This is a genomic window from Microbacterium kribbense (assembly GCF_039537285.1).
Lineage (GTDB): Bacteria > Actinomycetota > Actinomycetes > Actinomycetales > Microbacteriaceae > Microbacterium > Microbacterium kribbense.
The window spans coordinates 1-113111 of record NZ_BAABAF010000003.1; the positions used below are offsets into that span (position 1 = coordinate 1).

At 70.9% G+C, this 113111-nt stretch carries 107 protein-coding genes (1 of these 107 running past the window's edge); 26 read left to right on the top strand and 81 right to left on the bottom strand.

Features of this window, described 5'->3' with window-relative positions; all coding sequences use genetic code 11:
* Positions 1-321 precede the first annotated feature (321 nt).
* The gene (locus ABD705_RS04535; protein ID WP_344781014.1) at positions 322-1110 is read right to left on the bottom strand and encodes a DUF4184 family protein; all 789 of its coding nucleotides are present in this window, start codon (positions 1108-1110) and stop codon (positions 322-324) included.
* Positions 1111-1113: 3 nt separating this feature from the next.
* Positions 1114-2403, bottom strand: coding sequence for a tyrosine--tRNA ligase (tyrS, locus tag ABD705_RS04540; protein ID WP_425562032.1), 1290 nt, complete (start codon positions 2401-2403; stop codon positions 1114-1116).
* Positions 2404-2482: 79 nt separating this feature from the next.
* Here tyrS and ABD705_RS04545 point away from each other — a divergent pair, with 79 nt between their 5' ends.
* Entirely contained in the window at positions 2483-3079 is a 597-nt protein-coding gene (locus ABD705_RS04545; RefSeq protein ID WP_344781018.1) for a hypothetical protein, read from the top strand.
* Between the two features lie 52 nt (positions 3080-3131).
* On the opposite strand, the gene ABD705_RS04550 is transcribed toward ABD705_RS04545, so the two are convergent.
* The 21 genes from ABD705_RS04550 to infC form a co-directional block, all read right to left on the bottom strand.
* Entirely contained in the window at positions 3132-3797 is a 666-nt protein-coding gene (locus ABD705_RS04550; protein ID WP_344781020.1) for a SatD family protein, read from the bottom strand.
* Between the two features lie 83 nt (positions 3798-3880).
* Positions 3881-5305: an argininosuccinate lyase gene (argH, locus tag ABD705_RS04555; protein ID WP_344781022.1), complete on the bottom strand. Its 1425-nt coding sequence runs from the start codon at positions 5303-5305 to the stop codon at positions 3881-3883.
* The gene (gene argF, locus ABD705_RS04560) at positions 5302-6249 is read right to left on the bottom strand and encodes an ornithine carbamoyltransferase (RefSeq protein WP_344781024.1); all 948 of its coding nucleotides are present in this window, start codon (positions 6247-6249) and stop codon (positions 5302-5304) included. The genes argH and argF overlap by 4 nt, the downstream gene beginning before the upstream one ends.
* Positions 6246-7490, bottom strand: coding sequence for an acetylornithine transaminase (locus ABD705_RS04565; protein ID WP_425562027.1), 1245 nt, complete (start codon positions 7488-7490; stop codon positions 6246-6248). The genes argF and ABD705_RS04565 overlap by 4 nt, the downstream gene beginning before the upstream one ends.
* Positions 7487-8392: an acetylglutamate kinase gene (argB, locus tag ABD705_RS04570; RefSeq protein WP_344781028.1), complete on the bottom strand. Its 906-nt coding sequence runs from the start codon at positions 8390-8392 to the stop codon at positions 7487-7489. Before argB ends, ABD705_RS04565 begins: the two co-directional genes overlap by 4 nt.
* Complete coding sequence (argJ, locus tag ABD705_RS04575) at positions 8389-9546, bottom strand: bifunctional glutamate N-acetyltransferase/amino-acid acetyltransferase ArgJ (RefSeq protein ID WP_344781030.1); 1158 nt, start codon at positions 9544-9546, stop codon at positions 8389-8391. The genes argB and argJ overlap by 4 nt, the downstream gene beginning before the upstream one ends.
* Positions 9543-10586, bottom strand: coding sequence for an N-acetyl-gamma-glutamyl-phosphate reductase (gene argC, locus ABD705_RS04580; RefSeq protein ID WP_344781032.1), 1044 nt, complete (start codon positions 10584-10586; stop codon positions 9543-9545). Before argC ends, argJ begins: the two co-directional genes overlap by 4 nt.
* Before the next feature lie 196 nt (positions 10587-10782).
* Positions 10783-11760, bottom strand: coding sequence for an NAD-dependent epimerase/dehydratase family protein (locus ABD705_RS04585; RefSeq protein ID WP_344781034.1), 978 nt, complete (start codon positions 11758-11760; stop codon positions 10783-10785).
* Positions 11757-12503 (bottom strand): dienelactone hydrolase family protein, encoded by a 747-nt coding sequence (locus ABD705_RS04590; RefSeq protein WP_344781036.1) that lies wholly within the window; start codon positions 12501-12503, stop codon positions 11757-11759. The genes ABD705_RS04585 and ABD705_RS04590 overlap by 4 nt, the downstream gene beginning before the upstream one ends.
* A gap of 42 nt (positions 12504-12545) precedes the next feature.
* Positions 12546-14138, bottom strand: a complete 1593-nt coding sequence (locus ABD705_RS04595; RefSeq protein ID WP_344781038.1) for a hypothetical protein — start codon at positions 14136-14138, stop codon at positions 12546-12548.
* Positions 14120-14896, bottom strand: a complete 777-nt coding sequence (locus tag ABD705_RS04600; protein ID WP_344781039.1) for an ABC transporter ATP-binding protein — start codon at positions 14894-14896, stop codon at positions 14120-14122. The genes ABD705_RS04595 and ABD705_RS04600 overlap by 19 nt, the downstream gene beginning before the upstream one ends.
* Entirely contained in the window at positions 14896-17421 is a 2526-nt protein-coding gene (gene pheT / locus ABD705_RS04605; protein ID WP_344781040.1) for a phenylalanine--tRNA ligase subunit beta, read from the bottom strand. The genes ABD705_RS04600 and pheT overlap by 1 nt, the downstream gene beginning before the upstream one ends.
* Positions 17421-18464, bottom strand: coding sequence for a phenylalanine--tRNA ligase subunit alpha (pheS, locus tag ABD705_RS04610; protein WP_344781042.1), 1044 nt, complete (start codon positions 18462-18464; stop codon positions 17421-17423). Before pheS ends, pheT begins: the two co-directional genes overlap by 1 nt.
* Before the next feature lie 11 nt (positions 18465-18475).
* Positions 18476-19354: an amino acid ABC transporter permease gene (locus ABD705_RS04615; protein ID WP_344781044.1), complete on the bottom strand. Its 879-nt coding sequence runs from the start codon at positions 19352-19354 to the stop codon at positions 18476-18478.
* The gene (locus ABD705_RS04620) at positions 19351-20040 is read right to left on the bottom strand and encodes an amino acid ABC transporter permease (RefSeq protein ID WP_344781046.1); all 690 of its coding nucleotides are present in this window, start codon (positions 20038-20040) and stop codon (positions 19351-19353) included. Before ABD705_RS04620 ends, ABD705_RS04615 begins: the two co-directional genes overlap by 4 nt.
* Before the next feature lie 74 nt (positions 20041-20114).
* Positions 20115-21011 (bottom strand): glutamate ABC transporter substrate-binding protein, encoded by an 897-nt coding sequence (locus ABD705_RS04625; protein WP_344781048.1) that lies wholly within the window; start codon positions 21009-21011, stop codon positions 20115-20117.
* Between the two features lie 44 nt (positions 21012-21055).
* Complete coding sequence (locus ABD705_RS04630) at positions 21056-21847, bottom strand: amino acid ABC transporter ATP-binding protein (protein ID WP_425562028.1); 792 nt, start codon at positions 21845-21847, stop codon at positions 21056-21058.
* 240 nt (positions 21848-22087) lie between these two features.
* Positions 22088-22891 (bottom strand): TrmH family RNA methyltransferase, encoded by an 804-nt coding sequence (locus ABD705_RS04635; RefSeq protein ID WP_344781050.1) that lies wholly within the window; start codon positions 22889-22891, stop codon positions 22088-22090.
* A 79-nt stretch (positions 22892-22970) separates the two neighbouring features.
* Positions 22971-23351: a 50S ribosomal protein L20 gene (rplT, locus tag ABD705_RS04640; protein WP_344781052.1), complete on the bottom strand. Its 381-nt coding sequence runs from the start codon at positions 23349-23351 to the stop codon at positions 22971-22973.
* 27 nt (positions 23352-23378) lie between these two features.
* A complete protein-coding gene (rpmI, locus tag ABD705_RS04645; protein ID WP_344781054.1) occupies positions 23379-23573 on the bottom strand; it encodes a 50S ribosomal protein L35 in 195 nt (64 codons plus the stop codon).
* Between the two features lie 68 nt (positions 23574-23641).
* Positions 23642-24283 (bottom strand): translation initiation factor IF-3, encoded by a 642-nt coding sequence (gene infC / locus ABD705_RS04650; RefSeq protein WP_344781056.1) that lies wholly within the window; start codon positions 24281-24283, stop codon positions 23642-23644.
* Between the two features lie 198 nt (positions 24284-24481).
* Between infC and ABD705_RS04655 the strand changes: the two genes are divergently transcribed.
* Positions 24482-24877: a DUF1844 domain-containing protein gene (locus ABD705_RS04655; RefSeq protein WP_344781058.1), complete on the top strand. Its 396-nt coding sequence runs from the start codon at positions 24482-24484 to the stop codon at positions 24875-24877.
* 10 nt (positions 24878-24887) lie between these two features.
* On the opposite strand, the gene ABD705_RS04660 is transcribed toward ABD705_RS04655, so the two are convergent.
* Genes ABD705_RS04660 through ABD705_RS04685 form a run of 6 tightly spaced genes read right to left on the bottom strand, consistent with a single transcriptional unit; the run spans position 24888 to position 29136 of the window.
* Positions 24888-25670 carry an SseB family protein gene (locus ABD705_RS04660; protein ID WP_344781059.1) on the bottom strand — a complete coding sequence of 261 codons (783 nt, stop codon included), beginning with the start codon at positions 25668-25670 and terminating at the stop codon, positions 24888-24890.
* Positions 25654-26403 (bottom strand): bifunctional 1-(5-phosphoribosyl)-5-((5-phosphoribosylamino)methylideneamino)imidazole-4-carboxamide isomerase/phosphoribosylanthranilate isomerase PriA, encoded by a 750-nt coding sequence (gene priA / locus ABD705_RS04665; protein WP_344781060.1) that lies wholly within the window; start codon positions 26401-26403, stop codon positions 25654-25656. The genes ABD705_RS04660 and priA overlap by 17 nt, the downstream gene beginning before the upstream one ends.
* Complete coding sequence (hisH, locus tag ABD705_RS04670) at positions 26393-27058, bottom strand: imidazole glycerol phosphate synthase subunit HisH (RefSeq protein WP_344781061.1); 666 nt, start codon at positions 27056-27058, stop codon at positions 26393-26395. The genes priA and hisH overlap by 11 nt, the downstream gene beginning before the upstream one ends.
* Positions 27055-27666, bottom strand: a complete 612-nt coding sequence (gene hisB / locus ABD705_RS04675; protein ID WP_344781062.1) for an imidazoleglycerol-phosphate dehydratase HisB — start codon at positions 27664-27666, stop codon at positions 27055-27057. The genes hisH and hisB overlap by 4 nt, the downstream gene beginning before the upstream one ends.
* Positions 27663-28757, bottom strand: a complete 1095-nt coding sequence (locus ABD705_RS04680; protein ID WP_344781064.1) for a histidinol-phosphate transaminase — start codon at positions 28755-28757, stop codon at positions 27663-27665. The genes hisB and ABD705_RS04680 overlap by 4 nt, the downstream gene beginning before the upstream one ends.
* Positions 28758-28776: 19 nt before the next feature.
* Entirely contained in the window at positions 28777-29136 is a 360-nt protein-coding gene (locus ABD705_RS04685; protein WP_344781065.1) for a LysM peptidoglycan-binding domain-containing protein, read from the bottom strand.
* A gap of 265 nt (positions 29137-29401) precedes the next feature.
* On the opposite strand from ABD705_RS04685, the gene lexA reads away from it, so the two are divergent.
* The gene (gene lexA / locus ABD705_RS04690) at positions 29402-30100 is read left to right on the top strand and encodes a transcriptional repressor LexA (RefSeq protein ID WP_344781066.1); all 699 of its coding nucleotides are present in this window, start codon (positions 29402-29404) and stop codon (positions 30098-30100) included.
* 44 nt (positions 30101-30144) lie between these two features.
* On the top strand, positions 30145-32040 hold the full coding sequence (locus ABD705_RS04695) for an alpha/beta hydrolase family protein (protein ID WP_344781068.1): 1896 nt from the start codon (positions 30145-30147) through the stop codon (positions 32038-32040).
* On the opposite strand, the gene hflX is transcribed toward ABD705_RS04695, so the two are convergent.
* Positions 32003-33550 carry a GTPase HflX gene (gene hflX / locus ABD705_RS04700; RefSeq protein WP_344781070.1) on the bottom strand — a complete coding sequence of 516 codons (1548 nt, stop codon included), beginning with the start codon at positions 33548-33550 and terminating at the stop codon, positions 32003-32005. The two genes, ABD705_RS04695 and hflX, sit on opposite strands and share 38 nt — an antisense overlap.
* Before the next feature lie 52 nt (positions 33551-33602).
* On the opposite strand from hflX, the gene ABD705_RS04705 reads away from it, so the two are divergent.
* Entirely contained in the window at positions 33603-34244 is a 642-nt protein-coding gene (locus tag ABD705_RS04705; RefSeq protein ID WP_344781072.1) for a class I SAM-dependent methyltransferase, read from the top strand.
* Positions 34245-34274: 30 nt separating this feature from the next.
* On the opposite strand, the gene dapF is transcribed toward ABD705_RS04705, so the two are convergent.
* The 4 genes from dapF to miaB all read right to left on the bottom strand — a co-directional run bounded on the left by dapF (position 34275) and on the right by miaB (position 38383).
* Positions 34275-35138: a diaminopimelate epimerase gene (gene dapF, locus ABD705_RS04710; RefSeq protein WP_344781074.1), complete on the bottom strand. Its 864-nt coding sequence runs from the start codon at positions 35136-35138 to the stop codon at positions 34275-34277.
* A gap of 84 nt (positions 35139-35222) precedes the next feature.
* Positions 35223-35783, bottom strand: a complete 561-nt coding sequence (locus ABD705_RS04715; RefSeq protein WP_344781076.1) for a dihydrofolate reductase family protein — start codon at positions 35781-35783, stop codon at positions 35223-35225.
* A 69-nt stretch (positions 35784-35852) separates the two neighbouring features.
* Positions 35853-36800, bottom strand: coding sequence for a tRNA (adenosine(37)-N6)-dimethylallyltransferase MiaA (gene miaA, locus ABD705_RS04720; RefSeq protein ID WP_344781514.1), 948 nt, complete (start codon positions 36798-36800; stop codon positions 35853-35855).
* 38 nt (positions 36801-36838) lie between these two features.
* On the bottom strand, positions 36839-38383 hold the full coding sequence (gene miaB, locus ABD705_RS04725) for a tRNA (N6-isopentenyl adenosine(37)-C2)-methylthiotransferase MiaB (protein ID WP_344781078.1): 1545 nt from the start codon (positions 38381-38383) through the stop codon (positions 36839-36841).
* Positions 38384-38578: 195 nt separating this feature from the next.
* Here miaB and ABD705_RS04730 point away from each other — a divergent pair, with 195 nt between their 5' ends.
* The 5 genes from ABD705_RS04730 to ABD705_RS04750 are packed head-to-tail and all read left to right on the top strand — an operon-like array spanning position 38579 to position 44865.
* Positions 38579-39901: an efflux RND transporter periplasmic adaptor subunit gene (locus tag ABD705_RS04730; RefSeq protein ID WP_344781080.1), complete on the top strand. Its 1323-nt coding sequence runs from the start codon at positions 38579-38581 to the stop codon at positions 39899-39901.
* The gene (locus ABD705_RS04735) at positions 39901-40608 is read left to right on the top strand and encodes an ABC transporter ATP-binding protein (RefSeq protein ID WP_344781082.1); all 708 of its coding nucleotides are present in this window, start codon (positions 39901-39903) and stop codon (positions 40606-40608) included. The genes ABD705_RS04730 and ABD705_RS04735 overlap by 1 nt, the downstream gene beginning before the upstream one ends.
* Positions 40605-41837 (top strand): ABC transporter permease, encoded by a 1233-nt coding sequence (locus ABD705_RS04740; RefSeq protein ID WP_344781084.1) that lies wholly within the window; start codon positions 40605-40607, stop codon positions 41835-41837. The genes ABD705_RS04735 and ABD705_RS04740 overlap by 4 nt, the downstream gene beginning before the upstream one ends.
* Before the next feature lie 15 nt (positions 41838-41852).
* On the top strand, positions 41853-42824 hold the full coding sequence (locus ABD705_RS04745; protein ID WP_344781086.1) for a hypothetical protein: 972 nt from the start codon (positions 41853-41855) through the stop codon (positions 42822-42824).
* Positions 42817-44865 (top strand): HlyD family efflux transporter periplasmic adaptor subunit, encoded by a 2049-nt coding sequence (locus tag ABD705_RS04750; protein ID WP_344781088.1) that lies wholly within the window; start codon positions 42817-42819, stop codon positions 44863-44865. Before ABD705_RS04745 ends, ABD705_RS04750 begins: the two co-directional genes overlap by 8 nt.
* Before the next feature lie 84 nt (positions 44866-44949).
* On the opposite strand, the gene ABD705_RS04755 is transcribed toward ABD705_RS04750, so the two are convergent.
* From ABD705_RS04755 to ABD705_RS04810, 12 genes are all read right to left on the bottom strand, one after another.
* Positions 44950-45723 carry a regulatory protein RecX gene (locus ABD705_RS04755; RefSeq protein WP_344781090.1) on the bottom strand — a complete coding sequence of 258 codons (774 nt, stop codon included), beginning with the start codon at positions 45721-45723 and terminating at the stop codon, positions 44950-44952.
* Positions 45724-45725: 2 nt separating this feature from the next.
* Positions 45726-46778, bottom strand: a complete 1053-nt coding sequence (gene recA / locus ABD705_RS04760; protein WP_344781092.1) for a recombinase RecA — start codon at positions 46776-46778, stop codon at positions 45726-45728.
* A 249-nt stretch (positions 46779-47027) separates the two neighbouring features.
* Positions 47028-47249, bottom strand: a complete 222-nt coding sequence (locus tag ABD705_RS04765; protein WP_344781094.1) for a DUF3046 domain-containing protein — start codon at positions 47247-47249, stop codon at positions 47028-47030.
* Between the two features lie 3 nt (positions 47250-47252).
* Positions 47253-47561 carry a helix-turn-helix domain-containing protein gene (locus tag ABD705_RS04770; protein WP_344781096.1) on the bottom strand — a complete coding sequence of 103 codons (309 nt, stop codon included), beginning with the start codon at positions 47559-47561 and terminating at the stop codon, positions 47253-47255.
* Between the two features lie 156 nt (positions 47562-47717).
* Positions 47718-48197, bottom strand: coding sequence for a CinA family protein (locus ABD705_RS04775; RefSeq protein WP_425562033.1), 480 nt, complete (start codon positions 48195-48197; stop codon positions 47718-47720).
* A 5-nt stretch (positions 48198-48202) separates the two neighbouring features.
* Entirely contained in the window at positions 48203-48769 is a 567-nt protein-coding gene (gene pgsA / locus ABD705_RS04780) for a CDP-diacylglycerol--glycerol-3-phosphate 3-phosphatidyltransferase (RefSeq protein WP_344781100.1), read from the bottom strand.
* A gap of 38 nt (positions 48770-48807) precedes the next feature.
* The gene (locus ABD705_RS04785) at positions 48808-51489 is read right to left on the bottom strand and encodes a DNA translocase FtsK (protein WP_344781102.1); all 2682 of its coding nucleotides are present in this window, start codon (positions 51487-51489) and stop codon (positions 48808-48810) included.
* Positions 51490-51564: 75 nt separating this feature from the next.
* A complete protein-coding gene (locus ABD705_RS04790) occupies positions 51565-53244 on the bottom strand; it encodes a ribonuclease J (protein ID WP_344781104.1) in 1680 nt (559 codons plus the stop codon).
* Complete coding sequence (gene dapA, locus ABD705_RS04795) at positions 53241-54218, bottom strand: 4-hydroxy-tetrahydrodipicolinate synthase (RefSeq protein WP_344781106.1); 978 nt, start codon at positions 54216-54218, stop codon at positions 53241-53243. The genes ABD705_RS04790 and dapA overlap by 4 nt, the downstream gene beginning before the upstream one ends.
* Positions 54219-54279: 61 nt before the next feature.
* The gene (locus tag ABD705_RS04800) at positions 54280-55038 is read right to left on the bottom strand and encodes an SDR family NAD(P)-dependent oxidoreductase (RefSeq protein WP_344781108.1); all 759 of its coding nucleotides are present in this window, start codon (positions 55036-55038) and stop codon (positions 54280-54282) included.
* Positions 55039-55207: 169 nt separating this feature from the next.
* A complete protein-coding gene (locus ABD705_RS04805; protein WP_344781110.1) occupies positions 55208-55708 on the bottom strand; it encodes a dihydrofolate reductase in 501 nt (166 codons plus the stop codon).
* Positions 55709-55726: 18 nt separating this feature from the next.
* A complete protein-coding gene (locus tag ABD705_RS04810; RefSeq protein ID WP_344781112.1) occupies positions 55727-56566 on the bottom strand; it encodes a thymidylate synthase in 840 nt (279 codons plus the stop codon).
* Positions 56567-56605: 39 nt separating this feature from the next.
* Here ABD705_RS04810 and ABD705_RS04815 point away from each other — a divergent pair, with 39 nt between their 5' ends.
* The 4 genes from ABD705_RS04815 to ABD705_RS04830 all read left to right on the top strand — a co-directional run bounded on the left by ABD705_RS04815 (position 56606) and on the right by ABD705_RS04830 (position 58954).
* Entirely contained in the window at positions 56606-57040 is a 435-nt protein-coding gene (locus tag ABD705_RS04815) for a thioredoxin family protein (RefSeq protein WP_344781114.1), read from the top strand.
* A complete protein-coding gene (locus tag ABD705_RS04820) occupies positions 57033-57503 on the top strand; it encodes a DUF4395 family protein (RefSeq protein WP_344781116.1) in 471 nt (156 codons plus the stop codon). Before ABD705_RS04815 ends, ABD705_RS04820 begins: the two co-directional genes overlap by 8 nt.
* A 94-nt stretch (positions 57504-57597) precedes the next feature.
* Positions 57598-58023: an OsmC family peroxiredoxin gene (locus ABD705_RS04825; protein WP_344781118.1), complete on the top strand. Its 426-nt coding sequence runs from the start codon at positions 57598-57600 to the stop codon at positions 58021-58023.
* Positions 58016-58954 carry a TIGR01777 family oxidoreductase gene (locus ABD705_RS04830; protein WP_344781120.1) on the top strand — a complete coding sequence of 313 codons (939 nt, stop codon included), beginning with the start codon at positions 58016-58018 and terminating at the stop codon, positions 58952-58954. Before ABD705_RS04825 ends, ABD705_RS04830 begins: the two co-directional genes overlap by 8 nt.
* On the opposite strand, the gene ABD705_RS04835 is transcribed toward ABD705_RS04830, so the two are convergent.
* Together ABD705_RS04835 and dapB are read right to left on the bottom strand one after the other, a co-directional pair.
* Positions 58915-59364, bottom strand: a complete 450-nt coding sequence (locus ABD705_RS04835; RefSeq protein ID WP_344781122.1) for a tetratricopeptide repeat protein — start codon at positions 59362-59364, stop codon at positions 58915-58917. The genes ABD705_RS04830 and ABD705_RS04835 overlap by 40 nt on opposite strands.
* Positions 59361-60110 (bottom strand): 4-hydroxy-tetrahydrodipicolinate reductase, encoded by a 750-nt coding sequence (gene dapB, locus ABD705_RS04840; protein ID WP_344781124.1) that lies wholly within the window; start codon positions 60108-60110, stop codon positions 59361-59363. The genes ABD705_RS04835 and dapB overlap by 4 nt, the downstream gene beginning before the upstream one ends.
* A gap of 54 nt (positions 60111-60164) precedes the next feature.
* Between dapB and ABD705_RS04845 the strand changes: the two genes are divergently transcribed.
* On the top strand, positions 60165-60632 hold the full coding sequence (locus ABD705_RS04845; protein ID WP_344781126.1) for a GNAT family N-acetyltransferase: 468 nt from the start codon (positions 60165-60167) through the stop codon (positions 60630-60632).
* 23 nt (positions 60633-60655) lie between these two features.
* On the opposite strand, the gene ABD705_RS04850 is transcribed toward ABD705_RS04845, so the two are convergent.
* The 3 genes from ABD705_RS04850 to ABD705_RS04860 form a co-directional block, all read right to left on the bottom strand.
* A complete protein-coding gene (locus ABD705_RS04850; RefSeq protein ID WP_344781129.1) occupies positions 60656-61258 on the bottom strand; it encodes a histidine phosphatase family protein in 603 nt (200 codons plus the stop codon).
* A gap of 94 nt (positions 61259-61352) precedes the next feature.
* Positions 61353-62414: an aldo/keto reductase gene (locus tag ABD705_RS04855; RefSeq protein ID WP_344781131.1), complete on the bottom strand. Its 1062-nt coding sequence runs from the start codon at positions 62412-62414 to the stop codon at positions 61353-61355.
* 297 nt (positions 62415-62711) lie between these two features.
* Positions 62712-64976 (bottom strand): polyribonucleotide nucleotidyltransferase, encoded by a 2265-nt coding sequence (locus ABD705_RS04860; protein WP_344781133.1) that lies wholly within the window; start codon positions 64974-64976, stop codon positions 62712-62714.
* Positions 64977-65307: 331 nt separating this feature from the next.
* Here ABD705_RS04860 and ABD705_RS04865 point away from each other — a divergent pair, with 331 nt between their 5' ends.
* On the top strand, positions 65308-65493 hold the full coding sequence (locus ABD705_RS04865; protein ID WP_344781135.1) for a DUF5302 domain-containing protein: 186 nt from the start codon (positions 65308-65310) through the stop codon (positions 65491-65493).
* Positions 65494-65514: 21 nt separating this feature from the next.
* On the opposite strand, the gene ABD705_RS04870 is transcribed toward ABD705_RS04865, so the two are convergent.
* The 3 genes from ABD705_RS04870 to rpsO all read right to left on the bottom strand — a co-directional run bounded on the left by ABD705_RS04870 (position 65515) and on the right by rpsO (position 67815).
* Positions 65515-66156 carry an FMN reductase gene (locus tag ABD705_RS04870; RefSeq protein WP_344781137.1) on the bottom strand — a complete coding sequence of 214 codons (642 nt, stop codon included), beginning with the start codon at positions 66154-66156 and terminating at the stop codon, positions 65515-65517.
* The gene (locus tag ABD705_RS04875; protein WP_344781516.1) at positions 66153-67349 is read right to left on the bottom strand and encodes an LLM class flavin-dependent oxidoreductase; all 1197 of its coding nucleotides are present in this window, start codon (positions 67347-67349) and stop codon (positions 66153-66155) included. Before ABD705_RS04875 ends, ABD705_RS04870 begins: the two co-directional genes overlap by 4 nt.
* A gap of 196 nt (positions 67350-67545) precedes the next feature.
* A complete protein-coding gene (gene rpsO / locus ABD705_RS04880; protein WP_344781139.1) occupies positions 67546-67815 on the bottom strand; it encodes a 30S ribosomal protein S15 in 270 nt (89 codons plus the stop codon).
* A gap of 185 nt (positions 67816-68000) precedes the next feature.
* Between rpsO and ABD705_RS04885 the strand changes: the two genes are divergently transcribed.
* On the top strand, positions 68001-69308 hold the full coding sequence (locus ABD705_RS04885; protein ID WP_344781142.1) for an MFS transporter: 1308 nt from the start codon (positions 68001-68003) through the stop codon (positions 69306-69308).
* A gap of 51 nt (positions 69309-69359) precedes the next feature.
* Here the strand turns inward: ABD705_RS04885 and ABD705_RS04890 are convergent, their stop codons facing one another.
* The 3 genes from ABD705_RS04890 to ABD705_RS04900 all read right to left on the bottom strand — a co-directional run bounded on the left by ABD705_RS04890 (position 69360) and on the right by ABD705_RS04900 (position 71804).
* Positions 69360-69926 (bottom strand): YceI family protein, encoded by a 567-nt coding sequence (locus ABD705_RS04890; protein WP_344781145.1) that lies wholly within the window; start codon positions 69924-69926, stop codon positions 69360-69362.
* Positions 69927-70067: 141 nt separating this feature from the next.
* Complete coding sequence (locus ABD705_RS04895) at positions 70068-70436, bottom strand: FKBP-type peptidyl-prolyl cis-trans isomerase (RefSeq protein WP_344781147.1); 369 nt, start codon at positions 70434-70436, stop codon at positions 70068-70070.
* 183 nt (positions 70437-70619) lie between these two features.
* On the bottom strand, positions 70620-71804 hold the full coding sequence (locus ABD705_RS04900; RefSeq protein ID WP_344781149.1) for a PrsW family intramembrane metalloprotease: 1185 nt from the start codon (positions 71802-71804) through the stop codon (positions 70620-70622).
* Positions 71805-71860: 56 nt separating this feature from the next.
* Here ABD705_RS04900 and ABD705_RS04905 point away from each other — a divergent pair, with 56 nt between their 5' ends.
* Positions 71861-72727, top strand: coding sequence for a fumarylacetoacetate hydrolase family protein (locus tag ABD705_RS04905; RefSeq protein WP_344781152.1), 867 nt, complete (start codon positions 71861-71863; stop codon positions 72725-72727).
* Between the two features lie 45 nt (positions 72728-72772).
* Here ABD705_RS04905 and ABD705_RS04910 read toward each other — a convergent pair whose 3' ends face one another.
* From ABD705_RS04910 to ABD705_RS04930, 5 genes are all read right to left on the bottom strand, one after another.
* Complete coding sequence (locus ABD705_RS04910) at positions 72773-73291, bottom strand: DUF4190 domain-containing protein (protein WP_344781155.1); 519 nt, start codon at positions 73289-73291, stop codon at positions 72773-72775.
* 85 nt (positions 73292-73376) lie between these two features.
* The gene (locus tag ABD705_RS04915; protein ID WP_344781157.1) at positions 73377-74849 is read right to left on the bottom strand and encodes an aspartate ammonia-lyase; all 1473 of its coding nucleotides are present in this window, start codon (positions 74847-74849) and stop codon (positions 73377-73379) included.
* 134 nt (positions 74850-74983) lie between these two features.
* Positions 74984-75895: a phosphodiesterase gene (locus ABD705_RS04920; protein ID WP_344781159.1), complete on the bottom strand. Its 912-nt coding sequence runs from the start codon at positions 75893-75895 to the stop codon at positions 74984-74986.
* A gap of 24 nt (positions 75896-75919) precedes the next feature.
* Positions 75920-76246 (bottom strand): peptidase, encoded by a 327-nt coding sequence (locus ABD705_RS04925; protein ID WP_344781162.1) that lies wholly within the window; start codon positions 76244-76246, stop codon positions 75920-75922.
* Positions 76243-77754 carry an inorganic phosphate transporter gene (locus ABD705_RS04930; RefSeq protein ID WP_344781164.1) on the bottom strand — a complete coding sequence of 504 codons (1512 nt, stop codon included), beginning with the start codon at positions 77752-77754 and terminating at the stop codon, positions 76243-76245. Before ABD705_RS04930 ends, ABD705_RS04925 begins: the two co-directional genes overlap by 4 nt.
* A 171-nt stretch (positions 77755-77925) precedes the next feature.
* Here ABD705_RS04930 and ABD705_RS04935 point away from each other — a divergent pair, with 171 nt between their 5' ends.
* A complete protein-coding gene (locus ABD705_RS04935) occupies positions 77926-80052 on the top strand; it encodes a S9 family peptidase (RefSeq protein ID WP_344781166.1) in 2127 nt (708 codons plus the stop codon).
* Between the two features lie 351 nt (positions 80053-80403).
* Complete coding sequence (locus ABD705_RS04940) at positions 80404-81375, top strand: hypothetical protein (protein WP_344781168.1); 972 nt, start codon at positions 80404-80406, stop codon at positions 81373-81375.
* A 463-nt stretch (positions 81376-81838) separates the two neighbouring features.
* Here the strand turns inward: ABD705_RS04940 and ABD705_RS04945 are convergent, their stop codons facing one another.
* On the bottom strand, positions 81839-82867 hold the full coding sequence (locus ABD705_RS04945; RefSeq protein ID WP_344781170.1) for an ATP-dependent 6-phosphofructokinase: 1029 nt from the start codon (positions 82865-82867) through the stop codon (positions 81839-81841).
* A 167-nt stretch (positions 82868-83034) separates the two neighbouring features.
* Complete coding sequence (locus ABD705_RS04950) at positions 83035-85194, bottom strand: DEAD/DEAH box helicase (protein ID WP_344781172.1); 2160 nt, start codon at positions 85192-85194, stop codon at positions 83035-83037.
* 269 nt (positions 85195-85463) lie between these two features.
* Here ABD705_RS04950 and ABD705_RS04955 point away from each other — a divergent pair, with 269 nt between their 5' ends.
* Entirely contained in the window at positions 85464-87041 is a 1578-nt protein-coding gene (locus ABD705_RS04955) for an MFS transporter (RefSeq protein ID WP_344781174.1), read from the top strand.
* Positions 87042-87459: 418 nt separating this feature from the next.
* Here ABD705_RS04955 and ABD705_RS04960 read toward each other — a convergent pair whose 3' ends face one another.
* From ABD705_RS04960 to ABD705_RS04985, 6 genes are read right to left on the bottom strand one after another with little or no spacing between them, the layout of a single operon-like run.
* Positions 87460-88209 (bottom strand): hypothetical protein, encoded by a 750-nt coding sequence (locus ABD705_RS04960; RefSeq protein WP_344781176.1) that lies wholly within the window; start codon positions 88207-88209, stop codon positions 87460-87462.
* Positions 88206-89168: a bifunctional riboflavin kinase/FAD synthetase gene (locus ABD705_RS04965; RefSeq protein ID WP_344781178.1), complete on the bottom strand. Its 963-nt coding sequence runs from the start codon at positions 89166-89168 to the stop codon at positions 88206-88208. The genes ABD705_RS04960 and ABD705_RS04965 overlap by 4 nt, the downstream gene beginning before the upstream one ends.
* Positions 89165-89620 (bottom strand): hypothetical protein, encoded by a 456-nt coding sequence (locus ABD705_RS04970; RefSeq protein ID WP_344781180.1) that lies wholly within the window; start codon positions 89618-89620, stop codon positions 89165-89167. Before ABD705_RS04970 ends, ABD705_RS04965 begins: the two co-directional genes overlap by 4 nt.
* A 22-nt stretch (positions 89621-89642) precedes the next feature.
* Positions 89643-90011, bottom strand: coding sequence for a hypothetical protein (locus ABD705_RS04975; RefSeq protein ID WP_344781181.1), 369 nt, complete (start codon positions 90009-90011; stop codon positions 89643-89645).
* On the bottom strand, positions 90008-90889 hold the full coding sequence (gene truB, locus ABD705_RS04980; RefSeq protein ID WP_344781183.1) for a tRNA pseudouridine(55) synthase TruB: 882 nt from the start codon (positions 90887-90889) through the stop codon (positions 90008-90010). The genes ABD705_RS04975 and truB overlap by 4 nt, the downstream gene beginning before the upstream one ends.
* Entirely contained in the window at positions 90889-91524 is a 636-nt protein-coding gene (locus ABD705_RS04985; RefSeq protein WP_344781184.1) for a nucleoside/nucleotide kinase family protein, read from the bottom strand. Before ABD705_RS04985 ends, truB begins: the two co-directional genes overlap by 1 nt.
* A gap of 57 nt (positions 91525-91581) precedes the next feature.
* Here ABD705_RS04985 and ABD705_RS04990 point away from each other — a divergent pair, with 57 nt between their 5' ends.
* On the top strand, positions 91582-92508 hold the full coding sequence (locus ABD705_RS04990; protein WP_344781185.1) for an HhH-GPD family protein: 927 nt from the start codon (positions 91582-91584) through the stop codon (positions 92506-92508).
* A gap of 54 nt (positions 92509-92562) precedes the next feature.
* On the opposite strand, the gene ABD705_RS04995 is transcribed toward ABD705_RS04990, so the two are convergent.
* The 8 genes from ABD705_RS04995 to ABD705_RS05030 all read right to left on the bottom strand — a co-directional run bounded on the left by ABD705_RS04995 (position 92563) and on the right by ABD705_RS05030 (position 105686).
* Positions 92563-95904, bottom strand: a complete 3342-nt coding sequence (locus ABD705_RS04995) for a S8 family serine peptidase (RefSeq protein WP_344781187.1) — start codon at positions 95902-95904, stop codon at positions 92563-92565.
* Positions 95905-96112: 208 nt separating this feature from the next.
* Positions 96113-96598 (bottom strand): 30S ribosome-binding factor RbfA, encoded by a 486-nt coding sequence (gene rbfA, locus ABD705_RS05000; RefSeq protein ID WP_344781189.1) that lies wholly within the window; start codon positions 96596-96598, stop codon positions 96113-96115.
* A 105-nt stretch (positions 96599-96703) separates the two neighbouring features.
* Entirely contained in the window at positions 96704-99454 is a 2751-nt protein-coding gene (infB, locus tag ABD705_RS05005) for a translation initiation factor IF-2 (protein WP_344781191.1), read from the bottom strand.
* Between the two features lie 92 nt (positions 99455-99546).
* Positions 99547-99798, bottom strand: a complete 252-nt coding sequence (locus ABD705_RS05010) for a YlxR family protein (protein WP_344781193.1) — start codon at positions 99796-99798, stop codon at positions 99547-99549.
* A 37-nt stretch (positions 99799-99835) separates the two neighbouring features.
* On the bottom strand, positions 99836-100825 hold the full coding sequence (gene nusA / locus ABD705_RS05015) for a transcription termination factor NusA (protein ID WP_344781195.1): 990 nt from the start codon (positions 100823-100825) through the stop codon (positions 99836-99838).
* 90 nt (positions 100826-100915) lie between these two features.
* Entirely contained in the window at positions 100916-102748 is a 1833-nt protein-coding gene (locus ABD705_RS05020; RefSeq protein WP_344781197.1) for a lipase family protein, read from the bottom strand.
* Between the two features lie 61 nt (positions 102749-102809).
* A complete protein-coding gene (locus ABD705_RS05025; protein WP_344781199.1) occupies positions 102810-103859 on the bottom strand; it encodes an LOG family protein in 1050 nt (349 codons plus the stop codon).
* Between the two features lie 72 nt (positions 103860-103931).
* Complete coding sequence (locus ABD705_RS05030; protein ID WP_344781201.1) at positions 103932-105686, bottom strand: proline--tRNA ligase; 1755 nt, start codon at positions 105684-105686, stop codon at positions 103932-103934.
* 452 nt (positions 105687-106138) lie between these two features.
* On the opposite strand from ABD705_RS05030, the gene ABD705_RS05035 reads away from it, so the two are divergent.
* Positions 106139-107587 carry an RNB domain-containing ribonuclease gene (locus ABD705_RS05035; RefSeq protein WP_344781203.1) on the top strand — a complete coding sequence of 483 codons (1449 nt, stop codon included), beginning with the start codon at positions 106139-106141 and terminating at the stop codon, positions 107585-107587.
* Positions 107550-107735 (top strand): hypothetical protein, encoded by a 186-nt coding sequence (locus tag ABD705_RS05040; RefSeq protein WP_344781205.1) that lies wholly within the window; start codon positions 107550-107552, stop codon positions 107733-107735. Before ABD705_RS05035 ends, ABD705_RS05040 begins: the two co-directional genes overlap by 38 nt.
* A gap of 134 nt (positions 107736-107869) precedes the next feature.
* Here the strand turns inward: ABD705_RS05040 and ABD705_RS05045 are convergent, their stop codons facing one another.
* A complete protein-coding gene (locus ABD705_RS05045) occupies positions 107870-108718 on the bottom strand; it encodes a hypothetical protein (RefSeq protein WP_344781207.1) in 849 nt (282 codons plus the stop codon).
* A 255-nt stretch (positions 108719-108973) separates the two neighbouring features.
* Here ABD705_RS05045 and ABD705_RS05050 point away from each other — a divergent pair, with 255 nt between their 5' ends.
* Entirely contained in the window at positions 108974-109402 is a 429-nt protein-coding gene (locus ABD705_RS05050; protein WP_344781209.1) for a VOC family protein, read from the top strand.
* A gap of 15 nt (positions 109403-109417) precedes the next feature.
* On the opposite strand, the gene ispG is transcribed toward ABD705_RS05050, so the two are convergent.
* A complete protein-coding gene (ispG, locus tag ABD705_RS05055) occupies positions 109418-110548 on the bottom strand; it encodes a flavodoxin-dependent (E)-4-hydroxy-3-methylbut-2-enyl-diphosphate synthase (protein WP_344781518.1) in 1131 nt (376 codons plus the stop codon).
* Positions 110549-110768: 220 nt separating this feature from the next.
* On the opposite strand from ispG, the gene ABD705_RS05060 reads away from it, so the two are divergent.
* Positions 110769-112703: an anthranilate synthase family protein gene (locus tag ABD705_RS05060; RefSeq protein WP_344781211.1), complete on the top strand. Its 1935-nt coding sequence runs from the start codon at positions 110769-110771 to the stop codon at positions 112701-112703.
* 55 nt (positions 112704-112758) lie between these two features.
* Here the strand turns inward: ABD705_RS05060 and ABD705_RS05065 are convergent, their stop codons facing one another.
* A protein-coding gene (locus ABD705_RS05065) for an aldehyde dehydrogenase family protein (protein ID WP_344781213.1) crosses the window boundary here: on the bottom strand, positions 112759-113111 show its 3' portion. 502 nt of this gene lie beyond the right edge of the window; 353 of the gene's 855 nt are visible here — the last part of the coding sequence; the start codon falls outside the window, past its right edge; it ends in the stop codon at positions 112759-112761.

A 113111-nucleotide genomic window follows, 5' to 3' on the forward strand; every position in this document is an offset into this window, starting at 1 on the left:
TGCACGCTGTTGAGTTCTCAAGGACCAGACGCACCCACAACTAAGACCACAACAACCGGCCATCATCACAGGGCAACCTCACAACCATACCCCACCTGTCGGGCGCGTCTACCGACACGCCGTAAGGCTGGGTTCCCCATCCTACACCCAGAAGACTGGATGACCACCCTGAGGTGGAAAGGAAGGAAGGGGATCGTCCGCTGCTTGAGGGGGCGGGGCCTTCCGGCCCTCCGCTGCCCCTGTGGGGCGAACAGGTATTACTTTACGTGTACCGCGGCAGGCTCGTCCAATCGGGCCCGCAGCCCGGGCGTGTCTGCCCGGTCAGGGGGCGTTTTGCCCTGCAGGTGCCCGGTCATGAGCACGGACCCGGACGACACGATCGACGACGCACAGCGCCACCATGACGGCCGCCCAGACCGCGCAGGCGGGCGGAAGCGCCTGGTAGGCCAGGTGCTGCGGCGTGTAGCCCGCGGTGAAGGGGCCGTGTGCCGCGAAGCCGATCGCCCACGCGGTCACCAGGATCGGCGCCAGCGCGAGCCATCCCGCCCATCGCAGCCACGTCGGCAGCACCCCCGTCACCGCGGCGACGGGCCGGCGGCGCGCCAGCCATACCGCCGCGAAGGTCGCGAGCACCAGCAGGCCGAGCGCGCTGGAGCCGTGCTGCAGCCACTTGTAGCCGGTCAGCGGGCCCCACGGCCGGTCCAGGGCGGGGACCAGGCGCACTCCCCCGCGTCCGTCGTGCGTGAACGCATCCCACGCGACGTGCGAGATCACACCGAGCACCAGCGACACGGCGAGCCACACCCATCGTCGCGCGCGGCGCGGCAGCGGTGGCATCCGGTCCCATTCGGCGGGCAGCCGCGCCGCCAGCCAGTGCGGCGAGAGCCCGCGCACGGCCGGGCGCAGCAGCGCGTACCAGAGCACCAGCAGCGCCAGGGCGAGCGTCGCGCTGACGGCGATGTTCGTATGCGTGAGGTCGTAGTTCAGCGGTGTGCCCCGCAGGAACAGCGGCAGGTCGGGCGCCATCGCCCCCACCGCGATCGCCGCCGGCAGCAGCGGCGTTCTGATGAACGGCAGCGCGAGGACGGCGTGACTGGCGGTGAACGGCACAGGCTATCCGGTGACGAACACGCCGGCGAGGGTCTTCTTGCCGCGCCGCAGCACCGAGACCCCACCCGGCAGCGCCCCGGTGGCCAGCACCCCCTCGTCGGCCACGCGCACCCCGTCGAGCGCGACCCCGCCCTGCGCGATGGCCCGCCGCGCCTCGCCGAGACTGGCGACCAGTCCGGTGTCGACCAGCGCCTGCACGACGCCGATCGGTGAGATCGCCTCGATGTGCGGCAGCTCTTCCAGCGCGCTGCGCAGCGTGCCGGCATCCAGAGCCGTCAGGTCGCCGCTGCCGAACAGCGCGTCGGATGCCGCGACCACGGCCGCGGTGACCTCGCTGCCATGCACCGTGGTGCTGACCTCCACGGCCAGGCGCTTCTGCGCCGCACGGCGGAACGGCTCGGCCCGGACGAGCTGTTCGTAGTGCTCGATCTCGGCGCGGGTCAGGAACGTGAACACTTTCAGACGCTGGATCACGTCGTCGTCGGCGGTGCCGAGCCAGAACTGGTACATCCGGTAGGGGCTGCACATCTCGGGGTCGAGCCAGATGGCGTTGCCCTCGCTCTTGCCGAACTTCGTGCCGTCGCTGTTGGTGATCAGCGGCGTGCCGATCGCGTGCGCGGTGGCGCCTTCGACTCGGCGGATCAGGTCGGTGCCGCTGGTCAGGTTGCCCCACTGGTCACTGCCACCGGTCTGCAGCAGGCAGTCGTACTGGCGGTACAGCTCGAGGAAGTCCAGGCCCTGCAGGATCTGGTAGCTGAACTCGGTGTAGCTGATGCCGGCATCCGAGTTCAGGCGCGCCGCGACGGCATCCTTCTTCAGCATCGTGCCGACCCGATAGTGCTTGCCGATCTCGCGCAGGAAATCGATCGCCGACAGCGGCGCCGTCCAGTCCAGGTTGTTGACCATGCGCGCCGCGTTGTCGCCCGTGAAGTCCAGGTAGCGCTCGACCTGCCCGCGCAGCCGCTGCACCCATTCGCCGACGGTCTCTTTCGTGTTCAGCGTGCGCTCGGCGGTGGGCCGGGGGTCGCCGATCAGACCGGTGGACCCGCCGACCAGGCCGAGCGGGCGGTGTCCGGCCAGCTGCAGCCGGCGCAGCAGCAGCAGCTGCACCAGGTTGCCCAGGTGCAGACTCGGCGCCGTCGGGTCGAAGCCGCAGTAGTACGTGATCGGGTCGCCGTTCAGCAGTTCGCGCAGCGCGTCGGCATCGGTGGACACGTGCACGAGCCCGCGCCACACGATCTCGTCCCAGACGCCGTCGAACGTCGGATCGTTGGCGGGGGCGGTCGCGCTCAGTGCGGTTTCAGACACGTGTTTCAGGGTATCAGCGGCGATCGGATGCCCCGCGTCGGCACCACGTGGCAGACTGCCGAGCATGACCCTGTCACCCGGAGCGGACGTGCTGCTCGTCGCGATCTGGTCGATCTGCCTGTTTCTGGTGCTATGCGTGGTGCTGGTGCTGATCGTCATCTCGCTGCGTCGACCGGCGACCACGCGGCTGTCGGTGGCGGCCGGCCTGGTCGTGCTCGCCCTGTTGATCGCGGCGATCGCGCCGGTGCGGGTCCCGTCCCTGATGGGGGTGCTCGTGGCGATCCTCGGGATCACCGCGGCGGTGCTCGGCGGCAATCCGCTGACCCGGCACGTGCTGCAGATCGCCGCCGGCGACCGGGTGCGCGAGACGGATGACGGCGGCATCGTGCTGACGGCGACGGAGCCGGATGCCGCAACCGGCGCGACCCGCACTCTGATGCGCGGCGGCACCGTGATCGGCTACCTGGAGCGGCTGGCGGCGGTGCTGTCCATCCTGACCGGCTACCCGGCCGCGATCGCGGTCATCGTGGCCGTCAAGAGCGTCGGCCGATTCTCGGAGCTGGCCGCGGCAGAGGCGCGCGAGCGGTTCATCATCGGCACCATGACGAGCCTGCTGTGGTCGTGCGCCGTCGGCGTGCTGCTGCGCCTGGCGATCGGCTGACCATGGCCGACGAGGCCACGGCCGGCGACCCGGCGCGACTGCGGCCCCCACCTCAGGCGCCGCGCAGCAGCCGGTAGCCCGCCACGACGGCCGCCGAGCCGCCGGCCGACAGCGCCTGCGAGACCGCCGACTGGGTGATCCCCTCGGCAGCGGCCAGGGCCGCCTGGGTGGCCCCCAGGCAACGGCCCCGGGTCAGGCGCCGGGTGCGCTCGCTCATCGCCGCGATCAGTTCATCGCGCGCGAGCAGGTAGGCGTTCGCGCGGCGCACGGCCGCCGCCTGCGGATCGCCGGGTTCGTCGGTGATCTGGTCGTCGGGGCGGTCGTCGGATGCCGCGACCCGCACGCGCGCGGACCGCACGGTGCGCTGCGCGAGCGCTTCGACGGTGTCGATCGCGGCGCGGGCGGCCCACCAGCCCGGTCCGTCCGAGATGCCGCCGGCGGCCGAAGGCACCATGCCCACCTCCCCCAGGCCGATGCCGAAGCGGCACTGCACGAGGTCGGGCAGCGTCAGCTGCAGCAGCAGCGATGCGCTCAGCGCCGCATCGAGGTCCGGATACACGCCCTGCATCTCGTCGCCGACGATCGGGTGCAGCGGCACGGTCGCGACCGGCAGGTCCGCCGCCAGGCCTGCGAGGGCCTCATCGAGCGCGTGCTGGGCCGTGGCCCGATCGCGGAGGCGACGGGAGCCGACGATGTCGACGATCATGGCAGCGGTCATGATATGAGACTATCACTGATGTTCCAGGTATATCAGTGTTTATCTGATGATATGAAAGTTATAAGCTCGAGTGCGTGCCGGCGCTAGACCCCGAGCGCACGCGCGGCGGCCTGGGCGCGTGCCACCAGTTCGGCCCGTTGCTCGGCCACCCGCACCGGAGCGGTGCCGCCGGCGCCGTCGCGGCTGGCGACGGATCCTTCGATCGTCAGCACGTCGCGCACCGCCGGCTGCAGGTGCGCCGAGACCTCCACGAGCAGCTCGTCCGAGGCATCTTCCAGTCCGATACCCCGTGCCTCGCAGGCCCGCACCAGGGCGCCGGAGATCTCGTGCGCGTCGCGGAAGGGCACGCCCTGGCGCACCAGCCAGTCCGCGACGTCGGTCGCCAGCGAGAAACCCTGCGGCGCCAGCAGCGCCATCCGCTCGGTGTCGAAGCGCATCGTCGCGACCATGCCGGCGAAGGCCGGCAGCAGGGCCTCGAGGGTGCGCACCGAGTCGAAGACCGGCTCCTTGTCCTCCTGCAGATCGCGGTTGTAGGCGATCGGCAGCCCCTTCAGCGTCGCCATCAGCCCGGTGAGGTTGCCGATGACCCGGCCGGCCTTGCCGCGCGCGAGCTCGGCGATGTCGGGGTTCTTCTTCTGCGGCATGATGCTCGAGCCGGTCGAGTAGCCGTCATCGAGCGTGACGAAGCCGAACTCGCGCGTGTTCCATAGGATGATGTCTTCCGCGAAGCGGGACAGGTCCACGCCGATCTGCGCGGAGATGAAGGCGAACTCAGCGACCACGTCGCGGGCCGCGGTGCCGTCCAGCGAGTTCTCGGACGGCCGGTCCAGGCCCAGCTCGCGGGCCACCAGGGCGGGGTCCAGACCCAGGCTCGACCCGGCGAGCGCTCCCCCGCCGTACGGCGAGACCCGCGCCCGGGCCGACCAGTCGCGCAGCCGCTCCAGATCGCGCACGAGCGGCCAGCCGTGCGCCTGCAGGTGGTGGGCCAGCAGGATCGGCTGGGCCGATTGCAGGTGGGTGCGGCCCGGCATGATGGCGCCCGGGTGGGCCTCGGCCTGCGCGACGATCGCGTCGACCAGACGCAGGATGCCGTGGGTGATGATGCGGGCGTGGTCGAGCAGGTACAGCCGCACCAGGGTCGCGATCTGGTCGTTGCGGCTGCGGCCGGCGCGCAGGCGTCCGCCCAGCTCTGCTCCGGCGCGCTCGATCAGGCCGCGCTCGAGCGCCCCGTGCACGTCCTCGTCGGCGGGCGCGGCGGTGAAGGCGCCGGAGGCGACATCCGCGTCCAGTTCGTCCAGTGCGGCGCGCATGCCCTGCAGCTGCTCGTCGGTGAGGTACCCGGCGGCGTGCAGCGCTGCGGCGTGCGCGCGGGAACCGGCGATGTCATAGGGGGCGAGCACCCAGTCGAACTGCGTCGAGCGGCTCAGCTCGGCGAGCTCGGGTGCCGGGCCGGTCGCGAAGCGGGCGCCCCACAGCGCGCCCTCGTTGGTGCCGTGCCGGCCGGTCATGCCGCCACCTGCGCGGCGGTGCCGTTCTGGCGCAGCAGCCAGACCAGCAGCGCCTTCTGTGCGTGCAGTCGGTTCTCCGCCTCGTCCCACACCACCGACTGCGGTCCGTCGATGACCGCGGCGTCGACCTCGTAGCCGCGATCGGCGGGCAGGCAGTGGATGAAGATCGCGTCGCGGTCGGCCTGGCTCATCGTGTCGGGGGTCACCTTGTAGGCGCCCAGGTCGCGGATCCGCTCGAGCTTCTCCTCCTCCTTGCCCATCGACACCCACGTGTCGGTGACGATCACGTCGGCGCCGGCCGCGGCCTGGTCGCCGTCGGTGAACAGCGTCAGCGATCCGCCGGTCTCGGCGGCGCGGCGCTCGGCGTCGGCGACGACATCCGCCCGCGGCGTGTAGTTCTCCGGCGCGGCGACCCGCACGTGCATGCCGGCGGTCACGCAGGCCAGCATGTACGAGTGCGCCATGTTCGAGCGGCCGTCGCCGAAGAACGCGAGGGTCAGACCCTTCAGCTCGCCCTTGTGCTCGCGGATCGTGAGCAGGTCGGCCAGCAGCTGGCACGGGTGGAAGTCGTCGCTGAGCGCGTTCACGACCGGCACCCGGGTGCCGCGGGCCATCTCCTCCAGCCCCGCCTGGGCGTAGGTGCGCCACACGATGGCGGCGACCTGGCGCTCCATGACGCGGGCGGTGTCGGCCGGGGTCTCCTTGCCGCCGAGCTGGCTGTTGGCGGTGGAGATGATCAGCGGGATGCCGCCCAGGTCGGCGATGCCGACGGCGAATGACACCCGCGTGCGGGTGGAGGACTTGTCGAAGATCACCGCGACGGTCTGCGGACCGGCCAGCGGCCGCAGCGACCAGCGGTCGGCCTTGAGCTCGAGGGCGAGGTCGAGGATCTCGGCCTGCTCGGCCGGGGTCAGATCATCGTCGCGCAGCAGGTGGCGGGTCATGCGGCTTCTTTCGGGTCGGATGCGGCGACTGCGGAAAGGGCCGCCGCGAACAGGGTGGTGAATTCGTCGATCTCGGCGTCGCCGATCGTGTAGGCGGGCGCGATCCGGATCACGTCGTCGGTGGGGGCATTGATGATCAGGCCGCGCTCCTGCGCCGCGGCGCGCACGGCGCCGGCCACCGATGCGGTCAGCATGATGCCGATCAGCAGGCCTTCGCCGCGGGTGCCGGCCACCAGCGGCAGGCCCTCGACCGCGGCGCGCAGCTGCGCGCCGCGCGCCGTGACGTTGGCCAGCAGGTCGGCGTCCTCGATCTCGGCCAGCACGGCGTTGCCGACGGCGGTGGCCAGCGGATTGCCGCCGAAGGTGGAGTTGTGCGTGCCCGGGTAGAACAGGTCGTGGTCGCCGAAGGTGATCATCGCGCCCAGCGGGAAGCCGGCGGCGATGCCCTTGGCCAGCGTCATCGCGTCGGGCACGATGCCCTCGCGCTGGAACGCGAACCAGCTGCCGGTGCGCCCGACGCCGGTCTGCACCTCGTCGACGATCAGCAGCGCGCCGTGCGCCGCGGTCAACTCGCGGGCGCGCCGCAGGAATCCGTCCGGCAGCGGCACGACGCCGGCCTCGCCCTGGATCGGCTCGACGAACAGCGCCGCGACGGTGTCGTCGACGTCCGCCTCCAGCGCCGAGATCGTCGGCTCGATGTAGCCGACATCCGGCAGCAGCGGGCGGAAGGCATCCTGGTACAGCGGCTTGGGCGTCAGCGACAGCGACCCCAGGGTGCGGCCGTGGAACGCGTGCTCGAGGCTGAGGATCATCCTCTTGCCGGTCTGATTGGCGTGCAGCCGGGCCAGCTTGATCGCCGTCTCGTTGGCCTCGGAGCCGGAGTTGGCGAAGAACACGTGCGCGTCGTCGCCGGCGCCGGCCAGGCGCTTCAGGCGGGCGGCCAGCTCGAGCTGCGGCGGGGTGGCGAAGTAGTTCGACACGTGCGCGAGGGTCTGCGCCTGGGAGGCGACGGCCGCGACGAACACCGGATGCGCGTGCCCGAGGCAGTTCACGGCGATGCCGCCGAGGAAGTCCAGATAGCGGGTGCCGTCGGCGTCCCACACGTGCGAGCCCTCGCCGCGCACCAGCAGCGCCAGCCGGCCGCCGACGTTGAGCAGGTCGCGGGAGGCGTCACGCTGCCACGTCGCCGCGCCCGATCCCGTCGCCGCTGCGCCCGTCGTCACTGTCTGCCCCGTCGTCATTGCGCCACCACTTCCGTTCCGATTCCGTCCTCGGTGAGGATCTCCACCAGCACCGAATGCGGCACCCGGCCGTCGATGATGGCCGCCGTCTCGACGCCGCCGCGCACCGAGTCCAGGCACGCGCGCATCTTCGGGATCATGCCCGACTCGAGCGTCGGCAGCATCGCGTCCAGCTCGGCGACGGTCAGGTGCGAGACCAGCGACTGCCGGTTCGGCCAGTCGGCGTAGAGCCCCGCGACGTCGGTGAGGATGATGAGCTTGACCGCCGGCAGCGCGACCGCCAGCGCCGCGGCGGCGGCGTCGGCGTTCACGTTCAGGGAATGACCGGGGTTGTCCAGGTCGGGCGCGATCGAGGAGACGACCGGGATGCGCCCGGCCGCCAGGTGGTCCAGGATCGGCCGCGGGTCGACCTGGACGACGTTGCCCACCCGGCCCAGGTCATGCTCGACGCCGTCGATGACCACACCCCGGCGGCGGCCGCCGAACAGGCCGGCGTCCTCGCCGGACAGGCCGGTCGCGATCGGGCCGTGCGCGTTGATCTTGCCGACCAGCTGCGGGTTGATCTGCCCGGTCAGCACCATCCGCACCACCGAGATCGCCTCGGTGGAGGTGACCCGGTAGCCGCCCTTGAACTCGCTGGGGATCGCGAGCCGGTCCAGCATCGCCGAGATCTGCGGCCCGCCGCCGTGGACGACCACCGGCCGCACCCCGACATAGCGCAGATAGGCGATGTCGGCGGCGAAGGCATCCTGCAGCTCCTCGGAGACCATGGCGTTGCCGCCGTACTTGATCACGACGATCTGGTCGCGGAAGCGGCGCAGCCACGGCAGCGACTCGATCAGCGTCTCGGCCTTCGCCGAGGCGAGTGCGGGGTCGGTGTCCTGGATGCGGGTCTGGGTCATGACGAATAGGCGCTGTTCTCGTGGACGTAGTCGTGCGTGAGGTCGTTGGTCAGGATCGTGGCGGTGGCCGGCCCCGACTTGAGATCGATCAGCACGTGCGTGGCGCGCGGGGTCAGGTCGACCTGCTCGCGCGGGGCGTCCGGTCCTCCCGCGGTGCACACCCGCACGCCGTTCATCCAGACATCCGTGTCGTACGGGTCGAACGCGGCCTGCGTCGTGCCGATCGCCGCCAGCACGCGCCCCCAGTTGGGGTCGTTGCCGAAGATCGCCGTCTTGAACAGGTTGTTGCGTGCGACCGAGCGGCCCACCTCGACGGCGTCGGATTCGGATGCCGCGTGCGCGACCTCGATCGTGATGTCGTGGCTGGCGCCCTCGGCGTCGCCCTGCAGCTTGCGGGCCAGTTCGCCGCACACCTGCGCCAGCGCCGCCGCGAACGCCGCGGGGTCGGGGGTGCGCCCGGAGGCCCCGCTGACCAGCAGCGTGACCTGGTCGTTGGTCGACATGCAGCCGTCGGAGTCGAGCCGGTCGAAGCTCGTGCGCGTCGCCGCCCGCAGCGCGGCGTCGGCCTGCGCGGCCTGAAGCACCGCGTCGGTGGTGATCACCACGAGCATCGTGGCCAGCCCGGGCGCCAGCATCCCGGCGCCCTTGGCCATTGCGCCGATCGTCCAGCCGTCGCCGTGGTGCACCGCCGTCTTGCTGACCGTGTCGGTGGTCATGATGGCCGCGGCGGCGTCCTGCCCGCCGTCGGCGGACAGGGCTGCGACGCCCTTCTCGACGCCGTCGAGCACCTTGGCGCGGAAGACCTCGTCGCCCGAGCCGATCAGGCCCGTCGAGCACACGACGACGTCGCCCGAGCTGACGCCCAGCAGCTCGGCGGCCTTCTCGGCGGTGGCGTGCGTGGTCTGGAAGCCGAATGCGCCGGTGAAGCAGTTCGCCCCGCCCGAGTTGAGCACGATCGCCTCGACGACGCCGTCGCCGATGGCCTGCTCCGACCACAGGATCGGGTTGGCCTTGGCCCGGTTGCCGGTGAACACCGCCGCGCCGACCTTGAGCGGGCCGCGGTTGACGACCACCGCCACGTCGGGCTTGCCGGTGGACTTGAGCCCGGCGGCGACGCCGGCCGCCTCGAACCCCTTCGGTGCGGTGACGGTCACGGCGCGACTCCGTTCACGGTGAGGGCGCGGTCTTCGGGCAGGCCGAGCGCGATGTTCATGGACTGCACGGCGGCGCCGGCGGTCCCCTTGACGAGGTTGTCGACCGCGGTGACCACGGTCACCCGGTCGGTGCTGCGGTCGATGTGCAGGCCCATCAGCGCGGTGTTGGCGCCGATGACATCGGCGGTGCGCGGGTAGACCCCCTCGGGCAGCACGTGCACGAACGTCTCGTCGCCGTAGGCCTGCTCCCACGCGGCGCGGATCTGCGCGTCGGTGGCGCCGACGGCGATGCGGGCCGAGCTGGTGGCGAGGATGCCACGGGCCATCGGCACGATCACGGGCGTGAACGAGACGCGCACGTCGGTGCCGCCGGCCGCGGTCAGCGCCTGCCGGATCTCGGGGATGTGCCGGTGCACGCCGCCGACCGAGTACGGGTTGGCGGAGCCCAGGATCTCACTGCCGAGCAGGTGCGTCTTCAGGCTCTTGCCGGCACCCGAGGGGCCGACCGCCAGCACGCTGACGATGTCGGTGGCGTCGATCACGCCCGCGGCGACGCCGGGTGCCAGGCTCAGGCTCACCGTCGACGCGTTGCAGCCGGGGGCGGCGATGCGGGAAGCCCCGACCAGCCGGTCCCGCTGCGTGCCGCCGGCGACCGGGAGCTCGGGCACGCCGTAGGCCCACGGCTCGTGGAAGGCGCCGCCGTAGAACACGTCCCAGTCCGCCTGGCTGACCAGGCGGTGGTCCGCGCCGGCGTCGATCACCAGCGGAGTGTCGCCCAGGGCGTCGGTGTACTGCCCGGACTGGCCGTGCGGCAGCGCCAGGAACACGATGTCGTGGCCGGCGAGGATCTCGGGCGTGGTCTGCTGCAGCGTCAAGTGCGACAGACTGCGCAGGTGCGGCTGGTGCGCCAGCAGCGGCTGGCCGGCGCTGGAGTGCGCCGTGACGGTGCGGATGTGCACGTCGGGGTGGGCGGCGAGGATGCGCAGGATCTCGCCTCCCGCATAGCCGGAGGCGCCGGAGACGGCGACCGAATAGGTCATTCTTCTACCTTAGTTTCTGGGTTGGCACAGCCGGGAACAGCGGCGACACCACGGCGCGGAGGGGCGCGCGGGGTCGCCTAGCGTCGGCGGTCGCCCAGACGGCGGCGCGCGGAACCGAGGCTCAGAACGAGCGACTGAAGGTTCGATGCGGGCATGGCCCGACGATATCGCCGAAGCCCGGGCATCCGCAAATCTGTTACGCCAGCGCGCGCAGCAGCTCGCGCTCCTCGGCGCGGGTCAGCCCGGCGCGGCGATCCCGCCGCAGTCCCCGCGCGCGCTCGTCGTCGAGAGTGCGCTGCAGCGTCGCCGCGAGCGGGCGCAGGCGGCCGCCGCGGGCGTGGAAGACGGCGTTGCTGCGCGTGGCGAACCCGACCATCTCCCGCGGCATCCACAGCGGCAGCGAGCGCGGCCCCGCCCAGTACGCGACCGAGTGCTCGGTCAGCCACTCGTCGCCGGCGACGAGTGTGGGGCCGGTGTGCCCGGCGACCGCGCGGGCGGCGGCGAGCACGTCGTCCAGCGGCACCGGGTCGCCGACCGCGTTGGCGGTGCCGACCCAGCCGTCCGCCCCGGCGGCGTGGATGAAGTCGGCCAGGTCGTCGACATCGATGACGGATGCGTCCCGCCCGGCCGCATCCGGCACCAGCACCGGCTCGGCGCCGGCGGACGCGAACCGCCCCACCCAGTAGCCGAAGCGGTCAGACGGGTCGCCGGGACCGACGATCAGGCCGGGGCGGATGATGGCCGCGCGCGGGCCGACCCCGGCCCGCACGCTGGCCTCGGCCGCGGCCTTGGCCTGCGGGTAGTCCAGTTCGGACGCCTCGGGGTCGGGCTCGACCAGCTCGGCGGACTCGTCGGCGCCGACGACGGTGTCGTCGGCGTAGACCGAGACGGTCGACACGAACGTCCAGTGCCGGGCCGTGTCGCCGAGCGCGGCGACCGCGTCGGCGGCGGAATGGGCATCGCTGGTCACGTCGACGACCTTGTCCCATTCGGTGCGGGTCAGCCCCGTGTAGGCGCCGGGGCGGGTGCGGTCGGCGGCGACCGGACGGGTGCCGGCCGGGGCGGGACGGACGCCGCGGGCCAGGCACGTGACGTCCGCGCCGGCGGCGACGAAGCGCTCCGCGATGCGGGAGCCGAGCCAGCCCGTGCCGCCGAGGAGGAGGACCCGGCTCATGCGACGGCGTCGGCGAGGAAGACCGTGACCTTCGCCCAGGCGTCGGCGGCGGCATCCGCGTCGTAGCGGCTGCCGGTGTCGTTGAAGAACGCGTGGTGCGCGTCCGGGTAGACCACGGGGGTGAAGTCCACCTCGGCGGCGGCCATCTGCTCGCGCACGGTCGGCAGCGCCTTCATCAATGTGGCGTCCTGGCCCCCGTAGAAGGCGAGCACCGGTGCCTCGATCGCGGCGATGCGGGCGGTGTCGGGTGCCGCGCCGTAGAAGGGTGCCGCGGCACGGATGCGGTCATCGGATGCCGCCAGCAGGAACGTGTACGTGCCGCCGAAGCAGTAGCCGGTCGCGGCCAGCCGGCCACCGGCGCCGGGCTGGGCGGCGAGCCAGTCCACCGCAGTGCGCAGCGCCCGCAGCGCCCACGCGGCGTAGCCGGGATCGTGGGCCTCGGCGAGCGCGTCGCGCATGCGCGGCTGGGCGGCCACCCGCACCTTCTCGTCGGGGTCGTTCATCAGCGCGAACAGCTCAGTGCCGGCGGCCGGAGTGACGCCGGCATGCGTGAGGATGTCGGGGGCGGCGACCAGCCAGCCCTGCGCGGCGAAGCGGTCGGCGACGTCGCGGATGTGGTCGGTCAGCCCCCAGATCTCGTGGATGACGATCAGGCCGCCGCGCCGCGCGCCGTCGGGGCGGGCCACATAGACCTCGAGCGGTTCGGATGAATCGGGCTGCGGGAGCGAGACGACCTCAGACATGGCACCACGCTACGCCAGCCCGGCGTCGGGGGGGGCGCCGGGTCACCGGGTGGGGAACGCCTTGATGCGCTGCAGCAGGTCGGGACCGGTGCGATCGAGGAGGCGCCCGCCGACGACCACGCCGACGGCGATCGCCGCGACCCCGACCACGACCGCGACGGCAAGCGAGAGCCACGAGACCAGCGTGAGATCGGCCAGTGCGCCGATCAGGGCGAGCACGAGCGCGGGCGCGGCCAGCACGAGCATCGCCGCCATCACGACGAACACGAGCAGGCCGCTTGCCATCGTCTGCCCGGGCACCCTGCGGAACGGGCTGTCACCGGGCGCCGGAACCGGCACGACCAGCAGCGCCGAGGCCACGGCCGAGACGGCATAGCCGGACAGCAGCAGCGCGAGCGCGGCGCCGAACACGGCCGGTGCCCGGTGTGCGTCGCCGGCGATCGCCAGAGTCACCGCGCCCACGGCCAGCACCGCGGGCACGCCGATGCATGCGGCGCCCAGGAGCCGACCGAGCCGGTCGTGGCTCCCCCGGATGCCGGTGGCCAGCACCGTGCCGAACGCGGTCCCGTCATACGAGACGTCGCTGTAGCCGGCGATCCCCTGCAGAAGGGCGACCGCGACCGCCGAGGACGCGAACAGCGGTCCGTCGACGCCCTGCCCCACCAGGAACACGATCGGCAGCAGCGGAACGAACAGCAGCTGGCGCAGGTAGCGCGGATCGCGCAGCCAGGCAGTGAGCGCGCGCGCCCAAGTGGCGCCGACATCACCCGTGGGCACGCGCCCGAACCAGCCCAGTGAGCGCGCGCGAGCACTGCGCGCCGTGCGCCGCGCGGGCGAGTCCGTCACGCCGTCCAGCGCGCGCGACCACGCGAGCCAGAGCACGATCACACTCGCCGCCGCGATGGCCAGCCGGGCCATCGCGGGCAGCCACCCGGCGCCGCTCGGCGCGGCCAGATCCGCCGGCGCCGCCCATGCTGCGCCGAGCGGCGTCCAGCCGAGCACCGCGACGACGCCGGCCACCCGGTCGCCGACTCCGCCGGCGGCATCCAGCAGCGTCGCCACGCCGGTGATGGTCGGCCCGGTCAGCACGAGCAGGGCCAGCAGCACCGTGCCGACGATCTCACGGCCACGGCGTTTCGAGCCCAGGCCCGCCGACCAGGTGGTGGCGAGCCGGCCGGCCAGAACGCACGTGAGCACCCCGAGGACCGCGCCGACCAGGCCGACCACGGCCGCCACCGGCCAGCGCGCCCACAGCACGATGGTGCTCAGCGCGGCGGCCGAGGTGGCGATTCCGGGCACGCCGGTGAGTCCGATGCCGGCCAGGGCGAGCATCGTCTGACGCCGGGAGAGCGGGAACGGCGCCAGCCGGCCGGCATCCACCGTCATGTCGGAGCCCGCGATCAGCACGGGCCCGATCACCCAGCCCAGCACGAGCAGCGACCCTCCTGCGACGGCGACGAGCCGCGCCTCGGGAGCCCCCTCCCAGATGGCCAGGGCGATGAAGCCCACGAGAACGGCGACCAGCGCGCATGCGGCCCAGAACATGCCGAGCACGAATCCGACCAGCTGCCACACGTTGCGGGTGAGGGTGTTGGCCAGGATGCGGTAGCGCAGCGTCAGAACTGTCGCAACCATTCCGGTCCCCCGGAGGTGTGCCGGCCACCCACCAGCGAGATGAACCGGTCCTGCAGACTCTGGCCCGCGCGCACCTGGTCGACGGTGCCGGCTGCCAGGACCCGGCCCGCGGCGAGGACGGCGACGTGGTCGCACATGCGCTGGACGAGGTCCATCGAGTGGCTCGACACGATGACCGAGCCGCCCGAGGCGGTGTAGCCGCGCAGCACGTCCTCGATGTTCGCGGCCGAGACGGGATCGACCGATTCGAACGGCTCGTCGAGCACGAGAAGCCGGGGTGCGTGCACCAGCGCGCACGCCAGCGCGATCTTCTTCGTCATGCCGGCGGAGTAGTCGGCGACGATCGTGCCGGCGGCCTCGCCCAGGTCCATCATCGCGAGCAGGTCGGCGGTGCGCTGAGCGATCTGGCCACGCGGGATGCCGAACATCATCGCCGTGTAGGTGAGCAGCTGCGCGCCGGTGAGCCGGTCGAACAGCCGCACGCCGTCGGCGAGGTTGCCGATGATGCGCTTGGCCCGCACCGGGTGCGCCCACACGTCGGTGCCGTGCACGAGTACCTGCCCCGCGTCGGGGCGCAGCAGTCCGGTGGCCATCGACAGGGTCGTGGTCTTGCCGGCGCCGTTGGGTCCGACCAGCCCGTAGAACGAGCCCGAGGGCACATCGAGGTCGATGCCGGCGACCGCCTGCTTCTGGCCGAAGCGCTTGGCGAGACCGCGCACCTGCAGCGCGGGGACCGACGGCGGGCTCGGTGGCGTCATCAGTCGCGGATCGTGGCGCCGAACCGCTCGGCCGCCACCTCGACGCCCTGCAGCTTGGCGTCGGTGGCCTCCGCGGCGGTCAGCGTCCTGCCGGCGGCGCGGAACAGCAGCCCGAAGGTGAGGCTCTTCGTCCCCTCCGCCAGGCCCGGCCCGCGATAGTCGTCGACCAGATGCAGCGACTCCAGCAGCGCGCCGCAGCCGTCCACCAGCGCCTGGCGGACGTCGCTCGCCGGCACCCCGGCCGGCACCACCAGCGAGACGTCCTGCGTCGCGGGGGTGTGCGTGGACAGGGATGCCGCGACCACGGGGGTGCGGGCATCCAGCACCGCGTCGAGGTCGAGCTCGGCCACGTACACGCGCCCGTGCAGGTCGGCGCCCGCGGTCACGGCCGGCAGCAGCTCGCCGACATAGCCGACCTCGTGGCCGGCGGCCGTCAGCACCCCGGTGCGCCCTGGGTGCAGGGCGGCGCGCTCGGACTGGATCACGTCGATGCGTGCGCCGGCGGCGGCGGCGATCGTGGCGACGGCATGCAGCGCGTCGGCCAGCGACACCGGCACCGCCGTCTGCCCGGGCGCCTTGGCCACGGCGTCGCCGGCCAGCAGCACCGCGACATGCCGCGGCTGCGGCGGCAGCGCGGCGTTCAGCGCGGCCAGCACGTCGTCGTCGGGACGCTGTGCCAGCGGCGGCACGAAGTCGGTGCCGTAGGCCACGCCCGGTTCGGGCAGGAACACCGCGCCGGCCTCGAACAGCGCCAGGTTCGTGAACCCGCGTGCCGCGTTGCGGTGCGCGACCTGCAGCAGGCCGGGGATCAGCGACCGGCGCAGGAAGGGCGCGTTGCCGTCCAGCGGATTGGCCAGCCGCACGCCGGGCAGCGACCGCCCGGTGGCCGAGCCGTGCAGGTCGTTCTGGGCCTGGGTCGTGAACGGGAACGACGGCGTCTCGACCAAGCCGGCGGCGGCCAGCGCATTCGCGACGCGGCGGCGTCCCAGCTGCTCGGCGGTCCAGCCGCTGCCGGACGGCGGCGTCGGCAGCACCGACGGCACCCGGTCCAGGCCGTGGATGCGCGCGACCTCTTCGGCCAGGGTCCACTTGTCGGTCAGGTCGGGCCGCCAGGACGGCGGGGTGACCGCCCACTGCGGTCCGCCGGCACGGAACCCCTCGACATCGGCCACGTCGCAGCCGATCATCTCCAATGCGCCGGTGATCTCATCGGCCGTGTAGTCCACGCCGACAAGGCCCGGGACGAACTCCTTGGGCAGGAAGATGCCGTCCTGGTGGTGGGCGGTGAACAGCGCGCCGCCGACCTCGGCATCCAGCGTGCCTCCCGCCAGCTCGACCATCAGGTCGGCCACGCGCCGGGCAGCGATGAACGGGATGGCCGGGTCGACGCCCCGCTCGAAGCGGCGGGATGCCTCGCTGGGCAGCTTGTGCCGGCGTGCGCTGCGCGCGATCGTCACCGGGTCGAAGGTCGCCGCCTCGATGAGCACGTTGCGGGTGGACGCGCTGATCTCGGTGGCCGCGCCGCCCATCACGCCGGCCAGGCCGATCGGGCCGGAGTCGTCGGTGATCAGCAGGTCCTGCTCGTCCAGCGTGCGCACCTGATCGTCCAGCGTGGTCAGCTTCTCGCCGGGTCGGGCGCGGCGCACGGTGATGCCGCCGGAGAGCTTGTCGAGGTCGTAGCCGTGGACCGGGTTGCCCAGTTCGAGCATCACGTAGTTGGTGATGTCGACCAGCACCGAGAGGGAGCGGATGCCGGCCAGCACCAGGCGCGCGATCATCCACGGGGGCGTCGGCGCGGACGGGTCGACGCCGCGCACGACGCGGACCACGAACTCGCTGGCGCCGACGTTGCCGCGGATGGGCGCGTCGTCGGCCACCGCGACGGCGAAGCCGCCTTCGGGCTGGCCCAGCTCGCCCCAGGGGCGGTCCCCCGGGTCGCGGAACGCCGCCCCGGTGGCGTGCGCGTACTCGCGGGCGACACCCCGCATCGACAGCGCATAACCGCGGTCGGGGGTCACGTTGATCTCGACGGCCACGTCGTCCAGTCCCAGCAGCGCGATGGCGTCCGCGCCCACCGGCGCGTCGATGCCGAGGTCGGCCAGCCGCAGGATGCCGTCGTGCTCGTCGCCCAGGCCCAATTCGCGCGCCGAGGCGATCATGCCGTCCGAGACGTGGCCATAGGTCTTGCGCGCGGCGATCGGGAACGGGCCGGGCAGCACCGATCCGGGCAGCGTCACGACGACCTTGTCGAAGGCAGCGAAGTTGTGCGCGCCGCAGACGATGCCGCGCACTCCCCCGTTCGCCTCGCCGACGTCGACCTGGCACCAGTTGATCGTCTTGCCGTTGGTCTGCGGCTCGGGCACGAGCGAGAGCACCTGGCCGACCACGACGGGGCCGGAGATCTCGAAGCGGTGCACGTCCTCTTCTTCGAACCCGACCGCCACGAGGGACGCCAGCACGTCCTCGGGGGTGACATCCGGCGCCACGTCGACATATTCACGCAGCCACGAGAGCGGGACGCGCATCAGACCACCATCCCGAACTGCTCGCTGAACCGGATATCGCCCTCAGCCATGTCGCGCATGTCCTGCACATCGCTGCGGAACATCAGGGCGCGCTCGACGCCGATGCCGAACGCGAACCCCGAGTACACCTCGGGGTCGATGCCGGCCGCACGCAGCACGTTGGGATTGACCATGCCGCAGCCACCCCACTCGATCCAGCGGGCACCGCCCTTGAAGGTAGGATGCCACAGGTCGAACTCGGCCGACGGCTCGGTGAACGGGAAGTAGTTCGTGCGCAGCCGCGTCTTCGCGGCGCTGCCGAACAGCTGCCGGGCCAGGTGGTCCAGCGTGCCCTTCAGGTGCGCCATCGTGATGCCCCGATCGATCACGAGCCCCTCGACCTGCGTGAACACCGGCAGGTGGGTGGCGTCGTACTCGTCGGTGCGGAACACCCGGCCGGGCGAGACGATGTAGATCGGCAGCTCGCGGGTCAGCATCGACCGCATCTGCACCGGGCTGGTCTGCGTGCGCATCACGAGGTGCCGGGCCACCGGGTCGACGTAGAAGGTGTCCTGCATCTGCCGTGCCGGGTGGTCCTCGTCGAGGTTCAGCGCGTCGAAGTTGTACCACTCGTGCTCGAGCTCGGGGCCTTCGGCGACCTCCCAGCCCATCCCGATGAAGATCTCGCCGATCTGCTCCTGCAGCAGCGTGAGCGGATGCCGCGCCCCGACGCGCGCGCGGGCGGCGACGGCCGTGACATCCACCCGCTCCGCCTCCAGCCGCGCGGCGGTCTCGACGGCCTCGAGCTCGGCCTCGCGAGCGCCCAGCGCCTTTGCGACCTGGCCGCGACCGGCGCCGATCAGCTTGCCGAACTGCGCCTTGTGCTCGGGGGCGACCTCGCGCATCCGCGAGTTCAGCCGCGCCAGCGGTGACCCCTCCGCGGCATGCGCGGCGCGGGCCGCCTTCAGCTGCGTGGTATCGGATGCGGCCGCGATGGCTGCCAGTGCGGCCTGAACCGCGGCATCCACCGCCTCTGGGGTGATCTGGGAGCGCTCGTCGGACACGAGAACCGAGTCTACCGGCGCGTGGCGATGGCCTCCGTCATCGTCACCGGCTCCCCGCCCTCGCCGGGCGGCGGTGCGGCCACCCGCGGCGAGCGGCGCGTGCTCTTCTCGACCCGGTAGGCGACGTAGGACAGGATCAGGCACAGCACGACATAGATCGTGCCGCCGATGATCGCCGCCGGCACCAGCGGGGATCCGAACGGCACCTGGTTGCCCAGCAGCTTGATGACGTACAGCAGCTCGGGGTAGGTGATGATGAAGCCCAGCGCCGTGTCCTTCAGCGCCACGACCAGCTGCGAGATGATGATCGGCATCATGGCGCGGATCGCCTGCGGCATGAGGATCAGGCGCATCACGGCGTTCTTGCGCAGGCCGATCGCATAGCCGGCCTCGCCCTGCCCGCGCGGCAGCGACTCGACGCCGGCGCGCATGGCCTCGGCGAGCACCGAGCCGTTGTAGACGATCAGGGCGATGACCACGGCGTAGTACGGGTCCATCTTGACGCCGACCACGGGCAGGCCGTAATACATCAGCATCATGAAGATCAGCACCGGGATGGCCCGCAGGATCTCGACGATCCAGCCGACCGGCACGCGCACCCAGGCGTGGTCGGAGAGGCGCCCGACGGCGAGGATGAAGCCCAGGATGAGCGCGCCGATGCCGGCGACGATGAACGCCGACAGGGTCTTGCCCAACCCGTTCAGCAGCAGCATCCACGGCCCGGAGTAGGTGAAGATCGACCACTTCTGCGCCGTGAACTGGCCGGTGGCGAACAGCCGCCAGACCACGAGGGCGATCACGGCCAGCACGACTAGGACGGTGACCGTGCCGAAGATGCGGTTGCGCAGCCGTGCGCGGGGGCCGGGAACGTCATAGAGCACGGAACTCATCGCTGCACCTTCCACTTCGTCTCGAGCACCCGTTGCAGCCATGCCAGCAGCAGCACCAGCACCACGAAGATCGCCGCGATCAGCAGCAGTGTCAGCAGCTGGTTCTCGCCGGACATCATCGTGACCAGGAGGTTGTCACCCTTGCCGGCCTCGCGGTGCTCACTGAGGTAGGCGGTGACCGAGCCGAGGTTGAGCACCGAGAAGCCCGCCGCCACGGTGGTGTTCTTCAGCAGCGCGATGAACACGCTCATCATCGGCGGAACGACCGAGCGGAAGGCCTGCGGCAGCACGACCAGGCCCATCACCTGCCCGAATCCCAGGCCCAGGGCGCGGGCCGCTTCGGCCTGCCCGACCGGAACCGTGTTGACCCCGGAGCGGATGGTCTCGGCGACGTAGGTGGCGGTGTAGATGCCCAGGGCGAGCGTGGCCAGCATGATCGAGTCGACCCGCGCGCCCAGCAGGATCGGCATCGCGAACGCGAAGAAGAACATCACCAGCGTCAGCGGCGTGTTGCGGATCCAGTTCACGTACACGGCGCCGGCCGCACGGGCGATCGGGATCGGCGAGACGCGCGCGGCGCCGACGATGAACCCGAGCACCAGGGCGAGGATGCCGCCACCGCCGAACAGGATCAGGGTGCCGACGATCGCATCCCACCAGAACGGCAGCAGGGTCGAGATGCCCACTATCGGGCCGCCTCTCTTCGTCGCGGATACGGGGATGCCGGCGGCGGCGCAGCCGCGCCCCCGCCGGGGCTCGGTCAGCCGACCGGGTCGACCTCGGGCTGCGTGCCCTTGACGCCGGAGGCGCCCAGGTTGTTGTCGAAGATCTTCTGCCACACGTCGTGACCGGAGGTCAGGACGTTGTTGAAGAAGGCCTGCAGGCCCGCGTCGTCCTTGGCCAGGCCGATGCCGTAGCGCTCCTCGCTGAAGACGTCGCCGACGGTCTTGAGGTGGTCGGGGTCCTGCGCGGCGTAGCCGAGGAGGATCGCCTCGTCGGTGGTGACGGCATCGACCTGTCCCTGCAGCAGGTCCTGCACACAGGTCGAGTAGGTGTCGTACTCCTTGGTCTTGGCCGGGGTCTCGTCCTTGATCCGCTGGATCGAGGTGGAGCCGGTGGCCGAGCACACGACGTCGCTGGCCGTCAGCGAGTCCTTGCCGGTGATGGTGGTGTTGTCCTTGGCCACCAGCAGGCCCTGGCCGGTGATGAAGTACGGGCCGGCGAAGGCGATCTGCTCCTTGCGCTTGTCGGTGATCGAGTAGGTGCCGACATAGAAGTCGATGTCACCGTTGACGATGGACGACTCGCGGTTGGCCGAGGCGATCGGCTTGAAGTCGATCTTGTCCGCGCCGTAGCCGAGGGATGCCGCCATCCAGCGGGCGATGTCGACGTCGAATCCGCTGCGCTTGTTGGTCGTCGTGTCGAGGTAGCCCAGGCCCGGCTGGTCCTCCTTGACGCCGATCGTGACCTTGTCGGCCTTCTGGATGCGCGTGAACGTCGGGCTGTTGTCGACCGTGACGCCGCTGGCGACCGTCCACGGGGTGGAGGCCGCGGCGTCGCCGCCGGGGGTGCCGGGCGTGCCGCTGTTGCACGCGGTGAGGGCCAGAAGGGCTGCCGCGGCGACGCTCAGGCCTGCGATGATGCGTGTTTTTCGCATGTGATTTCTCCTTTATGAGGGGGGTCTTGGTGGCGGTCCGGTGCTCAGTGTGTGAGCAGCTTGGACAGGAAGTCCTTGGCGCGATCCGACTTCGGGCGCTCGAAGAAGTCCTCCGGGCTCGCCTCTTCGACGATCTGTCCGTCGGCCATGAACACGACGCGGTCGGCGGCCTTGCGGGCGAAGCCCATCTCGTGGGTGACCACGATCATGGTCATGCCCTCCTGCGCCAGCCCCACCATGACGTCGAGCACCTCGTTGATCATCTCGGGGTCCAGGGCGCTGGTGGGCTCGTCGAAGAGCATCACCTTCGGGTTCATCGCGAGGGCGCGGGCGATGGCCACGCGCTGCTGCTGGCCGCCGCTGAGCTGCCCGGGCAGCTTGTCGGCCTGCTGGCCGACCCCGACCCGCTCCAGCAGCGTGCGCGCCTCGGCGACGGCATCCGCCTTCTTCATCTTGCGGACCTTGATGGGGCCGAGGGTGACGTTGTCGAGGATCGTCAGGTGCGAGAACAGGTTGAACGACTGGAACACCATGCCGACGTCGCTGCGCAGCGCGGCCAGGGCCTTGCCCTCCTTGGGCAGCTCCTTGCCGTCGATGGTGATCACGCCGCTGGTGATGGTCTCGAGCCGGTTGATGGTGCGGCACAGCGTCGACTTGCCCGAGCCGGACGGCCCGATGACCACGACGACCTCGCCGCGGTGCACGGTCAGATCGATGTCTTTCAGGGCCTGGAATTCGCCGTAGTGCTTCTGCACGTTCTCGACCACGACCAGCGGGTCGCCGCGGCGGACGGAGATGTTCGACGTCTGCGGAGCCGCGTCATCGGGATTGGTCATCGTTCCACCTTAAGAAACGGCTGGGAATATCGCGACTTGAACACCCATCTGTAACCCAATCGTGTTCGACCTCCGCTCCGAGAAGGCGCGTCCTACGCCGAGAAGGCGCATCCCCCGCCGAGAAGGCGCGTCCTTCGCCGAGAAGGTGGCGCACCACCTCGGCGGGAAAGGGACCGCCTCGGCGGGGGGCGGGGCGGGGGCGGGGGCGGGCGAGGGCGGGGCGGGGCGGGGCGGGGCGGGTCAGGCGGCGCGCTGCGCGAAGGCGGACTCGTACAGGCAGACGCTGGCGGCGGTGGCCAGGTTCAGCGACTCGGCGCTGCCGTAGATCGGCAGTCGCAGTGCCGCGTCGGCCAGGGCCAGCACCTCGTCGTCGAGCCCGCGGGCCTCATTGCCGAACAGCCAGGCTGTCGGCTGGGCGAGGATGCCGGACTCACGCGCCGCCAGCAGGTCGTCGCCCTTCACATCGGCGGCGATCACGCGCAAGCCCGCGGAGCGGGCGGCGGTCACGACATCCGCCACGTCGCCGCCGAGCGAGATCGGCACGTGGAACAGCGACCCGGTGGTCGAGCGCACCACCTTCGGGTGATACGGGTCGACGGTGCGGCCGGTCAGGATCACGGCATCGGCCCCGGCCGCATCGGCGGCGCGGATGATCGTGCCGAGATTGCCCGGGTCGCGCACCTCCGCGCAGATCGCGATCAGCCGCGGCGCGACGGCGAAGACGTCCCGCACCCCGGTCGGAAACTGGCGGGCGACGGCGAGCACGCCCTGCGGCGTGACGGTGTCGGCCATCGCGTCCAGAACCTGCTCGGTGGTGAACTCCCAGGTCAGACCGGCATCGACCGCGCCCCGCTGCAGATCGGGATGCTTGGCGGCGGCGGTCGGCGTGACGTACAGCTCGACGATCCCGTCGGGACGCCAGGCGAGCGCTTCACGAACCGCCTGCGGCCCCTCCAGCAGGAACAGTCCGGTCTCATCCCGGGTGCGCCGCTTGGCGAGTTTGGCGACGGCGCGCACCCGCGCAGAGCGAGGATTCTCCAACACGCGCCCAGTCTATGGGCCCGGGCCGAGACGCCGAACGGGCGCCCCCCTGATGGGGACGCCCGTTCCGCAGAAGTTCAGCTCACGCCTGGGGTGCGTTCACATTCTCGGGCAGCGCCTTCTTGGCGGCGGCGACCAGCGCGGCGAATGCCGCCCCGTCGCTGACGGCCAATTCGGCGAGCATGCGCCGGTCGACCTGGATCTCGGCCAGACGCAGACCCTGCATCAGACGGTTGTAGGTCATGCCGTTCTGACGGCTGGCCGCGTTGATGCGCTGGATCCACAGGCGGCGGAAGTCACCCTTGCGCTTGCGGCGGTCACGGTACGCGTAGACCAGCGAGTGGGTGACCTGCTCCTTGGCCTTGCGGTACAGGCGCGAACGCTGCCCGCGGTAGCCGGATGCCCGCTCCAGGATGACGCGACGCTTCTTGTGGGCGTTGACGGCCCGCTTTACTCTAGCCATTTCGTTGTGTTCCTAATCTGCGTGTCGTCAGCGGCCGAGAAGCTTCTTGACGTTCTTCATGTCGGCCGGCGCGATGGTCTCGTCGGTGTTCAGCCGGCGGGTGCGACGGCTCGACTTCACCTCGAGGTTGTGGCGCATGCCGGACTGCTGCTTCATGATCTTTCCGCTTCCGGTGACCTTGAAGCGCTTCTTGGCGCCCGAGTGAGTCTTCTGCTTCGGCATTTCTCTTCCTTCGTTGTGCATCCCGCGAGGCGGGAATGGTCAGCCCGCGGTGCGGGAGCGAGTGGGGCCTATTCGGCGTGTTCCGCGGCGGTCGAGGCCGATGCACCTGCGGTGCTGCGCGCTTCGCGGACCGCCTGCTTGTGGGCGGCGCGCTGAGCGTTCTGCTCGGTCTTGACCTCGGACTTGTTCTTGTGCGGTGCGATCACCATGACCATGTTGCGGCCGTCGATGCGCGGGCTGGACTCGACGTCGCCGAACTCGGCGACATCCTCCGCGAAGCGCTTGAGCAGACGCACACCCAGTTCAGGGCGGGACTGCTCGCGGCCACGGAACAGGATCATCGCCTTGACCTTGTCGCCGGTCTTGAGGAAGCCCTCGGCGCGCTTGAGCTTGGTCGTGTAGTCGTGCGCCTCGATCTTCAGCCGGAACCGAACCTCTTTGAGGATCGTGTTGGCCTGGTTGCGGCGTGCTTCCTTGGCCTTCTGTGCGGCTTCGTACTTGTACTTGCCGTAGTCCATGATCTTGACCACGGGCGGCTTCGAGTTGGGTGAGACCTCGACCAGGTCGAGGTCGGCCTCCTGTGCAAGACGCTGCGCCACCTGGATGGCGACGACACCGACCTGCTCACCGTTGGGCCCGACGAGCCGGACCTCGTTGACACGGATGCGCTCGTTGGTGCGGGGATCGCTGATGCGGAACTCCTCTTTCATGCGGATATGGTGACCGGAGAGCCGATCCACTCCACCCGCACGATGCGCCCGGCACCGGCTTGTGCACCCTGTCTGCCGCGACGCGGCGGAGTGCAATGACCCGGTAGCCTGGAACGGCAAGCGCGGGTGGGATGTGATCCACTTTCCGTCCGAAGCAAGATTGCTCCGGAACCTGCAAAGTCTAGCAGAGAGAGTGATGTGAACACGATTCCGGATGCATTCGACGAGGACTCCGCGCGCCAGGAGCGCTGGGCGGAACAGCAGCGCCGGGCCGAATCGGCCACCCGCGACATCGCGGACGTTCCTGCGGTCGAAGTGATCACGACCACCGCGGTGCACCTGATGAGCGCTGCCGCCGTCAAAGTCGGTCTGGCCGACGACCCGGGCACCCAGCTGGACCTTGACGAGGGCCGCAAGCTCATCAATGCCCTGGCCGGGTTGATCACCGCCGGCGCCCCCGAGATCAGCGACGTGCACGCCCGCTCCCTGCGTGACGGCCTGCGTTCGCTGCAGCTCGCCTTCCGCGAGGCATCCGTCGTCCCCGACCCGATCGGCAAGGGTCCGGGCGAGAAGTGGACCGGCCCGGTCTCGTGAGGCGCCCGCGTCAGCGGGTGAGCTTGACGCTGAGCGAGTCGACCAGCGTGGCGATGCGGTCGTCGGCCGCCCAGCGCTTGGCGAGCCGCGCGAGCAGGGCGTCCAGGGTCGGCTGATCCAGCCCGTCGACCAGACTCAGCCGCACCAGCAGCTCGGGTCCGCGCAGACGCGCCTGCGGATCGCCGGAGGCCACCTGCAGGTCGAGCACGCTCAGCTCCCGGGCCACGCTCTCCTGCAGCGCCGTGAACACGTCGGGGTTCTGCGGACCGGGCTCCCACGGGATCTGCTGCGCGATGGCCCATACCGCCGGACGGCGCAGCACGTATTCGGTGGGCGAGCCGGGGTCGAGCACGATCAGATCGGTGTCGTCGTCGGCGGCGGCCAGTGCCGTGCGGATGCCGTCGGCCGGCACCGGGCGCGCCGTGGCATCCCAGCTGCCCACCGCCTGGACCGAGCTGAACACCGGCAGCACGCGGCGGCCGTCGGGAGCGGCGACGGTGACGATGGACAGCTCGTGGGTCTTGTCCACGTGCAGGCCGGTCGGGCCGATGCCGTCCTCGCCCTTGTGCGTGACCAGCGGGATCAGCAGCCGAGCCCGTCGGTAGGCGTCGATGATCGCGACCTGGTCGCCGGTGCCGTCGTGGAACGCGTTCAGCGCGGCCAGCAGGGCCGGATCGGCCTCCCCTGCGTCGCCGGTGTGCGGATTGGGCCGGAAGCTGCGGCCTGCCCACGGCACGCCGGCCGAGTCGGCGGCGTGCGCATCGTGGCCGCAGGAATCACTCTCGGGCGACATCCAGCGCCTCTGCCAGCGTGAACGCGCCGGCATACAGGGCCTTGCCGACGATCGCACCTTCCACCCCCAGCGGCACCAGCTCGCGCAGGGCGCTGATGTCGTCCAGGCTCGACACGCCGCCGGAGGCGACGATGGGCTTGTCGGTGCGCTCGGCGAGCTCGCGCAGCAGCTCGAGGTTCGGTCCGCGCAGCGTGCCGTCCTTGGTGACGTCGGTGACCACGTAGCGGCTGCAGCCGGCGTCTTCCAGGCGGTCCAGCACCGTCCACAGGTCGCCGCCCTCGCGGGTCCAGCCGCGTGCGGCCAGGGTCGTGCCGCGCACGTCGAGGCCGACGGCGATCGCGTCGCCGTAGCGGCCGATCACGTTGGCCGCCCACTCCGGGTTCTCCAGCGCTGCCGTGCCGAGGTTGATGCGGGTGGCGCCGGACTCCAGCGCCGCCTCCAGCGTCGCGTCGTCGCGGATGCCACCAGAGAGCTCGACGTTCACGCCGCGGGCCTGTTTGATGACCTTGCGCAGCGTCGCGGTGTTGTTGCCGCGCCCGAATGCGGCGTCCAGGTCGACGAGGTGGATCCACGTCGCACCCTGACGCACCCACTCCATGGCCGCATCCACCGGATCGCCGTAATCGGTCTCGCTGCCGGCCACGCCCTGGGTGAGGCGCACGGCCTTGCCGTCGGCGACATCGACGGCGGGAAGCAGGATCAGGTCGGGGGTGGCTGCGAATTCACTGGGCACAAGGTCCCAGACTAGCCCCGCCGAGCCCGCCGATCCAATTGGCGAGCAGCCTGATGCCGGCCGCCCCCGACTTCTCGGGGTGGAACTGGGTCGCCGACAGCGGCCCATTCTCCACCGCCGCCAGGAACGGTCCGCCATAGCTGCACCAGGTCAGCGCCGCCGGGGCGAACGGCTCGTGCACGTCCAGGTTCCACGCGGTGGCGGCGAAGGAATGCACGAAGTAGAAGCGCTCGGCTTCGATTCCTGCGAACAGCCGGCTGTTCGGGTCGGGCTGCACGGTGTTCCAGCCCATGTGCGGCAGCACCGGGGCATCCAGCTCGGTGATCGTACCGGGCCACTCGCCCAGCCCCTCGGTGTCGACGTCGCGCTCGAGCCCGCGCTCGAACAAGATCTGCATGCCCACGCAGATGCCCAGCACCGCCCGGCCTCCGGCCAGGCGCCGGTCGATCAGCTCGTCGCCGCGGCTCGCGCGCAGCGCGCCCATGACGGCGGCGAACGCGCCGACACCGGGGACCACCAGGCCGTCGGCATCCATCACCAGGCCGCGGTCGGCGGTCAGCCGCGCGTCGGCGCCGGCGGCGGCCAGCGCCTTGACCGCCGAGTGCACATTGCCGGACCCGTAGTCCAGTACCGCGACCAGCGGCCTGTCGGTCACAGCGCTCCCTTGGTGCTGGGAATGCCGACCACCTGCGCGTCGAACGCCTTGGCCTGACGGAACGCCCGGGCGAACGCCTTGAACTCGGCCTCGGCGATGTGGTGCGGGTCGCGACCCGAGATCACGCGCACGTGCGTGGTGAGCCCCGCATGGAAGGCGATCGCCTCGAACGAGTGGCGCACCAGCGACCCGGTGAAGTGGCCGCCGATCAGGTGCAGCTCGAACCCGGCCGGCTCGCCGTCGTGCACCAGGTAGGGGCGGCCGCTGATGTCGACGACGGCCTGCGCGAGCGCCTCGTCCAGCGGCACCAGCGCGTCGCCGTAGCGGGAGATGCCGCTCTTGTCGCCCAGCGCCGCGCCTATGGCCTGACCGAGCACGATGGAGATGTCTTCGACGGTGTGGTGCACGTCGATGTCGGTGTCACCGGAGGCGCGCACCGTCAGGTCGGTCAGGGAGTGCTTGGCGAATGCGGTCAGCAGGTGATCGAAGAACGGGACGCTGGTGTCGATCCGTCCCACGCCCGTGCCGTCCAGGTCGAGTTCGAGCTCGACCGCCGACTCGCTGGTGGTGCGGGTGCGCGACGCGACGCGGGATCCGGCGGTGGTCATGATGCCGAGTCTAGCGAGGCCAGGGCATCCAGGAACGCGCTGGTCTCCTCCTCCGTGCCGGCGGTGACCCGCAGGCTGCGCGGCAGCCCGATGTCGCGGATCAGCACGCCGCGCTCGTACAGGGCCTGCCACGTCGCCGCGGGGTCTTCGACGCCGGAGAACAGCACGAAGTTGCTCCACGACTCGTAGGGTCGGTAGCCCAGCGCCGCCAGCGTGGCCGAGATGCGATCACGCTGGCCGACGATGTCGGCCACGGCGGCCAGCATGGTCGGCGCGTGCCGCAGTGCCGCGGATGCGGCGGCCTGCGTGAGTGCGCTGAGGTGATAGGGCAGCCGTACCAGCCGCAGTGCATCGATCAGGGCCGGGTCGGCGGCGAGGTAGCCGACCCGGGCGCCGGCGAATGCGAACGCCTTGCTCATCGTGCGCGAGACCACCATCCGCTCGCGGCCGGGCAGCAGGGTGAGCGCCGAGCGCTCACCCGCCGGCGCGAACTCGAAGTAGGCCTCGTCGACGATCACGATTCCCTCGGATGCCGCGTACACGGCCTCGATGACGTCGATCGGCAGCGGGGTGCCGGTGGGGTTGTTCGGTGCGCACAGCATCACGACATCCGGCCGGGCCGCGGCCACTTGGGCGGCCGCGGACTCGGCGGTCAGGGTGAAGTCCACGCCCCGCTCCCCCGCGACCCAGGTGCCGCCGGTGCTGCGGGTCAGCAGCGGATACATCGAGTAGGTCGGTGCGAATCCGAACACCGTCCGCCCCGGGCCGGCGAAGGCCTGCAGCAGGTGCTGGAGCACTTCATTCGACCCGTTGCCGGCCCAGATCTGGTCGGCGCTCAGGCCGTGCCCCAGGTAGTCGGCGAAGCCCTCGCGCAGCAGTGTGAACTCGCGGTCGGGATAGCGATTGACGTCGCGCAGCGCAATGGCCACGGCGTCCAGGATGTCGTCCGCGACGTCTTTGGGAACCGGATGCGTGTTCTCGTTGACGTTCAGTGCGACCGGCAGCGGCGCCTGCGGCGCGCCGTACGGAGTCATGCCGCGCAGATCATCGCGGATGGGCAGGTCTTCTAACCGGGGTCTCACCCCTCCCATCGTAGAGCGCTGCGGCGGCTCAGCCGGCCGGGGCGTACTCGACGGGCAGCGCCAGCTTCTCGCCGGGGACGAGCACGGCACCTTCGAGGGCGTTCAGGCTCACGATCGCGTCCACCACGTCGCGCGGGTCGGCGCCCGGTGCCACGCGCTGCGCGATCGACCACAGCGAATCGCCAGCGACGACGGTCACGGTCGAGAAGCTGCCGGAGGGCGCCCCCGCATCGCGCGAGGCCAGCGCCGACCCGCCGCCGAGCACGGCGACGAAGATGGCGGCGGCAAGGGGCAGCGCCACCAGACCGGCCAGCACCCGTCGACCGCGGACCGTCAGGCGCAGGTGCGTCGTCGTGCGTGCTGTCGATGCCATCGCGATGGTGGTCATGGCTCCTCCTGGGTGTGGACAGATTCGGATCGGACGCTCGGGCGGGAGCACCCGATCCGAATCTTCATTCCGAATCTAGCTTCGATTGTATAGACTGTCAACAGGTCTCCGTGTGCGAATCGGATCGAAGGCGACACGCGAGGCGGATGCCGTCGATCCGGTCTTCAACCGGATACCGTTTCGATAGGGACACCCCATCACCAACCTCCGACATTCGAAGAAGCTGCACCGGCGACCAGGCCGGGCCAGAACACAGGGAGCTGACATGAGCGAGGCAACGCACGAGTCCACGGCGGCCGAGCCGGCGGTGCGTCGGACCCGCCGGCGCAAGAGCCTGAGCGATCGGCAGATGGCGATCCTCGAGGTCATCCAGCGCTCCATCGCGCGGTACGGCTATCCGCCGAGCATGCGCGAGATCGGCGATGCGGTGCAGCTGAAGTCCCTGTCCAGCGTCACGCATCAGCTGAACCAGCTCGAGCTGAGCGGCTACCTGCGCCGCGATGCCGGCAAGACGCGCGCCATGGAGGTGCTGATCGACCTGCCGGGCATCTCCGGCGAGAACCCCGCCGACTCGGCGCCCACTCTCGGCGACGCGGCGCTGGTGCCGCTGGTCGGGCACATCGCCGCCGGCGTGCCGATCACGGCCGAGCAGCAGGTCGAGGAGATCTTCCCCCTGCCCCGTCAACTGGTGGGCAAGGGCGAGCTGTTCATGCTGAAGGTGCAGGGCGAGTCGATGATCGACGCCGCGATCTGCGACGGCGACTGGGTCGTCATCCGGTCGCAGGCCACCGCCGAGAACGGCGACATCGTCGCCGCGATGCTCGACGGCGAGGCGACCGTGAAGACGTTCCGCCAGCGCGACGGGCACACCTGGCTGCTGCCGCGCAACTCGGCGTTCGAGCCGATCCTCGGCGACGACGCCGTCGTGCTGGGCAAGCTCGTCGCAGTGCTGCGCGCGGTCTGATCCGCCGCGGCCACGGGGCACAGGCCACCGGCTAGCGTGGAGGCATGCCTCAGACCCTTCGCTACGGCACCTGGCCCTCCCCGATCACCGCTGCGGTGGCCGCGTCGGCCGCTCCGCGCCGCGACGGCGCGCGGTTCGTCGGCGACGACATCTGGTGGGGTGAGTCCGTGCCCGCCGAGGGCGGGCGGATGACGGTGCTCTCGCGCCGCCGCGGCGTGCTGCTGCCGGCACCCTGGAACGTCGGCTCGCGCGTGCACGAGTACGGCGGCGGCGCGTGGGCGGCCGCGCCCGACGGCCGGCTGTTCTTCGTGGAGCGCACCGACCAGTGCGTGTGGGAGCTGCCCGTGGGCTCTGCCCCGCGCCGGCTGACACCCCCGGACGCCGGACAGCGCTACGGCGGCCTGAGCTGGCAGCAGGGGCGGCTGCTCGCCGTGCGCGAGACGCACACCGGCGCCGCCGTGCCGACCCGTGACATCGTCGAGATCGTGCTGGGCGATGAGTCCACCGTGCTCTCACTGGCCGCTGGCAGCGACTTCGTCGCGCATCCGGCGCTGTCGGCCGACGGCACGCGCCTGGCCTGGATCGCCTGGGATCACCCCGACATGCCGTGGGACCGCACCCGGCTGCGGGTGGGCCGGCTCGGCGCGGGGGCGGTCGCCGACGCCATCACGATCGCGGGCGGCCAGACCGCCGCCGTGCAGCCGGTCTGGGTGGGTGCCGACGAGCTGCTCTATGCAGATGACCCCACCGGCCGGTGGAACCTGTGGCGGGTCGCGCTCGGCTCGGCCGCCCACGTCGTGGCGCCGGCCGACGCCGACACCGGCGGACCGATCTGGGTGCTGGGCACCCGCTGGTTCCAGCCGCTGGCCGACGGTCGCATCGTCGCGGTGCGCACCAACGGCGCCGACCAGGTCGTCGTGCTCGATCCGGCGACCGGCTCGGACCGCGCGCTGCCGCTGGACGCGACCGCGAACGTGTCGATCGAAGACGCCCGCGGCACCCGCGTGCTGCTGACCGCGGCGGGCCTGGACGGCCCGCCCGCGGTGTGGCTGGTGGACGTGGACCGGCCCGGCCACGCCGAGCGGGTGACTGCCGACGCGGCGGGCTGGGGCCCGGAGTGGACCCCGCGGCCGCGCGCGGTGACCTTCGCCGGGCCGCACGGACCGGTGCACGCGTTCGACTATCCGCCCACGAGCCCCGAGACCACCGCCCCGGCCGGCGAGCTGCCTCCCTATGTCGTGTTCGTGCACGGCGGGCCCACCTCGCACACCGCCCCCGCGGCCGCGGCGAAGACCGCCTTCTTCACGAGCCGCGGCATCGGCGTGCTCGACGTGAACTACGGCGGGTCGACCGGATACGGGCGCGCCTACCGCGAGCGGCTGCGTGGTCAGTGGGGCGTGGTCGACGTCGACGACGTCGCCGCCGCGGCGGCCGGCCTCGCCGCCGAGGGCCGGGCCGACCCCGCACGCCTGGCGATCGAGGGCGGCTCGGCCGGCGGCTGGACGGTGCTCGGCGCCCTGACCGGCACGGACGTGTTCGCGGCCGGGATCTCGCGGTACGGGGTCGGCGACGCGCGCATGCTGCAGGCCGAGACGCACGACTTCGAGGCCCGCTATCTGGACGGGCTGATCGGACCGCTGCCAGAGGCCGAGGAGCTCTACGCGCAGCGGTCGCCGCTGTCGCACCCCGAGCGGTTCGGGGTGCCGGTGCTGCTGCTGCAGGGCGCCGACGACCCGGTGGTGCCGCCGTCGCAGGCCGAGGCGATCCGCGACGCCCTGGCTGCGCAGCACATCCCGCACGCATACGTGCTGTACCCGGGTGAGTCGCACGGGTTCCGGCGCGCCGAGACCGTCGCCGACGCGCTGGAGAAGGAGCTGGCCTTCCTGGGCGCCGTGTTCGGGTTCAGTCCCGCCGGGGTTGCGCCGCTTGATCTGGACTGATCGCGTACGGCGCCAGCTGGGCGGCCAGATGGCGTCCGACGTGGGCGTGCAGCAGCGTGCCGCCCGGCTCGTGCCGCTCGGTCAGCAGCATCCCGCTCTCGTGCACGGCCGAGACGAGGTCGCCGCGGTCATACGGCACCAGCGCGGTGATCTCCACCGCCGGCAGCGGCAGCGCCCGCTCGATCGCGGTGCGCAGCGCGTCGATGCCCTCGCCCGTGCGCGAGGAGACGAACAGCGCGGCCGGCTCCAGCCCCCGCAGCACCAGTCGGGTGTTGTCGTCGACCAGGTCGGCCTTGTTGAAGACGACGAGTTCGCGGATGTCGCGCCCGCCGACGTCGCCGATCACGTCGCGCACGGTGGCCAGCTGCGCCGCCGGATCGGGATGAGCGGCGTCGACGACGTGCACGATGACGTCGGCGTCGGCGACCTCTTCGAGCGTGGAGCGGAACGCCTCGACCAGCTGGTGCGGCAGGTTGCGCACGAAGCCGACCGTGTCGGTGAGCGTGTAGACCCGCCCGTCGGCGGCCTCGCTGCGCCGCACCGTGGCATCCAGCGTCGCGAACAGGGCGTTCTCGACCAGCACGCCGGCGCTGGTGAGGCGGTTGAGCAGGCTCGACTTGCCGGCGTTGGTGTAGCCGGCGATCGCGACCGACGGGATCGAGTGGCGCTTGCGCTCGGCGCGCTTGGACTCGCGGGCCGGGCCGAACTCCTTGATGTGGCGGCGCAGCTGCGCCATCCGGGTGCGGATGCGGCGGCGGTCGAGTTCGATCTTGGTCTCACCGGGGCCGCGCGAGCCCATGCCGGCCCCGCCGGCGCCGACTTGGCCGCCGGCCTGCCGGCTCATCGAGTCACCCCAGCCGCGCAGCCGCGGCAGCAGGTATTCGAGCTGGGCGAGCTCGACCTGCGCCTTGCCCTCGCGGCTCTTGGCGTGCTGGCTGAAGATGTCGAGGATGACGGTGGTCCGGTCGATGACCTTGACCTTCACGACATCCTCCAGCGCACGACGCTGGCTCGGGGCGAGCTCGGTGTCGGCGATCACGGTGTCGGCACCGAGGGCGGCGACCGTGTCGCGCAGCTCCTGCGCCTTGCCGCGGCCGACGTAGGTCGCCGGGTCGGGGTGCGGGCGGCGCTGCAGCAGCCCGTCGAGCACGACCGCTCCTGCCGTCTCGGCGAGCGCGGCGAGCTCGCGCAGCGAGTTCTCGGCGTCTTCGGTGGCGCCCTGCGGGTGCACGCCCACGAGCACGACGTTCTCCAACCGCAGCTGCCGGTACTCGACCTCGGTGACGTCCTGCAGCTCGGTGGACAGTCCGCCCACCCGGCGCAGCGCGGCGCGCTCCTGGCGGTCCCACTGCTCGCCGTCCGTGTCGGCGCCGGTGGCGGTGGCGTCGTCCTGCAGCGCCTGGGCTGCACCGAAAAGCCGCACTCCGGAGTGGGACTGCGCGTTCGCGAGCACCCTGTCCACCGGGTCCACAGCGGCAGGACCTGCGGGTTCGGGCGTGGTCGCATCCATTCATAAAACTCTATCCCGCGCAGCGGGCCCGGCTCCGCTACGCTCAAAAATCATGGACAGCGATCATTACTTCACCGCGTCCCCTGCCAGCGCAGAGAATCTGCGCACCATCCGGGTTGTCCTGGCCGGCCGTGAGGTCGAGGTCGTCACAGCCGGTGGGGTGTTCAGTCCGGATCGGATGGATGCCGGCACCCACGTGCTTCTGGCCGACACGCCGCCGCCCCCACCGGGCGGGAACATCCTCGACCTGGGCTGCGGGTGGGGTCCGATCGCGCTGACGGTCGCGATGCAGTCGCCGCACGCGACGGTGTGGGCGGTCGACGTGAACCAGCGCGCGCTGGATCTGGTGCGGCGCAACGCCGCCGCGCTGGACCTGGACAACATCCAGGCGGTCACCCCGGACGAGGTGCCCGGCGACATCGTGTTCCGCAGCATCCGCTCCAATCCTCCGATCCGAGTGGGCAAGAGCGAGCTGCACGACATGCTGCTGCGGTGGATCCCGCGCCTGGATCCCAGCAGCGACGGATGGTTCGTGGTGCAGCGCAACCTCGGCTCCGACTCGCTGCAGCGCTGGCTGTCGGCGACGCTGGACCACACCTACTCGGTGCATCGCGCGGCCACCGGGCGCGGCTACCGGGTGCTGAAGGTGCGCCGGCACGGCACGCCGGCCACGGCAGCGATCACGCTGCCCTGACCGGCCTGCTCCAGCCGGGTCGCCGCGCGGTCAGGCGAGGGTGATCGTGCCTGAATAGACGAGCGCGGCCGGCCCCGACAGGAAGACGTGGCCGTCCTGCACGCGCACGCCCAGTCGCCCGCCCGGCACATCGACGATCCAGCGGTCGGGGGCCTGGCGGCCGGCCCACGCCCGCACCGCGAGGGCGGATGCCGCAACCCCCGTGCCGCAGCTGAGCGTCGCACCCACGCCGCGCTCGAACACGCGCATGCGGATCGCGCCGACGCCGTCGGTCACCAGCGGGTCGGCGGGCACTACGAATTCGACGTTGGCGCCGGCCGACGGCGGCGGGTCGAGGATCGGCGCGACGTGCAGGTCGAGCCCGCTCAGTTCGGCGACGGACGAGACGGCTACCACGACATGCGGGTTGCCCACGTCCACGTTCTGGCCGGGGCGCGCGACATCCAGCCCGCGTGCACGGACGAGCACGTCACCGTCGTCGACCCGGAACGGGCCGAGGTCGACCTCGTAGCCGAGGTCGCTGCGGGTCATGCGCAGCACGCCGTTGCGCGTGCCGATGCCGATCGCGCCGGCGGCGTCGAGCTGTGCGAGCCCCGTGCTGAGCAGATAGTGCAGATACACTCGGATGCCGTTGCCGCACATCTCGGCGGCGGAGCCGTCCGCGTTGCGGTAGTCCATGAACCACTCGGCGCCGGCGGCTGCGGCATCCTGCCCCTCGTCGAGGGCGCGTGAGCGCACGACGCGCAGCAGTCCGTCGCCGCCGACACCGAAGTGGCGGTCGCACAGGGCCGCCACCTGATCGTCGGTGAGCGCCAGGTCGCCGTCTGCGTCGGCCACGACGACGAAGTCGTTGCCGGTGCCGTGGCCTTTGGTGAACGCGAGTGAGGTAGGCATCCCCTTCATCCTAGGGTCGCGGACTCCCGCCGTTTCCCCGGTCGGCCCGCACGCCGGCGGGCACCGCACGGCGGGCCGATGCTCTCACGTGTCCTCGGCACCGACTGGGTCCGGCGTGCCCGGCACGCCGACCACACGGTACCGACCGCACAGGAACTCACGATTGCGGGCCGTCTGGAGCAGCGCCAGCTCCAGTGCGAGCGGCAGGAACGGGATGCCGGCGCCCAGCGTCACGGGGGCGAACTGCACCCAGATCTCGTCCAGAAGCCCGGCCACCGCGAACTGCCTGGCGACGTCTCCCCCGCCGACCACCCACAGATCACGGTCCCCGGCCGCCGCGGTCATCTGCTCGTGCACGGCGCGCACGTCGCCGTGTGCGACGCGCACGTCGGCACCCGGCCGTGCGGGCAGGGGCCGGTGCGTGAGCACCCAGGTGGGCTGCGCGTATGCCCACCCCGCGTCGTGGGCGAGCAGCCACTCGTACGTCGCGGCGCCCATCACGAGCGCACCGACAGACCGGGCGAATGCGGCGTACCCCATCGGCCCGTCGGGATCGACGTCCCGGCGCAGCAGCCAGTCCAGCCCGTGCTGCGACGTCGCGATGAACCCGTCCAGGCTGGATGCCGTGTAGAAGATCGTCGTCATGACGTCATCATGGCCCGTGCCGTCGACATCGCGCCTCCCTGCGGCGCGTCACCGGTCACGAGCGGCCGGTCACGGGCGGCCGGATGGCCGGCCGGCCGCCACGGCAGCGGCATCCGCGCCCGGCGCGACCCACTCGATGCCCGGGTATCGCTTGAACCACGACACCTGCCGGCGCGCATAGCGGCGGGTCAGCGCCTGGGTCTCGGCGACCGCCTCGGCTTCGCTTTCGTCGCCGCGCAGCTGCGCGAGCGCCTGCGCGTAGCCGATCGCGCGCGGCGCGGTCGTCCCGCGCTCCAGGCCCTGTTCGCGCAGCCGCTCCACCTCGTCGAGGAGTCCGTCCCGCCACATCTGCTCGACGCGCTCGTCCAACCGCGTCACGAGCTCGGCACGGTCGACGTGCACGCCGACGACGCGGGTACGGGGATGCCACAGCACCGGCTCGTCGGGCAATGCCGCGCCGTGCGTGGCCCGGCCCTGCGCGAGCACCTCGAGTGCGCGCACGATGCGGCGCGCGTTGCGGGGGTCGATGCGTGCCGCGGTGGCGGGGTCCGTCTCGCGCAGCCGGGCGAACAGCACGGCCGGGCCGTGTCGGTCGAGCTCGGCCTCGAGCTCTGCTCGCACCGCATCGTCGCGCGGCGGGAAGCGGAAGTCGTAGAGGACGCCGGACACATACAGTCCGGAGCCGCCGACGAGGATCGCGTCGGCACCGCGCGCGTGGATCTGTGCGATCGCCGCGCGCGCGCAATCCTGATACCAGGCGACGGCGGCGTCATCGGTGACCGCGAGCACGTCGAACAGGTGGTGCGCGACGCCGCGGCGCCGGCTCTGCGGCAGCTTGGCGGTGCCGATGTCCATCCCCCGATACAGCTGCATCGCGTCGGCGTTGACGATCTCGGCCGGTCGACCGGCGGCGACCAGCGCCTGGGCCAGGTTCAGCGACAGCTCGGTCTTGCCGGTGCCGGTGGCGCCGACCACGGCCCACAGCGCCGGCGGGCGCGCAGAGCCCGCCGGCCGCACTTCGCCGCCCGGGCGGGCCGCTGACGAAGGGGTCTCGCTCAATGACCCGCCGGGACGCCGATTCTCGGCAGACCCAGCGACACCGCGCCGCCGGTGCGCGGGGCGGGTGCGGCGCACGAGGCGGCCTGGTCGCGGTCCCATGCGTCGCCGGCGCGGGTGCGTCGGATCTGCAACGGCGCGCCGTCGGGCGAGTCGGCGAGAAGGTGGAACGGTGCCGCGTGCGTGATCACGACGGTGACCATGTCGCCCGGGCGCGGCCGCGGCGAGCCGGCCGGAAGCTCGAAGTGCACGAGCCGGTTATCGCGGGCGCGGCCGGTGAGGCGGTGCGTGGCGGCATCCTTCTTGCCCTCACCGGTGGAGACCAGCACCTCGACCTTGCGGCCGACCTGCTTCTCGTTCTCCTCCAGGCTGATCCGGTCCTGCAGGGCCAGCAGGCGGTCATAGCGCTCCTGCACCACCTCTTTGGGCACCTGGTCGGGCATCGTCGCGGCGGGCGTGCCCTCGCGGATCGAGTACTGGAACGTGAAGGCGCTGGCGAACCGCGCCTGCTCGACCACGCGCAGGGTGTCTTGGAAGTCCTCTTCGGTCTCGCCGGGGAAGCCCACGATGACGTCGGTCGTGATGGCCGCATCCGGCATCTTCGCGCGCACCCGGTCCAGGATGCCGAGGAAGCGCGCGCTGCGGTACGAGCGGCGCATCGCGCGCAGCACCCGGTCGCTGCCGGACTGCAGCGGCATGTGCAGCTGGTGCATCACGTTGGGGGTCTCGGCCATCGCGTCGATGACGTCGTCGGTGAAGGCGGCCGGATGCGGACTGGTGAACCGCACGCGCTCCAGCCCCTCGATCTGCCCGGCCGCGCGCAGCAGCCCCGCGAACGCCTGCCGGTCGCCGAACTCGACGCCGTAGGAGTTCACGTTCTGGCCGAGCAGGGTGACCTCGACGGCGCCGTCATCCACGAGCAGCCGCATCTCGCTGAGGATGTCGCCGGGACGACGGTCCTTCTCCTTGCCGCGCAGGCTCGGCACGATGCAGAACGTGCAGGTATTGTTGCAGCCCACCGAGATCGACACCCAGCCGCTGTAGGTGCTCTCCCGCTTGGTCGGCAGCGTCGAGGGGAACACCTCGAGCGACTCGAGGATCTCCAGCTCCGCCTCGCCGTTGTGTCGGGCGCGCTCGAGCAGGCTCGGCAGCGAGCCCATGTTGTGCGTGCCGAAGACCACGTCGACCCAGGGGGCCTTGTCCAGCACGGCCTGCTTGTCCATCTGGGCCAGGCACCCGCCGACGGCGATCTGCATGCCGTCGTGCTTGTCCTTGCGGCTCTTCAGGTACCCCAGCGTGCCGTACAGCTTGCCGGCCGCGTTGTCGCGGACGGCGCACGTGTTGATCACGATCACGTCGGGGTCCGCGTCCTCGGCGGCGCGGACGTATCCGGCGCTCTCGAGCGACCCCGCCAGCCGCTCGGAATCGTGCACGTTCATCTGACAGCCGAACGTGCGCACTTCATACGTGCGTGCGCGCCCGTCCGCGTCCCGTGCAGCAGGAGACGGTGCGATCAGGGTCGGCGCAGAAGATGGGGAAGACATGATTGTCACATTCTACGATCCGCCGGCCGGCGGCGGGTCGGATGCCGTGCCTCGGCGATCGGCCGGCGAGCCGCGACATTCATAGCCGACTCATCACGGGTCGAGAACGAGCGCAGGAGAACGGCTTCTACCGTTACCTCGACCCGATTGACCAGCACCCGGCCCGCGCGGTCGAAGACAGGAGACCCGAACGAGATGAGCGCTCCCACGTTCCTGAGCCGCGTACCGCGCTGGACCCTGGTGACGGTGGCCACCGCGGTGGCGGCCGCCGTGGTGCTGTCGATCTGGACGTTCGGCTTTCTGCTGCCGGGCCAGAGCACCTCGGCGGCGACCATCTACCGCACTGCGACCGCCAGCCTGCAGACGCTGCAGAAGACCGTGGCGGGCACGGGGACCGTGGCACCGACCGTGCAGGACAGCGTGAGCTTCGCGGTCGCCGGCACCGTCACCGACGTCGCCGTGAAGACGGGGGCGACCGTGAAGAAGGGCCAGACGCTCGCGAAGGTCGACACGCTGCAGCTGAACGCAGCGCTGCTGCAGGCGAAGGCCACGCTCGCACAGGCCCAGGCGACGCTGTCATCGGCTGAGAGTGCGAACGGCGGCACGGCCGCCGACGTCGCGCGGGTCAGCGCGGCATCGGCCGCCGTCGACGTGGCCGCCGCCGCTGTGACCGACGCGCAGACCGCGATGTCGGACGCCACCCTGACGGCACCGGCGGCGGGCCTGATCACGGCGGTGACGATCGCCACCGGAGACAAGATCTCGGGGACGTCCGCAGCCGGCTCGGGCAGTGCGAACGCCAGCACCGGTGCGGGCACCGGCTCGGGCGGCGGCGCCGCATCGGCCAACGGATCGGCTGCGGCCTCATCCAGCACCCACTCCGCTGACTTCACCCTGGTCAGCACCGACTCGTGGACGCTGAGCGTCTCGGTCGGCGAGACCGACATCACCAACGTCGCCGTCGGCGACCAGGTTGATCTGACCGACACCGACGGCACCGCGTATTTCGGCACCGTCAGTCAGGTCGGCGATCTGCCCTCCACGACGTCGGGCGCCGCCGCCTACCCGGTGACGATCGCCGTCACCGGCACCGGCAAGGGCCTGTTCGACGGGGTGTCACTGACCGCGGCCATCGTCTATCAGCGCCGCACCGATGTGCTCGCGGTGCCGTCCGCGGCGGTGACGACCACCGGCTCCACCAGCACGGTGCAGGTCGTCGGCAGCGATGGCACGCACACCACTGTCACCGTGAAGGTCGGCGAGACCGCCGGCGGGTACACCGAGATCACCTCGGGCATCAAGGAGGGAACGACCGTGGTCGTCGCATCCTTCACCCCGCGCACCAGCACGCATACCGGTCAGACCGGCACCCCCGACCGGGGGTTCGGCGGATTCTCGGGAGGCGGAGGATTCCGCGGCGGCACAGGGGCCGGTGGCACAGGGACCGGCGGCACCGGTGGCTTCACGAACGGCGGCAGCTACACGGGCGGCCAGCGCGGCACGCAGGGAGGCAACTGATGGACGAGCCCACCCCGGTCATCGAACTGACCGCCGCCCGCAAGACCTACTCGTCCGGGCAGATCGAATTCGAGGCACTGCGCGGCATCGACCTGCGCGTGCAGAGCGGTGAGTATCTGGCGATCATGGGCCCTTCCGGATCCGGCAAATCGACACTGATGAACATCCTGGGCTGCCTCGACGTGCTCACCACGGGCTCGTATCGCCTCGGCGGGGATGACGTGGAGCAACTCAGCGAAGCCGAACTGGCCCGGGTGCGCAACCACCGCATCGGATTCGTGTTCCAGCAGTTCAATCTGCTGACCTCGCTGTCCGCCTGGCGCAACGTCGAGCTGCCGATGATCTACGGCAAGGTCGACAAGTCCGTGCGGCGCCAGCAAGCCGAGTTGGCGCTGGAACGGGTCGGCCTGCGCGATCGGCTCGAGAACCGTCCCGGTGAGCTCTCCGGCGGGCAGCAGCAGCGGGTCGCCGTGGCCCGGGCACTGGCATCCGATCCGACGATGATCCTCGCCGACGAGCCCACCGGGAATCTCGACTCCGCCTCCACCAAGGAGGTGCTCGACCTCTTCGACCAGTTGAACGACAGCGGTCGCACCATCGTGCTGATCACCCACGAACTGGAGGTCGCCCAGCGCGCCCGGCGGATCGTCACCGTCCGCGACGGCCAGATCACGGCCGACGCACCGGTGAAGGCGGTGGCGGCATGAACTGGACCGAGACCTTCGCCACGTCATGGCACGCGATCCGCACGCACACACTGCGATCGTTGCTGACCGTGCTGGGCATCCTGGTCGGCATCGCCGCGGTGGTGGTCACTGTGGGGCTGGGGCTGGGCACGCAACAGGATGTCAGTGCGCAGATCACCTCGCTGGGCAGCAACCTGCTGATCGTCTCACCCGGCTCCAGCACCACGACCGGTGGCGTGCGCGGCGGCTTCGGGTCGGCCGCGACGCTGACCGTCTCTGACGCTCAGGCGCTCGACTCGAGTGTGACCGCGCCCGATGTGCAGTCCGTCGCTCCCGAGAAGGACTCGCCGCTGGCGCTGCAGGCGGGCACCACGAACTGGACCACGACGGTGACGGCCACCACGACCGCATGGCCGAAGGTGCGCTCGCGCACCCTTCAGGTCGGCACGTTCTTCACCCAGGCGCAGTATGACCAGAACGCTCACGTGGTGGTGCTCGGCTCGACCACGGCCGATGAGCTGTTCGGCACCTCGGCCGTGGTCGGCCAGTCGGTGACCATCTCGGGCACCCAGTTCCAGATCATCGGCGTGCTCGCAGCGGCCGGCTCCAGTTCGGCCACGAACCTCGACGACCTCGCCGTGATCCCGATGACCACAGCGGCGAACACCGTGATGGGCGGTACCGGCTCCGACAATGTGTCGACGATCTACGTCAAGGCTGCCTCCGACACCGTGCTGTCGGCAGCCGACCAAGAGATCACCGCGACGCTGCTGAACCTGCACGCGATCACCACCGCCGCGAACGCCGACTTCACGGTGTCGAGCCAGGCCGCCCTGGTCTCGACCGCCACCGCGATCTATCAGACGCTGACCGTGCTACTGACCGGCGTCGCCGCCCTGTCGCTGCTGGTGGGCGGCATCGGCGTGATGAACATCATGCTGGTCTCGGTCACCGAGCGCACCCGCGAGATCGGACTGCGCAAGGCCCTCGGCGCGCCACCGGGGGCCATCCGCAGGCAATTCCTGGTCGAGGCGGCGATCCTGGGCCTGGGCGGCGGCATCCTCGGCGTGATCGTCGGGGTGGTCGCCACCTGGATCCTGCCGGCACTGATCGGCACTTCGGTGATCGCCTCGGTGCCCACCATCATCCTGGCCCTGGTCGTCGCGGTGGCGATCGGTCTCATCTTCGGCGTCTACCCTGCGGCGCGTGCCGCACGCCTCACCCCCATCGACGCGCTTCGCAGCGAGTGACAGAACGGACCCATCATGCGTATTCTCTCCTTCCCAGCCGGATCCCTGCGCCGCCGCCCGCTGCGCCTGATCGGGGCAGTCGCCGGCGGAGCCGCGACCCTACTCGTGCTCGCCGCGTGCTCGGGCACGGCGTCTGCGACCACACCCACCCCATCGGCGACCAGCCAGGCCCAGCAGCAGGGGTATGCGGGCGGTCAGGCTCGCGCGGGCATCTCGGGGCTGATCGCCGCCGCGCAGGACGGCGTGCTGCAGCTGCAGAGCACCAGTGAGCAGACCGCCGTGCGCTACACGACCTCCACGACGATCCGCAAGACCGAGAAGGTCGCCGCGTCTGCGGTGAAGGTCGGCGACTGCGTGTTCGCCATCACCGCCAAGGGCGCGGCTGTCGCGACCAGCGTCACGGTCACCGCGGCCGCCAGCGACGGGACGTGCACGAGCGGGTTCGGCGACCGCCGAGGTGCCGGGCGAGCGACCGCGGCGCCGTCTGACGGCACCGGGTCGGCCACACCGCGCACCCGGCCCTCCGGCGCCCCCACCGGAGCGCCCCGCTACGGCTCGGGCGGTGCCGGCGGGTTCGGCAGCATCGCCGGCGGCAAGGTGACCGCGACGACATCCAGCGCGCTGACCGTGCAGACCACAGAACAGAACGGCACGACCTCGACCAGCACCGTCAAGGTCGACTCGACCACCACCATCACGGCCACCGTCACCGGCTCGGCCTCCGACATCATCGTCGGACAGTGCGTGACCGCGCTGGGCAAGGCCGACACGACCGGCGGATATGACGCGACAGCGCTGACGCTATCGGCGCCGAACTCGTCCGGCACCTGCACGAGCGGGTTCGGTGGCGGCTTCGGCGGCCGCGGCTTCGGCGGCGGAGGTGGCTCAGGCAGCGGGTCCGGCACCGGTCAGACCGGCGCCGGCCAGACCGGCGGGGCGCTGTACGCTCATTCCGCCGCGAGCGATCAGGGTGTCGTCAATGGCTGACAGCACACCCTCTGCCGCCCGACGCGCGTGGGGCGGCATCATGCGGGCACTCGCGACCTGCAGAGGAAAGATCATCGCCGGCGGCACCGTCGCCGTGCTGGTGATCGCGGGCGGCGGTGGCGCCGTGTTCGCGGCGACCCGCGGCGGCGACGCGCAGTACCGCACGGCCACCGCGCAGATGGGCCATGTCTCGCAGACGCTGGCGCTGACCGGCCAGATCTCCTCTCAGGACAGCGTCTCGGCTGCCTTCCAGGTCTCGGGCACCGTGGCCGACGTGCTGGTGAAGCTGGGCGCCAAGGTCACCGCCGGCGCGAAGCTGGCAACGCTGAACACCGACACGCTGAAGGCAGCGGTCACGTCGGCCCAAGACACCCTGGCGAGCGCGCAGCAGCAGCTCCAGGAGGATCTGGCGTCACAGGCCAGCGGCACCGCGAGCACGGCATCCACCGGGTCGGCGACCTACGCGCATGGGTCCGGCACGTCGTCCGGGTCCGGATCGACAGGATCACGCGGCGGCGGCGGCGCGTCGACCTCGAAGTCGGATTCAACCGGGTCGGGTTCGACTGGATCGCAGGCGACCGGCTCCGGAGCACCCGGGTCGACCGGATCCGGCGCGACCGACCAGAGCACAACCGGGTCGAGCACAACCCCGACCAGTCCCGCCGTGCTCTCGGCGCAGCACGCGGTCACGGCCGCGCAGACGGCGCTGCTCGCACAGTTCCGCGTGGCGACCAGCGATGAACAGGACTCGTCGTCGGCAACGGCCACCGCGCAGACCGTCTGCGGTCCGTTCCTGACAGCCACGCTGAACCCCGATGGCTCTCTCGACGCCGGCACAGGCACCGGCAGCGACCCGACCTCCACGCCGACGCCGCCCCCCACCCCCACCGACGCGGCCGGATCAGGCTCCGACCTGACCGCAACGCAGAAGCTGCTCGCCTCGTGTCAGACCGCGCTGACGACCAGTCTCGACGCGCAGAAGACCACCGCGGCCGCGCAGCAGACCCTGCAGAAGAAGGCGACGGCGCTCAACAGCGCGGTGGCAGCGCTGTTGAAGGCTCTGGGCGCCGCCGATTCGTCCGACAGCTCGGCCCGCACACCATCGACGTCGGGCGCACCGAGCTCACCCAACGCGAAGACCTCCAGCTACACGTATCGCTCGACCCCGACGATCACCGTCGAGCTGGCCTCCACCGACACCGTGGCCGCGGCGGTCATCGACAGCGGCAGTTCGGGCGCCTCCGGTGCCGGGCAGACCTCGCACACCATCACGGCGGCGGACATCCTCTCCGACCAAGCGCAGATCGACGTGGCCGAGGCCGACGTGTCGGTCGCGAAGCAGAACGTCGGCTTCGCGACCCTGACCAGTCCCATCGCAGGCACCGTGGTCGCGGTCGATATGGCTGCGGGAAATGCGGTGGCTGCGGCATCCACATCCGAGACGATCACGGTGCAGGGGGCCGGCGGCTACGCCGTGCAGACGACCGTGCCGCTGGCCAAGATCGCCTCGGTGACCACCGGACAGTCGGTCTCGATCGTGCTGCCCGCATTCGCCAAGACGTATTCGGGCACTGTCGCCTCGATCGGCGTGCTGAATGTGTCACAGACCTCGACGCCGTCCTACACGGTCACCCTCGCGGTCGACACCGGAGCGGACACGCCACGGATCGGCGCCACCGCCCAGGCCACGGTGACGCTGTCCACCGCCCAGGACGTGCTGACGGTACCGACCTCGGCAGTGACCGTCAGCGGGGCCAGCGCCACGGTGACGGTGCTCAAGAACGGCACGCCGACCCGCACCGTCGTGCAGATCGGCGCCGTCGGCGCCGCCCGCACCGAGGTCGCAAAGGGGCTGTCGAAAGGCGCCGTGGTGGTACTTGCCGATCTGGATCAGCAGATCAGCACCGGAACCACCTCGACGAGCCTGACGAACCTGGGCGGTCGTACCCGGCAGTTCGGGGCGGGCTTCACGGGCGCGGGCGGGTTCCCGACCGGCGAGTTCAGCGGCACCACGCGCGGAACGACCACGGGCGGCAACTGAGCCCCGAGGGATCGGCACAGGTCTGGCTGCCCTCTCGCGCAGCCCGCGCCTTTCGGGATCAGCGGCGCGGATCAGCGGCGCAGGTCAGCGGCGCAGGTGCAGTTCGTCGAGCGCTTCGCGCGCCGCAGACAGCGCCACCGACCCGGGATAACCGCGCCGCGCGAGCTGACTCGAGAGCCGACGCAGCGCGGTGTCTCGATCCAGTCGGGCCATCGCGCGAGCCTTGCTGCGGGCGAACTCGAGCGCTCGCTCAGCATCGTCGTCGGGTAGTTCGGCCAGGGCCGCGTCGGCCACATCGCGCCGGATGCCGCGCTGCGCGAGCGTGCGCGCGATGACCTGCCGGCCCTGCCCCTTGCGCTCCACCGCCGCGCGCACCAGCTGCTCGGCCAGCCCGGCGTCGTCAAGATAGCCGTTTCTGCGCAGCCGCTCGAGCACGACCTGGATGCCCGCCTCGTCGAGGTCGTGGCTGATCAGCACGCTGCGCGCTTCGGATAGCGACAGCTGCCGGGTGCGCAGCTTGCGCAGCAATGCCGCCTCGGCCGCCTCGCGCGCGGTGGCGGTCTCGGCGTCGACGTCCTCCTCCTCCTCGATGCCGGCCGCGCCCGCGCCATCCCAGGTGGAGTGCCAGCTCGGCGCCGGCTCCGGCGCCGAGCGGGGTGCGCGCGCCCGTGACGGTTCGGATGCTCGCTCGGGAGCCGCCTCCGGCGCCGCCCCGGGGTGGGCCGCGACCGCGCGCTCAGCCGCCCGGGCGGGTGCTGCCGGCGCGGGGGCCGGACGCGTCGCGCCGAACAGGGGGATCACGGGGGCGAGCCGCTCGGCCTCGTCCCCCGCACTCCCGTCATCGGTCCACACGACCATGATCACGCCGGACGGCGCTCGGCCAGCTCGTCTGCGACGGGCTCTTCGAGCGCCTTGAGCACGCCGATGCCCAGCTTCGCCTTGATCTTGGTCTCGATGTCGGCGGCGATGTCGGCGTTGGCGATCAGGAAGTTGCGGGCGTTCTCCTTGCCCTGACCGAGCTGTTCGCCGTCGTAGGTGTACCACGAGCCGGACTTCTTGACGATGCCCTGATCCACGCCGAAGTCGATCAGGCTGCCTTCGCGCGAGATCCCGGTGCCGTACAGAATGTCGAACTCCGCCTGCTTGAACGGCGGCGCCATCTTGTTCTTGACGACCTTGACCCGGGTGCGGTTGCCGACGGCATCCGTCCCGTCCTTCAGCGTCTCGATGCGCCGGATGTCCAGGCGCACCGAGGCGTAGAACTTCAGCGCCTTGCCGCCGGCGGTGGTCTCGGGCGAGCCGAAGAACACGCCGATCTTCTCGCGCAGCTGGTTGATGAAGATCGCGGTGGTCTTGGTCTGGCTCAGGCCACCGGTCAGCTTGCGCAGCGCCTGCGACATGAGCCGGGCCTGCAGGCCGACGTGCGAGTCACCCATCTCGCCCTCGATCTCCGCGCGCGGCACGAGCGCGGCGACGGAGTCGATGACGACCAGGTCGATCGCGCCCGAGCGGATCAGCATGTCGGCGATCTCCAGCGCCTGCTCGCCGGTGTCCGGCTGCGACACGAGCAGCTGGTCGATGTCCACCCCCAGGTTGCGGGCGTACTCGGGGTCCAGTGCGTGCTCCGCGTCGATGAACGCCGCGATGCCGCCGGCGCGCTGCGCGTTGGCGATGGCGTGCAGGGTCAGCGTCGTCTTGCCCGACGACTCGGGTCCGTAGATCTCGATGATGCGGCCGCGCGGCAGACCGCCCACGCCGAGTGCGACATCCAGTGCGATGGACCCGGTGGGGATCACCTCGACCGGTGCGCGCTCGTCACTGCCCAGGCGCATCACCGAGCCTTTGCCGAACTGCCGGTCGATCTGTGCGAGGGCCGACTCGAGGGCCTTCTCGCGATTGTCAGTGCTGGGCATGCTGCGCTCCTTCGGTGCGGTTTCCGTCGCCTGTAGGCTGTCGCGCCCCGAACCGGTGGGACGGATGCTGCGACAAGGCATGGGTGTCATTCGACGCTGTTCACAGTAGGACCCGGTTCCGACATCACGCGCCGGACGGGCCTGTTCTGTGGACAGCGGCTGGGGCACCCCGTTCTGTGCAGGAGCCTACGCGCATCTCGAACAGAGCTTCGATGACACGCCGCACCTCGCCGCGGTGTCGCCGAAAGGTCAGCGGCGCGGTGTCAGCCGCCCTACCCCGTGGCGACGCGACTCGGGCACATCGGTCTCACTGCACAGCGCCAGCCACACATCGCGCGGCTCGATGCCGGCATCCAGCGCCGCCGCGGCGGTGCGCTCGCCCATGCCCGGCAGTGTCAGGTCGGCGACCAGTGCCGCGCCGGCGGTGCCGAACTCGGCCTCGACGGCGCGATGGAACTCGCTGCGCCGCACCGCTCAGCGCAGCGACAGCTCGGAGCCGACTTCGGCGACGAGATCGTCGGGGACGACGTCCGGGAACGGCTGCATGCCCTCGAGCACCGAGATGCGATCGCCCACTTCGCGCATGATCGTCGAGATAGGCACATCCAGGGCTTCGGCGACCGAGGCGAGAATCTCGCTGGAGGCCTCCTTCTGCCCGCGCTCGACCTCGCTGAGGTAGCCCAGCGCCACACTGGCGCGGCCGGCGACCTGCCGGAGGGTGTGGCCCTTCTGCTGGCGGACGTCGCGCAGCACTTCGCCGATCTCTTGTCTGACTAGGATCATTTCGGGCCCCTCCTCACCGTGACTCCCTGGATATCCGGGTGCATAACAGTACAACACCTGTGGTGGTCACACTAATCCCATGCGCTGTGGAATGTATGGGAATCGCCGATTGAAACCGAACCGAGACCGGTCTTGTTCCCGAATGCGCCGATGATCTCATCGGATGACTTCCAGGGCCGCCGACAGCGCCGCCGCGACGGCGTCGCGCCGGATCCGGTCCCGGTCGCCGCGCAGCTGCAGCGCCACGGCGTGCGTGCCGGCAGGTGTGGAGACGCCGATGTGCACCGTGCCCACCGGCTGCCCGTCGGGAGAGGTCGGCCCGGCGATGCCGGTGGTCGCGATGCCCACGTCCGCAGGCACGCCGTCGTGGCCGACGACGGCACGCACCCCGGTGGCCATCTGCCGCGCCACCTCGGCGTGCACCGGGCCGTGCTCGGCCAGCAGCTGGGCGTCCACCCCCAGCACGGTGTGCTTGAGCTCGGTCGCGTAGGCCACGACCGCGCCGCGCAGCGACACCGAGGCGCCGGGCACCTCGACCAGCGCGGCCGCCAGCAGGCCGCCGGTCAGCGACTCGGCGATGCCGATCGTCCAGCCGCGGTCGGCCAGACGCTCCAGCAGCGCCACCGCCTCGGGCAGCGCGGTCACGCCCGGGCCCTCCGTCGACCGCGGACCTCGCTGACGGCGTAGTCGATGCCGCTGGCGATGGTCAGGATCACGGCGATGGTCATCATCACGACGGTGGGCCACCAGACCCATTCGCCGACGAGCGTCCACAGCGGCAGCAGGGCGAGGGTCAGCGCGACGGCCTGGGCGACCGTCTTCAACTTGCCCATCCAGGCCGCGGCCAGCACGTGGTCGCCGATCACAATGAATCGGTAGATCGTGATGCCGACCTCGCGCACCAGCACGACGACCGTGATCCACCAGGGCAGCTCGGCCAGGATCGACAGTCCGACGAATGCGCAGCCGGTGAGCGCCTTGTCGGCGATCGGGTCGAGGATCTTGCCGAGGTCGGTGACGATGTCGTTGCGGCGGGCGAGATAGCCGTCGATGCCGTCGGTGGCGATCGCCACCGCGAACAGCACGGCAGCCCACCAGCGCAGCGGCCCGTTCGCGCCGCCGTCGACCAGCAGCATCCACAGGAAGACCGGGGCGCACAGGATGCGCACGACGGTGATCGCATTGGGCAGCTGACGGGGAACGGTCACGGTTTCAGTATCGCAGTCCGCCGGGTCCGGCGCGGCCGTCACTCCCGGCCGGTCAGGCCCCAGGCATCCTCATCGCCGTCGTCGGATGCGACCACCGGCAGCCCGTCGAACTGCTGCTCGACCGGGTCGCCGGAGTACGGCTCGGGCGGGTTCGCGGACGGCGCCGGCGCGGGCGGCGCGTCGCCGCGCAGGTGGGCCAGCACCTCGGGCAGCTGTTCGGCGGTCACCAGCACGTCGCGGGCCTTGGAGCCCTCGGACGGACCGACGATCTCGCGGGACTCGAGCAGGTCCATCAGGCGGCCGGCCTTGGCGAAGCCGACCCGCAGCTTGCGCTGCAGCATCGAGGTCGAGCCGAACTGGGTCGAGATGATCTGCTCGGCCGCCGCCAGCAGCAGGTCGAGGTCGTCGCCGATGTCGGCATCGACCTCCTTCTTGTGCACGACGGCCGCCACGTCGGGACGGTACTCGGGACGGGCCTGCGCAGTGACGTGCTTGACGACCCGCTCGATCTCGGCCTCACTGACCCAGGCGCCCTGCACCCGCACGGTCTTGGAGGCGCCCATCGGCAGGAACAGGGCGTCGCCCTGCCCGATCAGCCGGTCGGCGCCGGACTGGTCCAGGATCACGCGCGAGTCGGTGACGCTGGTCACCGCGAACGCCAGTCGCGACGGCACGTTGGCCTTGATCAGCCCGGTCACGACGTCGACGCTGGGTCGCTGCGTGGCCAGGACCAGGTGGATGCCGCTGGCCCGCGCCAGCTGCGTGATGCGCACGATCGAGTCCTCGACGTCGCGCGGGGCGACCATCATCAGGTCGGCGAGCTCGTCGACCACGACCAGCAGGTACGGGTACGGCTTGAGCTGTCGCTCGCTGCCTGGCGGCAGGTGGATCTCGTCGGCGATGACGGCCCTGTTGAAGTCGTCGATGTGCCGGAACCCGAACGACGCGAGGTCGTCGTAGCGCATGTCCATCTCTTTGACGACCCACTGCAGGGCCTCGGCGGCCTTCTTCGGGTTCGTGATGATGGGCGTGATCAGATGCGGCACGCCGGCATAGCTGGTCAGTTCGACGCGCTTGGGGTCGATCAGCACCATGCGCACCTCGGACGGCTTGGCGCGCATCAGCAGGCTTGTGATCATCGAGTTCACGAAGCTGGACTTGCCCGACCCGGTGGAGCCGGCCACCAGCAGGTGCGGCATCTTGGCGAGGTTGGCGACGACGAACCCGCCGCCGACGTCCTTGCCGACGCCGATGGTCATCGGGTGCTTCGAGTTCGCAGCGGCCTGCGAGCGCAGCACGTCGCCGAGCGTGACGATCTCACGGTCGGCGTTGGGGATCTCCACCCCGATCGCGCTCTTGCCCGGGATCGGGGCCAGAATGCGGACCTCGTTGGATGCCACGGCGTAGGCGATGTTGTTGGTCAGCGCCGTGATCCGCTCGACCTTGACGCCGGGGCCGACCTCGATCTCGTACTGCGTGACGGTCGGCCCGCGCGAGAAGCCGGTGACCTTCGCGTCGACGTGGAACTGCTGCAGCACGCTGGTGACGGCGGCCACGACGTGCTCGTTGGCCTCGGACCGGGTCTTTGCCGGAGCCCCGGCGACCAGGGCGCCCGGCGACGGCAGCCGGTACGGCGCCGAGGGCAGGGTGCGGTCCCCCGAGCCGCCGATGCCGCTGAGCCCGGGGAGCGTGCCGTCGTCGACGGGCCCGGTGTCGGCGTCGTCGCTCAGACCGGTCGCACTGTGGCCGGCGAGCCGGCGCTGGGCTCCGGCGAGCACGGCCGGGTCGATCACCTCGGTGGCCGCCTCCGCGGCCGGCGTGATCGGCGCGATCGCCTGGTCGAAGCCGCCGTGGTCGGCGCCCGGGGTGAGCAGTTCGGTGATGTCCGGGTCCAGCCCGGCGCCGTCGGCGTCCGGTTCGCGGCCTGTCTTGTTGCGCCGCCACCAGGGCAGCTTGTCGTCGCCGTTCGCGCCGGACCCGCCCAGCACGGCGGTGGGGCCGGTGCTGCCCTCGTCGTCGCCATCCGCGCGCTCGGCGCCGAACATCCACGCGTACAGGTCGCCCAGGCGCCGCCCGATCCGGTTCGGCGGCGTGCGGGTGAGGATCAGCACACTCAGCACGCACAGCAGCGCAAGCACGACGACGGCGCCGGGAACGGTCAGGAAGGTGAGCGGCGCACCGATCATCCAGCCGAACAGGCCTCCGGCCGCGCTGAGCGCGGGCAGCCCGTCCTGAGGTTGGGGGCGACCGCCGAGGACGTGGCAGAAGCCGGCGACCGAGAGCACGAACAGGGCGAAGCCGATGCCGATGCGGCCGTTGTCATTGACGGATGCGGGGTGGCGGAACAGCCATCCGGCCAGCAGGATCAGCAGCACCGGCAGCAGGAACGCCAGCCGGCCGACAAGTCCGCCGACCGAGTACGCGCTGATCGTCGCCGACGGCCCCCAGCCGATCAGGAACCACTCGATCACGGCCCCGGCCACCGCCAGCAGCACGATCAGAAGCGGCAGGCCGTCGCGGCGCTGGTCCTTCTCCAGAGTCTCCGGTCCGAATGCCCGGAACAGTCCGCCGACCACGTGCGCCAGGCCCAGCCACGCCCGCACCGCGACCGGCGGCTTCTCGGGCTCGCCGACGTAGCGCTTGGGCGCGGGAGCCGGCTTTCGGGCACGCGAGGCCGACCCTTTCGCGGGCGTGCGACTGCTCGTGGTGCTCCTGGCCATTGCTCCACGCTATCGCGCAGTGGCGACACTTCCGCGAAACCACGCGGGAAGGCGACGCTCTCGGACCGCCCCCGGCTACGCCTCTATCACCAGCGGCACGATCATCGGCCGGCGGCGCAGCCGCTGGCTGACCCACCGGCCGATCGTGCGGCGCACGATCTGCGACAGCGCATGCGTGTCGCGCACGCCGTTGCCGGCCGCCTCGGCCAGAGCCGCCGCGATCTTGGGCTTGACATCCTCGAACACGGCGTCGTCCTCGGCGAACCCGCGCGCGTGCACCTCGGGGCCCGAGATCACCTTGCCGGTCTGCGAGTCGACCACGACGATGACCGAGATGAAGCCCTCCTCGCCGAGGATGCGGCGGTCCTTCAGGTCGGCATCGGTGATCTCGCCGACCGTGGAGCCGTCCACGTACACGAAGCCCAGGTCGAGCTGCCCGACGACCGTCGCGACCCCGTCCTTCAGGTCGACGACGGTGCCGTTCTCGCCCAGGATGGCGCGCTCGGCGGGCACCCCGGTGTCGATCGCCAGTTGCGCGTTGGCGCGCAGATGCCGATGCTCGCCGTGGATGGGCAGCACGTTGCGCGGCTGCACGATGTTGTAGCAGTACAGCAGCTCGCCGGCGGCCGCGTGCCCCGAGACGTGCACCTTCGCGTTGCCCTTGTGCACGACGGTCGCGCCGAGCTTGGTGAGCCCGTTGATCACGCGGTAGACCGCGTTCTCGTTGCCCGGGATGAGGCTGGATGCCAGGATCACGGTGTCGCCGGGACCCGGCTCGATCGCGTGGTCGAGGTTGGCCATCCGGCTCAGCACCGCCATCGGCTCGCCCTGCGAGCCGGTGGACATGTAGACGATGTCGTCGTCGGGCAGGTCCTTGGCCTTCTTGTAGTCGATCAGCACGCCCTCGGGCACGTGCAGATAGCCGAGGTCTTCCGCGATGGTCATGTTGCGCACCATGCTGCGGCCCAGAAACGCCAGCCGACGGCCGTGGGCGGCCGCGGCATCCAGCACCTGCTGCACGCGGTGCACATGGCTGGAGAAGCTCGCCACGATCACCCGGCGCGGCGCCTTGCCGATGACCTGGTCCAGCACCGGCCCGATCGACCGCTCCAGCGCCGTGAACCCGGGCACGTCGGCGTTGGTGGAGTCGACCATGAACAGGTCGACGCCCTCTTCGCCCAGCCGTCCGAAGGCACGCAGGTCGGTGAGGCGGCCGTCCAGCGGCAGCTGGTCCATCTTGAAGTCGCCGGTGGCCAGCACCAGCCCCGCGGGCGTGCGGATCGCGACGGCCAGGGCGTCGGGGATGGAGTGGTTCACCGACACGAACTCGAGGTCGAACGGGCCGATCTTCTCGCGCTGCCCCTCCCGCACCGTGAGCGTGTAGGGCTTGATCCGGTGCTCCTTGAGCTTGGCCTCCACCAGCGCCAGAGTCAGGCCGGAGCCGATCAGCGGGAGGTCGCTCTTCAGCTTGAGCAGGTATGGGACGGCGCCGATGTGGTCTTCGTGGCCGTGGGTGAGCACGACGCCCACGACGTCGCCGAGGCGGTCCCGGATCGGCTCGAAGTCGGGCAGGATCAGGTCGACGCCGGGCTGGTTCTCCTCCGGGAACAGCACGCCGCAGTCCACGATCAGCAGCTTGCCGTCGAACTCGAACACGGTCATGTTGCGGCCGATCTCGCCCAGGCCGCCCAGCGGGATGACGCGCAGCGTGCCGGCCGGCAGTGCCGGCGGCGTGGCCACCGTCTCGCCGCTCATCGGGTGGTCCCCGAGACCTTCGGCAGCGCCCCGCCTGCGGCGGCGTTGCGATCGGGCCGGAAGTTGGAGAAGTCCGCGCCCGGCACGTCGCGCACGAGTGCCAGCTCGTCCTCGATCTTCGCCGCCTCCCATTCCTCGGGACCGACCAGCGGCAGACGCACCCGTGGGCTGCCGATGCGGCCCAGCCCGTGCAGGATGTACTTGGCCGCGACCGTGCCCGGCACGTGCGTCATGACGGCGCGCACGAGCGGCTCGAGCTTCTGGTGCGCGGCGGTGGCCGCCTTCAGGTCACCGCGATTGACGGCGTCGATGATCGTGCGGTACGGCTGGGCGGCGATGTTGGCGGTGACCCCGACCAGACCGGTCGCACCGATCGCCAGATGCGGCAGCACGTTGGCGTCGTCGCCGGAGAAGTACATCAGGTCGGTCTGGTTGAGCACGCGCGATACCTCGCTGAAGTTTCCCTTGGCGTCTTTGATGGCCAGGATGTTGGGGTGCTTGGCCAGGCGCAGGATCGTCTCGTAGGCGATCGGCACGCCGGTGCGGCCCGGGATGTCGTAGAGCATCATCGGCAGGTCGGTGGCGTCGGCGACCATCCGGAAGTGCGTGAGGATGCCGGCCTGGGTGGGCTTGTTGTAGTACGGCGTGACGACCAGGATGCCGTCGGCACCGGCCTTCGCACTGTCCTGGTAGAGCTGGATCGCGTGGGCGGTCTCGTTCGATCCCCCGCCGGTGATGATCTTGGCGCGGCCGGCGGCGACCTCCTTGCCGACCTCGACCAGCTTGATCTTCTCGGGGTCGGTGAGGGTGCTAGTCTCGCCGGTCGTGCCGGTGACCAGGATGCTGTCGGCGCCGGCGCCGATCACGTCGTCCATGTGCTTGGCCACGGCGGGCCAGTCGACCTCGCCGTCGGCCGTCATCGGCGTGACCAGGGCGACCATCACCTGCCCGAACGGATTGCCTGCGTGCGTCATATCCTCAGGGTATCGGTTCGACGCGACGCGCGAACCCGCGGGGTTCGCCTGCATGCCCGCGTCAGCGTCCGGATTGGCCGATCCGCGCGGTGAGCCGGTCGGGCAGCAGCGGCAGCAGCCGCGCGGCGATCTTGTACCGCAGCGACGGGATCGACACCGCCTTGCCGCGTGCCAGGTCGCGCAGCGCCACCCGGACCACGTCCGGCGCCTGCAGCCAGAGCATGCCGGGGATGCCCTCCTGCCCCGGCGGCAGCCCCAGCCGTTCGTGGAAGCGGGTGTGCACGAAGCCGGGGCACACCACGGTGACCGTGACCCCGCGCGGCGCATACGTGACGTGGGCCCAGCAGCTGAACGAGACCAGCCAGCGTTTGACCGCGCCGTAGGTCGAGCGCGGCATGAACGCGGCGATGGACGCGACGTTCAGGATCCGGCCGTGTCCGCGGGCCAGCATCGGTGCGAGCACGGCGTGCGTGAGCCGCATCGGCACTTCGTCGTGCAGCCGCAGGTGCGCCACCTCGGCGTCGATGTCGTTGCGCTCGAAATCCAGCGGCAGCCCGAAGCCTGCGTTGTTGACCAGGATCTCGACCGGCCGTGCCGGGTCGGTCAGGCGCGCGGTGACGGCGGCGAGCGCGGTCGGGTCGAGCAGGTCGGCGACGAGCACCTCGGCGGCGCGCGAGCGCGCCCGCACCTGCGCCGCGACCGCGTCCAGACCGTCCTGGTTCCGACCGACCAGCACGAGGTCGGCGCCGCGGTCGGCGAGCTGGCGCGCGAATTCGGCGCCGAGCCCGGAACTCGCGCCTGTCACCAATGCCGTCGCCACGCCCCCACGCTAGCGCCCCGCCCCGGCATCCCCCCATCCGCGACGCATCCATGACTCATCCATGACTCTTCGGTGACTTGCCAGAAGTGGCGACTTTGAGGGCGATGATTCCCGCCACTTGTGGCAACTCACCGGATGAGGGGCGGCGGGGCGGGGCGGGGCGGGGCAGCTAGGGCTCCAGACGCCGGAACCGGTAGCGGATGCCGGTGCGCGAGGTGTGCCAGAGCTCGGCCGGGTCGGATGCCACCACCTGCCAGCCGTCGACCTGCGGGGCCCGGGTGTCGCCGGCGACCTCCAGATCGAGCTCGGTGACCTCCAGCCGGTCGGCGCCGCCGATGGCGTGCGCCAGCAGCTCGCCGCCGCCGATGATCCAGACCCAGTCCGGGTCGCCGTCGCGGGCGCGGCGCATCGCGTCGGCGAGCGAGTCGGCCCGCTCGGCGCCGTCCGCCGCCCAGTCGGCCCGCCGCGTCAAGACGATGTTGCGCCGCCCCGGCAGCGGGCGGAACCGCTCCGGAAACGACTCCCAGGTGCGCCGGCCCATCACCACGGGGCTGCCCAGCGTGATCTGCTTGAAGTGAGCCAGGTCCTCCGGCACGTGCCAGGGCATGCCGCCGTCGGCGCCGATCACCCGATCGTGCGCCTGCGCCCAGATCAGCCCCAGCCGGGTCATCTCACGCCCGCAGTCCGCTCACACCGCGACCGCGCCGCGGATCGCGGGGTGGTGCTGGTAGTCCGACAGCACGAAGTCCTCGTAGGCATAGTCGAAGATCGACTCGGGCGCGCGGGCGATCTGCAGCGTCGGGTACGGGTACGGCTCGCGGGTCAGCTGCTCGCGCACCTGCTCGAGGTGGTTGTCGTAGATGTGGCAGTCGCCGCCGGTCCAGACGAATTCGCCGGGGGCGAGCCCGGTCTGCTGGGCGATCATCAGCGTCAGCAGGGCGTACGAGGCGATGTTGAACGGCACCCCGAGGAACAGGTCGGCGCTGCGCTGGTACAGCTGGCAGGACAGCTTGCCGTCGGCGACATAGAACTGGAACAGCGCGTGGCACGGCGCCAGCGCCATGTCGGGGATGTCCGCCGGGTTCCAGGCCGACACGATCAGCCGGCGCGAGGAGGGACTGGTGCGGATCTGCTCGATCACCTGCGCGATCTGGTCGATGTGATGCCCGTCCGGGGTCGGCCAAGACCGCCATTGCACGCCGTAGACGGGGCCCAGCTCGCCGTCGGCGTCGGCCCACTCGTCCCAGATGGTCACGCCGTTGCTCTGCAGCCAGCGCACGTTCGACTCGCCGCGCAGGAACCACAGCAGCTCATAGGCGATCGAGCGGAAGTGCACCCGCTTGGTCGTGATCAGCGGGAACGAGTCGGCCAGATCGAACCGGATCTGCCGGCCGAACACGCTGGTCGTGCCGGTGCCGGTGCGGTCGTCCTTGCGTGTGCCGTGCGCGAGCACGTCGCGCAGCAGGTCCTCGTACGGGGTCGGGATGCTCACACCGGCAACGATACGGGAGCCGACACAGAACGTCATCCTTCGCGGCGCGGGTCGTGGCGCGGCTAACGTGGAGACATGCCCGTTCTTTCCGCACTGCTGCTGTTGGCCGCACTCGTGGCGGTCGGCGCGATCATCGGCGCAGTGCTGCGCGCGACCGCCGGCCGTGCGCGCACGGTCGCGCCGAACGCCTTGGATCTGGCCGGGCTGGATGTCGGCGAGCTGGGCGAGCACGCCACGCTGCTGCAGTTCAGCACCGAGCTGTGCGCCCGATGCCCGCAGGTGCGCCGGTCGCTGAGCGCGCTGGCGGGCGGCCGCGACGGCGTGCGGCACGCCGAGGTCGACCTCACCCACCTTCCCGAGGTGGCCGCCCGACTGCACATCCTGCAGACCCCCACCGTGTTCGTGCTCGACGGCGCCGGCACCGTGCGCACCCGCTTCGGCGGCGTGCCCGCCCGCGGCGCGATCGACCGCACCCTGGACCTGCTGATCGGAGAACCCGCCCATGTCTGACTCCCCCCGTCGCATCGACCCGCGCGCACCGCGCTTCGGCGCCGTCTTCACCTCGGTGCTGCTGCTGGTGACGATCCTGCTGGCGCTGACCGCCGGCGCCGGCGTCGGCAGCGCGGCGTTCTGGCTGCTGCTCGCGGTGGCGCTGCTGTTCGCCTGGAGTGTGCTCTGGCCGCGCACCGCGCCGTGGGGCGTGCTCTACCGCAGTCTCGTGCAGCCGCGGCTGGCACCGCCGGCCGAGCTCGAGGACGCCCGCCCGCCGCGGTTCGCACAGGGCGTCGGGCTGCTGGTGAGCGTCGTCGGACTCGTGCTGTCGGCGGTGGGGGTGCCGTGGGGTCTGCCGATCGCCGCCGCGGCGGCGTTCCTGGCCGCATTCCTGAACGCCGCGTTCGCGTTCTGCCTGGGCTGCCAGCTGTATCTGCTGCTGCAGCGCGCCGGCATCGTCGGCGGCCGCGTCGCCGTCTGACACTCCCCGCCGCCCTCCCCATCGCGCCGGCCGCGCACCCCGATTAGGCTGACCGCAGACGCGCCCGCACGATCGGGCCGAAACGGAGGACAGCATGAGTGTCACCAGCGATGCCACCGCGCAGTGGAACGGAAGTCTGTTCGAGGGATCGGGCCAGGTCAGCCTGGCCAGCTCCGGCCAGGGGCCGTTCCCGGTCGACTGGAAGGCGCGCAGCGAGGGCTCTGATTCGGTCACGACGCCCGAAGAGCTGATGGCCGCCGCGCACGCGGCGTGCTACAGCATGGCGCTGTCGAACGCGCTGACCGAGCACGGCACGCCGCCGCAGAGCCTGCAGGCGACCGCATCCGTCACCTTCACGCCCGGAGTGGGGATCACCGGCAGCCACCTGAACGTGAACGCCGCCGTCGCCGGCATCGACGACGCCGACTTCGCGCGGATCGCCGAAGAGGCCAAGAGCGGATGCCCGGTCTCGCAGGCGCTGGCGGGCATCGAGATCACCCTCGAGGCCTCGCTTGGCTGATGCCCGCCACATCGTCGTCGCAGGGGCATCGGGGCTGATCGGCCGCGCGCTGGTCGCGTCGCTGCGCGCCGACGGGGTGCGCGTGACCCGGCTGGTGCGCCGCCGCGCCCAGGCCGCCGACGAAGTGGAATGGCTCACCGACACGGGCCCGCTGCACCCCGACCGCCTCGCCGGCGCCGAGGCGGTCGTGGGCCTGAACGGCGCGAGCATCGGCCGGCTGCCGTGGACGCGCGCCTACCGCAGCACCCTGCTGTGGTCGCGGATCCTGCCCACCCGTGAACTGGCGAAGGCGGTCCGCGCCCTCGGTGCGGATGCCCCCGCCTTCGTCAGCGCGTCGGCCGTGGGGTACTACGGCACGGCGCCGGGCCGGGCGCTGTCCGAAGACGCCGCGCGCGGCGAGACGTTCCTGGCCGACGTGTGCGGCGAATGGGAGGCGGCGGCCCTCGCCGCCGGCGCCCAGACCCGGGTGGCCCTGGTGCGCACGGCGCCGGTGATCCATCCGGACGGCGTACTGACGCCCCTGCTGCTGCTGACCCGGCTGGGCCTGTCCGGTCCCCTCGGCCGCGGCAGCCAGGCGTGGGGATGGATCTCGCTGACCGACGAGGTGCGGGCCATCCGTCACGTCATCGACGCCGAGATCGACGGTCCGGTCAATCTCAGCGGGCCCGCGCGCGCCACCGCCAACGACCTGGGCTTCGCGCTGGCGGTGCGGATGAACCGGCCCTACCTGGTGCGCGCACCGGCGTGGGCGCTGCGCGCCGTGCTGGGCGATGCCGCCGAGGCACTGTTGCTGGCCGACACCCACGTGGTGCCGGCGGTGCTGACCGCGTCGGGCTTCCGGTTCCGCCACCCCACCGTCGAGGCCGCGGTCGCGGCGGCGCTGCCGCCGCGTCAGACGGTGCGGCTCTTGGCCTCCAGCCGCAGCGACTGACGGATCGCGGACCGTGCCCGGCGTCGGTCCCCGGCGGCGTCGTAGGCGAGGCCGAGCCGATACCACGCGCGCCAGTCGTCGGGATGCTGCTGCACCTGGTCGCGATAGCGCGGGAAGACCGCCTCGCCCTCGCTGCGCAGCACCCGCCCGCTCGGGTGGGTGGCCACGTCGTCGTTGGGCAGCGTGCCCTCGGCCTCCAGCCGCCGGCCGACGCGCTCGGCGCGCACGCCGAACCACAGCTCGCGCCCGATGGCCCACACCGCGACGACCGGCAGCATCACCAGCGCCGCCCCCATCGCGACGCCCACGGCGCTGCCGCTGGTGATCAGCAGCCACGCCCACTGGGCGATCACGACGATGTAGAGGATGAGGACGGCGGCGATCAGCGCGACCGAGATGCGAGTCTTCATGCGCCGGGGGTGCGGATGCCGATGTCCAGGAAGCTGTCCAGGCCCACGATCACTCCGCGCGCGGCGACGGCGCGGGTCAGGGCGAGTCGGATGCCGGGGGCATAGGCCGCGGCCGGGTCGACGGTGTCGTGCACGATGGTCAGCGACTCGCCGGCACCGGAGAGGAAGACCTCCTGCCGGGCGATCACGCCGGGGCGCCGCAGCGAGTGCACCGGGACGCCGGCGACCTGCTGGCCGCGCGCGCGCTGGTCCACGTGCGGGGCCAGCACCGGTCCCTGGGCGGAGCGGGCGGCGGCGATCAGCTCGGCGGTGCGCACGGCGGTGCCGCTGGGAGAGTCGACCTTGGTGTCGCGGTGTGCCTCGACGACCTCGATGGATTCGAAGAACGGTGCGGCGGCGGCGGCCAGTGCGGTGCCCAGCACCGAGCCGAGCGAGAAGTTCGGCACGAACACGGCGCCGGTGCCGGCGGCCTCCACAAGCGGCCGGACCAGTGCGATGCGCTCGGTGGACCAGCCGGAGGTGCCGACCACGATGTTGATGCCGTGCTCGACGGCGGCGCGGACCACGTCGATCGAGACGGCCGGGGTGGAGGCATCCACCACCAGGTCGGCGCCGTCGATCAGGCCGATGTCGTCGCGCGAGGACAGCGTGGCGTGCACGGTGAAGCCGGGCTCGGCATCCACCACGTCGCGGATGATGCCACCGAGCTTGCCGGTGCCTCCCACGATGGCCACACGTGTCGTCATGTCTCCAGCCTACGTTGCATGAGCGGGCCCGGAGGGCAGCGCTACGCTCGGTGCATGGTGTCGCTCAATCCCACCCCCGTCGACGATCCCGAGGCCCGTGCGATGCTCGCCGAGTACGTCGCGATGCGGGCCGCATCCTTCCCCGGCCAGTACACCCCGGCGCACCCGGCGCGGGCCGTGTTCGAGAGCCCGGCGGGCGTCTTCCTGGTGCTGCACGACGACGAGGGCGCAGCGGCGGGATGCGGCGGCATCCGGCGCATCCCGGACGGGCCGGCCGGCGTGCGCTACGAGGTCAAGCACCTGTTCCTGCAACCGCGCACCCGCGGGCGCGGCTGGGGCCGGATGCTGCTGGCCGAGCTGGAGCGGTACGCCCGCGGCTGGGACGCCGCGGAACTCGTGCTGGACACCCATCACACCCTGACCGCCGCCGGCGGCCTGTACGCCAGCGCGGGGTTCGTGCCGATCGAGCCGTACAACGACAACGCGAACGCGACGCGCTGGTACGGCAAGACGCTGGACTGAACAGGCGCCGCCTCGCGCCCGGTTCAGACCGGCAGCGGCTCGGGCAGCCCGGTCTGCAGCTCGAAGGGCAGGTGGGCCAGGTCGTTGAAGGTGATCAGCGACCACGGACGGCCCTGTTTCTGGGCGATCACGGTCAGCCCGCAGTGCGCCTGGTTCAGCGTCATCCAGCGCCATTCCGGCATCTGCAGGATCTCGCGCACGAACCAGCTGATCACGAAGTTGTGCGTGATCAGCAGCTCGTGCACCTCGCCGGGCTTGCGCACCAGGAATGCGTTGACGGCATCGTTCATCTGGGCGCGGCCGGCCTCGATCTCGGCCTCGGTGACGGCGCCGAAGAACGGCTCGTAGACGGCCGGCGTCTCGGCCGTCATCCCGGTGGGCACGCAGTCGAACAGCAGCGCCGACGCCTGCGGCACGAGTGCCGGCAGCCGGTCCGAGACCACGCGCGCCGTCTCGGCCGCGCGCTCCAGCGGCGAGTGCCACACGACCGACAGCGGCAGCCCCGAGAGCCGATCGGCGATGGCTTCGGCCTGCCGGCGTCCGCGCGGTGACAGCGGGCCGTCCACCACGCCCTGTTCGGCATCCTGATGCTCGCCGTGCCGCACCAGGTAGATGTAATGCGTCACGCTGACTCTCTTCATCGGGGTGGGTGTGCGGGCCGCGACGGTCCACGTCCACCCTATGCGAGGTTGTCGGCGCCGCGGGTCGGGCCCGGCGCGCTCAGTCCACGGCGCGGGCGATCTCGGCCAGCTGGGCACGGCTCAGCCGCACCCCCACGCCCTGCACGAACTCGTGCACGTGCACGGGCGCGAACGCGTTCACGATCGGCGCGACCACGATGCGCTGGGCCAGCAGCCAGGCCACCGCGACGGCCGCGGGCGGCACGCCCAGTTCGGTGCCGATGGCATCCAGCGCGCGCAGCGTGCGGGTGCCGCGACGGTTCATGCTGCCGGCCAGCTGCACACCCCGGGTCGACCGCGAGACCTCGCTGCGGGAGCGGTGTCGGCCCGACAGGAAGCCGTGCGCGAGCGCGTGCGAGGGCGTCACGGCCATGCTCTGGGCGCTGGCAACCAGGCGCAGATCGCTGTCGAAGTCCTGCCGGCGCAGCAGGTTGTACGGCACATCCAGCACCGTGATGCGCGGATAGCCCGCCGACGCCAAGATGCGCGCCTCGACGAGCTGCTCGGCGGTGAAGCCGAACGCGCCGATGCTGCGCGCCTTGCCGGTCTCGACCAGCCAATCCGCGGTGGCGAGGGTGTCTTCGATCGAGGTGACGCCGGATGTGGCATCCAGATACAGCACGTCGATCCGGTCGGTGTCCAACCGCTGCAGCGATGCCTCGACCGCGCGCACCAGGCTCACCGGGCCCAGGCCCGGATTGTCGGGATGGGCACCGACCCGGGTGGCCACGACGATCTGGTCGCGCAGGCCGCGGGCGCGCAGCCATTCGCCGACGATGTGCTCGCTGCGGCCCCCGGCGTAGCTGTCCGCCGTGTGCACGGCGTTGCCGCCGAGCTCGACGAAGGCGTCCAGAATCGCGTGGCTGGCCGCCAGGTCGATGTTCCATCCGAACTCCGCGCCGCCGAGCATCAGCGGGAAGATCTGCGCCCCGGTCTCCCCCAGCGGCACCCGCACACTCGCGCCGACCGCCCGGCCCTGCACGGGGATGGGTGCTGACGGGTGCGGCGGCAGCCCACGCCCTGCGGACGGGCTGGGCGCCGGTGACGACCCCGTAGGCCCCCCGGTCTCGCGGGTATTCGAATCGACGCCGAAGACAGCCATGTCCACCCCCTCACGAATCGATACGATCCGTGACCATTCATCCGTGCGCGCGCCCCCGGCGCGTAGTACCGAGCGTAGGCGAGATCCCCGGGCGCTCCCGGTCCCCCGGCAACCGGTCGGTAAACATTGCGTAACACTTTGGTCGCGTGAAGCGGCCTTGTCCCCCATATGGGGGACAAGGCCGCGCGGATCTGATGACGATACCGTTCTCACTGCGGATGCGCCGGTACGCCGAATGCCCGCCCCCACGGGGACGGGCACCCGGTGCCGCACCGAGCCGGTGAACCGGTCAGATGATCAGGCCTCGACGGGGGCTTCCTGCGCCTGGGCGCCGACCTCGGCCGTCTCTTCGAGCACGGGCTCGAGCGACAGCTTGCCACGGTCGTCGACCTTGGTGATGCGCACGAGCAGCTTCTGGCCGACCGAGAGCACGTCGTCGACGTTCTCGACCCGCTTGCCGCCGGTCAGCTTGCGCAGCTCGCTGATGTGCAGCAGGCCGTCCTTGCCGGGCAGCAGCGAGACGAACGCGCCGAACGCCGCGATCTTCACGACGGTGCCCAGGAACTGCTCCCCGACCTCCGGGTTCGTGGGGTTCGCGATGGCGTTGACCTGCGCACGCGCGGCCTCGGCCGACGGGCCGTCGACGGCGCCGATGTAGACGGTGCCGTCCTCCTCGATGGAGATCTGCGCGCCGGTCTCGTCCTGGATCGCGTTGATCGTCTTGCCCTTGGGGCCGATCAGCTCGCCGATCTTGTCGACCGGGATCTGCACGCTGATCACGCGCGGCGCGGTCGGCGCCATCTCGTCCGGAGTGTCGATCGCCGAGTCCAGCACGTTCAGGATCGTGATGCGCGCGTCGTGGGCCTGCTGCAGCGCGGCCGACAGCACCGAGGTCGGGATGCCGTCCAGCTTGGTGTCCAGCTGGATCGCGGTGACGAACTCGCTGGTGCCGGCGACCTTGAAGTCCATGTCGCCGAGGGCGTCTTCGGCGCCCAGGATGTCGGTCAGCGCCGCGTAGCGGGTCTGCCCGTCGACCTCGTCCGAGACCAGGCCCATCGCGATGCCGGCCACCGGCGCGCGCAGCGGCACACCGGCGTTCAGCAGCGACAGCGTGGAGGCGCAGACCGAGCCCATCGACGTCGAGCCGTTCGAGCCCAGCGCCTCCGAGACCTGGCGGATCGCGTACGGGAACTCCTCGCGCGAGGGCAGCACCGGAACGAGCGCGCGCTCGGCCAGGAATCCGTGGCCGATCTCGCGGCGCTTCGGACTGCCGACCCGGCCGGTCTCACCGGTCGAGTAGGGCGGGAAGTTGTAGTGGTGGATGTAGCGCTTGTGCGTGACCGGCGACAGCGAGTCGATCTGCTGCTCCATCTTCAGCATGTTCAGCGTCGTGACACCCAGGATCTGGGTCTCACCGCGCTGGAAGATGGCCGAGCCGTGCACGCGCGGGATGACCTGCACCTCGGCGTCCAGCGGACGGATGTCGGCAAGCCCGCGGCCGTCGATGCGGTGGCCACCGGTGAGGATGCGTCCGCGGACGATCTTCTTGGTGACGCCCTTGTAGGCGGCGGAGAACTCGGAGGCGGCGATCTGCGGCAGCTCGCCCGAGTCGACGGCTGCGGTCAGCTCGCCCCGGACGCGCTCCTTGATCGCGTCATCCGCGTTCTGGCGCTCGATCTTGTCGGCGATCTGGTAGACGCCCACGAGCTCGTCGTAGGAGCGGTGCGCGACGAAGTCGTAGGTCTGCTGCGAGTACGGCAGGAAGACCGGGTAGACGCCGGGCTCCTTCGACGCGGACGCCGCGATCTTGGCCTGCGCCTCGACCAGCTGCTTCAGGAACGGCTTCGCGGCCTCCAGACCGCTGGCCACGACCTCTTCGGACGGCTTCGTGGCGCCCGACTTGATCAGGTTCCAGCTGTGCTCGGTGGCCTCGGCCTCGACCATCATGATCGCGACGTCGCCGTCCTCGAGCACCCGGCCCGCGACGATGAGGTCGAACACGGACTCCTCGAGCAGCTTCGCGTTCGGGAACGCGACCCACTGATCCTCGTGCTGGCCGTGGCCGGGCACGAAGGCCAGGCGCACGCCGGCGATCGGGCCGGAGAACGGCAGGCCGGAGATCTGCGTCGAGGCGGAGGCCGCGTTGATCGCGAGCGCGTCGTAGAACTCGCCCGGCGCGATCGAGAGCACCGTGATGACGATCTGCACCTCGTTGCGCAGACCCTCGACGAAGGAGGGGCGCAGCGGGCGGTCGATCAGCCGGCACACCAGGATGGCGTCGGTGGAGGGGCGGCCCTCGCGGCGGAAGAACGAGCCGGGGATCTTGCCGGCGGCGTACGAGCGCTCTTCGACGTCGACGGTCAGCGGGAAGAAGTCGAAGCCTTCGCGCGGGTGCTTGCCGGCGCTGGTGGCCGACAGCAGCATGGTCTCGTCGTCCAGATAGGCGGCGACTGCACCCTGCGCCTGCTGGGCGAGGCGTCCGGTCTCGAACCGGACGGTGCGGGTGCCGAAGCGGCCGTTATCGAGAACGGCCTCGGCGGCAGTGATTTCAGGACCTTCCAAGAGGTCTCTCCTTCTTTGTTTATCCTCGTCCGCGCGTGTCGCGGGCGAGGTCATGCGAAGGAGCAGGAACAGGCAGATATCAGCGCGCGACGGCGTAACGCCGCCGGCCGCCAGCGCTGGTCACCAGTAGAAGACCACCCTCCGTCCGGAGGGGAACCCACCACAGGGGACCAGCTTCCTGCCGGCCTGCTCCATGTGCTCAGTGTTCAATTGAGCGGGTGCCCGAAGGCAACCCGACCAAGCCTACCAGTACCGGCCCGCGTACGACCGGCACCCCGCGCCCGGGCACGTCGTGCTGGCCGTGGCGGCGCGCCTCGCCTATCGTGGGGACATGAGCGACGATCAGACGAACTCGGATGCCGCACCCGACGAGATGAAGCAGAAGTTCCGCGAGGCGCTCGAGAAGAAGAACGCCGCGCACCGCAACGGGCCGGCGCATCTGGACGGCCAGGGCGCGGTCAACGAGCCGCACGGCCGGGCCGGGCACAAGCGCGAGTTCCGCCGCAAGAGCGGCTGAACCGGCCTGTGCCCCAGCGGGCTACTGGCCGGCGCCGCCCAGCAGCTGCGTGAACGAGGTGCCGCCGCCCAGATAGCTGGCCGGGTCGAACGGGTCCGAGGCGCTCGCCGGCTCGCGCCGCGCGATGGCCGCGGCGAACTCGGCGGCGCCCTTCTCGATCCGATCGGCCAGCGACGTCACGCCGTCACCACCACCACCCCAGTCGGCCGAGGCTGCGAACACGCCGGTCGAGACGGCATCGGCGTGCAGATACGCGAAGAGCGGCCGGATGGCGTAGTCGATCGCCAGCGAGTGCCGCGGGGTGCCCGCAGTCGCGCCGATCAGCACCGGCATGCCGGCAAGGGCCTCCTTGTCGATGATGTCGATGAACGACTTGAACAGACCTGAATAGCTGGTCGAGAAGATCGGCGTCACGACGATCAGCGCGTCGGCCGAGACCACGGCGTTGATGACCGATTCGAGCGCGGGTGCGGCGAACCCGGTGAGCATGTTGTCGGTGATCTCGTGCGCGTGGTCGCGCAGCTCGAACACGTCGATGGATGCCTCGACGTCGCTCTCGCCCAGGTGCCGCACCGTGGCGGCGGCCAGCCGGTCGGCCAGCATCCGCGTCGAGGACGGCGTGGACAGCCCGGCCGCGACGACCGCGATCCGGCGCGCGCTCATCGGCTCGCCTTCAGCCCGAACGCCGCGCCCGCCGGGGACTCGGTGTCCTGGTAGGGCGACCCGCCGGTGACGTTATCGCCGCGGTTGGCGTTGGGCCGGGGCTGGCGCACCGGGCCGTCGCCATAGGCGTCATGCACGAGCGAGGCGTGCGTGGGCGCGTCGGGCACCTCGGCCGGGCGGTTCTGGGCGAGCTCACGGCGCAGCACCGGGACCACTTCGCCGCCGAGCAGGTCGAGCTGCTCGAGGACGGTCTTCAGCGGCAGGCCGGAGTGGTCGATCAGGAACAGCTGGCGCTGGTAGTCGCCGAACAGGTCGCGCATCCCGGCGTAACGGTCGATGACCTGCTGCGGGCTGCCGACGGTCAGCGGCGTCATCTTCGTGAAGTCCTCCATCGACGGGCCGTGGCCGTAGACCGGGGCGTTGTCGAAGTAGGGCCGGAACTCGTTGACCGCGTCCTGCGAGTTCTTGCGCATGAACGCCTGGCCGCCCAGGCCCACGATCGCCGTGGACGGTGCACCGTGGCCGTAGTGCTCCCACCGCTGCCGGAACAGCTCGATCAGGCGCTGATAGTGCTCGGAGGGCCAGAAGATGTTGTTCGCGAAGAACCCGTCGCCGTAGTAGGCGGCCTGCTCGGCGATCTCGGGCGTGCGGATCGAGCCGTGCCAGACGAACGGCGCAACGCCGTCCAGCGGACGCGGGGTGGAGGTGAAGCCCTGCAGCGGCGTGCGGAACTTGCCCGAGAAGTCCACCACGTCCTCGCGCCACAGCTTGTGCAGCAGCGCGTAGTTCTCGATCGCCAGTTCCAGCCCCTGGCGGATGTCCTTGCCGAACCAGGGGTAGACCGGGCCGGTGTTGCCGCGGCCGAGCATCAGGTCGGCGCGACCGCCCGAGACGTGCTGCAGCACGGCGAAGTCCTCGGCGATCTTGACCGGGTCGTTCGTGGTGATCAGGGTCGTCGCGGTCGAGACGATCAGACGCTCGGTCTGCGCGGCGATGTAGGCGAGGGTCGTCGTCGGCGACGACGACCAGAACGGCGGGTTGTGGTGCTCGCCGATGGCGAAGACATCCAGCCCCACCTCTTCGGCGTGCTTGGCGATCGTCAGCGTCGCCTGAATGCGCTCGGCCTCACTGGGGGTGACGCCGGTGGTGGGGTCCTGGGTGATGTCACTCACCGAGAACAGGCCGAACTGCATGCCCGGCCACGTGCTGGTCTCGCTCACGATCGATTTTCCCGCTTCCCGGATGCCGTGGCACCCGATCTATGCACTTGAATGTATCTCGTATAACGCGGCGGCGTACAGACTATTCCCGGTCCGCCTCTCGGATACGACGAAGGCCGCCCCACACCTGGAGCGGCCCTCGGAAGAAGCGCGATATACGCTGGTTCGCTCAGCGGCGAAGACCCAGGCGTCCGATCAGCGCACGATACCGTGCGATGTCGATGTCCTGGAGGTAGCCGAGCAGACGGCGGCGCTGACCGACGAGCAGGAACAGCCCACGACGCGAGTGATGGTCGTGCTTGTGCTCCTTCAAGTGCTCGGTCAGGTCCTTGATGCGCTGCGTCAGCATCGCGACCTGCACCTCGGGGGATCCGGTGTCACCCGGGTGCGTCGCGTACTCGTCGATGATCGCCTTCTTGACCTCTGCATCCAGTGCCATAGAGTGATCCCCTTTTCTCGTCATTGCGCGGCGCCCGACGCCTGCTGCGTGAGCTCTCTTTATCCGCGGCCGATCTAACGGCAACTGCGCAAGTCTACCTCACGACCGCACGCGCATCGACGCCGCCTCCGCCCCGGTAGCCTCAGGATCGTGCACGATGCAGAACGCTCTCAGGCAGCCCGGTGATGGCAGGCCTGTCGCGCTCCAGCTTCATCGACCTGCGCCCGCTGACCGCCTCCCCTGCGTTCGCCCGGCTGTGGGCCGGCTCCGCCCTGTCGGGACTGGGCGGTCAGCTGACCATCGTCGCGGTGATGCTGCAGATGTACGCCATCACCGGCGACACCTTCGCCGTGTCGATGATCGCCGTCGCGGGCCTGGTGCCGATGATCTTCGCGGGGCTCTACGGCGGGATGCTGGCGGATGCCTTCGACCGTCGCGTGGTCGCGCTGCTGGCGGCATCGGTCACGTTCGCCTCCACGCTGCTGCTCGCGCTGCTGACCTGGTTCGGCGGCGAGACGCCCGCGTGGCTGTACGCGCTGAGCATCGTGAACTCCTCGGCCAACTCGATCGTGCTGGCCGCGCGGATGGCCATCATCCCGCGGCTGATCCCGCGCGAGCTGCTGCCGGCCGCATCCGCACTGAACGGCATCTCGGTCGGGATGATGATGATGGCCGGGCCTGCCCTGGCCGGAGTGCTGGTCGCGGTGGCCGGCTTCGGGTGGACCTACTCGATCGACGTCGTGCTGATGACCTCGCTGTTCCTCGGCCTGTGGACGCTGCCCAGCATCCGCCCCGAGGGCGCCCCGCCGCGCCCCGGCCTGCAGTCGCTGCGCGACGGATGGCGGTTTCTGCGACACGCATCCAACATCCGCGCGCAGTACCTGATCGACATCACGGCCATGACCTTCGGGCAGCCGCTGACCCTGTTCCCCGCGATCGGCGCGGTGCTGCTGGGCGGCGGCGCGGTCACCACGGGCGTGCTGACGGCCGCCGTGGCCGCAGGTGCCTTCGCGTCGAGCCTGTTCTCGGGCCCGATCGGCCGAGTGCGCCGGCACGGCGTGGGCATCGCGCGCGCCGTCGTCGTCTACGGCGCCGCCGTCACCGCGTTCGGGCTCGTGCTGGGCGCCGCCGCGCTGGGCTGGTTCGCGCCGGAGGGAGTCGGGCCGCACACCGTCAACGTCGTGCTGCTCACGCTCGCGGTGATCGCCCTGGCGATCTCGGGGGCGGCCGACAACATCAGCGCGATCTACCGCTCGACGATGATGCAGACGGCCGTGCCCGACGGCATCCGCGGCCGCCTCCAGGGCATCTACGTCGTGGTCGTCGCCGGCGGTCCGCGCATCGGCGCGCTCTATGCCGGTGCGCTGGCGACGCTGTTCGCGCTGTGGTTCCCGCCGCTGGTGGGCGGACTGATCATCATGGCGGTGGTCGCGACGATTCTGCGCTCCAGCCCGCGCCTGCGCGCCTATGACGCGCTGCACCCGCAGCCCTGAGACGGCGGACGGGGTGGATGCCGCAGCATCCACCCCGTCCGGGAACCGATCTCAGTCCTGCTGCAGTGCGCCCTGCAGGTCGAGCTCGATGGTGATGTCCTTGCCGACCAGAACGCCGCCGGTCTCCAGCGCCGCGTTCCAGGTCAGGCCGAACTCCTCGCGGTTGACGACGGCCTTGGCCGTCGCGCCGGCCTTGTAGTTGCCATACGGGTCGGTGCCGAAGCCGCCGAAATCGAAGTCGAAGGTGACCGTCTTGGTGACGTCCTTGATCGTCAGGTCGCCATCCACGAGGAACTTCTCACCCTCGATGCGCACGCCGGTCGAGCGGAACTCCATCGTCGGGTACTTCTCCACGTCGAAGAAGTCGGCCGAGCGCAGGTGGTTGTCGCGCCCGTTGTCGTTGGTGTCGACCGAGGCGACGTCCACGGACGCCTCGACGGTCGTCTCGAGCGGGTTCTCCGGGGCCGTCATCGTCGCGCTCTTGACGCCGAAGGTGCCGCGCACCTTCGAGATCATCATGTGCCGCACGCTGAACTGGACCTCGCTGTGCGCGGGGTCGAGCACCCAGGTGCCGGGCTTGTAGCCTGCGATCTGGGGGGCAACGGTGGTGCTGGTCATATCAGTCCTTCTGGTTCGGGGACGCCTTCTCGGCGGGTACGCGTGATGTAACGAGGCGCTACCGCTGTCTATTCCAGTGAATATAAAAAAAGATGCCGCAGCATTCCTGCCGCGGCATCTCCTGGTCGGTGCGGAGCGCGATCAGCCCACCGCGAGCAGGTCGATCACGAAGATCAGGGTCTTGCCGCCGAGGAAGTGCCCGCCCGCCGGGCCGTAGGCCAGGTGCGGCGGGATCACGAGCTCGCGGCGACCGCCGACGGCCATGCCCGGGATGCCATCCTGCCAGCCGGCGATCAGGCCGCGCAGCGGGAACTGGATGGACTGACCGCTGTTCCACGACGAGTCGAACTCTTCGCCGGTCGCGTACTCCACGCCGACGTAGTGCACCGTCACGGTGTCGCCGGCTTTCGCCACGTCGCCATCGCCGACGGTGATGTCGCGGATCACAAGCTCTGCCGGGGCCGGCCCCTCGGGGGCGTCGATCTCGGGCTTGGTGCGGTTGTCAGTCATGGGTTCCATCCAACCCGACGGCAGGTTCCGGGTCAATTTCAGCCACGCGGACGGCACCCTTGACCTTGCCGCGGGCACGTGCCATCCTGTGTTCAGATCAACTCAGCGCTCGGTTGACACGCAGGCATCGCCGCGGCACCGGGCGCTGAGTCTTGGTCCCGGCGTTGTGGCGCGGGTGCGGCATCACGGGGTGAACAGCGCCTGGCGCGCGGCCAGCGTGCGGGCCAGCAGCGCGTGTTGTTCGGCGGCGGCGCCGGGATCCCGGCCGGTCACGATCCGCTGCCGCACCGCGGCGAGGGCCGTGGCATCCGCGATGAAGCCCTTCATCACCGCGGTGCGGTCACCGCGCAGCCCGCGCGCCCAGGCCAGCGCCGCCCGGCGCCCATGCCCGGTGGCGAGCATGTCGACCTCCTGCGCCGTGAACCAGCCGGCGCCCACGTACTCGCCCAGCCGCTGCCGGGTCAGCCGCCGCTCCTCGCGGCGCAGCAGCAGGATGCCGAGGATGAACAGCACGAACAGCGGCACCTGCAGTGTCGCATACAGCGCGAAGAAGTCGAAGAACTGCGCCGAGCCGTTCCACAGCGCATGCAGCGCCGCCGCGCCGACCATCCCGAACGCCCACGGCCCGGCGGCATGGCGCGCGCTCGCGCCGCGGCGCGCGGCAAGACCGAGCGCGAACCCGGTCACGCTGGTGAACATGACGTGCGCGAAGGGCGACAGGATGCCGCGCAGGAAGAACGTCGTGGTCAGGTCGCCGGTGCCGCCTTCGATCATCGCCACCGCGAAGTACTGGATGTTCTCGGTGAAGGCGAACCCCGCCCCCACCAGGGCGCCGTAGACGATCCCGTCCACCGGGCCGTCGAAGGCGCGCCGCGCGGTCAGATAGATCAGGAAGACGCCCAGGCCCTTGCCGAACTCCTCGACGATGGGCGCTTGGACCACCGCCCGCAGCGTCTCATGCAGCGGTGTGATGTCGCCGCCGGTCGACAGCGTCAGCAGGTAGTCCACGCCCAGCGCGATGCCCACCGCCGCGGTGGCCCCCCACGCCACCGCCAGGATGACGAGGCCGCGCGGTTCGGGCTCCCACCGGTCGATGAACCGGATCGCCAGCAGCACCGCGGCCAGCGGGATCAGCGCCACCAGCATCCCGGCGATCGCGGCCACCGGACCCAGGGCGTCGAGCAGGTAGGCGACCAGCGCGAGCAGCACCAGGACGAGCATGGCGAAGATCCACGGCGCCGCGCGGCGCCCCCGCGAGGGAAGCGCCGGCAGCGCCGGCACCGGCGCGACCGACGGCACCGCGGCCGGCGGCGCGGCCGGCTGGGGCCGGCCGGAGTAGCCGCGGGCCAGGGGCGAGGGAAAGGACATGCCGCTCAGCATATTCGCGGCCGGGCGCTCCCAGCGTCCCGCGATAGCCTGGAGGGATGCGCTTCGCCCATCTCATCGCCCCCGGCAGCTCCGACCCGAAATTGGCGGCTCTGGTCGACGGGCGAGCGCATCTGGTGTCCGATCTGGTGCCGGGCGGCCCCACGACTCTGCAGCAGCTCATCGTCGGCGGCGACGAGTTGCTGGACCGGGTGCGGGATGCCGCAGCGGCGGTCGCCGGCGGCCTGGCACCGGAGAAGATGACGTATGCCTCGGCCGTGATCGACCCGCCCGCGGTGATCGCGATCGGCCTGAACTACTCCGCCCACTCCGACGAGTTGGGGCTGAAGGCCGACACCGCCCCGACCGTGTTCACGCTGTGGCCGAACTCGCTCAGCGGCCACGAGGCCACGACCGCCTGGCCACGATCGCTGAGCGAATCGGTCGACTACGAGGCCGAGCTGGGCGTGATCATCGGCACGGCCGCGAAGGATGTCTCGGCCGACGAGGCGCTGGACCACGTGTGGGGCTACACCGTGGTCAACGACATCACCGCCCGGGACATCCAGTTCTCCGAGGCGCAGTGGTCCCGCTGCAAGTCGTTCGACGGCTTCACCCCGACCGGACCGGTGGCCGTCACCGCCGACGAGGTCGGCGATCCGCAGCGCCTGCACATCTGGACCGTCGTGGACGGCCACACCGTGCAGGACGCCTCCACCGGGCAGATGATCCGACCGGTGTCGACCCTGGTCGCCCACCTGTCCCAGTCGGTGACGCTGCTGCCGGGCACGCTGATCTCGACCGGCTCCCCCGGCGGCGCCGGCTATTCGCGCGAGCCGCAGATCTTCCTGCGCGACCGATCGACGGTCACGGTCGCGGTGGACGGCATCGGCGAGCTGACCACGCACTGCCGCATCCTGGACTGACGGAAAGGGCCGGCTGCGGCCGGCCCTTTCCGTGCGAGAGGCGGCTCAGCTGCTGTAGTTGGAGCAGGACACCTGCTGGCCCCACACCGTAACGAAGCCCGACCCGCCTGGCCCGCAGTTCTGCGTGATGTCGGCGGTGAATGAGGCGAAGACCACGAGTCCGATGATCGCGGCGATGATGCCGAGCACCATGAACACGGCGCTGAGGATGATCGCCCACACCGCGAAGCCGTTCTTCTGGCCGGCCTTCTTGCTCTGCACGAGCGCGACGATGCCCAGGATCAGCCCGACCAGCTGCACGAAGAACGCCAGCACGAACGCGACGATGCCCAGCACCTTGCCGGGGTTCTGCGGCGTCGCGGGCACTCCGTAGCCGCCGTCCGCCGACTGCGGGTAGGCGGGAGCCTGCCCGTATGCGGGCGGCTGCCCGTAGGCCGACGCCTGCGGGTACGCCGGCGGCGGCTGCTGACCGGATGCCGGCGGGGCAGGCTGCGGTGGCTGCGCAGATGCCGGTGCGGCCGGCTGCTGCGGCTGCGGGGCGTCGGGGTCGGGAAGGTTGGTCATGGAGCTCCTCCGGTCGGCTTGGTCACCGTGCACCCACGCTACCGGTGCGGCGGGCCCGGTGGCATCTCCGGTCCGACGTGTCGGCTCAGACCCGCTGGTCGGTGACGATGTTCTCCACCGGCTGCACGATCGGGATGGCGGCGGTGACGGCCTCGAGCCCCGACAGCCGCGCCGGCGAGATCTGCTTCATGACCTCGTCGCGGGTCATCAGCCCGCCGTCCACGACTAGGTCGGCGATGTTGTGTCCGGTCAGCAGCGCCGTCTTGGCCAGGGCGGCCGCGGCCGCGTAGCCGATGAACGGCGTCAGCGCCGTGACCACGCCGACCGACGAGCCGACCATGGCGCCCAGGCGCTCGCGGTTGGCGGTGATGCCCTCCACGCAGTTCACCCGCAGCGTCCACATCGCCTGGCGCATCCAGGTGATCGACTGGAAGATCGAGTGCGCGATGACCGGTTCGAACGCGTTCAGCTGCAGCTGGCCGCCCTCGACCGCCATCGTGACGGTGAGGTCGGCGCCGGCCACCGAGAACGCGACCTGGTTGACGACCTCGGGGATGACCGGGTTGACCTTGCCGGGCATGATCGAGGACCCGGCCTGCACGGCGGGCAGATTGATCTCGCCCAGACCCGCCTGCGGCCCGGATGAGAGCAGGCGCAGATCGTTGCAGATCTTCGAGAGCTTGATGGCGTTGCGCTTGAGCGACGCCGAGAACGACATGAACGAGCCGGTGTCGCTGGTGGACTCGACCAGGTCGTCGGCGGTGGCCAGATCCAGTCCGGTGATCTCGCGCAGGTGGCGCAGCACGGCCGGCGCATAGTCGCTGTGGGTCGTGATGCCGGTGCCGATGGCGGTCGCGCCCATGTTGATCTCGTACAGCAGGTTCGCGTTCTCGGTGAGCCGTTGATGGTCGTACCCGAGCGTCGTGGCGAAGCCGTGGAACTCCTGACCGAGGGTCATCGGCACGGCATCCTGCAGCTGCGTGCGGCCGACCTTGAGGATGTCGTGGAACTCGACCGCCTTGGCCAGGAACGCCTTGCGCAGCAGCTCGAGCTCATCCAGCAGGCTGCGCAGCATCAGCGACAGGCCGACCTTGATCGCGGTCGGGTAGACGTCGTTGGTGGACTGGCTGCGATTGGTGTCGTCGATCGGCGACAGGTAGGCGTAGTCGCCCTTCTCCCGGCCGGCCAGCTCCAGCGCGATGTTGGTGATGACCTCGTTCGCGTTCATGTTCGTGGACGTGCCGGCGCCGCCCTGGATGACGCCCACGACGAACTGGTCGTGGTACTTGCCGTCGATGACCAGCTGCGCGGCACGGTCGATGAGGTCGGCCTTCTCGTGCGAGAGCGCGCCGATCTCACGGTTCGCGCGCGCCGATGCCTGCTTGACCATGGCCAGGCCCCGCACCAGTTCGCTGTAGACCGAGATCGGCCGCTTCGCGATCGGGAAGTTCTCCAGCGCCCGTTCGGTGTGCACGCCCCAATAGGCGTCTGCCGGAATCTCCATCGTGCCGATCGAATCGGTCTCGGTACGAGTGCGCATCGTTGCGTCCAAAGCCATGGGTGTTGTTCCTTGTGGGTGTGTCACGGCGGATCTAGGGATGCTTCGAGCCTACCCGCATCCCGATCACCGGCTCGTGTACCCGGTGTCCAGACCGGATGCCGCGGCTGGACGCCGGGTCTGCATCGCGGCGGTCACCGGCCGGGCTTGCGCGAGAACGCCTCCAGCCGCTGCTGCGGGGTAAGCGCCGCCATCGCCGCGATCCACTCCTCGTCGAAGAAGTCGGCGGTCTCGGCGTCGACCACCGGCACCACGGCGTGCGTGATGGTGTCGTCGTAGACGTGCACCAGCTGGAACGACTGCGCGGCGTCCATGCCGTTGACCTGCTGTGCCGGACGGGCCAGGTTCATCGTGTAGCAGGTGGCCGCGGCCACGCTCACTTCGACGCCGGCGAACATGCCGTGCGTGCAATAGTGCAGGTGGCCGGCGAGGATGCCGCGGACGTCCGTGCCGGCGATCGCCTGCGCCAGCGCATCCTGGTGGCGCAGTTCCAGGATGTCGAACAGCGGCAGATGACTCGGCAGCGGCGGGTGGTGCATGGCCAGCAGCGTGCCTCGCGGCGCGGGAGCAGCCAGCACTTCGCGCAGCCAGGCCAGCTGGTCATCGTCGAGATCACCGTGGTGCCAGCCGGGCACCGAGGTGTCCAGTGCGATCAGGCGGAGGCCGTCGAGGTCCCATACACCGGTGACCGGCTCCTGCGTCGGCGCGCCGCCGAGGAGCCCTTGGTGCAGCTCGGGCCGCTCGTCGTGGTTGCCGGCCACCCAGACCAGCTGCGCGCCCAGTCGGGCCGCGAACGGCTCGACGGTCGCCTTCAGCGCCGCGTAGGCGTCCGGCTCGCCCAAGTCGGTCAGGTCGCCGGTGAACACGATCGCGTCGGGTGCGGCATCCAGCCGCTCGATCGCCTCGAGCGTGCGCTGCAGATTCGCGGTGCTGTCGTAACGGCCGCCGAGGAGCCGGTCGGCGCCGAGCAGGTGCGTATCGCTGACATGCACGATCGTGCGCGCAGCGGGGGGATGCGAACCGAAGCGGACGGATGCGGCAGCCATCCCCCCAGCGTAGCGAGGGGTCGGTCAGTGGTTGAAGAGGATGAGCAGCACACCGCCCACCGCCGCCAGCGCGCACAGCGTGAACGACGCATAGGCGCCGATCCGGGCGAGGGTCTTCTGGCTCTCGCTGAGCGGGCTCTTGCGCGCGGCCTTGGCCGCGGCCTTCTCGGCGCGCGCCGCCTCTTTGGCGGTGATGACGGTGATCGCGTCGGTGAACTCGGCGGGAGCGACCACCGGCACCCGGCCGGCGCGCACCAGCAGCCGCACCCCGATCGCATAGAAGCCGACGACCAGGGCGGCGCCGATCAGCGCCGCCACGAACACCTGGAGGAACGCGATCCAGTCGATCATGATCCCGGCCCCTTCCCGCTGGGCGTCTTCTTGCCTGCGGCCTGCTTGTGCGGCGCCTCGTCCGCGGCCGGCTTGTGCGGCGCCTTCTGGCCGGCGGACTTCTCGGCCGCCTTCTTGCCCGTGGACTTCTTCGCCTGCGCGCGCTCGGCCGCATCGGCGTGCTTCTTCTCGTGCGAGCTCTTCTTCGCCTCGGCCTTGGCCTTGGCCTTCTTCTCGGCCCGGGCACGGGCGGCTTCGTCGGCGCGGCGGCGCTCGCGCTCCTGTTCTTCGGCCTTGCGCAGCGCCTTGGCCTCGGCCTTGAGCCGTTCCTGCTCGCGGATGATCGCGCGCTGGCGGCGCGTGGGCGGGGGGTTGCGCTTGACCTTGATCGCGCGGCCGGACTCGGCCACATCGCTCATCGCGTTGGCGGCGGTCACCTTGTTGCGACGCGACCTGCTGAACAGGGCGATGATCACGGCCAGCGCGATGACGGCATCCACCAGGATCCCCCACGGCCCGAGCCACCGCACGATCAGCGCCGTGATGGCACCGACCACGCCGGCGGCGGGCAGGGTCAGCAGCCAGCCGATCGCGATGCGCCCCGCCGTGCCCCACCGCACCTTGGATCCGCGCCGGCCCAGGCCCGAGCCGATCACCGATCCGGAGGCGACCTGCGTGGTCGACAGCGCGAAGCCCAGCGCGCTGGAGGCGAGGATCGTCGCGGCAGTCGATGACTCGGCCGCAAACCCCTGCGCGGGCTTGACGTCGGTCAGCCCCTTGCCGAGGGTCCGGATGATGCGCCAGCCGCCGACGTAGGTGCCCAGGCCGATCGCGAGCGCGCACGCGAACCGCACCCAGTCCTGCGGGTCGGCGTGTGCGGAATCCTGCATCCCGCCCATGATCAGAGTGAGGGTGATGATGCCCATCGTCTTCTGCGCATCGTTGGTGCCGTGCGCGAGGGCCACCATCGACGAGGTGAAGATCTGCCCCCAGCGGAACCCGTCGCGCCCGTCCGGCTTGCCGTCGTAGCGCCGGGTCAGGGCATAGGCCATCCGGGTGACCAGGAAGGCGATCACCCCGGCTGTTATCGGTGAGATCACCGCCGGCAGGATGATCTTGCTCAGCACGACGCCGAAGTCGACGCCGATGAACCCCACGCCCACGAGGGTGGCGCCGATCAGGCCGCCGAACAGCGCGTGCGACGAGCTGGAGGGCAGGCCCAGCAGCCAGGTGAGCATGTTCCAGGTGACGGCACCGATCAGGCCCGCGAAGATCAGCGGCAGGAAGGCGGTATGGCTGATCTGGTCTTCGCGGATCATCCCGTGCGAGATCGTCTTGGAGACCTCGGTGGACAAGAACGCGCCCACCAGGTTCAGACACGCCGCCAGTCCCACGGCGACCTTCGGCTTGAGCGCACCGGTGGCGATCGGCGTCGCCATCGCGTTGGCGGTGTCGTGGAAGCCGTTGGTGAAGTCGAAGAAGAGTGCCAGCGCAATGACCAGCACAACGATCAGGGCTGCGGTTTCCACCGTCTGCTTTCCGGGAGGTGAGGAACAAGGGAGGCCGACGGCATCGGCGTCACGAACGAAGAGTTCGCAGGTCACGTGGTCCCGGCATCGCGGGCAAATAAATACTCTCACGGTCCGGGCCGTTGTGTGAACTCTCAAGCGGCGGCAGCCGCGCGCACTAGCGTGGATGGCGTGACCGAGAACAGCGCCGCCGCAGCGGCATCCTCCTCCGCCCCCGTCGCACCGCGCCGCCCGACCGAGCGCCGCCATCACGGCGACACCGTCGCCGACCCGTATGAGTGGCTGCGCGCGAAGGATGAGCCCGAGGTGATCGCGCACCTCGAGGCCGAGAACGCCTATACGTCCGCCCGCACTGCGCATCTGGAGGGCCTGCGCACGCGGATCTTCGCCGAGATCAAGGGCCGCACGCAGGAGAGCGACCTGTCGGTGCCGACCCGGCTGGGATCGTGGTGGTACTACGGCCGCACGGTGGAGGGCCGGCAGTACGGCATCCAGTGCCGCGCGCCGCTGGCCGCCGCCGACGACTGGACGCCGCCCGAGCTGTCGGCCGACGTGGACGTGCCCGGCGAGCAGGTGCTGCTGGATGCGAACGTCGAGGCCGACGGGCATGAGTTCTTCGCCGTGGGCAGCTTCGAGGTCAGCACCGACGGCACCAGGATGCTGTACGGCGTCGACGTCGAGGGCGACGAGCGCTACACGCTGCGGGTGCGGGATCTGGGCACCGGGCAGAACCTGCCCGACGAGATCCCGGGCACGTCGGCCGGGGCATCCTTCTCCCCCGACGGCCGGTTCATCGTCTACACGACCGTCGACGACGCCTGGCGGCCCGACACGGTGTGGCTGCACGAGCTGGGCACCCCGGTCGCCGACGACGCGAAGCTGTTCTACGAGCCGGACGAGAAGTACTGGGTGGGCGCCGGGTTCACCCGCAGCGAGAAGTACCTGGTCATCGGAGTCGGCTCGTCGATCACGAGCGAGGAGTGGCTGGTGGATGCCGCGGACCTGCGGCAGCCGCCGCGCGTGGTCTGGCCGCGGGTGGAGGGCGTCGAGTACGACAGCGACCACGCCGTCGTGGACGGGCAGGACGTGCTGTACATCCTGCACAACCAGGATGCGCTGGACTTCGAGCTGGTGCGGGTGGCGGCATCCGACCCGTCCGGGCCGCGCGAGATCGTCCTCCCGCACCGCCCCGGCGTGCGGCTGCTGGGGCTGTCGACGTTCCGCGACGTCGCGGTGCTGGGCTACCGGCGCGAGGGCCTGGCCCGGATCGGACTGTTCGACTACGCGACCGGCGCCGTGACCGAGCTCGACTTCGACGAGCCCCTGTATGCCGCGCGAGTGGCCGGCAACCCGGAGTGGGCGCCGCCGGTGCTGCGGATGGGCTATGCGTCGTTCGTGACGCCGGGTACCGTCTACGACTACGACCTGGCGACCGGCGCGAAGCTGCTGCGCAAGCGGCAGCCGGTGCTGGGCGGCTACGACCCGGCCGACTACGGGCAGTCGCGCGAGTGGGCCACCGCGGCCGACGGCACCCGGGTGCCGATCTCGCTGGTGTGGAAGCGCTCGTTCGGCGACCCCGGCGGCGCGCCGCGGCCGCTGCACCTGTACGGCTACGGCTCGTACGAGCACTCCATCGAGCCGGGGTTCTCGGTCGCGCGGCTGAGCGAGCTGGACCGCGGCGTCGTGTTCGCCGTCGCACACGTGCGCGGCGGCGGCGAGATGGGCCGGCAGTGGTACGAGGACGGCAAGCTGCTGCACAAGCGCAACACCTTCACCGACTTCGTGGACTGCGCGCGGCACCTGGTCTCGTCGGGCGTGACCACGCCCGACCGGATGGTCGCCGAGGGCGGGTCGGCGGGCGGCCTGCTGATGGGCGCGGTGGCCAACCTCGCACCGGAGCTGTTCGCCGGCATCCTCGCCGATGTGCCGTTCGTGGACGCGCTGACGACGATCCTCGACCCGACGCTGCCGCTGACGGTGATCGAATGGGACGAGTGGGGCGACCCGCTGCACGACGCCGGCGTGTACGCCTACATGAAGTCGTACACGCCGTACGAGAACGTGCGGGATGCCGCCTACCCGCGAATCCTCGCCGTGACCTCGCTCAACGACACCCGGGTGCTGTACGTGGAGCCGGCGAAATGGATCGCGCGGCTGCGCGAAGTGGGCGCCGACGCGCTGCTCAAGTGCGAGATGGCCGCCGGCCACGGCGGCGTCAGCGGTCGCTACAATGCCTGGCGCGAGCGCGCGTTCGAGCTGGCCTGGCTGCTCGAGGTGGTCGGCGTCGCCGCCGCCTAGGCGCGGCATCCCCTGCCCCCGGCGGCATCCGCACCGGCCGCCCCACCCGAGACGAGACCGCCCCCCACCAAGCGGTCTCACAACCGGCGGGTCCGCACCGGCCGACCCACCCGAGACGAGACCACCCCCACCAAGCGGTCTCACAACCGGCGGGTCCGCGCCTTCGGACCCACCCGAGACGAGACCGCCCCCACCAAGCGGTCTCACCTTGGCGCGGCGCGGCGTGAGGGCGCGACACAAGGTCGCACAGGGTGCGCAGCGCCTCCTCCCCAGGCAGGGGCATGGGATTCTGCATCCACATTCTTGGCCTTGACCGCGCACCGACGCCGTTGCGTGCTGCTTACTGGTGTGATGACTCGCGCGTCGCCGCTGCCCTCGCCGCTGGATCGAGGACCGTTCTCCATCGCCAGCGCGTCGGCCGCCGGCGTGGCGAGATCCCGGCTCCGTGCGAACGACCTGGTCATCCCCACCCGTGGCGCGCGAGCGCTGCGCAGCGAACCGGCATCGATCCCCGACGATGAGACGCACTCGGTCCGGTTGGAGCGGATCCACGCAGCTCTGCTCGAGCGGGCTGCGCAATTCGCGCCGGTGCTGGCGCCGACCCAGTTCTTCAGCCACGAAACGGGGCTTGCGCTGCTTGGTGCGCCCATGCCCTTCACCGAGGCCGACTCCCGCGAGCTGCACATTTCCGCGCGGCATCCGGCGTCCAAACCTCGGCGGGCGGGTGTCGTCGGGCATCGCCTTCGTGAACGTGCACCCTCGCGATGGCATGCTCGCGGCCTGCCGATCGACGATCCTGCGCGGCTGTGGCGACAGGTCGGCCACTTCTGGGAACTGGACGATCTGATCGCTGCGGCGGACTTCCTCGTGCTCCCCCGCCGCCGGCTGATCACGATCGATGCTCTCCGCCGCGAGATCGAACGGGCGGGGGATGTCGCCGGCGGCATTCTCAGTCGTGCACTTGCCGAGGTTCGAATCGGCGCAGAGACCCACGAAGAAACGGTGCTCCGGCTTGCTCTGGTCCGCGCAGGGCTGCCAGAACCGGAGCTGAACGTCGTGCTTCGCGCGCAGGATGGCCGCTTCGTCGCCCGACTCGACCTCGCGTATCGCAGATATCGCGTGGCACCCGAACACGACGGCCGGACGCATGCGTTCAACGAACAGCAGTTCGCGAAGGATGCCGACCGCTGGGATGACATCCGCGCCCAGGGCTGGAACCATGTGCGCATTTTGAGCCACCACCTTCATCCGGATGCGCAACCGGCGATCGACAAAACGACCGAGGCCCTGTTCGCCGCGGGCTGGCGCCCTGGCCGTGCCTGACTCCAGGGCAGCCCCGGTCTCGCGTCAGATCGGTGGACCGGCATCCACCCACCCGTTATGAGACCACCATCAGCGCCCGGACGCACATCCGGCGGGCGGACCGGCATCCACCCACCCGTTATGAGACCACCATCAGCGCCCGGGCGCAGATCCGGCGGGCGGGCCAGCATCCACCCACCCGTTATGAGACCACCATCAGCGCCCGGGCGCACATCCGGCGGGCGGACCCGCATCCACCCACCCGTTATGAGACCACCATCAGTGCCCGGGCGCAGATCCGGCGGGCGGGCCAGCATCCACCCACCCGTTATGAGACCACCATCAGCGCCCGGGCGCAGACGAGGCGGGTACGAACCCGACATTCCACCGGTACTGAGACCGGGACGCACCGCCAGGCGGCCAGCCGGGCGGTGCGTCCCTCTGCCCGGTTGACATCTACAGGAGCGCCCAAACGAGCGACGCCTCAGCCGAAGAGCGCGGCGGCCTCGTCGTAGCGGTAGCGCGGGACGGTGTTCAGCTCGCCGAGGGCCTCCTCGAACGGCACGCGCACGATGTCGGTGCCGCGCAGCGCGACCATCTGGCCCCACGCACCGTCGACCACCGCGTCGGCCGCGTGCAGCCCCAGTCGCGTGGCCAGCACCCGGTCGAAGCCCGACGGCGATCCGCCGCGCTGGATGTGTCCCAGCACGGTCGAGCGCGTCTCGATGCCGGTGCGACGCTCCAACTCGGGCGCCAGCACGTCGCCGATGCCGCCCAGCCTCGGCCGGTTGAAGGCATCCAGACCCTTGGCGCTGTATGCCTCCGCCATGCCGGTCAGCGTGAAGCCCTCGGAGACGACCACCAGCGGCGCGCGGCCGCGATCGTGCGCCCGGGTGACCAGGTCGCAGATCTCGTCGATCGACATCGGCACCTCGGGGATGCAGATGGCGTGCGCGCCCGCGGCCATGCCCGCATGCAGCGCGATCCACCCGACGTGGCGGCCCATCACCTCGGCGATCATGCACCGCTGATGCGAGTCACCGGTGGTGCGCAGCCGGTCCATCGCGTCGGTGGCGATGTTGACGGCGGTGTCGAAGCCGAACGAGTAGTCGGTGGCGCGCAGATCGTTGTCGATCGTCTTGGGCACGCCCACCACGTTGATGCCGTCGTGCGAGAGACGATCGGCCGCGGCCAGGGTGCCTTCGCCGCCGATCGCGATGATGCCGTCGAGGTGATGACCGTAGAGGGTCTTCGAGATGTTCTCGGCACCGCCGCGCACCCCCTCGTAGGGGTTGGTGCGGCTCGTGCCCAGGATGGTGCCGCCGACCTTGGACAGGCCCTTGACCTCGTGCCGGGTCAACGGGAAGAAGTCGCCATCGACGACCCCGCGCCAACCGTCCCGGATGCCGACGAACTCCAGACCGTATGCCGTCGTGCCCTTCAGCACGACGCCGCGGATGACCGCATTCAGGCCTGGGCAGTCGCCACCGCTGGTCAGGATGCCGATCTTCATGCTGCCGTCCTAATTTCGGGGAAGGGTATCGGGCGACGCTGCCTGGTTCGACCCTACTGCGCGAGACCGCGCAGTAGCCACCGCCACCAGCGCCGCCGGCGCCGCCGGCGCCACCACCAGCGCCGCCGGCGCCACCACCAGCGCAGGCGCCGCAGGCAGCACAATCCTCAGTCGACGACGCCCAGCGCCTGCCGAGTGAGGTGCATCAGCGCGGACAGCTGCACCGAGTCGCTGGAGAGCGGGTCGACGGCCTCGCCGTCCAGGGCGCGCGCGGCCAGGGACTGCTTGGAGTCGATCAGCTCGGCGATCTTCGTGTCGATCGTGTGCGCGGCGATGATCCGCCACGCCGTGACCGGCTCATCCTGCCCGATCCGGTGCACGCGGTCGATGGCCTGCGTCTGCTCGGCGGCAGTCCAGCTCAGCTCGGCCAGCACGACGTTCGACGCCGCCTGCATGTTCAGGCCCACGCCGGCCGCCGTCAGCGAGCACACCGCGACGCCGACCGTCGGGTCGCCGTTGAACGCGTCGATCGCGTCCTGCCGGGCGGGGGTGCTCTGATCCCCTCGGATCGACACGGACTTCAGGCCGGATGCCGCGAAGTGGGCTTCGGCGGCATCCATCACGTCGATGTGCTTGGCGAAGAACACGACCTTGCCGACCGAGCGGTGCAGCTGCACGGCGTAGTCCGCCGCCAGCAGCGCCTTGGCCTGGCCGATCTTGCGGACCATCGTGAACACGTTGTCCCCGCCGGTGCCGGCGGCCTTGGACTCGTCGAGCTCGTTCTGCGCGACCATGCGGATGATGTCGTCGTCCACCTCGCCGGGCGCGAGCCCGCGGTCGCCGCGGGCCTGGATGATGCGCCGGTAGCGATCGGCCAGGCGCTGGCCGAGCTCGCGCTCGGCCTGGCGGATGGAGCGGCCGTACTCGTCATCCAGCTCGACCGGCAGATCGGCGATCAGCTTGTCGGGCAGGTCGGCGGCGACATCCTTCTTCTTGCGCCGCACGATCCCCATCGAGATCACCGCGTCGCGGGCCTCCGGATAGAACGCCTTGTCGGCGGGGGTCAGCCCGGTGGCATCGAGCTTGGCCATCAGCTCCGGGCCGGGCTTCTGGCCGGTGGTCCAGCCGAGGAAGCGCCAGATCGCGTCGAAGTCCTCGACGTCGTTGATCAGCGGCGTGCCGGTCAGCGCCAGCAGCAGCGGGTCGGCGACCTGCTCGCGGATGCGGGATGCCAGCGCCAGCACGTTCTGCGACCGCTGCGAGCTGAGGTTCTTGATGAAGTGCGCTTCATCCACGACCAGGCCCTTCAGCCCGAGCGTGCCGAGCCAGGACAGGTGACGGTCGAGGATCTCGTAGTTGATGATGAAGATGTCGGCGAACGCGTCGATCTCCTCACCGTCGCCGGAGATCACGGTGGCGCGGCGCTGCGGCGTCCACCGCTGCACCTCCCGCGCCCAGTTCATCTTCACGACGTTGGGGACGACGGCCAGCAGCGGATACGCGCCGGCGATGGATGCCGCCAGCACGGACTCCGCGGTCTTGCCCAGGCCCGGCTCATCGGCCAGCAGGAACGACCGGTGCCCGGCGCGCACGGCCTCCAGGAACCGGGACTGGTGCGGCATGATCTCCAGCCCCTTGGGCGAGAGCCGGTCGAACTCGGGCACGGGGGGCAGGTCCATCGTGGCGGCCTTGCCGCCGGCGCCGGAGGAGAACGCCTTGTACAGCGGGCCCATCAGCTCCCAGCTGTCCAGCCGCCGGCGCGGCGTGGCCGCTGCCGCCCGCAGGACGAGGTCGGGGGCCAGGAACGGGTTCGACTCGCGGCGGGCCTCGATCTGGATCGGCACGACCTGGCGCTCGGCCAGGGCCGCCGGCACGACGGTGGCCTGCACCGGGGCGACATCCGTGATGATCAGCTCGTCGGGCGGCAGATCGGCACCGGACTCGAGCAGCCAGTCGCGGCGCATCCGCTTGGCGACCGGCGAGGTGGCCGAATCGGCCTCCAGCAGCTGGATCAGCGACGTGTCGCGCGCGGCGGTCTTGGCCAGGATCGTGGCCACGCCGTCCAGCCGCTTCAGCAGCTCGGTGCGCACCGCGTCGCCCAGTTCGCCATCGGACTTGACGCGAGCACGCTCCTCGCGCACGAGGAATGCGATCACCTGGAACTTGACCCGGTTGGTGGGGCCGAGCTTGCCACGCTGCGCCTTCGCCTCGACCTCGCGCACCTTGCGGGCGAGGATCGGGATGATCGGGGCTTCGTCGTCGTGGCGGGCGGACGAAGACTTCCGACGATGAGCGGATGTCTTGGCGGCGGTTGCCGTGGTCGGCATGCTTCTCCTGAGAGTGGTGCCGGGTGCACCGACATGCGTCGATGCGAACCGGTTCGGGCTGCGATACCCCGCAGGCGGCTCGGGTGCCGGGACACACGCGGGGCGGACGCGGTCGTCGGCATGCATCGCTTCTGCGATGTGCCGGTTGCGCACCCGCCCACATTCTACGGCATCCGCGGCCCTCCCGCGGCCATTCGTACTGTGGCGCTCCGTGCGCCAGACGCCGGCCGCACACGCCGCCCGGGCGTTTCCGGGCTTACAGTGTGGCCGTGGGCGATTCGATTCCGGATGCTGCGGCCGACACCTCGCGACAGCAGCGTCTCGTGCTGTGGATCGCCATCCTCGCGTCGTTCGTGTCGTTCCTGGACGGCACCGTCGTGACCGTCGCGCTGCCGGCGATCGGGCGGGAACTGGGCGGCGGGCTGGCCGCGCAGCAGTGGATCGTGGATGCGTATCTGATCACGCTCGGCGCCCTGATCCTGGTCGCCGGGTCGCTCAGCGACGTGTTCGGGCGGATCGTGGTGCTGCGCATCGGGCTGATCGGCTTCGGGGTCGCGTCGCTGGCGATCGCGGCGGCACCGGATCCGCTCTTCATGATCATCGCGCGCGGGGTGCAGGGCATCGCGGGTGCCCTGCTGGTGCCGAGTTCGCTGGCGCTGATCACCTCGACGTTCCGGGGAAAGGCGCAGGCGCGCGCGATCGGCACGTGGACCGGGGCCACGACGGCGGCGATGCTGGTGGGCCCGGTGCTGGGCGGCGCGTTCGTCGACCTGATCTCGTGGCGGGCGGTGTTCCTGATCAACGTGCTGCCGATCGCCGCGACGCTCTGGCTGCTGGTCGCGCTGCACCAGAAGGACCACCGCGAGCCGGGCGTCGCCGTCGACTGGATCGGGGCCGCGCTGTGCACCGTGGGCCTGGGCGGCACCGTGTTCGCCCTGATCGAGCAGGGGCGGCTCGGCTGGGCATCGCCGGCCATCTGGGCCACGGCCGCAGGGGGTGTCGTGTCTCTGATCGGCTTCTTGATCCGCCAGCGCACCGCCCCGCAGCCGATGCTGCCGCTGAGCCTGTTCCGGATCCGCAACTTCTCCGCAGGCAACCTGTCGACCGCGTTCGTCTACGGCGCGTTGGCGCTGAACGGCCTGGTGCTGGGCGTGTATCTGCAGCAGGGGGCGGGGCTGTCGGCGACCCTGGCAGGGCTCGCGAGCCTGCCGTCGACAGTGATCATGATCGTGTTCAGCTCATACGTGGGCACCTGGTCGGGCAAGATCGGGCCGCGCCTGTTCATGACGGTCGGACCGCTGGTGATGGCGGTCGGGCTCGCTCTTCTGCTGACCGTGCAGGAGGACTTCAACTATTGGACCCAGGTGCTGCCGGCCGTCGTCGTATACGGCGCCGGACTGACGCTGACCGTGGCACCGCTGACGGCGGCGATCCTGGGAGCGATCGACCCGACCCGGTCCGGCATCGCATCGGCGGTGAACAACGCCGTGGCCCGCGTCGCGGGCCTGATCGCGGTCGCCACCCTCGGCGTCATCACCGCGGGCGTGCTCGACCTGGACGGCTTCCGCCGCGCAGCCGTGGTCACCGCCGCGCTCATGGCGATCGGCGGCATCATCGCCCTGATCGGAATCCGCAATCCGGCACGCCCGGCGGAGGTGGCGGCGCAGTCGGACGGTGCGTCGGGTGTGCGAGCGCCGGATGGCACCGCGGCCGGGCGCGCGCCGGATGGCACGGCACCGACGGCCGACGGCGCACGGCCCGGCCAGACGCCGAGCAGGACGGCGCCCGTCGTCATGCCGGACGGGGCGGCACCCACCGCGATGGGAGGCACCGACCTCGGACAGTGAATTCACGCCGCGCAGTGTCCGCGCCGCGCGGACGCGGCACTCTCGTTCGCGTCCTGAACCTCCCGCTCGCGCACTGCCGAACTTCGCGCTCACCGACCCCTGAACCGCCCGTTCACGCGCTGCTGAAACCCCTGTCCACACAGCGTCTTGGTGTCTGAACGTCAGGGTCAGCAGGGCGTGAGGCGGAAGTTCAGGATGCGAAAAAGGGACGTCCGCGGCGGAGCCCGCCGTCCACGACCTGGCTCCAGAGGTTGCTCGTCCAAGAACTGGGCCGCCGGGCGATCCGGCGGCCCGAGAATGCACTGGCCGGCGGCGGCGCGGATGGCCTCAGACTTCAGCAGCGTGGGTGCGACTGAGGCAAGGGGCGACCTCAGGAGCGCGGGCGCGGTGCAAGCGGCGGGCGGCCTCGGCGACGAGGTCAGGACCCGTGCTGCGCCGGCGGCGCGGCCAGCACGCCGTCCGCGGCGGGCAGCAGCCCGACGACCAGCTCGTCAGGCGTCACGCCGCGCCGCTGCGCTTCGGCTTCGATGCGGTCCACCGTGGCACGGCTGAGCCCCGCACGCCGCACGTCGGGCATCAGCAGCGAGAGCACCGGCACGACGACCGCGCCCAGCGCCGCGAGGATCGACGAGACGCCGAGCACGCGCGGGAAGATCTGATCGTCCACGGTGTCGGCCGCCCAGATCAGCCAGACGATCATGCCCAGCACGACGGCCATCAGCACCAGCGTGACGGCCAGTCCGACGCGCACCGCGCTGCGCCGCCGATCGGCCAGCAGCAGCAGCAGGGATGCCAGCGACAGCGCGACGGTGGCGGCGATCGCCGTCCAGGTGACCTTCATGAGGTTCTCCCAGGCGGCACCGTACTCGCCGTCGTACCAGATCTGCCACACCGCCAGCCCGGCTCCGAGCACCGCGATGATCGATCCGACCACGCCGACCGCCCGCAGCGGACGGCTCAGCAGAGCGGCGCAGCACAGCACCGCGATGCTGAACGCTCCCACCGTCGCAGTCGTGCCGAGCACGCGCAGCGCGGTGTCGCCGAGCTCCGCCCCCAGCAGCACGATGATGCCGCCGATGGCAGCGAGCCCGAAGGCCACGATGATCAGGGTGACAATCGTGCGACGCAGCAACGTCAGCGGGCGGCTACCGGGATCGATGGTCGTCATGTGACGAATTGTCGCACCTGGCGCACGTCCTCCGCCATCTGCGTCTTCAAAGCCTCGATTCCGTCGAACGCGACCATGCCGCGCACCCGCTGCACGAACTCGACCTCGACGTGATGCCCGTACAGATCCAGCCCGGTCTCGTCCAGCACATACGCCTCGACCACGCGCACCGGCACGTCGTCGAAAGTCGGGTTCGTGCCGACGCTGATGGCCGCCGGATGCCGGATGCCGGGCCCCGGGGCACCTGCCGGCCCCTCGTCGACCAGCCATCCCGCGTACACGCCGTCGGCGGGCACGAAGCCCTCGAGATCGGCACTCAGATTCGCCGTCGGAAAGCCCAGCGCACGCCCGCGCTTGCGGCCGTGCACGACCTCACCCCACACCGTGTGCGGTCGGCCGAGCAGCATCGTGGCGGTCCCGATGTCGCCGGCGGCCAGCGCCTCGCGCACCCACGTCGACGAGACTCGACGCTCCGACGCGTCCGCGCGGACCTCGTCGATGACGTCGACCCGATAGCCGTACCGCCGGCCCAGCCGCGCCAGCAGCTCAGGGTTGCCGGCGCCGCGATGCCCGAACCGGAAGTCGGCGCCGACCAGCACGGTCCGGGCGGCCAGGGCCTTCACGAGCACGTCCGCGATGAAGTCCTCGGCGCTCTGGGCGGCCATCGCGGCATCGAAGCGCAGCACCAGCGTCGCATCGATGCCGGTTCCCGCCAGCAGGCGCAGCTTCTGGTGCAGGCCGATCACGTCTTCGGGGCACACCTCGGGGCGCAGCGTCGCAAGCGGATTGCGGTCGAACGTGACCGCGACGACCTTCGCACCGCCGCCGGAGGCGGCATCCGCCCGTGCGCGGGCCAGCATCGCCCGATGCCCGGCGTGCACGCCGTCGAACTTGCCGATCGCGATGACACCGGGCCCGAACCCCGCCGGCACCTGGCCCGGACCGTCGAAGACGATCATCGCGTGGTCACCGCCGGGGAGTCGGCATCCGCGGCCTGCACCACCGCCGGGCGATGCGTGATCAGCCACCACAGCCCGAAGAACGGCAGCACGAGCGGGATGAAGACGTAGCCGATGCCGAAGAACGACCACACCGTCGGTTCGGGGAACAGGTCGGGGCGCACCAGGCTGAGCGTGCCGATGGCCAGCACACCGACCAGCTCGAACGAGATAGCGACCCACGCGACCCGGTACCAGAGAGGGTGTCGCGAGGCCAGGACCAGCGCGATCGTGGCGAGGATGTACACCACCGCCGAGACGGCCGAGAGCGTGAACGCGAGCGGCGCGTGATGGAAGCGCTCGATGATCTGGACGAGGGAGCGGCCAGTGGCGCCCAGGGCGAGGATGCCGTAGACGACGACCAGGACGCGACCGATACCGGTCATCCGCGATGAGGGGGCACGAGTTGACATGACCGTCTCATCTTAGGCGGGCTCACATGCCCTGGATCGTCCAGATCACCTGCATGCGCCACACCATCACGGCCACGGCCAGGGCCGCGACGCCCATGATCACGGTGCTCCACCGGCTGCGTTCGATCAGCGCCCAGACCACCCCGGCCGGCGGCAGCAGCACCGCCGAGACCAGATACACCCAGTACTCGAGCAGGCTGCCGCTGGGCGGGTTGCCGGCGAAGGGCGCCACGATCGCGATCACGACCTGCGCGATCAGCAGCAGCTCCAGCAGCGCGAGCACGCCGACCGACAGGTCGGACGGGCGTCGGCCGACCAGGCCCAGCACGACGCACAGCACGCCGCCCAGGGCCGCCACCGCGACCGCGATCAGGGTGAACCACAGGATCATGCGGGCTCCTCGGGCATGTTCATGGCGCTCTTGATGTCGGTGCCGCGCCGCTCGACGATGCCGATGAGCGCACCGTCCGGTGCGATGGCCGCCGCGTGCGGGCCGTCGAAGGCGAGCCCGGCGACCCTCTTGCCCTGGCGCAGGTCGCGGGCCTGATCGGCGTCGGCGGCCAGGGCGGGCAGCACGGCCACGGCGACGTCGGCAGGCGTGCGCAGCGTCGCCGCGGCGAGGTCGCCCACGGATGCCGCATCCGAGACCGCGAACGGACCCACCCGGGTGCGCCGCAGCGCGATCAGGTGGCCGCCCACGCCGAGGTCGGCGCCCAGATCGCGCGCCAGGGCGCGGATGTAGGTGCCGCTGGAGCAGTCCACGACGACGTCGAGGTCGCGGCATCCGTCGTGTTCGCGCGCAGCGATCACCTCGAAGCGCGAGATCACGACCTCGCGGGCGGCCAGTTCGACGGACTCCCCCGCGCGGGCCAGGTCATAGGCGCGCCGGCCGTTCACCCTGATCGCCGAGACACGGCTGGGCACCTGCGCGATCGGGCCCGTCAGGCGCGCGACGCCCGCGGCGATCGCATCGGGGGCGAGTCCGGATGCGTCGGTGCGGGCGGTGATCTGCCCGTCGGCGTCGTCGGTGTCGGTGCTCTGGCCGAGTCGGATGGTCGCCGTGTAGGTCTTGTCGAGGCCGACGAGGTAGGTCAGCAGCCGGGTCGCCGGCCCGATGCCCAGCACCAGCAGGCCGGTCGCCATCGGGTCCAGCGTGCCGGCGTGGCCGATCTTGCGCGTGCCCCGGGCCTTGCGCGCCCGCGCCACGACATCGTGGCTGGTGACCCCGGCCGGCTTGTCGACGAGCAGGATGCCGGTGCCGGATCCCATCAGCACGAGTCCCGGAACACCTGCACCGGCCGGTCGGGATCGGCGACGTCCACCAGCGCGGCGGCGTGCTGCACCGGCTGCTCGCGCAGATACGCGAACTCGACGTCCGGGTAGGGCGCCTGTGGCGACCGGCCCGCACGCGCCGCATACTGCGCTTGTGGCACCTCGAGCCACACGGCGAAGTGCCACATGCCGCGCAGCGTGGCGGTCTGCAGGAACGGTCCGTCCACCACCAGCACGGCGTCTTCGGGGCCGGTGACCCACCGCGCCTCGGCGGCCTGGTTGCGGCGCTGATCCCAGGCGGCCAGTTGGAAGCCCGTCGTCGAGGAGGTGTGCACGCCGTTGCGGAACGGGTCGACCAGCACGCGCCGGAAGAGCTCTTCATCGAACCACTGCGGTGCGCGGTCGGTGCCCGAGCGGCGCTGGGGCGGCAGCAGGAAGTCGCCGGCGGATGCCCGGAACACGGCAGTGCCGTCCTCGCCGAGGACCGCGGCGAGCTCATCGGCGAACGCGGCGGTGCCGACCAGCGGCAGCGCGTCGACGGCCACCAGGATGCGCCCGGCCGGGTGGTTCTGCCGCAGCTGGGCGCGCAGCTCGCGCAGCAGCGTGTTGGCGGGGGTGATGGGCAGGCGCATGCCTCCAGCTTATTGGGCGACGCAGCCGAGCAGACCGTCCCGCATAGGGTGGATGCCGTGCCCGAACCCGATCTCGCCACGCCGCTGGTGCGGTGGTACCGTGCGCACGCGCGGGATCTGCCCTGGCGCCGCGCCGCCTTCCACTCGCGCTTCGGGGGTTGGGGCGTGCTGGTGAGCGAGTTCATGCTGCAGCAGACGCCGACCGGCCGCGTGATCGGGCCCCTGGATGCCTGGCTCGCCCGATGGCCGACCCCGGCGGCACTGGCCGCCGAGGCGCCGGCCGAAGCCGTGCGGCAGTGGGCGAACCTCGGCTACCCGCGTCGGGCGCTGCGGCTGCACCGTGCGGCCGGGCAGATCCGCGATCGGCACGCCGGCATCGTGCCGCGCCAGGTCGAGGCCCTGATCGCGCTGGACGGCATCGGCGACTACACGGCGCGCGCTGTCGCGGTGTTCGCGTACGGGGACCGGCATCCGGTCGTCGACACGAACACGCGTCGGGTGCTGGTACGGGCGTGCGACGGCCGCGCCCACCCCGGGCCGCCGTCGCGGCGCGACCTGGATCGGATGGCCGCCGTCCTCCCCGCAGACGACGCCGAAGCCGCGGTCATGAACGCCGCCACGATGGAGCTCGGCGCCGTCGTGTGCACGGTCCGCAGCCCGCGCTGCGACATATGCCCCATCGCGCATGCGTGCGCATGGCGGGCGGCCGGGTATCCCGACACCGGAGATGCCCGCCGCAAGCAGGCGCGCTATACGGGCAGTGACCGGCAGGCCCGTGGCGCGGTGCTGAAGCAGCTGCGGGATGCCGCCGCCGGAGCCGTGCGGCAGGACGCTGTGATCGCCGACTGGCCGGACCGGCACCAGCGCGACCGGGCGATCGATTCGCTGATCGCTGATGGGCTGGCCGAGGCATCCGAAGGGATGCTGCACCTGCCCACCGGCGCCGCCAGAGGCGCGCGCGTGCATGTTCCCGGCGTCGGCTGAGGGCACACGCACGGGCGGGCCCGGAGTGCCCTCCGGGCCCGCCCGTGTGCGGAGTCAGCCGCCGATCTTCACGACCTCGGCGCGATGGCCGCTGGCACCGTGCAGGTGCAGCACGAGCGCCTGATCACGCAGGCCCTTCGCGTTGCCCTTGCCGTTGCCGCCCAGCGTGCCGCGGGTGTACGGGATGACCGCGCCGCCCTGGTCGAGGTACAGCGGAGCACCCGTGCCGATCGCCGGCGTGACCACGTCGTATGAGATGGGCCCGACATCGTCGATGTCGCCGGTGCCGCCTACCGCGTACGCGCTGTACGTGCCCACCTGGTAGGTGATCGGGAACGACTTCGCCGTGTCGGTGACGCCGATCATGGCCGGCCACACCGGTATCGCCAGCACGTTCGTGTCGAACACGTTCGTGTTGACGTCGCCGAAGGCGAAGTTGACCGGTTCGGCATCGATCGCCGAACCGGTGCTGAGGTCGATCAGCCAGGCCACCAGCACGTCGGTGCCGGCGACGTTCTGCACGTACACCTCGTAGTCGGGCACGCCGTCGCCGGTCGTGTCGACGTCGACGTACGGAATCGTCGAGTTGCCGACCGTCGCCCAGTCGCCGTAGGTGGCGATCGAGAACCACAGCCACCCGTCGGCGTAGCCCGTCTTGGTCGGCGACGATCCCGCGCCGACGTATTTCAGGTCGCCGGCGGTGGCGGTCTGGTTGAGGGTGCAGTTCCGCGTGACCTTGTCACCGCACACGGGCAGCTGCGGGCTGGTCGCCCCCAGCGTTGCCACCGTCACGAGCGAGTCGTATGCGGTGGCGCCGTCGCCCTGGCTCACGCCGGTGCCGGACAGGCGCAGCGCACGCGTGTCGCCCTTGTGCACGTCGGCCGTGCTCGTCTGCGAGACGGGCTTGGCCGCACCGTACACCGGCAGCCGGAGCGGGTTGGACGACGATCCGTCTGCGACCATCAGCCGGCCCGAGGCGTCCGCCACGAACTGGCGCGGCACACCCGACTGGTCGGTGGCCATGGTGGGATCGATCGTGTTGCGCAGCTTCGCCGTCGTGACTGTCATCGTGACGTGCACCGTTTCGGTCGCCCCCGCCGCCACGGTGACGCTGCTCGGGCTCACCGTGTAGGCGACTCCCGGCTGGGCGTTGCTGGCCGCGTAGGACAGGTTCGCGCTCACCCCGGTCGTACCGGTGTTGTGCAGCTGCACCGCGATCGTCCTGCTGACGGTCGCCTTCGTCGCCGGCGCCTCGACGACGCCGAACGACGCCGAGACGCCGCCGGGAACGTCATCCGAGTAGACCAGCAGCGAGTTCTGCACGGCCGCCAGCGCGTCGATCCGGCCGGCACCGACCCGGGCGGGGCTGTACACGTCGCCGGTTCTGTCGGTTCCGGTGTAGAGGTCGTGGCCGGCCGTGTTCATGATGTCGGCCTTGATCTGCTCGGGCGTCCAGTCCGGATGCGCCTGCTTCACGAGTGCCGCGATGCCTGCCGTGTGCGGTGTCGCCATCGACGTGCCGGACATGTTGACTGCGCCGGTTCCGGTGCCCAGGCCCGCCGACAGGATCGTGTCGCCGGGGGCAGTGACATCGGGCTTGACCACGCCCAGGCTGCCATGCGTGCCGCGTGAGGAGAACGAGCTGAGCAGGTCGTTGATCGCCGGGTCGACAGCATCCACGCTCAGTGCGAGGCTGCCGTCGAAGGTCACCGTCAGGGTGCCGGCCTCCAGGGCCGGCGTGAGGTCCTTGGTCGCCGACTCGGTCAGCTGGAACACCGGGATGTCGGCGTCGCCGGTGATCCCGGCGGCGAACGGTGTGACGTCGCCCGTGAAGATCGCGCCGATGGCACCGGCGGCCTTCACGTTCGCCGCCCGCCCGGCCGAGCCGCAGCGGCGGGTCGCATCCGTCGAGTCCCAGGTCAGCCACGCCACCTTGCCGGCGACGGCCGCCGCATCCGCCGCGCCCAGCGGGTCGCACCCGTCCGCATTGGCAGATGACAGCGGGACGACCGCGCCGGTGACCGAGGCACTCGTCGACCACGGGTAGGCGACGGAGAACTGCCCGGCGACCGTGCCCGCGACGCCGTCCGGAGCGTCGACCTTGAGTCCGTCCAGCTGCTGGAACGCGTCGACCGAGCTGGCCACGGCGAGCGAGCGCACCGCATTGCCGGGAGAACCACCGGTGTCGGTCAGGTCGCCGTTGTTGCCCATCGCGATCACCGGCAGCACGCCGGCGGCGGCCAGGGCGTTGACGACGTCGTTCTCGGGGTCGTCGACGGTGGCGTAGTCCGCGCCCAGCGACAGATTGACGATGTCGGCCTTGTCGGCGAAGTTCCCATCGCCGTTGGGGTCCAGCGCATAGTCCAGAGCCGGGATCACGACATCGGTCGAGCCCTCGCAGCCGAACACCTTCAGCGGATACACCGTCGCTGCCGGCGCGGTGCCGGGCACGACCTTCATCGCCGCGATGTCGTCCGCCGTCAGCGACCCGTAGTCACCGGTGAAGGTCGATCCGTCGGCGTTCTCGCCATAGCCGGCGGCGATGCCGGCGACGTGGGTGCCGTGCGGGCCGCAACCGATCGGATCGGCGTCGGGGTGGGCCACCGGCTGGTAGTCGGAGGCCGTGGGGTCGGCGTTGTAGTCGTCGCCGGCGAAGTCGAATCCGCCGCCGACCTTCGCCTGTGCCAATTCTGTCAGGGTGTCGCGCCAGTGCGGATCGGCATTGTTCTCATGCGCGGCTTGCCAGGCTGCTTCGGTGCCCGGCCCGCCGAAGTCGGCGTGCGTGTAGTCCAGGCCGGTGTCGATGATCGCGATCTTCACGCCCGCGCCGGTGCTGTGCGTCTGCTGCCACGAGTCGACGGCGCGGGTCAGGTCCGACCCTGTCGCGTTGAGCGTGTGCTTGGGCACCAGCGGAGTGATCTTGACGACATCGCTGCGCGCAGCCAGTTCCTTGATCGCCGCGACGTCGGCGGTGATCGCGACCCCGGGCAGAGCATTGCCCACCTGCCACAGCTCGGTCGTCCTGCCGTCCTTCTTGCGCGCCTGCGCGACGACGGCGGCCGACTTCTTGTTCGCGGCGGCCTTGGCCGCCTTCACGCTGGCCTTCTGCTGGCTCGCACTCTTGCCGGAGGCTTTGGCCGCATCGGCGGCCGCGGCGGCGCCCTGGCCGCTCAGCTGCACGAACACCGAGCGTCGCCCGTTCATGCGGTCGAGTCCGCCGGCGAGCTTCAGCGACGAGGCGAGCATGCCGTGCGAGGCGGTGGGAACCGGTGTCGCCGTCGAATCGTCCGGCGAGGTCGCGGCGGTCGCGGTGGCCGGCCACAACAGGGCGCACACCACCGCGGCAGCGGAAAGGGCGGCCAGCGACCGCCCTCTGGATCGGAACAGACTGGTCATGTGTCGACACTCCTTCGTGCCTGGCGCCCGGTCACCCGGCAGTGCTGTTCACCGCCGTCGATACTCTCCCGTGTGGGAAGAGCCCCGGAACATGGACTCGCAACACGCTATCGGACCTGCGCATATGTCCGCCAGTGCATGTTCGGCGCGCCGCGCGCACCCGGGCTGGAGCGGACGCGGCTGCTCGGCCGCATCCGCTCGGGTGCGGTCATTCGGTCTCGGCCTCTTCCGACTCGGCCTCTTCCGACTCGGCCTCTTCCGACTCGACCTCGTCGAACTCGCGGGGCTTGACGTAGGGATCGGGGTCGCCGGCGTACACCGCGCCCGAGGCGAGACCGGCCACGGCCGCATCGCGCTCGCGCGCTTCGCGCAGCAGGTCCTCGATGTGCCCCGCATTCTCGGGGATGCCGTCGGCGATGAACTCCAGCGTCGGGGTCAGCCGCACGCTGAGCTGCCGGCCCACCTCGCTGCGCAGCATGCCGGTGGCCGCCCGCAGCGCCTCGGCCGAGTCGCGGCGCTCTGCTTCGCTGCCCAGCACGGTGTAGAACACCGATGCATGCTGCAGGTCACCGGTCACACGCACGTCGGTGATCGTCACGAAGCCCAGGCGCGGGTCGCGCAGCCCCTTCTCGAGGCGCCGCGCGATCAGCACGCGGATGCGGTCGGCCATGCGGGCCTGGCGCTCTGAAGACATGATTCCTCCTGTGATCCGGTCGTTGAGCGAGCGAAGCGAGTCGAAACGACGCTCATGTCGTTTCGACTCGGCGCTGCGCGCCTCGCTCAACGACCGGGTACCGCGCTAACCGCGGGGCTTCTCGACCATCTCGGTGGTCTCGACCTCGTCGCCCACCTGGATGTCGTTGAACTTGCCCAGGCCGATACCGCATTCGTAGCCCTCGCGGACCTCGGTGACATCGTCCTTGAACCGACGCAGCGACTCGATGGCCAGACCGTCCGCGACGACCACGCCGTCACGGATGACCCGGGCCTTGGCGTTGCGGGTGATGGTGCCGCTGCGCACGATGACGCCGGCGATGTTGCCGAACTTCGACGAGCGGAACACCTCGCGGATCTCGGCGACACCGGACTGGACCTCTTCGAACTCCGGCTTGAGCATGCCCTTCAGCGAGTTCTCGATGTCTTCGAGCGCTGAGTAGATGACCGAGTAGAAGCGGATGTCCACACCCTCGCGCTGGGCGCGCTCGCGCGCCTTCTGGTCGGGGCGGACGTTGAAGCCGACGATGATCGCGTTGTCGATCGTCGCCAGGTCCACGTCGGACTCGGTGACGGCACCCACACCGCGGTGCAGGATGCGCAGCTGGACCGTGTCGTCGACCTCGATCTTCATCAGCGACTCCTCCAGCGCCTCGACGGCACCGGAGACGTCACCCTTGATGATCAGGTTCAGCGACTCTACCTTGCCCTCCTCCAGAGCCCGCGTGAAGTCCTCGAGCGAGATGCGCTTGCGCGCCTTGGCCAGCTGCGCATTGCGCGCGGCCGCCTCACGCTTCTCGGCGATCTGCCGGGCCATCCGATCCTCGTCGGTGACCAGGAAGGTGTCACCGGCGCGGGGCACCGAGTTCAGACCCTGCACCTGCACAGGGCGTGCGGGCGCCGCCTCTTCGACGGCATCTCCGTTCTCGTCCATCATCGCGCGCACCCGGCCGTATGCCGTGCCGGCGACGATCGCATCGCCGACCCGCAGCGTGCCGGACTGGATGAGCACCGTGGCCACCGAGCCGCGGCCCTTGTCGAGCTTGGCCTCGATCGCCACACCGCGGGCGTCCTTGTTGGGGTTCGCGCGCAGATCCAGACCGGCGTCGGCGGTCAGCAGCACCGCATCCAGAAGATCCTGGATGCCGATGTTCTCGCGCGCCGAGACGTCGACGAACATGACGTCCCCGCCGTACTCCTCGGCGACCAGTCCGTACTCGGTCAGCTGCTGGCGCACCCGGGCCGGGTTGGCGTCGGGCTTGTCGATCTTGTTGACTGCGACCACGATCGGCACGCCGGCGGCCTGGGCGTGGTTGAGCGCCTCGACCGTCTGCGGCATGATGCCGTCGTCGGCGGCGACCACCAGGATCGCGATGTCGGTGACCTGGGCACCGCGGGCGCGCATGGCGGTGAACGCCTCGTGGCCCGGCGTGTCGATGAACGTGATGGCCCGCTCGTGGCCGTCGTGCTCGGTCCAGATCTGGTAGGCGCCGATGTGCTGGGTGATGCCGCCGGCCTCGCCCGCCGTGACGTTGGTCTGCCGGATGGCGTCCAGCAGCCGCGTCTTGCCGTGGTCGACGTGACCCATGACGGTGACCACCGGGGGCCGGATCTCCAGGTCCCCGTCGTCCTCGTCGGCCAGCTCCTGCTCGAGGTCCAGACCGAAGCCCTCCAGGAGCTCCTTGTCCTCGTCCTCGGGTGAGACCATCTGCACCTTGTAGCCCAGCTCGACGCCGAGCACCTCGAAGGTGGCCTCGTCCAGCGACTCGGTCGCGGTGGCCATCTCTCCGAGGTTGAACAGGATCGTCACGAGGATCGACGGCTGCACCGTGTATCCGGTCAGGGCCTCGATCTTGTCGGCGAAGTCCGAGATCGATGCGCCGCGGCGCATCCGGATGATCTGGCCGTTGCCCTTCTGGACGTTGACGCCGCCGACGACCGGCGCCGACCGCATCTCGAACTCCTGCCGCTTCGCCCGACGCGACTTGCGCTGCTTCGACTTGCCGCCGCCCTTGCCGAACGCGCCGGCCGTGCCGCCGCCGGGGCCACGACCCCGACCGCCGCCACCGGGACGACCCGCGAAACCGCCGGCCGGACGAGCGGGGAAACCGCCCGCGCCGCCGCCGGTGCCGGGACGACCCGAGCGCTGCTGGAACGGAGCGCCCCCGGGACGACCCCCGGGACGGCCCGGTCCGCCGGTGCGCGCGCCACCCGGACGCGGAGCGCCGGGACGGGGCGAACCCGGACGCGGCGGCTGCGGCCGCGGCGCCTGCGGGCGCGGGATGTTGCCGGGGTTCGGGCGCTGGCCCATGCCCTGTGCAGGGGCGAACGGGTTGTTGCCCGGGCGCGGGCCGGCGGGGCGCTGACCCATGCCCTGGGTCGAGGCGAACGGGTTGTTGCCCGGGCGGGCGCCGCCCGGCTTGGGGGCAGCGGGCGCGGCACCGTCGGTGTGGCCGGCGGTCGTGCCCGCGGCCGGGGCCGCCGGCGCGGACGCAGCGGGTGCCGGCGCGGCGGGTGCCGCGGGCGCGGCGGCCTGCGGCGTGGCGGCGGCAGCCGGCTGTGCGGCGGGGGCCTTTTTGGCCGGCACCTTGGGGGCCGGCGCGGCGGGGCGCACCGGGCCGGGGCGGCCGGTGGGGTGCGAGGCCGGCTTGGCCGGTGCCGCGGCGGGCGCCGCGCCGTCTCCGGCCAGGGCGGCGCGGAGCTTCCGTGCCACCGGAGGCTCGATGGTCGACGACGGGCTCTTGACGAATTCGCCGAGCTCCTTCAACTTCGCCAGAGCGACCTTGCTATCGACGCCGAGTTCGGCGGCGATCTCGTGTACGCGTGGTTTAGCCACAATTCTCCTGTCTGGGGTCTCCCCAAGGCAGGGCAGACCGTTAGTCGCGGACGGGACTCATTTCGAGCCGTTCACTTTGATTCCATAGCCGTTCAGCCTTTTCGCTGCAGGTGCTGTTCGATGGTCTGCGTGTCAAGCGGACCTGACACACGCAATGCTCGCACGAAGGCACGGCGCCGCAGGGCGGCATCCATGCACGCGCGCGTGTCGTGCACCCAGGCGCCCCGCCCGGGCATCGTCGCACGCTCATCAGGAACAAGGTGGGAGTCGATGGCCACGACTCTCAAGAGTGTGGACCGGAGGGAACGCTGACGGCATCCGACGCACGTTCGTACAGGATCCATGTTACACCTCGCCGCTGAGCGCGCCGTGCGCCCGCGTTCAGTTCTCGTCGAGGATCGAATCGGGCTGGATGTCGATCTTCGCCCCGGTCAGCTTGGCGGCCAGGCGCGCGTTCTGGCCCTCCTTGCCGATGGCCAGCGACAGCTGGTAGTCGGGCACCAGTGCGCGCACGGCCTTGGTGTTCGCGTCGAGGATGAAGCTGGAGGTCACCTTCGCGGGCGAGAGCGCGTTGGCCACGAACGTCGCGAGCTCGGGATCGTAGTCGACGATGTCGATCTTCTCGCCGGAGAGCTCTTCGGTCACGGCACGCACTCGACGGCCCAGCTCGCCGATGCAGGCGCCCTTGGCATTGATGGTCGGGTCGTTGCCGCGCACGGCGAGCTTGGTGCGGTGGCCGGCCTCGCGGGCCAGCGACACGATCTCGACCAGACCCGAGGCGATCTCGGGCACCTCGAGGGCGAACAGCTTGCGCACCAGGCCCGGGTGCGTGCGCGAGACCGTGATCGCCGGGCCCTTCGTGCCCTTGGCGACGCTGGTGACGTACACGCGCATCCGGGTGCCGTGCGCGTAGTCCTCGCCGGGCACCTGCTCCTCGGGCGGCAGGATCGCCTCGACGCTGCCCAGGTCGATGTGCACCATGCGCGGGTTCGGCCCCTGCTGCACGACGCCGGCGACGATGTCACCCTCCTTGCCGCGGAACTCGCCGAGCACGGCGTCGTCGGCGATGTCGCGCAGCCGCTGGCTGATGACCTGCTTGGCGGCGAAGGCTGCGATGCGGCCGAAGTCCTCAGGAGTGCTCTCCTCCTCGCCGATGACCGCGCCCTCCTCGTCCAGCAGCGGCACGAACACGGCGACGTGGCCGCTCTTGCGGTCGAGCACGGCGCGGGCGCCGTCAGGAAGGATGCCGGTGGTCGTGGTGTGCTTCGCGTAGGCGGTCAGAATCGCCTGCTCGATGATCCGCACCAACTCGTCGAAGGGGATCTCTTTCTCGCGCTCGACCGTACGCAGCAGTCCCAGATCGATTTCCATCGTGACCTTCCCTATTCAGCTCTCGCCGGCGCACGCACCGGCATCCCTACAACGTTACCCGATGGGACGCGCGGCGACCGCGCCCCAGCGTCAGGTGCACTCGTTGGCCGGAGCGGCCCGATGCGCGAACAGGCCGCCGGTCCAGTCGATGAGTTTGGGCAGCAGCGGCGAGCCCGGCAGCATCACCGCCTGGTGGCCGGTCGCGGGGTATTCGATCCACTGCACGCTGTTGCCGGCGGCGCACAGGCGCTTGACGAAAGCGACCTGCTCGCTGCGCGGGATCACCTCGTCGCGCTGCCCCCAGGCGATCAGCAGCGGGGTCTGCCACTTGCCGGTGGCGGCGTTCTCGCCGAGCCGGCGGCCCATCGCCCCGGCGGTCAGGTCGCCGATGTAGAGCGGATGGTCTTCGGAGACGCCGAGCGCCGTCAGCACCGAGACGATCACCCCCGGCTCGGTGGGGCAGCGCTGCGCCATCTCGCGGACGATGGCGCGGGCACCGGGCGAGACGTAGTCGTTGATCCTGATGTCCGGGTAGGTCTCGGAGTACGGCACGAGCACCCAGGCCGTCAGCACGGTCAGCTCCACGCTGGCGTAGCCGGCGGTGAGGTCGCGCGCCAGCGACAGCGGATCGGCGGCGGGCGACAGCGCCGCGGCGCCGAGCACGGTCAGCCCCGGTGAGTACTTCGCGGCGATCTGGCTGGCCCACAGCGCGGCGTGTCCGCCCTGGGAGTGCCCCCAGATGACCACGTCGTCCGATGCCCACACGTGCGGCAGCCGCTGCGCGGCGCGGACGGCGTCCAGCGCGGAGCGCGCTTCGCCCTGCCCGATCAGGTAGGGGAACACCCCGGGCGCGCCCTGTCCGGCGTAGTCGGGCGCGACCACCATCCAGCCGTGCGCGAGCGCGACGTTCAGGTCGGGGATCGCCCACCTCGTCGCGGAGCTGTCGCTCAGGCTCGGCGCGCAGCCGCGGGCGACGCCGGTGGTGCCGTGATTCCACAGCACGATCGGCATCGGCGCCTGCAGCGTCACGTCCGGGATGATCACCAGGCCGCTGGCCGACACCGGCCGGCCGTAGGTGTCGGTGGTCGTGTAGAGAATGCGCTTGACGGTCGCGCCGGCGGGAATCCTGCCGGCGTAGTCGTCGGCGCGGATCAGCTCACCGTGCCCGCCGGTCGGCAGCACGGCCGGTGGATCGTAGAACGCGTCGATGACCGGCGCGCCATTCTGCAGATACCCGTTCAGCGACCACCCGGTCGCGGTGACCACGACCAGCACCAGCACGATCGCGTAGCGCCCGGCATCCCCCCATCCCGGGTGCGGCGCGTGCCGGCGCTCGGGCCGGCCGCCACGGTCGGGGCGGCGATCGAGAGCGAGGATGCCGCGCACCAGCAGCATCCCGCCGAAGACGAGGGTGCGCACGCCGAAGACGACCGCGACCACGAGAACCGTCACGTCGGGCCAGGTCAGCGACAGCAGGCCGAAGGCGACCTGCGCCGCCCCCCAGGTGGCCGACAGCACCCGCGCGCTGACCCGCACTCGCGCGCCGGCGCGGCGACGAAGCGTCGCCTCGGCGATCGCGGCGACGCCGCCCAGCAGCAGCAGCACCGCCAGCGCGGCGGGCAGCAGGTCGAGGCTGCGGCCGATCCACACCAGCACCAGCACGCCGATCGCGATCCAGCCCAGATCGATCAGCTGCGTCCAGCTGCGCCCTCCGCGCTGCGCCGAGATCAGGTCGATGACGCCGGAGATCACGGCGCTCGCGCCCACGTACAGACCCAACAGCAGCAGCGACGTCAGGGGGCGCGACACGATCAGCACGCCCAGGATGGCCACGAGTGCGCCGACGACCACGAGCACCCGAGGTGGGGCCTGCGCGACCAGGCGTGGCAGGACGCTCCAGCGCTTTCCCTCCCGCTCGCCCATCACCGAGCCATGATAGGTCGCGGCGGCTGGATGGCGGCCGATATGCCGGGCCGTGGCCCGGTCAGGCCGCCGGGTCGGCGGGCGGGTCGGCGAGCGCGTTGATCGCGGCGACGAGATGGAACAGGCCGCCCACCCGGTACGGACTCAGCTGCATCACCAGTCGTGGCAGGTCGAGTCGGTCATGGTCCTGGCGCTCGTCGCGCAACGGCTCGGTCCGCTCGATGCGCCCTGCCGTCAGCAGATGCGCGAACCGGTCGTTCAGGTCGTCGAGCTGCGCGTCGGTGGGGGGTGTGCGGATGCGCAGCACGAGATGATCGCGCACCCAGCGCAGCGAGTCGTAGTTGCGCCAGAAGCCGGTGATCTCATCGATCGCCGCCGACACCGAATCGGTGATCAGGACGCGATCGAAGTCGTCGGGGTTGATCACCCCGGCGGGTACCAGGTGTCGGTCGACGAAGCTGCGCAGGCCCTGCCAGAACGTGCCGCCGGTCTCGTCCAGCAGCACGATCGGCATCGGCTCCGCCTTGCCGGTCTGCTGCAGGGTCAGCAGTTCGAACATCTCGTCCAGGGTGCCGAACCCGCCGGGCACGCAGATGAACCCGTGCGACTCCTTCATCAGCATCAGCTTGCGGGTGAAGAAGTACTTCATCGACACGAGGTTCTGCCCGTCGGCGATCGCCGCGTTCGGCTTCTCTTCGAACGGCAGCCGGATCGAGACGCCGATGGACCGATGCAGGCCGGCGCCTTCGGCGGCGGCCTGCATTATTCCGGGGCCGGCGCCGGTGACGACCATCCAGCCGCGCCCGGCCAGCGCGCGTGCCGCATCGCGGGCCTGCCGGTACAGCGGATCGTCGGGCTTGGTGCGCGCCGAGCCGAAGATCGTCACCTTCAGCACATCGCGGTAGGGCGCGAACAGGTCGAACGCGGCACGCATCTCGGTCAGCGCGGCCGAACTGATCTTCAGGTCGAGCCGGTCGGTGTCGTCCATGCCCAGACCGACGCCCGTCACCAGGATGCGCGCGACCAGATCCTCGTTCTCGGTGATGCCGACGGCGCTCATCGCCGCCCGCAGCGCTTCGGTGACCTCTGCCGGAATCGTGTTCTCAGCCATGGCCCCACTCTGCCACGGCATCGACCCACGGCCGCCATGACGGCGCGGCTGCTCCCCCGCCGGGCCGCCCGTTCAGCCGCGCAGCCGCGCCACCGCCTCGGCGACCGGAACGCTCGAACGCTCCCCGCTGCGGCGGTCCCACAGCTCGACGATGCCCTCGGGCGCACCGCGGCCGACGATCACGATGCGGGGCACGCCGATCAGCTCGGCGTCGCCGAACTTCACACCCGGTGAGACCTTCGGCCGGTCGTCGTAGAGCACGTCCAGGCCGGCATCCTGCAGCAGCGCGGACAGCTGCTCGGCCAGCTCGAAGGCGACCGCATCCTTGCCGGTGGCCACCACGTGCACGTCGAACGGCGCGACCGACTCGGGCCAGATCAGGCCCTTGTCGTCGTTGTTCAGCTCGGCGATGATCGCGAGGATGCGGGTCACGCCGATGCCGTACGATCCCATCGTGACGGTGACCAGCTTGCCGTTCTCATCGAGCACCTTCAGTCCGAGGGCCTCGGCGTACTTGCGGCCGAGCTGGAAGACGTGCCCGATCTCCATGCCGCGCGCCAGGCTCACCGGGCCCGAGCCGTCCGGCGCCGGGTCGCCGTCGCGCACGGTGGCGACTTCGACCACGCCGTCGGCGACGAAGTCGCGCCCGGCGGTGACCGAGTGCGCGTGCTTCTGGTCGACGTTCGCACCGGTGATCCACTGCGTGCCGTCGGCCACGCGCGGGTCGACGAGATAGCGGATGCCGGTGGCCGAGCCCGATCCGAGCACCTGTCCGTCCGCCGTCCACGGGCCGATGTAGCCCTTGGTCAGCAGCGGATGGCGGGCGAAGTCCTCGTCGGTGGCCGGCTCGACCGCAGCCGGCGCGAACGCCACCTCGGCGCGCTTCTCGTCCACGTCGCGGTCGCCGGGGATGCCGACCACGACCAGCTCGCGTGCGCCGCCCTGGTGCGTCAGCGCCAGCACGACGTTCTTCAACGTGTCGGCGGCGGTGTACTCGCCGTCGAGCACCGTGCCCGCCAGCGTGACGAGCGTGTCGATCGTGGGCGTGTGCGGCGAATCGAACACGACCGCCTCGGGCAGCCCCTCCAGCGGCACCGGGTCGGCGGCGAGGGTCGTGAACGCCTCGACGTTGGCGGCGTAGCCTCCGGCCGAGCGCACGAAGGTGTCCTCTCCCACCGGCGTCGGGTGCAGGAACTCCTCGCTGCGCGAGCCGCCCATGGCCCCGGCATCCGCCTTGACGATGACGTACTCCAGGCCCAGGCGCTGGAAGATCCGCTCGTACGCGTCACGCTGCGCCTCGTACGAGGCATCCAGCCCCGCGTCGGTGTAGTCGAACGAATAGGCGTCCTTCATCGTGAACTCGCGACCGCGCAGCAGACCGGCGCGCGGGCGCGCCTCATCGCGGTACTTGTCCTGGATCTGGTAGATCGCCAGCGGCAGGTCCTTGTACGACGAGTACAGGTCCTTCACCAGCAGCGTGAACGCCTCTTCGTGCGTGGGCGCGAGCAGATAGTCGCCGCCCTTGCGGTCTTGCAGCCGGAACAGCAGCTCGCCGTACTCGTCCCACCGACCGGTGGCCTGGTAGGGCTCGCGCGGCATCAGCGCCGGGAAGTGCACCTCCTGGGCGCCGGCGGCATCCATCTCCTCGCGGATGACCCGCTCGATCTTCGCCTTCACGCGCAGGCCCAGCGGCAGCCAGGCGAACACCCCGGCGGCCTGGCGCCGGATGTAGCCCGCGCGCACCAGCAGCTTATGGCTGGCGACCTCCGCATCGGCGGGGTCTTCACGGAGCGTGCGAACGAAGAATTTCGACAGTCGAGTCACCACGATCCCCCAGTCTAGAGGCGGGCCGTGCCGGTCCCCCTCCGAGCGGCGACGCCGGGGCACCCCTTCCCGCACAGGCGCTTCGACGCCACGATGGCGACATGCTCTCCGCAGCCGCCGCCCGCATGGTCGGGCGCGAGAACGAGCTCGCCCTGCTGCGCGACGCGTTTGCCCGGGGGCGGACCGGCAGACCCACGGTCGTCGTGCTGCGGCGAGGCCGGCATCGGCAAGACGCGCCTGCTGCAGGAGTTCCTGGTCGACGCGGCCGCCGTCGCCGCACGTGCCGACGGCGTGCCGTTCTTCATCGAGGAGCTGGCCGGGGACGGCCCAGACCCCTGGCCGCCGCCGTCGAGATCCTCTCGGACGGGTTCATCCCGGTGCGCCACCTGCACTATGCGCGCCGCGGCGCGGCAGGTACCGGACGCGGAGACGACAGCCCCCGTACACTGACTCACGTGACCGGTCGCCGCCCTCGTCTTGTTTCAGCGGCCGCGGGGGACGCCCTCGCCGCCGCGCTGTCCGCCCTGCGCCAAGAACTCGATCTGCCCGATGGGTTCGACCCGGCGGTCATGGCCGAGGCCGAGGCCGCGGGGCGCGACGTGTCGATCACGCCGGCCGAAGACCTGGCCGACCTGCGCGACATCGAGTTCCTGACCATCGACCCCGACGGCTCGCGCGACCTCGACCAGGCGCTGCACCTGCAGCGCACGCCGACCGGCGGCATCCTGCACTACGCGATCGCGGACGTGCCGGCCTTCGTCGCACCGGAAGGGCAGGTGGATGCCGCAGCCCGGGCACGGGGCGAGACCCTGTACGCCGTCGACGGGACGATCCCCCTGCACCCGCGGGTGCTCAGCGAGGGCGCCGCGTCCTTGTTCCCCGGCCAGGACCGGCGCGCATTCGTCTGGCGCTTCGAGCTCGACGAGCGGGCCGAACCGGTGCGCGTGACGCTGACCCGCGCGCTCATGCGTTCGCGGCGGCAGTGGACCTACGCCGAGGCTCAGAAGGCGGTCGATGAGAAGTCCGGTCCCGAGTCGCTGACGGCGCTGCCCTGGTTCGGAGCCGAGCGCGCGAAGCGCGAGCAGGAGCGCGGCGGGGCGAGCTTGAACTCCCCCGAGATCGAGGTCGAGGTCACCGGCGGCCGTTACGAATTGACGCGGCGCGCGACGCTGCCGATCGAGGACTGGAACGCGCAGGTGTCGCTGCTGACCGGCATGGCGGCCGCCAAGATCATGCTCGATGCCGGCGTCGGCATCCTGCGCACGATGCCCGCGGCCGACGCCGACGACATCGCGACGTTCCGCGCGCAGACCATGGCGCTGGGAGATCCCTGGCCCGAGGGCGTCGGATACGGCGAGTACCTGCGCGGACTGCGCGGCGACGATCCGAAGACGCTGGCGATCCGCGCCGCCGCGACCCGGCTGTTCCGGGGCGCCGGATACACGGCATTCGACGGCGCCCCGCCCGCCGACACGCTGCAGTCGGCCATCGCGGCGCCCTATGCGCACACGACCGCACCGCTGCGCCGGCTCGTGGACCGGTGGTCGCTCGTCGTGTGCGAGGCCGCGGCCAACGGACGCGAGGTCCCGCAGTGGGCGCGCGAGAGCCTGCCGGAGCTGCCGAAGATCATGGGCCGCAGCAACGGGCTTGCCGGACGTTTGGATTCCGCGTCGATCGACCGCGTCGAAGCCGCTGTGCTGCACGGGCACGAGGGGCGACGCTTCGCGGGCGTGGTGCTGGGGCGGCGAAACGGCGGAATGCGCGTGCAGCTGTCCGGGCCGCTGGTGACGGTCGTCGTGGCGGGGCTGCAGGCCGAATCCGGGTCGACGGTCGAGCTGCAGCTGCAGCGCGCCGACATCGCGACCGGTGAGATCGTGGTGGTACCCGCCGGAGGCCAGGCCTGATGCCCGGAGTGCTGCTGACCGGGTTCGAGCCCTTCGCCGCGAGCCCGAGCTGCCGATCGTCGAGATCGCCCGGGCACTGGTGATCGCGGCCGCGTCGGCGCTGGACGTGCGGGTGGATGCCGTCACCCCCGGCGGCACGCTGCACTGACGCGCGGGCACGACCGCGGGCCGTTCACAACTCCGCCATTCTGAACGCGCCGAGACGGTTTCGGGCCAGAACCGGGCTGATCCGGCGCAGATCGACTGAGTTGCGCACACGCCGCGCCGTGCCCCCGGTGCAGGTCAGACCGGCACCGCCGTCGTCGTCATCACCAGCAGCTGCGGGTCGGACAGATCCAGCGCGACCGTGATGGCCGAGAACGCCGACAGCGAGCCGACATGCGTGCCGCCGCAGGCGAAGCCGACCTCGCCTTCGGGCAGCGTGCACTCCCAGGTGCGCCGATCGGTGATCGTGGGTCCTTCGACCGCGATGCGGCTGGTGCCGCCGACGGCCACCCATGCCGCCAGCTGCGCATTGATGCGCTCCGCGCGCTCGGGCAGCGACGCGGCGAACCCCGCCGAATCGAACCCGGCCTTGCGCAGGCTCTTGCCCAACCGGTACCCATCCACGCTGCCGTCGGCATGGATGCTGCTGGACTGATTCGCCCGCGACTCGAAGTCGGGGCTGCCCAGCGGGTCGGTGCCCGGGTCCTTGCGCCACAGGTCGGCGAGCGCGAGGTCCAACGCCAGCGACGAGAGATGGCATGCTGAGTGGCCGCGGCTCAGCGCCGCCCGACGCACGGCGTCCACTTCGGCGGTGACCGTCGCTCCCGGCACCAGCCAGGCCGGCGCGTCGGTCTCGAGTCGGTGCCCGACCAGCCAGGTCCAGCCCTCCGCTCCACGCTTGACGGGGATGTCGGTGCCCACGAACAGGGTCCCCTCGGCATCGGTGGCCGCCATCACGGCCTCGACGACGCGCACCCGGTCGTCACCGGATCGCAGCACGCCGCAGTCGCCGGGCTGATCCGGCCAGGTGTGGTCGACCGGGTGGAACGGCGTGACGTCCAGGACCACGACGCCGCCTGCCGTGCGCACCACGGCGGCCTGCCCGGTCACCGCTCCCGCGGGAAACGTCACTCTCGTCGCCGACATGGGCCTCCTCCGTTCCGGGTCCACGCCCCATGGCCCTGCTCGCCACGATCCCCGGGTGCATGTGCAGTCGAAGCCTAACGCCGTCGCCGATGACGCCGGACCGGGCTCGCGACGAACCTGGCCGTCGTCGTCGGCACGAGCGTCGCGGCGGAGAGCGTCCAGGGCGTGGCCGGACTCGGGTCCTCGGACACCGCATCAGGATGTCGGCACCCGGCGCTAGCGTTGCCGAAACCCGAAATCCCCGAAGGAGGAATCATGGCGGCATTGGGCAACATCACCTACTACGCGGACGATCCGAGCGCGCTCTCGCACTTCTGGGCGGACGTGTTCGGCTACCCGCACACGGACTGGGAGGAGCCGTTGCGCTCGCAGTTGCTCGGCGCCGGACTGACCGAAGCCGATCTGGCCACACGGGCAGTTGCGGAGGACCCCACGGGCAAGGGCCCGCGTCTGTTCTTCCACCACGCCGACCGCGCCAAGTCCGGACGCAGCCGCATCCACCTCGATGTCAGCGTCGCCCATGACGGCGAAGGCTCGCACCGCGAGCGACTGGAGGCCGAGAAGGTCCGGCTCGTCGCCCTCGGCGCGACGATGGTGCGGCTGATCGACCAGCAGTGGGGCCCGTGGCCCGACGTGTACTACCAGATGCGCGATCCCGAAGGCAATGAGTTCTGCCTGCAGTGACGGGGCGCGGCCGGTTCAGGCGGTGACCACCTGTGCCGTGCCCAGCGCGGCATCCGGCCCCATCTCGGCGGCGATCCGGTTCGCCTCGGCGATCAGCGTCGGCACGATCTCGGACTCGGGCACCGTCTTGATGACCTGACCCTTGACGAAGATCTGCCCTTTGCCGTTGCCGCTGGCAACGCCCAGGTCCGCCTCGCGCGCCTCACCGGGCCCGTTCACGACGCAGCCCATCACCGCGACCCGCAGCGGCACGGTCAGGTCCTTCAGCCCCTCGGTGACCGAATCGGCGAGCGAATAGACGTCGACCTGCGCGCGCCCGCACGACGGGCACGACACGATCTCGAGGGTGCGCTGGCGCAGCCCGAGCGACTGCAGGATCTCCAGGCCCACCTTGACCTCTTCGACCGGCGGCGCCGACAGTGAGACGCGGATCGTGTCGCCGATGCCCTCCCCCAGCAGAATGCCGAACGCGGTCGCCGACTTCACGGTGCCCTGCAGCGCCGGGCCCGCCTCGGTGACGCCCAAATGCAGCGGCCAGTCGCCGCGCTCGGCCAGCAGCCGGTAGGCCTTGACCATCGTCACCGGGTCGTGATGCTTGACCGAGATCTTGAAGTCGTGGAAGTCGTGCTCCTCGAACAGGGATGCCTCCCACACCGCGCTCTCGACCAGTGCCTCCGGCGTCGCGGTGCCGTGCTTGCGCAGCAGTCGCTTGTCCAGTGACCCGGCGTTCACGCCGATCCGCAGCGACACGCCGGCATCGTGCGCGGCCTTCGCGATCTCGCCGACCTTGTCGTCGAACTGGCGGATGTTGCCGGGGTTGACCCGCACGCCGCCGCACCCGGCGTCGATCGCGGCGAACACGTACCGGGGCTGGAAGTGGATGTCGGCGATCACCGGGATCTGACTCTTGCGCGCGATGATCGGCAGCGCATCGGCGTCGTCCTGGCTGGGCACCGCGACACGCACGATGTCGCAGCCGGCGGCGGTCAGCTCGGCGATCTGCTGCAGCGTCGCGTTGATATCGGTGGTCGGCGTCGTGGTCATCGACTGCACGCTGACCGGGGCGTCGCCGCCGACCAGGACCTTGCCGACCCGGATCTGCCGGCTGCGCCGCCGCGGCGCGAGGGTGGCCGGCGCCGGCGGCATCCCGAGATTGACTGCTGGCATCCGCCCAGCCTACGCCGCGATGCCCGCACCGACGCCGAACGGCCGGCGCGGGCACCCGGTGCGGATGTGGTAGCTTCAGGCCATGTCCGCGACCCGCTCCTGGTGGCCCACCCGCTGAGGTGGTGTGTTCGCGTTCCCGACGACAGACCACCCTCGTGGTGGTCTTCGTGTTGAGGCCACCCAACACGAAAGGCCGGCGATGACCCCGCCTCCCGACACCGCACCCGCCGCCCAGGTGCTGGCATCTCTGCGCACCGCCGACCGCCCGTTCGCGCTGCTGGCCCGCGAGTCCGGCACCGTGGAGGTGCTCACCGGCGACGTCGTCGACGTCGAGCTGCTGGCCGACATCCCGCTGCACGATGCCGCCGGCACTCCGCGCGAGGTGCTCGCACTCGTGCCGTTCCGACAGGTGCGCGAACGCGGCTTCGCCTGCCACGACGACGGCACGCCGCTGCGGTGTCTGCTCGTCGACACGCACTTCGCGCTGCCGCGCGCCGAGCTGATCGCGGCCCTGCCGGATCCGGCACTGCCGCAGAACGCGGTACCGCTGCAGGACGCCGGCTTCGACATCCCGGACGACGAGTACGCGCAGATCGTGCGCACCGTGATCGCCGACGAGATCGGCCGCGGCGAGGGCGCGAACTTCGTGATCCGGCGGGACTTCACCGCCGGCGTCGGCGGTGACGAGGCCCCCGCAGCCCTGACCTGGTTCCGCGCCCTGCTGGAGCACGAGCGCGGCGCGTACTGGACGTTCCTGATCAGCACCCCCGGCCGTCTCGCGATCGGCGCCAGCCCCGAGGCGCACGTCAGCGCCACCGGCGGCGTCGTGACGATGAACCCGATCTCGGGCACGTTCCGCCACCCCACCGGCGGAGCGACGGTCGCCGCGCTCGGCGAGTTCCTGTCGTCGACGAAAGAGACCGAAGAGCTGTTCATGGTCGTCGACGAAGAGCTCAAGATGATGAGCGCCGTCTGCACCGACGGCGGGCGCATCACCGGCCCGCGACTGAAGGAGATGTCACGGCTCACGCACACCGAGTACGTGCTGCGCGGGCGCAGCCGGCTCGACCCGCGCGACATCCTGCGCGAGACGATGTTCGCCCCGACCGTGACCGGGTCGCCGATGCAGAACGCATGCACCGTGATCACCCGGCATGAGCGCACGCCGCGCGGATACTACTCGGGCGTGGCGGCGCTGTTCACGCCGTGCGAGGTGCTCACCGCCGGCGACCCGACGCACGATCTGGATGCCCCGATCCTGATCCGCACCGCCTACCTGGAAGACCACACGCTGCGGGTGCCGGTGGGCGCGACCCTGGTGCGGCACTCCGACCCGTACGGCGAGGTGAGCGAGACGCACGGCAAGGCCGCCGGCGTGCTCGGCGCGATCGGCGCCGTGCCGCGCGATGTGCAGGCCGAGGCCGCCGATGACGACGAGCCGACGATCGGTCACCGGCTGCTGGCCGACGACCCCGAGATCGCGCAGCGGTTGGCCTCGCGCAATGCGCGTCTGGCCGCGTTCTGGCTGAACCCGCAGGACACGTCGACGCCGGGCCCGTTCGCCGGCCGCGGCGCGCTGGTCGTCGACGCCGAGGACCGGTTCACGACGATGCTCGCCCACCAGCTGCGCCACCTGGGTCTGGACACCGTGATCGTGCCGTGGGACGGGGTCACCGACGAGCAGCTGGATGCCGCGGACCTGCTCGTGGCCGGCCCCGGCCCCGGCGATCCGCGCGACGCGGGCAGCGCCCGCATCCGGCGCATGCAGCAGGTCGTGGCACACCGCCGCGCCAGCATGCGACCGCTTTTGGCGGTGTGCTTGAGCCACCAGATCCTCGCCGACGCGCTGGGCATCGAGCTGGTGCCGCTGGATCAGCCGCACCAGGGCCTGCAGCGCACCGTCGACGTGTTCGGGCGCCCCGCGTCGATCGGCTTCTACAACACGTTCACGGCCCGCGTCGCGCCCGGCACGACTCAGATCGGCGTGGCCGAGGTGGCCGCGGATGCCGCCGGTGACGTGTATGCGATGCGCGGGGCGGGATTCGCCTCGGTGCAGGGCCACCTCGAGTCGATCCTGTCGCGCGACGGCATGGTGACGCTGCAGCGGCTGATCGCGCACGCGCTCTCGGACTGAGCTGTCAGTCGGCGGGCTGAACCACGCGGCTCAGCCCGCCGCGACCGGGGTCACGTCAGATCAGCGCCTTGGTGTGCCAGACGGTCTTCGTCTCGGTGAAGAACGTCACCCGCTCCACAGTGGGGGCGGCCACGCCGGTCTCGGGCGGCAGCACCCGCTTGAGGCTGTCGGCCGCCGCGATCTGCAGGTCGATCCATTCCAGCGCGCCCGCACCGGCCAAGTCGAGCGCGTTGACGTCGGCATGGGAGGCCAGCCAGGGCGTGATCTCGGCGGTCGATCCGGTCAGCACGTTGACGACCCCGCCGGGCACGTCGCTGGTGGCGAGCACCTCGCTGAGGCTGATCGCGCTCAGCGGCAGCCGCTCGCTGGCCAGCACCACGACGGTGTTGCCGGCCACCAGGGCCGGGG

Coding starts and splice junctions, on each gene's coding strand:
- ABD705_RS04545 (WP_344781018.1), top strand. CDS start 2,483: ATGACCCTGTCACCCGGAGCGGACGTGCTGCTCGTCGCGATCTGGTCG.
- ABD705_RS04550 (WP_344781020.1), bottom strand. CDS start 3,797: ATGACCGCTGCCATGATCGTCGACATCGTCGGCTCCCGTCGCCTCCGC.
- argH (WP_344781022.1), bottom strand. CDS start 5,305: ATGACCGGCCGGCACGGCACCAACGAGGGCGCGCTGTGGGGCGCCCGC.
- argF (WP_344781024.1), bottom strand. CDS start 6,249: ATGACCCGCCACCTGCTGCGCGACGATGATCTGACCCCGGCCGAGCAG.
- ABD705_RS04565 (WP_425562027.1), bottom strand. CDS start 7,490: ATGACGACGGGGCAGACAGTGACGACGGGCGCAGCGGCGACGGGATCG.
- argB (WP_344781028.1), bottom strand. CDS start 8,392: ATGACCCAGACCCGCATCCAGGACACCGACCCCGCACTCGCCTCGGCG.
- argC (WP_344781032.1), bottom strand. CDS start 10,586: ATGACCTATTCGGTCGCCGTCTCCGGCGCCTCCGGCTATGCGGGAGGC.
- ABD705_RS04585 (WP_344781034.1), bottom strand. CDS start 11,760: ATGAGCCGGGTCCTCCTCCTCGGCGGCACGGGCTGGCTCGGCTCCCGC.
- ABD705_RS04590 (WP_344781036.1), bottom strand. CDS start 12,503: ATGTCTGAGGTCGTCTCGCTCCCGCAGCCCGATTCATCCGAACCGCTC.
- ABD705_RS04595 (WP_344781038.1), bottom strand. CDS start 14,138: ATGGTTGCGACAGTTCTGACGCTGCGCTACCGCATCCTGGCCAACACC.
- ABD705_RS04600 (WP_344781039.1), bottom strand. CDS start 14,896: ATGACGCCACCGAGCCCGCCGTCGGTCCCCGCGCTGCAGGTGCGCGGT.
- pheT (WP_344781040.1), bottom strand. CDS start 17,421: ATGCGCGTCCCGCTCTCGTGGCTGCGTGAATATGTCGACGTGGCGCCG.
- ABD705_RS04615 (WP_344781044.1), bottom strand. CDS start 19,354: ATGAGTTCCGTGCTCTATGACGTTCCCGGCCCCCGCGCACGGCTGCGC.
- ABD705_RS04625 (WP_344781048.1), bottom strand. CDS start 21,011: ATGCGAAAAACACGCATCATCGCAGGCCTGAGCGTCGCCGCGGCAGCC.
- ABD705_RS04630 (WP_425562028.1), bottom strand. CDS start 21,847: ATGACCAATCCCGATGACGCGGCTCCGCAGACGTCGAACATCTCCGTC.
- rplT (WP_344781052.1), bottom strand. CDS start 23,351: ATGGCTAGAGTAAAGCGGGCCGTCAACGCCCACAAGAAGCGTCGCGTC.
- rpmI (WP_344781054.1), bottom strand. CDS start 23,573: ATGCCGAAGCAGAAGACTCACTCGGGCGCCAAGAAGCGCTTCAAGGTC.
- infC (WP_344781056.1), bottom strand. CDS start 24,283: ATGAAAGAGGAGTTCCGCATCAGCGATCCCCGCACCAACGAGCGCATC.
- ABD705_RS04660 (WP_344781059.1), bottom strand. CDS start 25,670: ATGTCGCCCGAGAGTGATTCCTGCGGCCACGATGCGCACGCCGCCGAC.
- hisB (WP_344781062.1), bottom strand. CDS start 27,666: ATGACCACCGCCGGATCCCGCGTCGCGTCGCGCACCCGCACCACCAGC.
- ABD705_RS04680 (WP_344781064.1), bottom strand. CDS start 28,757: ATGGGAGGGGTGAGACCCCGGTTAGAAGACCTGCCCATCCGCGATGAT.
- ABD705_RS04685 (WP_344781065.1), bottom strand. CDS start 29,136: ATGACCACCATCGCGATGGCATCGACAGCACGCACGACGACGCACCTG.
- lexA (WP_344781066.1), top strand. CDS start 29,402: ATGAGCGAGGCAACGCACGAGTCCACGGCGGCCGAGCCGGCGGTGCGT.
- ABD705_RS04695 (WP_344781068.1), top strand. CDS start 30,145: ATGCCTCAGACCCTTCGCTACGGCACCTGGCCCTCCCCGATCACCGCT.
- hflX (WP_344781070.1), bottom strand. CDS start 33,550: ATGGATGCGACCACGCCCGAACCCGCAGGTCCTGCCGCTGTGGACCCG.
- ABD705_RS04705 (WP_344781072.1), top strand. CDS start 33,603: ATGGACAGCGATCATTACTTCACCGCGTCCCCTGCCAGCGCAGAGAAT.
- dapF (WP_344781074.1), bottom strand. CDS start 35,138: ATGCCTACCTCACTCGCGTTCACCAAAGGCCACGGCACCGGCAACGAC.
- ABD705_RS04715 (WP_344781076.1), bottom strand. CDS start 35,783: ATGACGACGATCTTCTACACGGCATCCAGCCTGGACGGGTTCATCGCG.
- miaB (WP_344781078.1), bottom strand. CDS start 38,383: ATGTCTTCCCCATCTTCTGCGCCGACCCTGATCGCACCGTCTCCTGCT.
- ABD705_RS04730 (WP_344781080.1), top strand. CDS start 38,579: ATGAGCGCTCCCACGTTCCTGAGCCGCGTACCGCGCTGGACCCTGGTG.
- ABD705_RS04735 (WP_344781082.1), top strand. CDS start 39,901: ATGGACGAGCCCACCCCGGTCATCGAACTGACCGCCGCCCGCAAGACC.
- ABD705_RS04740 (WP_344781084.1), top strand. CDS start 40,605: ATGAACTGGACCGAGACCTTCGCCACGTCATGGCACGCGATCCGCACG.
- ABD705_RS04745 (WP_344781086.1), top strand. CDS start 41,853: ATGCGTATTCTCTCCTTCCCAGCCGGATCCCTGCGCCGCCGCCCGCTG.
- ABD705_RS04750 (WP_344781088.1), top strand. CDS start 42,817: ATGGCTGACAGCACACCCTCTGCCGCCCGACGCGCGTGGGGCGGCATC.
- ABD705_RS04755 (WP_344781090.1), bottom strand. CDS start 45,723: ATGGTCGTGTGGACCGATGACGGGAGTGCGGGGGACGAGGCCGAGCGG.
- recA (WP_344781092.1), bottom strand. CDS start 46,778: ATGCCCAGCACTGACAATCGCGAGAAGGCCCTCGAGTCGGCCCTCGCA.
- ABD705_RS04770 (WP_344781096.1), bottom strand. CDS start 47,561: ATGATCCTAGTCAGACAAGAGATCGGCGAAGTGCTGCGCGACGTCCGC.
- ABD705_RS04785 (WP_344781102.1), bottom strand. CDS start 51,489: ATGGCCAGGAGCACCACGAGCAGTCGCACGCCCGCGAAAGGGTCGGCC.
- ABD705_RS04790 (WP_344781104.1), bottom strand. CDS start 53,244: ATGAGCGGCGAGACGGTGGCCACGCCGCCGGCACTGCCGGCCGGCACG.
- dapA (WP_344781106.1), bottom strand. CDS start 54,218: ATGACGCACGCAGGCAATCCGTTCGGGCAGGTGATGGTCGCCCTGGTC.
- ABD705_RS04805 (WP_344781110.1), bottom strand. CDS start 55,708: ATGACCCGGCTGGGGCTGATCTGGGCGCAGGCGCACGATCGGGTGATC.
- ABD705_RS04810 (WP_344781112.1), bottom strand. CDS start 56,566: ATGACGTTCTGTGTCGGCTCCCGTATCGTTGCCGGTGTGAGCATCCCG.
- ABD705_RS04815 (WP_344781114.1), top strand. CDS start 56,606: ATGCCCGTTCTTTCCGCACTGCTGCTGTTGGCCGCACTCGTGGCGGTC.
- ABD705_RS04820 (WP_344781116.1), top strand. CDS start 57,033: ATGTCTGACTCCCCCCGTCGCATCGACCCGCGCGCACCGCGCTTCGGC.
- ABD705_RS04825 (WP_344781118.1), top strand. CDS start 57,598: ATGAGTGTCACCAGCGATGCCACCGCGCAGTGGAACGGAAGTCTGTTC.
- ABD705_RS04835 (WP_344781122.1), bottom strand. CDS start 59,364: ATGAAGACTCGCATCTCGGTCGCGCTGATCGCCGCCGTCCTCATCCTC.
- dapB (WP_344781124.1), bottom strand. CDS start 60,110: ATGACGACACGTGTGGCCATCGTGGGAGGCACCGGCAAGCTCGGTGGC.
- ABD705_RS04845 (WP_344781126.1), top strand. CDS start 60,165: ATGGTGTCGCTCAATCCCACCCCCGTCGACGATCCCGAGGCCCGTGCG.
- ABD705_RS04855 (WP_344781131.1), bottom strand. CDS start 62,414: ATGGCTGTCTTCGGCGTCGATTCGAATACCCGCGAGACCGGGGGGCCT.
- ABD705_RS04865 (WP_344781135.1), top strand. CDS start 65,308: ATGAGCGACGATCAGACGAACTCGGATGCCGCACCCGACGAGATGAAG.
- ABD705_RS04870 (WP_344781137.1), bottom strand. CDS start 66,156: ATGAGCGCGCGCCGGATCGCGGTCGTCGCGGCCGGGCTGTCCACGCCG.
- ABD705_RS04875 (WP_344781516.1), bottom strand. CDS start 67,349: ATGCAGTTCGGCCTGTTCTCGGTGAGTGACATCACCCAGGACCCCACC.
- rpsO (WP_344781139.1), bottom strand. CDS start 67,815: ATGGCACTGGATGCAGAGGTCAAGAAGGCGATCATCGACGAGTACGCG.
- ABD705_RS04885 (WP_344781142.1), top strand. CDS start 68,001: ATGGCAGGCCTGTCGCGCTCCAGCTTCATCGACCTGCGCCCGCTGACC.
- ABD705_RS04890 (WP_344781145.1), bottom strand. CDS start 69,926: ATGACCAGCACCACCGTTGCCCCCCAGATCGCAGGCTACAAGCCCGGC.
- ABD705_RS04895 (WP_344781147.1), bottom strand. CDS start 70,436: ATGACTGACAACCGCACCAAGCCCGAGATCGACGCCCCCGAGGGGCCG.
- ABD705_RS04900 (WP_344781149.1), bottom strand. CDS start 71,804: ATGTCCTTTCCCTCGCCCCTGGCCCGCGGCTACTCCGGCCGGCCCCAG.
- ABD705_RS04905 (WP_344781152.1), top strand. CDS start 71,861: ATGCGCTTCGCCCATCTCATCGCCCCCGGCAGCTCCGACCCGAAATTG.
- ABD705_RS04910 (WP_344781155.1), bottom strand. CDS start 73,291: ATGACCAACCTTCCCGACCCCGACGCCCCGCAGCCGCAGCAGCCGGCC.
- ABD705_RS04915 (WP_344781157.1), bottom strand. CDS start 74,849: ATGGCTTTGGACGCAACGATGCGCACTCGTACCGAGACCGATTCGATC.
- ABD705_RS04920 (WP_344781159.1), bottom strand. CDS start 75,895: ATGGCTGCCGCATCCGTCCGCTTCGGTTCGCATCCCCCCGCTGCGCGC.
- ABD705_RS04925 (WP_344781162.1), bottom strand. CDS start 76,246: ATGATCGACTGGATCGCGTTCCTCCAGGTGTTCGTGGCGGCGCTGATC.
- ABD705_RS04940 (WP_344781168.1), top strand. CDS start 80,404: ATGACTCGCGCGTCGCCGCTGCCCTCGCCGCTGGATCGAGGACCGTTC.
- ABD705_RS04945 (WP_344781170.1), bottom strand. CDS start 82,867: ATGAAGATCGGCATCCTGACCAGCGGTGGCGACTGCCCAGGCCTGAAT.
- ABD705_RS04950 (WP_344781172.1), bottom strand. CDS start 85,194: ATGCCGACCACGGCAACCGCCGCCAAGACATCCGCTCATCGTCGGAAG.
- ABD705_RS04960 (WP_344781176.1), bottom strand. CDS start 88,209: ATGACGACCATCGATCCCGGTAGCCGCCCGCTGACGTTGCTGCGTCGC.
- ABD705_RS04965 (WP_344781178.1), bottom strand. CDS start 89,168: ATGATCGTCTTCGACGGTCCGGGCCAGGTGCCGGCGGGGTTCGGGCCC.
- ABD705_RS04970 (WP_344781180.1), bottom strand. CDS start 89,620: ATGTCAACTCGTGCCCCCTCATCGCGGATGACCGGTATCGGTCGCGTC.
- ABD705_RS04975 (WP_344781181.1), bottom strand. CDS start 90,011: ATGATCCTGTGGTTCACCCTGATCGCGGTCGCGGTGGCGGCCCTGGGC.
- truB (WP_344781183.1), bottom strand. CDS start 90,889: ATGGGATCCGGCACCGGCATCCTGCTCGTCGACAAGCCGGCCGGGGTC.
- ABD705_RS04985 (WP_344781184.1), bottom strand. CDS start 91,524: ATGCGCCTGCCCATCACCCCCGCCAACACGCTGCTGCGCGAGCTGCGC.
- ABD705_RS04995 (WP_344781187.1), bottom strand. CDS start 95,904: ATGACCAGTCTGTTCCGATCCAGAGGGCGGTCGCTGGCCGCCCTTTCC.
- rbfA (WP_344781189.1), bottom strand. CDS start 96,598: ATGTCTTCAGAGCGCCAGGCCCGCATGGCCGACCGCATCCGCGTGCTG.
- ABD705_RS05010 (WP_344781193.1), bottom strand. CDS start 99,798: ATGGATCCTGTACGAACGTGCGTCGGATGCCGTCAGCGTTCCCTCCGG.
- nusA (WP_344781195.1), bottom strand. CDS start 100,825: ATGGAAATCGATCTGGGACTGCTGCGTACGGTCGAGCGCGAGAAAGAG.
- ABD705_RS05020 (WP_344781197.1), bottom strand. CDS start 102,748: ATGGGCGAGCGGGAGGGAAAGCGCTGGAGCGTCCTGCCACGCCTGGTC.
- ABD705_RS05025 (WP_344781199.1), bottom strand. CDS start 103,859: ATGGCTGAGAACACGATTCCGGCAGAGGTCACCGAAGCGCTGCGGGCG.
- ABD705_RS05045 (WP_344781207.1), bottom strand. CDS start 108,718: ATGTCGGCGACGAGAGTGACGTTTCCCGCGGGAGCGGTGACCGGGCAG.
- ABD705_RS05050 (WP_344781209.1), top strand. CDS start 108,974: ATGGCGGCATTGGGCAACATCACCTACTACGCGGACGATCCGAGCGCG.
- ispG (WP_344781518.1), bottom strand. CDS start 110,548: ATGCCGCCGGCGCCGGCCACCCTCGCGCCGCGGCGGCGCAGCCGGCAG.
- ABD705_RS05060 (WP_344781211.1), top strand. CDS start 110,769: ATGACCCCGCCTCCCGACACCGCACCCGCCGCCCAGGTGCTGGCATCT.